Source organism: Actinophytocola sp. KF-1, from assembly GCF_054661535.1.
In genome coordinates, this window is record NZ_BAAFVK010000009.1 from 1 (window position 1) to 110839 (window position 110839).

Here is a 110839-nt window from a genome sequence, read left to right on the forward strand (position 1 = left end):
AGATCCCGCCAGGCGATCCCGGTCTTGGCCTTGTAAAGCATCCCGTTGATCACCCGACGGTCATCTACCCGAGGACGCCCCTTCACACCTGAGAGCGGCAACAACGGCTCGATCACAGCCCACAGCTCATCGGTTAACTCATGCCTGCGCACCACGGCTGAAGATCAAACCAGGCTGTCCTCACCAACTTTGAGGACGCTCCCTAGGGGGCAGTCGTCGTAGCCGTCCCTCCCTCCTGATGGTCGCTGGCGAGCTAGACCAGGAGATCCGCAAGCGCGCCCACGACGGCCGCACAGAGTTCAGCGACCTTCTTGCGGACCTCAAGCAGTCCCCCGAGGCGGACGCATAGATCAACATTCCGTGCCGAAATATCGACACGGAATATATTCTTCTTCTGAATATTCCTGCTAGTTGTAGCGCGTTCGACGTGCACATATTCTCAGCCGTAATGTCATATTCCGAAGTTGTCATAGTCGCATTCGGCTGTTCGCGGCTTACTTGAGGCAGCGGTCCTGCAAACTCGCAGGTCGCAAGCCAAGAATAAGGACACAAACAGTCATGAAGAACGCTATTACTGCCCAGGTTCCACGTCTGCTTTCCATTGCGGAAGTGGCGTGGTTGCTGGGTGTCGATAACTCGCGGGTGTGCCGCGCTATCCGGCTCGGCAGGCTGCCGGTGGTGCGTAGGCGTGGCGGCCGTGTGCTGATTCCGGCGCACGTGCTCGCGCACCTGTCGGACGGTGATCTACCGGTCGCCGACCGGTGCGCGGAGCCGCCTGCCGGTGCTTCCGGGCGGGGTGGTGCCTGATGGACGGGCTCTTTCCGGTGGACCCGGAGGAGTACTACACGCAGGTAGCCGCCGACCTTGACGCGTTGGCGGACGTGCCGGACGGCGTGTTGTTCGAGGTGGTGCCCCGGGACGGGGCGTACATGGTCCTGTTCCGGTTGGAGTTGGAGCCGGAGTGGACCGGGGATGACCTGACGGATCGGGAGCTGACCGCGCGGGTGTGCGCGGACTGCCCGGTGCGGCGTGAGTGCCTGGAACTGGAGTTGCGCACGTCGGGTGATCAGACGCTTGGGGTGTGGGGTGCGCTGCCCGCTGAGGATGTGCGGGCGCTGTACCCGGTGTGGCGGTCCCGTCGTCGGCGTCTCGGCGGCCAGCTCGGCGATGAACCGTCCGGTGACGGTGCGGGTGGTGGTCGGCGATGACCACGGCCTTGACGGTGGAACAGGTGGCGATTGGTGCCGCGTGCCTGCTCGTGTTGGCGTGGGTGTGGCGCGCGGGTGCGCGCCGCGCCCGGGCGGCGGCGGACGGCGCCCGGGCCGGTGCCCGGCTGCTGTCCCTGACCGGCCGGGTGCTGTTCACGGCCGGGGTGATCGTGGGTGTCCAGTGGCTGTGCTCACCCACCCGCACGCGTCTGGGTGGGCTGTGGTCGCGGCGTTGGGGCTGCCCGCGCTGTTCGCTTCCTACACGCTCACCCGCGCTCTGACGGTGACCACGGTGGACCTCCCCCGTAAGGGGGGTGGCCGCCGATGAACCAAGATCGTTCAGAGTCCACGCCGACGACGACCTACACCCCATCTGACCTGGGGAAACCCAGTCCGCGGAACGGCCCGCGGAACGGTCCGCAGGACGCCCGGCACGTGCCACTCACGCGGGGTCAGAAGCTGGCGCAGGACGCGGCGGAAGCGGCGGAGGTCCGGGCGTACCAGACGCATCCGGACGTGGTGGCGTTGCGGATCGAGCGGGTCCGGTCGCAGGTGGACCGGTTGTGTTGGGCCGGGATCGTGCTCGGGCTGGCGTTCACGATGGCCAACGTTCAGGTGTTCGCCGCGTCTGGTGCCGACACGTGGTCGTTGCCGTGGCTGGCCGCGTGGGTGCTGGACCCCACGGTGTCGCTGGTGCTGATCGCGGTGTTGCGGGCCGAACAGATCACGTCCCGCTACCAGGTGCGGACGGGCCGGTGGGTGCGGCGAAGTGGTTCGCGTTGGCGGCCACGTACGTGATGAACACGTGGTCATCGTGGGCGCACGGCAGTCCGGCCGGGGTGGTGCTCCACTCCGTCCCGCCCCTGCTGGTGTTTGTCGCGGCCGAAGCGGTCACCGACCTCCGCGACAAGCTCTCCGACGCCGTGACCGTCGCGGTGAACGCTCGCGTGAACGGCAGCGTTCACGCACCTGCGGGCACTGGTGCGAGCACGGCGACGGGGCCTGAAACGGCCGCAGACGAGTCGTCGGCGGTGTCGGCGGACGGAGAGGAGTCCGGGACCGGAGGAGACGGCACAGACGCTCTCAGCGGCTCCTGTCCGGCGCGTCGTCGGCGGGGGACGTTCGCCGCGTACCGGGAAGCCGCGCGGCGCACGTGGCGGCCGGGCGTGGTGATCACCCCGGCGTGGATTCGGGAGGTCACCGGCTGCTCGCGGGGCCTGTCGTCCCGGCTGGCCGCGTCGCTGTCGGCGGAGCTGGTCGCCGACCGGTCGGCGTCCGGGGAGGTGCGGGCATGACCAACCCTCCCGAGAGCGTGAACGGCCGCGTGAACGGCGTGAACGGGGCTGGTCCTGTGAACGATGCGGGCACCGGTGCGGGGGCGGTCGTTGGAGCCGCGAGTGTTCGACGCGGAGATCGTCACTGACGCACCAGCGGTGCGCGGGACCGGTGTGGACGGTCCCGCGTCGGTGTGGCGGGTGCTGGTGTCGGCGGTCGGTGCCACGGCCCGCGCGTGCGGGGCGCGGGCGTGGTTGCTGGCGGGCCGGGTGTGGCGGTCGGACCGGATGCGGCGGGCGCGGTCGGTGACGGCCTACCGGGTGCGGAAGGCTCCGGCTGACCTGTTGCGGTTGGTGTGGTTCGTGGTGCGCGGGCATTGGCGGTGGCTGGTCAAGGCGTGGTCCTGGGCCACCTACGCGGACCTGCGCGCCGATGTCCGCGCGGCGCGGCTGGCCGGTGACGCCGAAGCGCGCCGCACCGCTCAGGAGATGATCCGCGCGGACGCGAAAGCACGCTGGGCGCGCGTCGGGATCGTGCTCCGGCGAACTGTGATCACCGTGAAGGTTGCCGCGCCTGTTGCGGTGGTGCTGTGGCTGGTCGACGCGCTCCTAGACCGGGCGGACATGTGGCCGTGGCTGGCCGGAACCTACGCGGCCATTGGTGCGGTGTGGACGGTGCTCACCACCGCCGTGCCCGTGCTGTTGATGTGTGCGCCGATCGTGTGGGTTGTGGCTGCGGCATTCGAGGGACGCGACCGGGACCCCGGGGTGGGCTGGCTGATCCAACCGGACCGCGATGACGCGGAATCGTGGGTAGATGAACGGATGATCTCCCGGGCGCTGGCGCACCTCGGTATGTCGCCGCTGAACCGGTTCTTTAAGGACGGTGGGGAGCTGGTCTACACGGTACCGGCTCGAAAGGACGAAGACGGCACGTTTGCGCAGGTCAGGCTGCCTTTAGGCGTCACTGCGGACATGGTTGCCGGGCAGCGCGGGAAGCTGGCCGCGAACCTCGGTAGGTCGGCTCTGGAGACGTGGCCGACCCAGGGTGAGGAAGCGGGGATCTTGGATCTGTGGGTGGCCGACAAGGGCACCCTGTCCGGTGGCGCGGGACAGTGGCCGTTGCTCGACGAGACCGGGCCGGACGGCGGCCGGGTGGACGTGTTCGCTGGTGTCCCGTTCGGACTGTCCCAACGCGGCCTGATCCTCAACGCCCCGTTGATCGGGGCTTCCTGGTTGATCGGCGGACGGCCCGGGCAGGGCAAGACGTCCGCGTTGCGGACGCTGATGTTGGGTGCCGCGCTGGACCCGACAGTGGAGCTGTGGGTGTACGTGCTCGGCGAGTCCCCCGATTTCGAGCCGTTCGCACCACGACTGACCCGCTACCGCATGGGCATGGACGACGCCGTGGCCGAAGCCGCCTGCATCGCGTTGGCCGACCTCGCCGAGGAGATGGAACGGCGCGGGAAAACCCTTGGCGCACAACCAGGACAGCCACCCAAGGTGTCCCGCCGGTTGGCCGATCAGCGGCGGCTTGGCCTGCACCCGTTGGTGGTCGGGATCGATGAGTGTCACGAGTTGTTCCAACACCCCAAGTTCGGCAAGCGCGCGGCAGAGCTGGCCGTGCGCCTGGTCAAGCGGGGCCGTAAGTACGGCATCGTGGCGTTGTTCGCCACGCCGTCGCCCACAAAGGACAGCATCCCCCGGGAACTGACCCGCAACGTCGTGTGCGGAGTCGCGTTCTCCGTCGCCGACCACATCGCCAACGATGGCCTGCTGGGGAGCGGGAAGTACGCGGCAGGCATCCGCGCCACCGAACTACGCACCGGAACCGACCGGGGCACCTGCGTAGCCGTCGGCGTCACCGACGCCACATTCGAACTGATCCGCACCTACTACGTGCCCTTTGAAGACGGGGCAGACGACGTAACCCCGATCATCGCGCGAGCCATGGCACTCATCGAGGAAGACGGCCGCGCACTGCCCACACCACGACGGGCCGAACGGGAACCGGCACCCGACGCCGGACCCGACCACCTGACCGACATCGCGGCGGCCATGCAGGGAGATCGCCGCGTCCGCGCCCAGGTGATTCTCGGCAGGCTCGCGGCACAACACCCGACCTACCAAGAGTGGACCCTGACCGACCTGCGAGACGCCCTCGCCAACCACGGCATCACACCACAGAAGTCCGACGGCCGCATGGTCATCCGCGCCGAAGACATCTCGGCCGCACTCCACCACCGCACCACCGAACAGGTCAGGGAGGCCACCGGGGAGCCGTCAGGGAGCCAGGGAGATCTCCCTACCCCCTCCCTGACCCCAACTCCCTGCCCTGAACAGCACAAACTCTCGTCAGGGAGGGCAGGGAGCCCGTCCCGGGCCACACCCAAAACCCCCCGGAAACGGCGTCTCGGGACCCCACGCGGAACCTCCCTCCCTGACGCCCGGGGAGGTGGTCACCACGACAACTAACTCACTGTCCACCTCAACCAACGCGACGCAGAACTCAGGAAGCGATGATGATCAGAAAGCGCGGGACGCGGGTATCGATCCGGAGTCGTACCGATACTGGAAACGGGCGGTCACCGCCCTGCCGCCGATGACCCCGGAGGAGATCGCCGCCGTGGGGGCCGTGCTGCGCCGTATCGACGCCCGGCGTGCGCGGCGCGATCAGAAATCGCGACGATGATCTCCCGCCAGTGCGGACGGTGCACTTCTGGGATGCCCAGGAGTGCAGTGTTCGTTGTGTTTGGGGTAGCGAGCGGGTTGGAGGATCGTGCTGCCTCCCTGTGCGACGTATGCTGTTACGTTCGGTGATTGGATGCGATGGGCATGGTGAGACCGATTCGTTCGACTGTCCCTGGGGGTCGTGGTGTCTGTTGACGTGATCGTGGACGCGGTGGTGGCGGGCGCGGTGGCCGGAGCGTCGGCCACGGCGACCACGGCTGTCACGGAGGCCTACGGTGCTGTGAAGGACGGTGTCCGCCGCTTTCTGCGCCGTAGACCAGCGGACGCGGACGATGACGGGCTCGACGAGGCGTCGGAGACGTCCCCGGAGGAGCTGTGGCCGGAGGACTTGCTCGCGGAGGCTGAGGCCGACCCGGATGCGGACACCACGGCTCTGCGTGAGGCTCTGCGAGAAGCGCTGACGGCGGGCGACGCCGAGCAGGACGGCGAACTGGTGACCGCCGCTCGCCGGGTGCTGGATTTGGTGGACCCGGACCGAACGCGTGCCGGGAAGTACGACGTCACGGTCCGCGACAGCACGGGCGTGCAGGTCGGCGATGCCAACACGATGACGCTGAATCTCGGTGACCGGTCGCCCCGGCGGTGATGATCTGATGGCCGCCCACCACTCCGACTACGCCGACCGGATACCACCCACGCGGGTGGACCAGAGCATGGGCGTGCAGGTCGGCAGTGACAACCACCTGCATGTCTACAGAGCCGAGGCCGGTCCGCGGTGGCCGGTCCGGGACGGGGTGCTTCCCCTGGCTGCCGACCATTACCAGCACCGGGACATGTCGGTGACGGTCGAGGAAAGCCTGGGCGAGGCGGACACGGTGATGTTGGTGCCAGCGGCGGCAACGATCGTTGCGGGGATGGGTGGTGTGGGCAAGACGCAGATCGCCGCCAACTACGTGCGTCCGTTGTGGCACGACTCCGCGATCGATGTCGCCGTGTGGATCACCGCGACCGACCGGGACACGATCGTGTCCAGCTACGCCCGCACCGCACGCGCCCTCCACCTGGTCAGCCGTGACGACGAGGTGGAAAGGGCGGCGGTAGCGCTGCTGAACTGGCTGGCCACCACCGACCGCCGCTGGGTGATCGTCCTGGACGATCTCCAGGTCCCCAGCGACCTGGCCCAGCTATGGCCACCGCACTCTGCGACGGGGCAGACCGTGGTGACCACCCGCCGCCGTGACGCCGCGCTGGCCCGCGCCGACCGCAGAATCGTGGAAGTCACTCCCTACACGGCAGCGGAATCGCGGTCCTACCTGAGCGCGAGACTCGCCGCGCATCCCACCCTCCTCGACGGCGCTGCCGACCTGGCTGAGGAACTGCACCATCTGCCCTTGGCGTTGGCGCAGGCGAGTGCGTACCTGATCGACACACAGATCACCTGCGCCGACTACCGAGGCAAGTTCCGCGCGGGCAGTGATCTCACCCCCGATCAGCTCCCCGACGATCACCAACGCACCGTCGACCGAACGTGGGAACTGTCGATCGAACTCGCCGACAGCCTCACCCCGGCAGGCGTGGTACGCCCGCTGCTGGAACTACTGTCCCTGCTCGACCCCAACGGAGTCCCCGCCGCGCTGATCACGACCGAGCCGGTACTCGCCTACCTCGCCGAGCGCATCGACCGCCCGGTCAGCGAGGACGACGCAAAACGCTCGGTGAGCTGCCTGCACCGCCTTAGTCTGGCCACCACCGACACCACCCAACCCCAACGCGGGATCCGGGTCCACGCCCTGATCCAACGCGCAACCCGCACCGCCATGCGCAAGATCGATCTCGCGAAGGCAGCGGTCGCTGCCGCTGACGCGCTGTACAGCATCTGGCCCGACATCGAACGTGACACCGACCTCACTCAAAGCCTCCGCAACAACACCACCACACTCGACCACCACGCGAGCCTCCACCTCTGGCACCCCGACGCACACCCTCTCCTGTTTCGCCACGGCAGAAGTGTCGGCGAGACCGGACTCGTCCAATCCGCCACAACGCACTTCCACAACCTCGCCAGCATCGCCACCACCACACTCGGTGCCGACCACCCGGACACGTTGAGCGCCCGCAGCAACCTGGCGTACTTGCGGGGTGCGAGTGGGGACGTGGCCGGTGCGATCGGCGAGTACAAGCAGTTGCTCACCGACCAGTTGCGGGTGCTGGGTGCCGACCACCCCTACACGTTGACCACCCGCGGCAACCTGGCGTACTGGCGGGGTGCGAGGGGGGACGTGGCCAGTGCGACCGCCGAATACGAGCAGCTGCTCACCGACCGGCTCCGCGTCCTGGGTCCCGACCACCCCTACACGTTGACCACCCGCAACAACCTGGCACGGTGGCGGGGTGAGAAGGGGGATGTGGCCGGTGCGATCGCCGAATACGAGCAGCTGCTCACCGACCAGTTGCGGGTGCTGGGTGCCGACCACCCCGACACGTTGACCACCCGCAACAACCTGGCACGGTGGCGGGGTGAGAAGGGGGATGTGGCCGGTGCGACCGCCGAATACGAGCGGCTGCTCAGCGACCTGCTCCGCGTGCTGGGTGCCGACCACCCCTACACGTTGACCACCCGCGGCAACCTGGCGTACTTGCGGGGTGCGAGTGGGGATGTGGCCGGTGCGACCGCCGAATACGAGCGGCTGCTCACCGACCAGTTGCGGGTGCTGGGTGCCGACCACCCCGACACGTTGACCACCCGCAGCAACCTGGCACGGTGGCGGGGTGAGAAGGGGGATGTGGCCGGTGCGACCGCCGAATACGAGCAGCTGCTCACCGACCAGTTGCGGGTGCTGGGTGCCGACCACCCCTACACGTTGACCACCCGCGGCAACCTGGCGTACTTGCGGGGTGCGAGTGGGGATGTGGCCGGTGCGATCGCCGAGTTTGAGCGGCTGCTCGCCGACCAGTTGCGGGTGCTGGGTGCCGACCACCCCTACACGTTGACCACCCGCAGCAACCTGGCACGGTGGCGAGGTGAGAGGGGGGACGTGGCCGGTGCGATCGCCGAGTTTGAGCGGCTGCTCGCCGACCAGTTGCGGGTGCTGGGTGCCGACCACCCCGACACGTTGACCACCCGCGGCCACCTGGCACGGTGGCGGGGTGAGAAGGGGGATGTGGCCGGTGCGATCGCCGAATACGAGCAGCTGCTCACCGACCGGCTCCGCGTCCTGGGTGCCGACCACCCCGACACGTTGACCACCCGCAACAACCTGGCACGGTGGCGGGGTGAGAAGGGGGATGTGGCCGGTGCGATCGCCGAATACGAGCAGCTGCTCACCGACCAGTTGCGGGTGCTGGGTGCCGACCACCCCGACACGTTGACCACCCGCAACAACCTCGTGTACTGGCGCAAACACTTGCCGGGTGAGACCGGGAATATTAGGTGAGTACGTCGAGGCTGGCTGTGGTGCCGTCCGGGGCGACCAGGCGCAGACGGTTCCGGTCGAACACCCGGGGTCCGGGCCGCTTGACGTACCTGTCCAGGTACAGGGTGGAGCCGCCTAGTGCTTTGGTGAGCATGGCGCGGCGTTCGGAGTTGTCGGCGGCGTCCCACTGGGCCGCGATCGCTGCCGCTGGTTGGGCCTTCGTCGGTCCCTCTGGCGAACCTTCGGACAGGGCTTCGCGTTCGGTGTAGAGCCGGTCCAGGGCGTCCACGATCGGTTTGTTGGCCTTGTCGAAAGCGGCCATGGTCTTGAACTCCCGACGCCCCAACCGCTCGGACACCGCTTCCTGCAACTGTTCGTACTCGGCGATCTCGGCGTTGATCGCCGAGAGCCGGTCCGCGACCTGGGCGCGGGCCGCCTCCACCGCTGCCGCGTACCGGTCATCCGACAGGCGCAGGATCACATACGTTCGTAGTTCCTGGTCCACTGCGCGCAGATCGGCGTTGACCTTGCCGCATCCCCGGCGTTCCTTGTCGCAGGTGTAGTACTTCTTCCGCACCGGAGTGTTCGCCAACTGTGCGAAGCGCTTCTTCACAGTGATGGACGCCTGCTGGGCCGCCGTTTCCAGGCTCGCGCGGGTCGCGGCGTCGATCGTCGTGTCTGGTTGCTGCCATGCGGTGACCGTGCGCGCGGTGATGCCCAGGTGGGCCGCGAACTCGGCGTCTGTCATCTCCAAGGCGTCCTGAAGTGCGCGGGCAAGCTGCGGTGTCCACGCGAGATCCCGGTAGAAGCCGTCACCGTTGCGGGCCGTGAGCCTGGTGCCGCAGCCAGGCTCACCGCACCGGATGATCCCGGTTCCGACATAGCCGGGGCCGACCTCTCCCGCGACCCGTCCTTTGCGGCGCGCCGCGTACTTGGAGCGCAACAGGTCGAACTTGCGCGGGTCCACGATCGGTTCCCCCGGCATCGTCGCGACCAACTCGCCCTCGGACTCGATCAGTCCGGCGTTCGTGGGACGGGACAGTACTGACTTGACCGTCAGCCGCACCCACCTACGGCCCTCAGCCGTGAACAGGCCCGCGTCGTTCCACTCCCGCGCGATGACCGCTTCGGAGATGCCGGACAACACCGCGTCCGTCGCGTCCACCAGTGCGCGGCGTTCCCGCTGCACCAGCGCGTCCGGCACTATCGGCCGGTCATCGTCCGTCTCGCCTTCACCGGGTGTCCAGGTCAGGTCTCGGCCAGGCCACCCGAACCGGCGCGGTCCGCCGATGTGCCCGATGCCGTTCTCTCGGAACGTGCGGAACCGGCGCTTGATCCGCCGCGACGTGTCATCCGACGACCGCGCCGCGTGCGCGACCTCGATCCGCAGAATGAACCGGTCATCCGGGTCCGCCAGATCACGCGAACCATGCGCACTGACAACCCGGAACCCCTTGTCCGCCAGATCGATCAACGTTTCCAGGTCACGCGGCTGCCGGAACAGACGGTCGGTGTGCCACACCACGATCCCGTCCGACGCACCCGACGCCACCCCCTCCAACAGCTTCGTCCACCCCGGACGGCGCACGTTCTTCTTCCACGCCGACAACCCGTCGTCCAACTCCTGGCCCAGCGCGCCGCCCAACCGCTCGATCACCTTCCGGTTGTCCGCCCACTGCGTCTCGATCTTCTCGAACTCCCCCGTGTTCGGGTTCTTCGACAACCGCGCATACGAATCGAACACCGGCACCCGGGTGCCCTGACCTGCGCTAACGTGCTCCCATGTCCCCATAGCTCGACTGTATGTCGGCAAATAGGAGTTCGCCTAGGCTGGAAACCGGGGGCCGGAGGCCGACCCGCTACGCCTGCTTCAACAACCGCACCACGGCGCGTTCGATCGCGGGTCGCACCTCCTCGATCGGCTTGCCCGCCGCTCGGCGCAGTGCCCGCTCCACCGTCCGCCCGTCCGCCCACGTCGACAGCACCCGCGGGTCCACATAGGACTTGCGGGCCACGGCCGGCGTGTTCCCCAGCTGCTCGGCCACCTCCCGCATGACCGCCTTCTCCGTCCGCCGCCGCCCGGTCTCCGACGTCGGCGGCGCCTGGCCCGCGATGATCACCGCCGCGAGTACGGTCGCGTGCCACGTGCGGAGGTCCTTGGCGGTGAACTCGGGCCGCGTGAGTTCCTGGAACCGCCGGTTGATGTCCTCCGCGCGCACCGGCCCGTCGCGGTGCACCAGCAGGCGGTCGTCCGGCTCGCGGCCCCTGCGCAGTGCGGTGATCAACGGCGCCAGCCGGTCGTCGCGGATGCGCAGCCTGCGTTCGATCCCGCCCTTGGCGACGTAGTCGAAGTGGATCTCGCCGCGGCGGACCTGGACGTCCCCGCACAGCAGGGTCGCCACTCCCCTGCTCTCCTCCGCGTACTCGTCGCCGCCGGTGCGGAACACGCCGCGGTCCAGCATCCGCAACGCGCCCGCCAGCACCCGCCGCTCGGTGATCCCCTTCGTGCACAGGTCCTCGTCCACCACCACCCGGAACGCGGGCAGGCGGGCGGCGAGGCGCAGCACGCGGTCGTGCTTCGCCTCGTCACGTTCCTCGCGCCACTGCTCGTGGTAGAGGTACTGCCGCCGCCCGGCCGCGTCCGTGCCGACGGCCTGGATGTGCCCGTTCGGAAAAGGGCAGATCCACACCTCCTGCCAGGCGGGCGGGATCGCGAGAGCGTTGATGCGCGCGACCTCTTCGGGATCGCGCAGCGGCCGGCCGTCGACGTCGAAGTAGCGCCAGCCCCGGCCGGCCCGCTGCCTGCGCAGCCCGGGTCTGCCGGGGTCGCTGCGCCTCAGTCGTCGGGCCATTCGCCGGTGACCTTGCGGTAGCCGGTCGCGCCCGCGCGGTCGACCGCGGCCTTCACCACGCCGAAGATCGCGCCCTGGATGGTGGCCGCGATCAGCACCTGCGTCCAGGTCGCCTGGCGGTCGGTGGCGTCGGGCGCCTCGTCACCGGGCCCGACCGCGCCCCACACCTTGTTGAACACGCTGGTCGCCAGCACACCGCCGAGGACACCGACGAGCATGCCGACCGGCTTGTACATCACCTTGTTGACGTTCACGACGAAGTTCCTCCTCAGGCCGGGATGGGCTGCTTGGTGAGCGCGGTGGCGACCGCGATCAGGTTCTGCGCCATGGTGCCCGCGGTCTTCTCCGAGAAATCGTGGCCGTGCTCGGTCTCCGAGTAGTCCGGGCCCGGTCCGGGGCCCATGTTCCAGTACGTCCACGCCTGCCCGGGGATGGTGTAGCCGATCTCGTTCAGCCCACCGCAGATCTCGTTGATCACGTGGTGCGCGCCGTCCTCGTTGCCGGTGACGACCACGCCCGCGACCCGGTTGTACGCGACGGGCCGGTCATCGTCGTCGGTCTCGGAGATCATCGCGTCCATCCGCTCGAGCACCCGGTGCGCCACGGACGACGGCATGCCGAGCCACGTCGGCGACGCGATCACCAGGATCTCCGACGCCAGCAGCTTCTCGTGGATCTCGGTCCAGTCGTCACCCATGTCGGTCTGGACGCCCGGCTCTATCCGCTTGTCGACGACCCTGATCGACTCGACCGCGACACCGTTCTTGCTCAGCTCGGCGGCCACCACGTCGGCCAGGCGCTGCGTGTTCGACGGTTCGGGTGACTTCTTGAGCGTGCAGTTCAGTATCAGGGCTCGCATGGCGACCGGTTACCCGCTCGGCCGGGGACGAACCGTGTGTTTCCAGGTCAGCCACGTCGGGTAACCGCGCGGCAGAGGAGGAGAGTGAGCCATGACCGCCACACGAGATGTGCGCACGACACACAGCCAGGACCACGCCGAGAAGTCGACGGCCGAGCTGGTGCGCGACCTCACCGAGCAGGTGAACAGGCTCGCGCGTACCGAGGTGACGCTCGCCGTGCGGGAGATGAAGACCAAGGCCAAGCACGCGGGCGTGGGCGCCGCGTTCGCCGGCGCGGGCGGGGTGTTCGCGTTCTACGGCGGTGGCGTGCTCATCGCCGCCTGCGTGCTCCTGCTCGCGCTCGCGCTGCCCGCGTGGGCGGCCGCGCTCATCGTCGCGGCCGTGCTGTTCGTCATCGCCGGTGTCGCGGTGCTGATGGCGCGCAAGCAGCTCAAGCAGAGCGCGCCGATGCCGTCGCCGGCGGTGGAGAGCGCCAAGGAAGACATCCACGCGGTCAAGGAGGCGGGCAAGCGATGAACGCCAAGGACACCGACCGGATGACCATGCCGGGTGCGGCCCCGACGGACGAGGACCTGCGGCACGAGGCGGAACTGACCCGCCAGGAACTCGCGCAGACGGTGAGCGCGCTCGGCGAGAAGGCCGACGTGAAGGCCCGCGCGCAGCGGGTCGCGCACGAGAAGGCCGAGGAACTGCGGGAGAAGGGCGACGAACTCGTCGGCAGGCTCCCGGAACCGGTGGCGACCAAGGTGCGCCCGGTCGTCGACGGCGCGACCCGCAGGCCGATGATCCCGCTCGCGGGGTTGCTGGCGCTGCTGATCGCGTTGCGGATCTTGCTCAAGCGCCGCCACGCGGACTGACGCGGGTCAGGGAGCACCGGCCTCACGGCGACGTGGCCTGCCGAGCAGACGGCGGGCCGCGTCGCCGAGGTGTTTGCGCAGCGACTCGTCGTCCATGGACATGAGCGTCGGGGACCCGCCCGCGAGCGCGACACCGGCGAGCGCGACGTGGGCCGCGACCACCGCGCTGTCGTCCGCGTCCGGCGGGACGAGCATGGCAGGCAGGCGGGTCATCACGTTCTCCTCGCCGTGCAGCGACCGCTCGACCGCGCGCGCGATGCCCGGGTCGCTGCAGAACACCGCGACCAGCACGCGGTGGCGCACGACCAGGTCCACGAGCCCGTCGATCACGTAGTCGACCTGGGCGCCGTGCCTGCGCAGCGTCGCCGCGTGGTCCAGGATCGCCGACAGCTCCCGCAACGCGGGCTCCGCGACCGCCTCGGTGATCTCGTCCTTCGTCTTGAAGTGGTAGTACACGGCGGCCTTGGTGACGCCGAGCGCGTCGGCGATCATCTGCAGCGACGTGCCCTCGACGCCGTGCACGGTGAACAACCCGAGCGCGGTGTCGAGCAACCGGGTCCGGGTGTCCGGCTTGGTAGCCGTCATCGCCCCTCCTCGCTGAGAGTTCGACGGTACCTCCTCAGCTAGCCTTTCGGCAAGCTAACTACTTGCTGTTCGACAAGTCACATACTTGCCGAACGGCTTGGAAGGCACTTGTCGATCGGCTAGCTTCAGAACCACACGCAGGCGCGAAGCATGGGGAGTTCCGAGGTGGCGACATTCCTGTACCGACTGGGGCGGGCGTCCTTCCGCCGCCGGTGGCTGGTGACCGGCATCTGGACGGTGTTGCTCATCGCCGTCGGCATCAGCGCACTGAGCCTGTCCGGCACGATGTCCAACGCGGTCTCGATCCCGGGCACCGAGTCCCAGCAGGCGATCGACCACCTGAAGAAGACCTTCCCCGAGGCCAACGTGGGCGGTGGCACGGCCCGTGTCGTCCTGCGGGCGCCCGAGGGCGAGGACTTCCTCACCTCGAAGCCCGCGCAGGCCGAGGTCGCGAAGGTCGTCGCGGCGCTGAACGGGGCGCCGGAGGTCGTCGCCGCCACCGACCCGTTCCGGATGCGGTCGTTCTCCCGCGACGGTGACCTCGCGCTCATCCAGGTCAGTTACAGCAAGCAGGCGTTCGAGCTGACCGAGGCCGATCGCGAGGCGCTCACCGAGGCCGCGCACGCCTCCAGCCTGCACGCCGAGATCGGTGGCGACGCGACCAGGGGCGCGCCGGAGACCGGGGCGATGGAGGTCGTCGGCGTCGCGATCGCGGCCGTCGTCCTCGTGATCACGTTCGGTTCGCTGATCGCCGCCGGGCTGCCGCTGCTCACCGCGCTCATCGGCATCGGGGTCGGCATGAGCGGACTGCTGATCGTCACCGGCTTCACCGAGCTGAACGCCAACACCCCGATCCTCGCCCTGATGATCGGCCTGGCCGTCGGCATCGACTACGCGTTGTTCATCGTGTCCCGCTACCGCTCCGAGCTCGCGCACGGCGCAGGCCACGAACAGGCGGCGGGCCGCGCGGTCGGCACCGCGGGCTCGGCCGTGGTGTTCGCAGGCCTCACGGTCGTCATCGCGCTGGCGGGCCTGACCGTCGTCGGCATCCCGTTCCTCGGCGAGATGGGTGTCGCGGCCGCCGCGACCGTGGTCATCGCCGTGCTCATCGCGGTCACGCTGCTGCCCGCGGTCCTCGGGTTCGCCGGCGACAAGATCCGCGGCAGGATCCGCGGTCTGCGCGGCGGCCCCAAGCCGGGCCGTGCGGGCATGGGCGAGCGGTGGGCCCGGTTCGTCGGCCGCCACCGCGTCGCGACGCTCGTGGTGGCGATCGCCGGGGTGGTCGTGGTCGCGATCCCGGCCGCCGACATGCAGCTCGGCCTGCCCAACGACGCCACCGCGGCGCCGGAGAGCACGCAGCGCAAGGCCTACGACCTGGTCACCGAGGGCTTCGGGCCGGGTGCCAACGGGCCGCTGATGGTCGTCGTGGACACGGCGGGCAGCGACGACCCGCAGGCCGCGATCGCCGCGACCGCCAAGTCGATCACCGATCTCGGCGCCATGCCGCTGCAGCCGCAGACCAAGGCAGGCACGACGATCATGCAGGTGATCCCGAAGACCGGGCCGAGCGACGTCGCCACCGAGGACCTGGTCGCCGACATCCGCGCGGCCGCGGCCCGGTTGCACGACAGCACGGGCGCGACCATCGCGGTGACCGGCCAGACCGCCGCGAACATCGACGTGTCGGAGAAGCTCGCGGACGCGATGCTCCCCTACCTCGCGCTGATCGTCGGGCTCGCGTTCCTGTTGCTGATGCTGGTGTTCCGGTCGATCATCGTGCCGCTGAAGGCGACGATCGGGTTCCTCGCGTCGGTGGCGGCGACGTTCGGCGCGGTGGTCGCGGTGTTCCAGTGGGGCTGGCTCAAGGACGCGCTCGGCGTCGAGGCGACCGGCCCGATCATGAGCATGCTGCCGATCCTGCTCATCGGTGTCCTCTTCGGACTCGCGATGGACTACCAGGTGTTCCTGGTGACCAGGATGCGCGAGGACTACGTGCACGGCACGCCCGCTCGCGAGGCCGTGGCGACCGGCTTCTCGCACGGCGCCCGGGTCGTGGTCGCCGCCGCGCTGATCATGACGAGCGTGTTCGCGGGCTTCGTGTTCGCGGAGGACTCACTGATCCAGTCGATCGGCTTCGCGCTCGCGTTCGGTGTCGCGGTGGACGCGTTCGTGGTCCGCATGACCATCGTCCCGGCGCTGATGTCGCTGTTCGGCAAGGCCGCCTGGTGGCTGCCGCGCTGGCTCGACCGGATCCTGCCGAACGTCGACGTCGAGGGCGCGAAGCTGGCCGAACCGGACGACGACCGCCGCGAGCGAGTGCCGGCGACCGTCTAGGTGTATTCGGTCAGGACGTTGGTGGCGGGGGTCGACGTTTGACGTGGGGAGAGCCTCCGGGTGGGGTGTGGTTTGTCTAAGACCCGCGCCAGCCGGAGGCTCTCGTGTCCCACCGGAATGACCGACCAGGTGATCCGGGCCAGCAAGACCACCGCCATCGGCTATGAGCGGGATCGGCCGGGCGAGCTTGTCCACGCCTGGGCTTACCGCTGGTCCCTGCGCGAGGTCTGCACCCAGCACGGCATCCGGCAGAAGTTCATCAAACCCCACTTGCCCCTGGCAGAACGGCAAGGTCGAACGCCTCAACCGCACCCCGCAAACCGAATGGGCCCACCGGCAGGTCTTCACCGGCAACACCGAACGCACCGCGCCCCTTGCCCGCTGGCTCGAGCACTACCACACTCAACGCCGCCACAGCGCACTCGCAACCCGGCCACCCATCAGCCGACTGCCACCGACATGACCAGATACACCTAGGGCAGGCTTGCCCGCAGCGCGTTGACCCTGGTCAGCGCCTGGCCGAAGGCACCGCTGTCGAGCGTGCCGTCGGCCAGCGCGCCGGCCAGGGCATCGGCGGCCTGGTCGCCCTGGGTGACGCTGCGCGCCGAGGCGAGGATGAGGTCGGCGCCCGCCCGCGCGGCGAGCACCGCGCGGTTGCCGGTCGAGCCGTAGGCCGACAGGGCACCGGCCTCGAGCGCGTCGGTGATCGTGACGCCCGTGAACCCGGTGCGCGACCGCAGTTCCTGACCGATGACGGTCGGCGACAGTCCCGCGGGCCTGCTCGCGTCGAGCGCGGGGTAGACGGCCCAGGACAGCATGACGAGCTTGGCGCCCGCGGCGATCGCGTTCTGGTAGGGCGCCTCGTCGACGGTCCGCAAGGTCGTGAGCGGCACGGACAGCGTCACGGGTTTGCTGTCGGTGTTGTCGCCCGCGTTCGCCTTGCCCAGCCCGGGAAAGTGCTTCACGGTCGCGGCGACGCCCTCGGCCTGCTGGGCGCGGAGGTAGTTGGTCCCGAGCGTGCCGACGACGGACGCGTTCGAGCTGAACGACCGCTCGTACTGGTCCATCAGGTCGCCCGGCGCGTGGAACACGTCCAGCACGGGCGCCAGGTTGACGTTCATGCCGACGCCCGCGAGGTTCTGCCCCGCACCCCGCCCCGCGGCGGTGGCCGCGGCGGCGGGGTCGGCCGAGAGCCCGACGTCCTTGTGGGAGAGGGCGGGTTCGCCGGGGAGGCGGCGGATCAGGCCACCTTCCTGGTCGGTCATCAGCAGCAGCGGGTTGGGGTTGGGGCTCTGCGCCGAGGCGGCCCGCAACTGCTGCACCACGCCGCGGATCTGCGTGAGGCTGGCGACGTTCTCCCCGAAGAAGATCACCCCGGCGGCCTCGCCCGCGCGGATGCGGGCGAGGAGGGACTCGGGCGGGTTGAGACCCGGGTAGGAGTAGATGACCCGCTGCCCAGCGGCCTGCCGCGCGTAGGCGTACGACTGGACGTCGTCGGCGGCCTGCGCCGTACCGCTGACCGTGGTGGCGGTGACCGCCAGACCCAGTACCGCCGCGAGCAACCGACGCCTCATGAGCCGACCTCCCTGGACGCTGGGTAGGTCGACGATAACCCTATGTGGTTACCCTTGGAAAGTTTCTTACATTGCCACTTTTCAGGGAACTACCAGCACAGGCCAGTGACCTGCCCGGATGAGCTTCGTCGCGACCGAGCCCGCGAAGCGGTGCCCGGCCTGCTGCGACGCGCCGACCACGACCGTGTCCACCTGGCAGCGGTCGGCGGCGTCCCGGAGTGTCGTGTACGGGTCGCCGAAGGTCTTCAGGAACGTGACCGGCACCGCGAGTTCCTCGGCGCCGGACCGGATCTGCTCCCGCAACTCGGTGTACAGCTTGACGATCGCGTCGTGTTCGACCGCGGCCGCCACCGCCGGGCCGAGTGCGGCCAGCGCCGAGTGGCTCGCGACGAACGCGACGATCAGCCGGGCGCCCTGGCGCCTGGCCATGCCGAAGGCGAAGGCCGCCGCCCGCATGGCCGTGTCGGAGCCGTCGACCCCGACCAGGATGGCCCGCGCCGAGGGGTCCCGGCGCGGGCCGAACTGCTCCACAGTGGACTCGAAGGCGCCGAGCTCGGCCGCGCTGCCGCTCATTGTCACTCCCCTATCCCACGATCGGGTCGGACACCACCGTGTCCTCGTCCTTCTTCTCCAGGTCGATCGTCGTGCGCAGCGTGATCGGCTTGAGCAGCAGCGCCGCGATCACGCCGACCACGGCCACCGCCGCGGAGATGAGGAAGATGTGCGCCGTCGCGTCGCCGTACACGGTGTGCACGACCGTCTGGATCTCCGGCGGCAGCGCCTTCAGGTTCAGCGCGCTCGTGCTGCCGGTGGACGCCTGCCCCTCCGGCACGTGCAGTGCCGCGGCCAGGTCGGCGGTGACCCGGTTCGCGAGCACCGCGCCCAGCACCGACACGCCGATCGTGCCGCCGAGCGACCGGAAGAACGTCACCGACGCGCTCGCCGCGCCGAGGTCGCGCATCGGCACGCTGTTCTGGACCGCCAGCACGAGGTTCTGCATGGTCATGCCGACGCCGATGCCCACGACCGCCATCGCGATCCCGACGAGCCACAGCGACGTGGCGTGGTCGACCATCCCCAGCCCGAGGAACCCGAGCACCAGGATGACCGCACCGGTCACGATGTAGGGCTTGACCTTGCCGGACCGGCTGATCATGCGCCCGGACACCGTCGACGACACCAGCACGCCCGCCATCATCGGGATGGTCAGCAGACCGGCCTCCGTGGGCGTGTACCCGCGGCCGACCTGGAAGTACTGGCCGAGGAACACCGCGCCGCCGAACATGGCCATGCCGACCGCGAGGCTCGCGACGATCGCGAGCGCAGGCGTGCGCTGGACGACGATGCCGAGCGGCACGATCGGTTCCCGCACCCGCTTCTCCACCAGCACGGCGCCGGCGAGGAGCACGACACCGCCCGCCACCATCAGCGCGGTCTGCCACGACAACCAGTCGAACGAGTTGCCGACGAACGACACCCAGATCAGCAGGACGCTCACGCCTGCGGCGATCAGGCCCGCGCCGAGGTAGTCGACCTGCACGTTCTCGCGGCGGACCGTCTCCAGGTGCAGCGTGCGCTGCAGCACGACGAACGCGATGACCGCGATCGGCACGCCGACGAAGAAGCACCAGCGCCAGCCGAGCCACGACACGTCCACGATCAGCCCGCCGAGCAGCGGGCCGCCGACCGTGGCGACCGCCATGACCGCGCCGAGGAGGCCGTTGTACTTGCCGCGTTCCCTCGGCGGGATGATCGCGGCGATCACGACCTGGACCAGCGCCTGCAGGCCGCCGATGCCGATGCCCTGGAACGCGCGGGCCGCGATCAGCTGCCCGGTGTTCTGGCTGAACCCGCTGATCATCGAGCCGACCACGAAGATCACGATCGCGACCTGGACGAGCGTCTTCTTGTTGAACAGGTCGGCGAGCTTGCCCCAGATCGGCGTGGTCGCCGTCGCCGCCAGCAGGGTGGCGGTGACCACCCACGTGTACTGCGTCTGCGTGCCGTTCAGCGAGCCGATGATCAACGGCAGCGCGGTCGACACGACCGTGGAGCTGATCATGGCCACGAACAGCACGAGCAGCAGCCCCGACAGCGACTCCAGCACGTGCCGGTGCCCCATGTCGTCTCGTGTGCCCGCCTCGACCGCCTCGGCCGTCATGGCGTCCCCTCCCCGTCTCGGATCAATTCTTGCCCACTGTGCAAACTTGCACAACGGGAAGTTTATTCCCTCGCTAGGCTGACCCGTATGGAGGCCACCGAAGCCGAGGCGCCCACCGCCACGCTGCGGACCCGCAAGAAGGCGGCGACCAGGCAGTCGCTGCACGAGGCGGCGCTGCGGCTCGCGATGGAACGCGGCCTCGACGGGGTCACCGTCGAGGACATCGCCGACGAGGTGGGCGTCTCGCGCCGCACGTTCTCCAACTACTTCGCGAACAAGGAGGACGCGGTCCTGCACGCCGACCGCGAGCGCACCAGGAACCTGGTGGCGCTGGTCGAGGGCAGGCCCGCGGCCGAACCGCCGTGGCAGGCGCTGCGCGCGGCGGTCGCCGAGCTGTACCGCGACCGGCCCGTCCCCGACCCCGAGTGGGTGGCGCAGCTGCGGCTGCTGCGCCGGCACCCGTCGCTGCTCGCCCGGCAGGCCAGCGACCAGATCACCCTCGAACGCGACCTCGCGGCGGTGCTGCGGGCCAGGGGCCACGGCCTCGACACCGAGCTGGCCCGGTTGATGGCCGCGACGTTCCTCGCCGCGGTCCGCACCGCCGGCGTGCTGTGGCTGGAAGGCTCCGGCGGGCAGCGGCTCCCCGACCTCACGGACCGGCTGCTCGGCCGGTTCCAGCCCCGTTGATCTTCGCTAGAGTGCGGTGTGGACCGAATCAGCGTGCCCGCGGAACTCGCCCTGCTCCTGGAGACCTGGCCACAGCCGGACCGGGACGAGCAGGCCTTCCCCTTCGTCACCGTCGACGCGGAGGGGTTCCCCCACGTGATGCTGCTGTGCACGGCGGAGCTGCTCGCCACCCCCGACCGGGAGGCGCTGCTCGTCGCGGTCGCGAGCAGGAACGCGCGGGCGAACCTCGCCCGCAACGGCGTCGCCACGCTCATCGCCGCCGACGGCATCGCCGCCCACTACGCGAAGCTGCGCGTGCACGACACCGAGGAACACGACCGCTTCACGCTCTACACGTGCCACCTCGCCGAGTACAAGCGCGACTCGCTCGGCATCCCGCTGCGGCCCATGGACTTCCACGCCACCAAGGAGATCGCCGAGTCGGAGCGGTGGACCGCCACCCGCGCCGCGCTGGCCCGCCGCTGCGAGACCGCGTAGTGGACCTCCCCCGGGACCTCCCGCTCGAGCACCGCAGCGCGGTGCGGCTCGTGGTGCTCGACGCACGCGGCCAGGTCCTGCTGTTCCACACCCGCAGCCCCGACTACCCCGAGCTCGGCACGTGGTGGGAGCTGCCCGGCGGCGGCATCGACCCCGGCGAGACCTATGTGGACGCCGCGGTCCGCGAGCTGCGCGAGGAGACCGGCCTTGTCGCGGACACCGTCGGCCCGGCCACGTGGACCCGCACGGCCACGTTCAAGTGCCGCGGTTTCCGCCGCGTCCAGCAGGAGGTGGTCGCGACGGTCCCCGTGCCGGGCGTCGCCCCGCCGATCGACGTGACCGGCCAGCTGGACTACGAGGCCGACGCGTACGTGGCCGCCCGGTGGTGGCCGCGTGACGAGCTGCTGGCGAGCGGGGAACGCTTCTACCCCGGCCGCCTCCCCGCCCTGCTGCCCGCGTTCCTCGCGGGTGAGCGCATCGACGAACCCTTCGAGATGTGGTCATGACCGACGTACGTGTTGCGCACACCGCCGACCTGTCCCCCGCCGACCGCACCGCCGTCCGGCAGCTCCTGGACGCCGCGTTCGACGGCGACTTCGCCGACGAGGACTGGGCCCACACCCTGGGCGGCATGCACGCCCTCGCCTGGTCCGGCGGCGAGCTGATCGGCCACGCGGCCGTCGTCCAGCGCTCGTTCCTCCACGGCGACCGGGCGCTGCGCACGGGCTACGTGGAAGGCGTCGCCGTCCGCGACGACCACCGCCGCCGCGGCGTCGGCGCCGCGGTCATGGCGCCGGTGGAACGTGTCATCCGGGCCGCATACGACCTCGGCGCGCTCAGCTCCAGCGACATCGGCATCCCGTTCTACGAGGCCCGCGGCTGGCAGCTCTGGCAGGGCGAGACCTGGGCACTCACCCCGCGAGGCCGCGAACGCACCGCGGACGACGACGACAGCGTCTACGTCCTCCCCGTCACCGACCTCGCCCTCACGGGCCCCCTGACCTGCGACTGGCGCGCCGGCGACGTGTGGTGACCGCGCCCGCCTCTGATCAAGAACACCGACAAGGTGCTCCTCACCCGGGGCATGCGCGGCATGCGTCTCACGCTGTGCTCGCCCGTCAGCGGGACGCCGTACCGTCTGGTCGACGCGACCGGACGGCGTGCCTCGCCGTGCGCGTAGGTGGGTGACTGGCGAAGGTGGGGGCATGAACGCGGACACGGGACTGCTGAGCCTGGTGTGGCCGGGCACAGGGATGGACACGCTGCTCGCCGACGAGGCGTGGGTCGCCGCGATGCTCGAGTTCGAGGTGGCGCTCGCGCGCACGCAGGCGCGGCTCGGCGTCATCCCGTCCGCCGCGGTCGGGGCGATCGAGGCCGCCGCCACGCCGGGGAACATCGACACCGCCGGGCTCGCGGTCCGGGCTCGCGGCTCGGCGAACCCCGTGGTCGAGCTGGTGCGGGAGCTGACCGCGGCGGTGACCGACACCGACGCCGCCGAGTACGTGCACCGCGGGAGCACCAGCCAGGACGTGCTCGACTCGGCCGCCATGCTGCTCGCCGCCCGGGCCCTGCGTGCGACCGACGCCGACCTGACCACCGTGGCCGACGCGCTGGCGCGCCTCGCCGACGAGCACCGCCGCACGCCGATGGCCGCCCGCACCCTCACGCAGCAGGCCGTGCCCACCACGTTCGGGCTGAAGGCGGCCGGCTGGCTGACGCTGGTGCTGGACGCACAGGAACGCCTCCGGCAGGTCCTCGCGAGCCTCCCGGTGCAGATGGGTGGCGCGGCGGGCACGCTCGCCGCGTACCTCGAGTACGCCCGCGCCGCCGGGGTGCCGCCGGAGGGCCACGCCGCGAAGCTCGTCGAGGGTGTCGCCGCCGAGCTGGGGCTGCGGGCCCCCGCCGCGCCGTGGCACACGCAGCGCACGCCGCTCGTCGACCTCGGCTGGGTCGTGGTCGCGGTGACCGGTGCGCTCGGCAAGATCGCGGTGGACGTGCTCGGCGGAACGCGGACCGAGGTCGGCGAGGTGGTCGAACCGGCGGGCGAGCGCAGCGGGCTGTCGTCGGCGATGCCGCAGAAACGCAACCCCGTGCTGGCCACGCTGCTCGTGTCGGCGGCCCGGCAGGCGCCCGGGTACGCGCAGATGCTCGGCCACGCCATGCTGGCGGAGGACGAGCGGTCGGCGGGCGGGTGGCAGGCCGAGTGGCAACCGCTGCGGGAGGCGTTGCGGCTCGCGGGCGGCACCGCGCGGACGGCGGCCGAGCTGGTGCCGGGGCTGCGGGTGCTCCCGGAGCGGATGGCGGCGAACCTGTCGTCGTCCGGCGGCACGATCGTCGCGGAGCGGCTGAACGTCGCGCTCGCGCCGGTCCTCGGCAAGGCCACCGCGAAGGCGTTGCTGGGCCGGATCGCGGGCCAGGCGGCCGCGGGCGATGGCCGGTTCGACGAGCTGCTCGCCGCCGCACCCGAGGTCGCGCCGCTCGGTGACCGGCTGCCCGAACTGCTGGCCCCGGAGAACTACCTCGGCGCGGCGGACGAGCTGATCGACCGCGTGCTGGCCCGCCGCGGCGGCTAGCCCGCCACCGCCGGGCGCAGCACCTCCGCGCACCACTGCCGGAAGCTCGTCGGCGTGGTGTTCTCCGGCGTGCGCGGCAGCGCGTTGTCGAGCCCGTCGTCCTTGGCGCGCACCATGTCCACCATGGCCTGGGCCATCGCCTCGGACATGCCGCCGCCCAGCAGTGACTCCTTGAACGCCTCGTACGGCACCTGCCGGTACCGCACCGGCTTGCCGAGGACCTCGGACATGACGCGCGCCATGTCGTGCTGCGACAGGTCCTCCGGGCCGAGGACGGCGACCTCACCCGCGCCGGTCCACGACGGGTCGAGCAGCAGCCGGGTGGCGACGTCCGCGATGTCGCGCGTGTCGCAGAACGGCGCGGCGCGGTCGGCGGCGAGCGGGCCGAAGAACACGCCCTGGTCCCTGATCGCGGCGACCTGGCGGAGCAGGTTGTCCATGAAGGACGGGTTGGCGAGCGCCCGGTAGGGCACGCCGGTGGCCGCGATCATGTCGTCCATGGCGAGTGACGCCGTGACGTGTCCGGCGTGGCCCGGGACGCCCCGGCCGAGCGCCGACACCCCGACGACCCGGCCGACGCCCTGGTTCACGAACGCCTCGCACGCGGGCCGGGTGAAGTCGAGGTACGTGGCCATCACGCTGCCGGCGCGCGGGTCGGCGGGCGTCACCCAGAACACGGCGTCCGCACCGGCGAACGCCTTCGCGACGACGTCGGGGTCGCCGTGCGAGCCCGCGACGACCTCGGCGCGGTCCCGGACCCGGGCGGGCAGCCGCGCCGGGTCGCGGACGACGACGCGCACGGGTTCGCCGCGGTCGAGCAGGGTGCCGACGACGCGGCCGCCGATCCGGCCCGTCGGCGTGGTGACGACGATCATGTGATCCTCCAGGTGGCACACGGGAAAAGCGGCACCGAGTCAACCCGCGCGCGCCGCCGTGCTGAAGGACCGATCCGGTCGCCATTGATACCCTGGCGATATGAGTGACCTGGAGGTGCGGCAGCTGCGGTACTTCGTCGCGGTCGCCGAGGAACTGCACTTCGGGCGCGCGGCCGACCGGCTGGGCATGGCGCAACCGCCGCTGTCCCGGGCGATCCGCGAGCTGGAACGGCAGCTGGGCGTGCGCCTGCTGGACCGCACCACGCGCCAGGTCACGCTGACCCCGGCGGGCGAGGTCCTGCTGCGGGACGCGCACACGGTGCTCGACGCGGTCACCGCCGCCGGACGGCGGGTCCGGCACGCGGGCGCGCCGACCCCGTCGCTGCGGGTCGCGCTCAAGGCCGACTACGACGCCGGGTTGCTGCCGCGGATCATCGCGGCGTACGAACGCGAGGACGCGGCCGTGCCGGTGGAACTGATGATGTGCGGCCGCGGCGAGCAGGAACGCGCGCTGCGCGAGGGCAGGGCCGACGTCGCGCTGGTGCCCACCCCGTTCGAGGAGCGCGGCCTGGACCATGAGGCCCTGGTGACGGAGCCGCGCCTGGTCGCACTGGCCGCGAACGACCCCCTCGCCGCCCACACCCACCTGCGGCTGGCGGACATGGCGGGCCGGACGCTGCCCGACGGCTCCCCCGCCGAGGACGGCGGCGGCAGGCCCCCGAGCAGGCCCGTGGCCCGGCCGCTCACGGACATCGCGCAGATCTTCAACATGGTCGAGCTGGGCAGTGTCGTCTGGTACGTGCCCGTCTCGGTCGCGCGCCGCCACCCGCGCCCGGGCATCGCCTACCGGCCGGTCGCCGATCTGTCGCCGACCACGCTCACAGTCGCGTGGCCGCGGAACTCGCACTCCCCGGCGGTGGCCGCCTTCGTCCGCGCCGCCACCGCGGTGGCGGAGGAGGAGACCCGCGCCCCGCTACGCGCCGCCACCTGACCGCCGGGTGCGGCCGGTCGTGGCGAGGCGGGACCTCGTGCGGGCCGGAGCGGTCGGTGGCAGGCCGGCGACGATGTCGGCCAGTGTGTCCGCGGCCAGGGTCGCCCGCCACGCCTCGTGTGCGTCGGCCATCTTCCTCGCCAGCACGCAGGTGTCCCGGCAGTCCTCCGGCGGCAGCGCACCCGCGCCCTGCCTGCGGATCTCGCGGCACTCGTACGGTGACGTGGCGCCGTCGACCGCCTCGACGACCGCCAGCAGCGTGATCTCCCCGGCGGGCAGCGCCAGCCGGAAGCCACCGCGCGGGCCGGTCGTCGCCGTCAGGATGCCTGCCCTGACGAGCGCCTGCAGCTGTTTCGCCAGGTAGGGCGCTGGCAGGTCGTAGTACTCCGCCAGCTGGGCCGCCGACGCGGTCGCGCCCGGCTCGAGCTGCGCGAGCGTCGTCGCGCAGTGCAGGACCCACTCGGTGCTCACTGGCAGCTTCACGACCGCGATAGTATCGTAGATATTGCGGATCAATTTAGTCTGAAATAGGAGGAGCAATGCGGATCGCCGTCGCGGGCGCGAGCGGGAACATCGGGGCGCGGACCGTCGCCGCGCTGGAGCGGGGCGGGCACGAGGTCGTGCGGATCAGCCGGTCCCACGGCGTCGACCTGACCACGGGTGACGGCCTCGACGACGCGCTCGCCGGGGTCGACGCGGTCGTCGACGCCACCAACGCCCCCGTGGGCGACCGGGACGGGACCGTCGGCTACCTCGGCACCACCACGCGCACCCTGCTCGCCGCCGAGCAGCGCGCCGGGGTGCGCCACCACGTGCTGCTCTCGATCGTCGGCATCCACGCCATCGAGGGCAACGCGCACTACGCGGGCAAGCGCGAGCAGGAGCGCCTGGTCGAGGCGGGTCCGGTGCCGTGGACGATCGTCCCCTGCACGCAGTTCCACGACTTCGCCGAGATGGTCGCGAGCTGGACCGAACAGGACGGCACCGCCACGATCGCGCCCCTGCTCGTGCGGCCCATCGCGCCCGACGACGTCGCCGGGATCCTCGCCGAGGTGGCCGTCGGCGAGCCGCGCGGGCGGCACGTCGACGTCGCGGGGCCGGACACGCAGGACCTCGTCGACATGGCCAGGCGCACCCACCAGGCCCGCGGTCGCGACGTGCGGCTCGTGCCGACGTGGCAGGGCGTCTTCGGCACGGAGATGGCCGGCGAGGTGCTCCTGCCCGGCGAGCACGCCCGCATCGCGCCGACGACGTTCGAGGAGTGGCTCGTGAAGGAAGCCGGCTGACGCATTCACCCCATCGAGGTCGCCCGGCGGAGTGCACGCGGTCGTGACCACCGCGAACGCCCGGAGCACTCACAGGTTCTCAGCTTCGCGCGACTCTGCGTAGCACCCCGTTGGGCCGATCGACGGGTACGACGGCGTACCACGTCACCGGACCCGGTGATCAGCACCGGACCGGTACGTCACGAACCGCGTTTTCCTTGCCGGGGAACGATTTGCTCCGCGGAAGATCGCCATGACATGGTCATCGCGCCTGCGCAGGCGGACCCGTTCGAGTCCCCATCCAAGGAGAAAACATGTTCCACCAGACCGTCGTGTGCGCCGCCGAGTACTGCCACGGCGACATCATCTCCGGGCTGCTCGCGCACATCGCGCACGTCGTCGGCTGGCTGGTGTAGTCACACCGCCCGCACCCGGCGTGGTCGTCGAGCCAGGCCACGCCGGGTGCGCCCGGCCTCACCCAGTCGCACGCACCGCACGGCGCGTGAACCGCATGACCCCGTCGTTCACCTTGCCGTGGCGCAGGTTCACGACATCGTGTGCGTAGCTCATGCCCAGCTGCCACGGCGCGCGTGACCCGGCGCGGGGGAACTCGTCGATCGACCGCAGCACGTAGCCGGCGTCGAAGTCGAGCAGCGGCCGTTCGGTGACCGACGGGTCGTCGTTCGCCGGCACGGCCACGTCGTACCCGTGCTCGTCCATGTGCCGCAGCAACCGCACGACGTACTCGCCGACGAGGTCGGCCTTCAACGTCCACGACGCGTTCGTGTACCCGATCGTGAACACGAAGTTCGGCACGTCGGACAGCATCATTCCCTTGTACGCCATGGTCTTCGGCAGTTCGACGGCCCGCCCGTCGACGATCAGCTCCATGCCGCCGAACGCGAGCAGCCGCAGCCCGGTCGCCGTCACGACCACGTCCGCGGCCAGCGTGTCACCGGACTCCAGGCGCAGCCCGGTTTCGGTGAACTCCGCGATCCGGTCCGTCACCACGGATGCGCGGCCGCGGCGGATGGCGCGGAACAGGTCGCCGTCCGGGACGAGGCAGAGCCGCTGGTCCCACGGGTCGTACCGGGGGTTGAAGTGGGTGTCGACGTCGTACCCCCGCGGCAGCTGCCGGATCGTGGCCGCGCGGATCAGGTTCCGCACGACGTGCGGGCGGCGCCGCGACAGCTGGTAGAGGAACGTGCTCATCAGCACGTTCTTCCAGCGCGCGACGAAGTACGCGCGCTTCGGGCCGATCAGCCGCCGCAACGTGTTCGCGATCTTGTCCTCGGCGGGCAGCGACATGATGTAGGTCGGCGACCGCTGCAGCATCGTCACGTGCGCGGCCGTCTCCGCCATCGCGGGCACGAGCGTCACCGCGGTCGCGCCGCTGCCGATCACGACCACCTTCTTGCCGCTGTGGTCGAGGTCGGCGGGCCACTGCTGCGGGTGGACGACCGTGCCGCGGAAGCGGTCCAGGCCGGGGAACTCCGGCGTGTGGCCCGCGTCGTAGTGGTAGTAGCCACTGCACACGTACAGGAACCGCGCGGTGATCGTCACTGGTTCGCCGTCGTGCCGCGCCTCCACCGTCCACCGGGCGTCCGCTGTGGACCACGACGCCCGCACCACGCGGTGACCGAACCGGATGTGCCGGTCGATGCCCGCCTCGGCGGCCGTCTCCCTGACGTACGACAGGATCGACGGCCCGTCCGCGATGGCCTTGGCCCGCGTCCACGGCTTGAACCGGTAGCCGAGGGTGTGCATGTCCGAGTCGGACCGCACGCCCGGGTACCGGAACAGGTCCCACGTGCCGCCGATCGCGTCGCGTGCCTCGAGGATCGTGTAGGTGCGGTCCGGGAACGCGGTCTGCAGGTGGTGCGCGGCGCCGATGCCCGACAGCCCGGCGCCGACGATGAGCACGTCCACGTCGGCGCTCATGCCTTACCCGCCTGCCTGGCCCGCAGCCGTGACTGCAGGCCGCCGAGCACCGAGTGGTAGTGCGTGGGCGTGATGCGGGTCAGCGCGTCGAACAGGTAGGCGTCGGGGCCGACGAGGATGCGGGCCTTCCCCTTCTCGACTCCCTTGTGGATGATCGCGGCCGCCTTCTCCGGCGAGGTCATGGTGATGGCCTCGAACTGCGCGGCCATCTGCTCCTTCGTCCGCCCGAGCCCTTCCGGATCCGTGCGCACCCGCGCGTTGCGGGCGATGTTCGTGGTGATGCCGCCGGGGTGCACGGTCACCGCGCGCACACCGGTCCCCCGCAGCTCGTGCCGCAGCGACTCGGTGAAGCCGCGGACCGCGAACTTCGCCGCGCAGTAGGCGCTCTGGTACGGCATGCCCGCCAGGCCGAACACGCTGGACGTGTTCACGATGACCCCGGCGTCCTGCTCGACCAGGATCGGCAGGAACGCGCGCGTGCCGTTGACGACACCGTGGAAGTTGATGTCGTGCAGCCACTGGTCGTCCTCGGGCACCGCGTCCAGCACGGTCGAGGTCACGGCCACACCGGCGTTGTTGAACACCGCGGCGAGCGGCGCGGGCAGCCACTCCCGCACCTCGTCGGCGAACCGCTGCTGGTCGGCGGCGTCGCGCACGTCGAGCACGCGGGTCAGCACCCGGCCGGGCAGCGCGGCGGCGGTCTCCTTGAGCCCGGCCTCGTCCACGTCGGCGATCGCGACCGGGGACCCGGCGCGGGCGAGGCGGACGGCGAGCGCGCGGCCGATGCCGGACGCCGCGCCCGTGATCATGACCGGGCGGCCGGTGATGCTAGGACGCGGTCGTGTCGCGGGCATCGCTGCTCCTCGTCGTGCGTGCGTGGGTGTCGATCAGGTCGATGAGCCGCGGCCACGCGCCCTTCGGCAGGTCGTGGCCCATGCCCGCGATGGTCTCCAGCCGTGCGCCCGGGATCGCGCGGACCGTGGCCGCGCCGCCGGTCGGGTGCACCATCCGGTCGCGGTCGCCGTGGATCACCAGCGTGGGCGCGGTGACCGACCGCAGCGACGGCGTCCGGTCCCCGGACTTCATGATCGCGCCGAGCTGCCTGCCGGTGCCCGCCGACGACGGGTCGCGGTCCCAGCCGCGGGCCGCCTGTGCCCGCACCCAGTCCTCGTCGAACGGGAAGCCGTGCGAGCCGATGTGGCGGAACATCCGCACGGCGCTGTCCATCGCCGCCTCCCGCGCCCTCGGCGGGGCGGCCGCCATCAGCCGCAGTGTGGACAGCGCGGGACGGCCGCTGCGGCGCGCCCCGGTGTTCGACATGATCGACGTGAGCGTCCGCACCCGCTCCGGGTGCCGGGCGGCGACGGTCTGGGCGATCATGCCGCCCATCGACACCCCGACGACGTGCGCGCTGTCAAGGCCGAGCGCGTCGAACAACCCGACCGTGTCCTCGGCCATGTCGGTGAGGTCGTACTGCCGCGCCGGGAACCGGCCCACGAGCATCGCCCACAGCTTGGCGGGCCGGAAGTCCTCGTGCGTCGACCGGCCGATGTCGCGGTTGTCGAACCGGACGACCCGGTAGCCGCGCTCGGCGAGCTGCTCGCAGAAGGCGTCCGGCCAGCTGTGCAGCTGCTGGCCGAGCCCGCCGACGAGCACGAGCGGCTCCCCGTCCCCGATCTCCTCGTAGGCGAGGGAGATCCCCCGCCCGACGGCCGCCACCTGCTCGCTCATGAACGCGCTCCCTCTCCTGCCGGCTCAGCCGTGACCTCAGTGGACGTGGTGGACGTGGTGGACGTGGTGGACGTGGTGGACGTGGTGGACGTGGTGGACGTGGTGGACGTGGCGGTCCTGCGGTGCACGACCGCGAGCCCGCCCTTGCCCGGCGCGTTGGCGACCCCGCGGGAGTGCCAGCGCTCCGCCGGTTCGGTGGTCGGTGCGAGTGTGACGTCCCGCAGCACCGTGCGCAGCACGACGTTCATCTCCAGGGTGGCGAACGCCGCGCCGAGACAGCGCCGCGTGCCGCCGCCGAAGGGGATCCACTCGTACAGGTCCGGTCGCGAACCGAGGAACCGGTGCGGGTCGAACCGCGCCGCGTCCGGGAACACGGCGTCGTCGTCGTGAATGAGCCCGATGCTGACCAGGATCGCGTAGCCCTTCGGCACCACCCAGGGGCCCAGCTCGAGCGCGTCGGCCTTGACCTTCCTGCCGACCATGTCGATCACCGGCCGGGTCCGCTGCACCTCGACGAGCGTGGCCTCGCGCAGCCGCTTGCCGCCCGCGTCGGCCTCGGCGACCAGTTCGGCGAGCACGCCGGGGTGGCGGCGCAGCCGCTCCACGGTCCACGCGAGCGTCGTCGCGGTGGTCTCGTGCCCGGCGGCGAGCAGCGTGAGCAGCTGGTCGGCGATCTCGTTGCCGGACATGGGCGAGCCGTCGTCGTAGCGGCTCTGCAGCATCATCGCGAGCACGTCGTCGCGGTCGTCGAGGTCACCGGCCCGCCGGGTCTTCGCCACGAGCCGTTCGATGACGCGGTCGTACTCGCGGCGCATCGCGAAGAACCGCGCCCACGGCCCGAACTTGCCGCCGAAGCGCGGGATCGGCGCGGCGGCGAGCCGCGAGCCGAGCGTGACCATCCTCGGCAGCAGGTCGCGCAGCTCGTCGAACTCCTTGCCCTCGGCGCCGAACACCGTGCGCAGGATGGCGTTCAGGGTGATCCGCATCATCGACGGGAGGACCGGGAACGGCCTGCCCCGCGGCCACGACGCCATCTCCCGGACCGTCTCGTCCTCGAAGATCCGCTCGTAGGCGGCGAGCCTGCGGCCGTGGAAGGGCGGCACGAGCAGCTTGCGCTGCCTGCGGTGCTCCTCCCCCATCAGCGCGAACATCGACCGGGAGCCGAGCACGCGACCGAGGTTGGGCTCGATGTTGTCCGCGAGGGCGGTGTCGGTCTGGAACAGCTGCTTGATCTCGGCGGGATCGCTGATCACCACGGCCCGGCCGAAGATCGGCACGTTGACCGTGAACGCCTTCCCGTACCGCTCCCGCAGCCGGGGCAGCCCGCGCATCGGCATCGCCAGCGCGTAGGCGCCCTGCACGAAGCGTGGTTTGGCCGGGCCTGGTGGCAGGGTCACTGGGGTCACCTCACTGTGGTACGCGGCCGTACCAACCCGACGGTACGCCCGCGTACCATCGAGCACAAGACGGGAGGTACTAGCGTGTCCACGGTGACGACCCAGCAGACGGCCGCCGCCTGCGGTTTCCGGCAGCGCCTGCTCGACGGACTCGCCGCGTCGATCGAGGCCGACGGCTACCGCAACACGACGGTCGCCGACATCGTGCGGAGGGCGCGCACGTCCCGGCGCACGTTCTACGAGCACTTCGACAGCAAGGAGGCGTGCTTCGTCGCGCTCCTCACGGACGCCAACACCGCGATGATCCGCGAGATCTCGGCCGCGGTCGACGCGCGCGCGCCGTGGGCGAAGCAGGTGCGGCAGGCCATCGCGACGTGGATCGCGTGCGCGGAGTCCCAGCCCGCGATCACGGTGAGCTGGATCCGGGACGTGCCGTCCCTGGGCGCCGCGGCACGGGAACTGCAGCGCGACGTGATGTCGGCCTTCGTCACGATGATCCAGACGCTGTGCGACACGGACGAGTGGCGGTCGGTGCGCGCCGAGCCCGTGTCGGAGCAGCTGGCGCTGATCCTGCTCGGGGGCCTCCGCGAACTGATCGCGACGACGGTCGAGGACGGGCGCCGGGTCAGCGACATGACCGAGGTCGCCGTACGCGCGTCGATCGCCCTGCTCGGGCCGCCTCCTGTGGAGGGTTGAGGCCCGCGTCGAGGCGTTGAGCCGGGCTCGCTTCGCGGCGCGACCACTGGCGGGGGTGTCCCTCGAGACCTTGAACGCCCCGAAAGCGCCCGTCAAGACACCGGGCTTCGCCCGCTCCGCGCACTCGCGGCGCGCAACTCCTCGCCCTCCGGCGGCATGGAGGGAGGCCCGCTTCACGGTCCGGCCACTGGCGGCGGCGTCCATCGAGACCTTGAGCGGCCCGAAGCGCCTTCAGGACACCGGGCTTCGCCGCTCCGCGGGCTCGCAGCTCCCTCATCCTCCCGCGGGCATGCTCCGAAGCGCCCTTCGAGACCTTGAACGCCCCGAAAGCGCCCTTCGAGACACCGGGCTTCGCCCGCTCGACGCACTCGCAACCCGGCAGCGCCTCGCCCTCCGGCGGGCATTCCCCGAAAGCGCCCTTCGGGACACTGAGCTTGGCCCGCTTCGCGGGCCCGCACAACCGGGCTTGGCCCGCTTCGCGGGCCCGGACACCGGAGCGGGCGAGCCACCCACCACGGCCATCCCGCAGGGGCGTCACCCCGTCGGCCACACCTGGACCGCCGCCGCCAAGGCGGCCGCCTGGTACGGCGGCAGGGCCGCGCCCTCGGTGACCACCTCCACCAGCCACCGCTGCTCCAGCTCCACCCACAGCCGCGACGCCAACGCGCCGCGGGCCGACAGGACGTCCGCCTCCGGGGCGACCTCCAGCACGTACACCCACGTCGCGCCGTCCTGGGCGCCCTCCAGCGGCATCCGCCACACGCGGTGCAGGCGCACGCCGCCATGTGCGGACGCCTCGGCGGCCAGCACCTCGTCCGCGCGCGACGGGTCCGGCGCGCCGGCCGGGCCCGTCGCGGTGAAGCGGTACGCGGGCGGCGGCACCTCGTCCGTCACCGGGACGTCGTCGAGGTCCGGGTTGCCCGGGTCGTACAGCGCGGCGCGGATCAGGTCCTGCTCCTCGAGGGTGATGGCGACACCCTCGAGGGCAAGCCCCAGCAGCAACGCGGCCTCGGCGATCTCCGTCTCACCGACCGAGTAGTGGTCACGCACGGCGTCGAGCACGTCGTCGGACAGCCTGCCCGCCAGCCGCGCGCACACGGCGGCCACCGCCGCGTTCGTCTGCACATCCATGAGACCGAAAAATACTGGGCTCAGGGGTACTCCGTGACGTAGATCGGCACGCCGACCTTCGTCGTGTCGGCCGCGTCGCCCACGCCGTTGACCACGTGGTCGATGACGCCCGCGCTGAGGTTCACCGTCATGATGTGGTGCAACCGCACGCCCGGGCGTGCCGGCACCTCGAAGCCGTTCTCGGTGTGAATGGCCGGGTTGTTCTGGTTGAACACGTACACACCGGCGCCGTACAGCGTGTGGGTGCGCACGCGGTCGCCGACCTTGTACCCGGCGAAGCCCTCGACGTCGCCGTTCATCCAGTCCGCCTGCGTCGGCGGGTCGTACGGCAGCTCGTTCTGGTAGAGGACCGTCGTGCCGCGTTCGCCGTTCCAGACGGTGTTGTACCGCTGGAAGTGCTCGACGAACAGGCCCGTCGCCGTCACGTCGTCGCCGTTGATCACCGCGCCGTACCGGCCGGTGTTGGTGCGCCAGCGCTCGGTGTCGGTGAAGCCCTCGACGCCGTGGTCGCCCCGCCACACCCACGTGTGGTCGATGAGCACGTCGTCGCTGTTGACCTCCAGCGCGATGTCGGTCTTGCCGACGTGCGGGCCACCGACGCGGAAGTACACGTCCGACAGCGTCGTCGGGTTGCGCGGGTCGCTATGCCCGTGCCCGTGCCGCTTGCCGACCCGGAGCAGCACCGGCGACTCCTCGAGGCCGGCGTCGATCGTCACGCCCGCGACGACAACCCCCGGCACGTCCGCCACCTCGAGCGGCACCGCGCCGTCGACAGCGGTCAGCGTGGCGTGGCCGAGCCCGAGCACGACCGTGCCGGGACGCTTCACCGCGATCGTGCGGTCGACGTCGTACACACCCGGCGTGAGCAGCAGGTTCTTGCCGCGCGCCAGCTGGGTGTTGATCTCGCGCACGGAGTCGTCCGGCGACGCGACGAAGAAGTCCGACAGCGGCAGCGAGCGGCCCGGCGTCATGCCGCTGCCCCACGAGATGCCCCTGGTGTTCCGCTGCGCCGACGGCACGCGGACCTGGTAGTGACCACGCGCGTCGACGTACAGGTACGGCTTCTCGCGGCTCACCGGGGTGGTGTCGAGCGTCGTGTACGGCGGAGACGGGAACGTGGCGTCGTCCGGGGCGCCCACGACGCCGGCGAACACCTGGTTCCACACGCCGTTGGACCAGCTCTCGACCTCGCTGTTGCGGGTGAGCCACTGCTGCTGCGACCCGTTGGTGGTGGCGGGCAGCCGGGAGTCGGCGATGAACCCGCCGCTCGCGTACTGCGGGCCCGCCGTGCAGTAGTCCATCAGCGACAGCCCGCCGCCGCGGATGTTCATGCGCCGCAACGAGACGGCCTGCGACACGGCCCAGAAGTTGGCCGACGCGCGGCAGCCGTCCTGGCCCGCGGCGTCGATGTCGATGGTCAGGTTCGACAGGGTGCGCCAGAAGTTGACCAGCGCGAGGCAGTTGCTCGTGCCGCCGTCGGCGAGGCAGCGGTTGTAGACCTCGACCTTGCCGTTGATCACGACGTCGGTCGGCGACGCGCCGAGCCCGGCGATCTCGGTGTAGTAGCCGACCTTGATCTGCAGCGGGTGTTCCTCGGTGCCGTACGTGCCCGGCTTGAAGAGGAACGCCTGCCGCGCGGTGCCCATCTCGGCGTCGACCTGGGCGGCGTGGGTCGCGTCGAGCGTGGCCTGGATCTGTTCGACCGGCATGTCCGGGTCGAAGACAGTGACGTTCGGGCCGAGGTCCCGCGGCGGGTGGCCCTGCGGGGCCGCGCCCGCACTGCCGGTGAACATGGCGGTCATGGCCAGTACGAGGGTGACCACCTGACAACTCCGTCGGTTCATACTTTTCTTCCTGTCAGCCGTGGAAGCGCTCTCACGTTGTACTCCATCACGCGCCCCAGCGGAACCGCCAGACGTCAGATGGGCTGGGCGATCACGACCCGGTTCTCCTCGTAGCCGTCACGGCCGCCGACCCAGCGGCCACCGCACGTGACGAGCACGAGCCGGTGCGGGCCGTCCTGGCCGAACAGCTCCTGCGCGCGGGCGGGCAGCTGGTCCTTGTGCACGGTGACCAGCCTGCGGACCCGGTAGCGGTGCGTCACGCCGCCCGCGTCGACGACGGTGACGACGTCGCCGAGCCGGGACTCCCACAGCTCGGCGAACGGGCCGGTGGCGCCCTTCCAGTTCACGTGCCCGGCGAGCACGGTCGCGCCCGCCGTCCCGTCGAAGGCCGCGCCCCACCAAGTGGCCTCCCGCACGCCCTCGGGCACCGGGAGCACCCCGTCGACCACGTCCTTGCGCACCAGTGTGGCCGTGCCGCCCTGGGCGAGGCGGACGGTGCCGGGGGCCTGTGCGGCCGGTGGCGCGGGCGGGGGTTGCGGTCTCGGCGTCGTCCGGGCGGGCGGCGGCGCCGTCGACGACGGTGTGGTGGGCCGGGCGGCGGGTGGTTCGGCGGGGACGATGGCCTTGCGCGCGGGCGGTGCCGCGGTCACGACGGCGGTGGGCGTGCCGGTGACGGGTCCCGGCGCGGCGGTCAGCGCGGCGGTGACGGCGGCGACGACGGCCGCCATGACGACCACCGGCATGACGACCGGGCGGTTGCGGACGGCGTCCCGGGACCAGTCGTCCCAGGCGGCGACGCCCTGGTCGGCCCAGGCGGGACGGGGTTCGGGCGGGGTGCCGTGCCACAGGTCGTCGTCGAGCAGCACCGCGCGCGACGCGGCGTCGAGCGAGGCGGGGTCGGGCTCGGCGGGCACGGTCAGCCCTGCTGGTGGTCGCCTGACGCGCGGCGGCGGGCCAGGTGCAGGACGAGCACGCCGGCGCCGATCACCACGGCGACGAGCACGATCCAGCCGCCGCCGGACATCCGCTGCTCGACCGAGGCCGTGGCGACGGGCATGTCCGAGGAGTCGCCCGCGGGGATGGTGCTCGGCAGCTGCGGGGTGGACGTGGTGGTGGTCGTCGGCGGCGGGGTCGCGGTGGTCTCGGCGTTGGCGGTCAGCTCCTCCTCGCCGCCGGTGCTGACGATGCGCTGCGTGTCGACCTGCACGGCCTGCTGCACCACGGGCACCTCGGCGGGGCTCGCGAGGCTGATGTCGAGCCGGGGCGCGGGCCCGGTCGGGGTGACGGCGAGCGTGAGCGGCTCGGCCGTCGTGGTGACGGTCCCGGTGGTGACCTGCTTGCCCGCGGCGTCGGTGAAGGTGGCGTCGGTGGCCCCGACGGTGACGGGCACGTCCGCGACACCGGTGCCCGCCGCGTTCTTCACGGTGATCACCCAGTCGGCGACGGCGCCGATGGTCTGCGGCTCCTCCGGCGCGGCGACGGCCGCGGTCCACGGGCCGCGGTTCGCGGCGGCGTCGGCCTTGAGGGTGTCCACGGCCGTCCGCGCGGCGGCGGGCAGCTTCGCGAGGTGGAACGGGGCGTCGTAGGCGATGTGCCGGAAGTCGTTGGCCGGGTCGAGCTGGCCCGGGTCCTGCGGGCCCGCGGTCCAGCTGTGCAGGAGGTGCGCGAGCGCGGCGGCCTCGTCGGCGTCGTCGGTGTCGGCGTAGCGCAGCAGCAGGTAGGAGATGTCGGCGGCGACGTCGGGTGCGAGGTCGGTGCCCCACTTGGTCTTCAGCGCGGCGCCGGGCTGGTACTGCTCGTTGCTGTCCGGGGCGAGGTACGCGAACTGCACGCACCAGACCTGCTTGCCGGCGACCACGTAGGAGCCGAGCCAGTCGGACGTGTCCGGGTTGCCCTTGTACGGCTGGGCAGGTGTGGTCTCGTGGCCCACCCCCAGCTGAACCTCGGCCGCCGCGACGGGCGCGGCGGCGAGGGAGGCGGTGACGACGACAGCGGCAGCCGCGACGAGCTGCTTCCCGGTAAGCACGTGGAAAGCTTTCTAGCCAGACCCCGACGGCGACAATCCGCCACCAGAGGGGCCACGATCACACGGCCATACCAACGCACCTCACGGAGAGCGACGGTCAGGCGCTGCCTTCCTCGGCGGCGCGGACCTTCTCGCGCACCTCGTCCATGTCGAGGTCGCGGACCTTGCCGATCAGCTCGGCCAGCGCGGGCGCGGGCAGCGCGCCCGGCTGCGCGTACACGACGACCCCGTCCCGGACGATCATCAGCGTCGGGATCGACTGGATGCCGAACGCCTGCGCCAGCTCCACCTCGGCCTCGGTGTCGACCTTGCCGAAGGTGAGGTCGGGGTTCTTCTCGGCGGCGTCCTCGAACACCGGCGCGAACATCCGGCACGGCCCGCACCAGGACGCCCAGAAGTCGACCAGCACGGTGCCCTCGTTGGTGACCGTGTCGCCGAAGTTGTCCTTGGTCAGTTCGATTGTCGCCACTGTTCCTCCTTCGTGTGCTTCGTGCAGCGTTTTCGGGGCGTGGTTCATTCCCCTGCCGGTGGGTTCCCAGTCCGGGGGTGTGGATAACTGCCTCTCGGCACGCGGTTCTTGTCGGTGGCGGCCGGTAGGCTGGATGTCGGGGGGCCGGAGGCGGGGGTTGATCTTGCCGGCCTTGGCCGGCCCCGTTTGCGGGCTCGGGTTCGGGGTGCCGTCGGGGCGATCCCCTGGTGCGTGTGCGGCGCGGCTTGGCCGGGATCGCCCGGGTGCGGGGCGCCGGCCACCGGGATGTCCGTTGTGGACGTGCGGGACTTGCCGAGTTGAGGAACTTCCCCGGCCGTGCCACCGTTCACCTGGTGTACGCGCCGACGAGCACGAGAGGACCATGGACCCGTCCCGAAGCACCGATGTCCACATCGGACACCGCGCCCTGACGAGCCCGCCCGCCGGTGATCCGCCGGCATGATCACCATCCTCACGATCCTCGCCGGTATGGCGGTCGTGTTCGGGCTGACCGTGCTCACCGGTTACTTCGTTGCCCAGGAGTTCGGCTACATGGCCGTGGACCGGGCGCGGCTCAAGGCCCGGGCCGCGGGCGGCGACGCCGGGGCCGAGCGCGCGCTCGGCATCACGCGCCGCACCTCCTTCATGCTCTCCGGTGCCCAGCTGGGCATCACCGTCACCGGGCTGCTCGTCGGCTACGTCGCCGAACCGCTCATCGGCGCCGGGATCGGCGACCTGCTGGGCGGGGTCGGTGTCCCGCAGGCGGTCGGGGTGGCTGTCGGCACCGTCTTCGCGCTGGTGTTCTCGACGGTCGTGCAGATGGTGTTCGGTGAGCTGTTCCCGAAGAACCTCGCCATCGCGCGGCCCGAACCGGTCGCGCGGCGGCTCGCGTGGTCGACCGGGCTGTACCTGTCGGTGTTCGGGTGGCTGATCCGGCTGTTCGACCACGCGTCGAACCTGCTGCTCAAGGCCGTCCGGATCGAACCGGTGCACGACGTCGAGCATGCCGCCACCCCGCGCGACCTGGAACACATCGTCGCCGCCTCGCGGGACAGCGGTGACCTGCCCGCCGAGCTGTCCACGCTGCTCGACCGCACGCTCGACCTGCACGAGCGGACCGCCGAGCACGCGATGATCCCCCGCACGTCGGTGACGACGGTGCCCGGGGACGCGACGGTGTCCGAGGCGCTCGCGGTGATGGCCGCGTCCCACTCGCGGCTGCCGGTCCTCGGCACGGACGTGGACGACGTGGTCGGCATCGCCGGCCTGCGCGACCTGCTCGCGCTCACCGACCTCGGCACACCGGTCCGCGACGTGGCCCGGCCCGCCGTGCTGGTGCCCGGGTCGCTGCCGCTGCCCGCCGTCCTCGCCCGGTTGCGGGAGGCGCGCGAGCAGTTCGGGTGCGTCGTCGACGAGTACGGCGGCCTCGCGGGCGTGATCACCGTCGAGGACATCGCCGAGGAGCTCGTCGGTGAGATCGCCGACGAGCACGACCCCGACCGCACGCCCGCGCCCGTGCTGCGCGACGGCACCTGGACGCTGCCCGGCGCGACGCACCTCGACGAGGTGGAGCGCCTGATCGGCCACGACCTCCCCGACGGCGACTACGAGACGGTCGCCGGGCTGGTCATGGCCGAGCTGCAACGGCTGCCCGACCCCGGCGACGCCGTCGAGATCACGCTGCGCAAGCCGCCCGGCACGCCGCGGCCGACGGTCACCATCACCGTCGACGCGGTCGTCCGCCGGGTGCCGGGGACCGTGTCGATCACGCTCGGGGAGGCGGCCAGATGAGCGGGTTGAGCACATGGCTCGCGCTGGCGATCTCGGCCGGGATCGTCGTGCTGAGCGCGTTCTTCGTCGCCATCGAGTTCGCGCTCGTCGCCGCACGGCGGCACCGGCTGGAGGAGGCGGCGGAGAAGAGCGTCGCCGCGCGGGCGGCGCTCGCCAGCGCCCGTGACCTGTCGCTGCTGCTGGCCGGGTCGCAGCTGGGGATCACCCTGTGCACGCTGGCACTCGGCGCGATCACGAAACCGGCCGTGCACCACATGATGACGCCGCTGTTCACGGCGTGGGGCCTGCCCGAGGTGACGGCGGACGTCATCGCGTTCGTGCTGTCGCTGATCGTGGTCACGTTCGTGCACCTGGTCGTCGGCGAGATGGCGCCGAAGTCGTGGGCCATCGCGCACCCGGAACGGTCCGCGACGTTGCTCGCGATCCCCATGCGCGGCTTCATGTGGCTCACCCGCCCGGTGCTGGTCGCGCTGAACGGCGCGGCGAACCGGTGCCTGCGGTGGTTCGGGGTGGCGCCGGTGGACGAGATGTCGGAGGGGCGCGGCCCGGACGACCTGCGCCAGCTGCTCGACCACTCGGCCCGCGCAGGCGCACTGGACGCGGCACGGCACGAACGCCTCGCGGCGGCACTGGAGGTGCACGTCCGTCCACTGCGGACGATCATGCGGCCGATCACCGAGCTGGCCGAGGTGGCGCCGGACGCCGGGCCCGCGGACATCGCGCGCGTGGCGCACGAGACCGGGCACCTCCGGCTCGTCGTGCGCGCCGGCGGGCAGCCGCTGGGTGTCGTGCACGTCCGCGACGCCGTCACCCGCCGGGACGGCACCGCGGCGGACCTGATGCGCCCGGTCCGCACGCTGGCCGCGGACACCCCGATGTACGCGGCGCTCAGCACGATGCGCGAGTCCCGCAACCACCTGGCGCTCGTCGAGGACGGCGGCAGGCTCGCGGGGCTGGTCACGTTGCAGGACCTGCTGGACCGGCTGCTGCTGCCGGAGACACCGGCCTGACGCCGCGACCCGCACGCACCGGCCTGCCGAGCACGATGCCGGTCAGCACGAGCGCCAGCCCGCACAGCTGGCGCACGCTCAGCACCTCGCCCGCGACCGCCACGCCGAGCAGCACGCCGGTGACCGGGTTCAGCAGGCCGACGAGGCCGACCGTGCCCGCGTCCAGGTGCCGCAGGCCCGCGAACCACGCGGCGAACGCGAGCGCGGTGGCGACCACCGCCACGTACAGGAAGCCCAGCACGGCCGGTCCGTCGAGCGCGGGCGGCGCGCCCTCGACGACCACGGCGACCGGCAGCAGCGCGAGGCCGCCCGCCACGAGCTGCCACGACGTCAGCGACAGCACGTCGACGTCGGCGCTCCACTTCTTCGTCAGCACGTACCCGAGCGACGACATGGCCATCGCCGCCACCGACGCCAGGACGCCGCGCGGGTCGGTGGCGACCGCGCCCGTGAACAGCATCAGCGCGACGCCCGCGATGCCGAGCGCGGCGCCCGCGAGGTGGCGGGACCTCGGCGGGGCCGCCAGCAGCAGCCACGCGAACAGCATCATCACGACCGGTGACGTGGCCATGACCGTCGACGCGACGCTCGTCGGCAGCAGCTGCGCGGCCACGTAGATCAGCACGAAGAACGCGCCCACGTTGAGAGTGCCGAGCACCAGCGACCGCCACCACCAGGACCCCGACGGCAGCCGCCGCCGGGCCGCGAGCAGCACCAGGCCGGCGGGCAGCGCACGCAGCAGTCCGCCGTACAGCGGCGCGTCCGCGGGCAGGAACTCGTGCGTGACGTAGTAGTTGGAGCCCCACGCGACCGGCGCGATCGCCGTGATCGCCACCCACCGCAAATTAGCTTCCACGGAAGCTACTATACCTTCCTCGGAAGCTACACTGGGTGCATGTCGCGAGACCACGTCGCCCGCATCCAGGCCGAATGGGCGCGCGAGCGCCCCGACCTCGACGTCAGCCCGCAGGGGGTGATCGGCCGCCTGCACCGCCTCGCGAACCACCTCACCGAGCAGCTCCTCGTGGTCTACCGCCGCTTCGGCCTCGGCGAGGGCGAGTTCGACGTGCTCGCCACGCTGCGCCGCGCGGGCCCGCCGTTCGAACGCGCGCCGGGCGAGCTCGCCCAGTTCACGATGGTCACGACCGGCGCCATGACCAAACGCATCGACCGCCTGGAACGCGACGGCCTCGTCACCCGCAGGCGCAGCACCACCGACGGCCGCGGCCGGGTCGTCGCGCTCACGCAGGCGGGCCGGGAGCTGATCGACACCGCGTTCACCGAGCACATGCGCAACGAGCGCCGCCTGCTCGACGGACTGTCCCCCGAGGACGCGGCCGCGCTGGAGGCCCTGCTCACGACCTGGCTCGCGCGGTTCGAGACACCGCAGGACTGAGCCGCGCGGCACCGTGGACGGCGGAGGTGCTCGCCGACGTGTCACCGCACGAGAGCATCCACCAGCGGCGCCGGGTGCCGCCGTGACGGCGATACTGGGCCGATGAGCATCCGGTTCGTCCACGAGACCCGGCCTCAGCGGGTGCGGTTCGGTTCCGGTGGCGCCGCCGCCGCACTGGCCGAGGAGGTCGCGCTGCTCGGCGCGGCCAGGGTCATGGTGATCACCACGGCGTCCGCGACGGCGGCGGCCGACCGGATCACCGCGGGGCTGCCGGTCGCGCTGCGGTACGACGACGTCGCCATGCACGTGCCGGTCGAGGTCGCCGAGCGGGCCCGCCGGGCGGCGGCCGACCACGAGGCCGACGCGCTGGTCAGCATCGGCGGCGGCTCGGCGACCGGGCTGGCGAAGGCGGTCGCGCTCACCACGGGGCTGCCGGTCGTGGCGGTCCCGACCACGTACGCCGGGTCGGAGGCCACGGACGTGTGGGGCCTGACCGAGGGCGCGCGCAAGACGACCGGCACCGACCCGCGGGTGCTGCCGCGGGCGATCGTGTACGACGCCGAGCTGACCACGTCGCTGCCGGTGCCGCTGAGCGTCGCGTCCGGGGTGAACGCGCTCGCGCACTGCGTGGACTCGATGTGGGCGCCGCGCACCGACCCGGTCGACCAGGCGCTCGCGCTGGCGGGGATCCGCGCGCTGCGCACCGGGCTGCCGATGGTCGTCGCCGATCCGGGTGACCTGGCGGGCCGCGAGCACGCGCTGTACGCGGCCTACCTGGCGGCGGTGGCGTTCGCGTCCGCCGGTTCCGGGCTGCACCACAAGATCTGCCACGTCCTCGGCGGGATGTTCGGCCTGCCGCACGCGCAGACCCACGCGGTGGTGCTGCCGCACGTGCTCGCGTTCAACGGGCCCGCCGCCCCGGACGCGGCCCGCCGGATCGCGGACGCGCTCGACATGTCGCTGCCGGTGCTGCTGGACCTGCTCGACGCGCCGAAGGCACTGCGGGACCTCGGTTTCGCCGAGTCGGCCATCCCGTCCGCCGTCGAGGTGATCCTGCCCGCGGTGCCGGCGGGCAACCCGCGACCGGTGACGGCCGACGACATGACCGCGCTGCTGCACGCCGCCTGGGAGGGCCGATGACGGAACAGGACGCGCGGGAACAGCGGCTGACCGACGAGGTCGTCGCGTCGTTCGGCGGCGCGGCCGACCCCCGGGTGCGGACCGTGCTGCAGGCGCTGACCCGGCACCTGCACGCGTTCCTGCGCGAGGTGCGGCTCACCGAGGACGAGTGGCGGGCCGCGATCGGGTTCCTCACCGCCACCGGCCACATCACCGACGACCGGCGTCAGGAGTTCATCCTCCTGTCCGACGTGCTCGGCGCGTCGATGCAGACCATCGCCATCAACAACGAGGCCTACGGGAACGCCACCGAGGCGACCGTGTTCGGCCCGTTCTTCGTCGAGGGCTCACCGGAGATCCCGCCTGGCGGCGACATCGCGGGCGGCGGCGCGGGCGAGCCGTGCTGGGTCGAGGGCACGGTCACCGGCACCGACGGGAACCCGGTGGCGGGCGCGCTCGTCGAGGTGTGGGAAGCCGACGAGGACGGGTTCTACGACGTCCAGTACGACGACGACCGCACGGCGGGCCGCGGCCACCTGTACACCGGCGCCGACGGCGGCTACCGGTTCTGGGCGCTCACCCCGACGCCGTACCCGATCCCGCACGACGGTCCCGTCGGCGCGCTGCTCGCCGCGGCGGGCCGCTCCCCCATGCGTGCCGCGCACCTGCACTTCCTGGTGCGCGCGGAGGGCAAGCGGACGCTGGTGACGCACGTCTTCGTCCGCGGCGACGAGTACCTGACCCGCGACTCGGTGTTCGGCGTGCGGGACTCCCTCGTCAGGGACTTCGTCCGGCAGGAGCCGGGCACCCCGGCCCCGGACGGCCGCGACCTCGGCGACCGGACGTGGTCACGCGTCCGCTTCGACATCGTGCTGGCGCCGGCCTGAACTTTTCAGTGCCCCGGGCGGGAGCTCCTCACCAATCGGCCGTGTGGTTTCCACGTTTCCGGGGCGGGCGGCGGCGCCGCGGTTAGTTTGGGATGCGACCCTGCCGTCGGATCCCTTGCGAGGTAAGGAAATGAACCGCCGCGAACTGCTCCGCTCCACGATGGGTGCCGCCACCGCCGCCGCGGTCGCCGGGCTCGTCGGGCCGTCGACCGTCGCCGCCGCGACGGCCGCCGGGCGCAGCAGGGCGACCACGTTACGCGTGCAGATCATGATGTACGACGGGGTCGAGGAGGTCGACTCGATCGGCCCGGCCGAGGTGTTCGACATCGCGCGGGTCTACTACGACGCGAAGATCGACGTGAAGTACGTGACCGTCGACGAGCCGCGGGTCATCACGATGAACCGCGGCGCGAAGATGGTGGTCGAGCACCGCTGGCGGCCGCGCGAGGCGGACATCGTCGTCGTGCCGGGCGGCGGCTGGCGGGACCCGTCGGCGCCGGGCACGCACGTGGAGATCGCCCGCGGTGTCATCCCGCGCGCGCTCGCGGACGCGCACGACGGCAGGCGGATCATCGCCGGGGTGTGCGTCGGCGTGATGCTGATGTCGGCGGCCGGGCTGACGAAGAACCGCCCGTGCACCACCCACAACCTCGCCAAGGAGCGGCTCGCGGCCGAGGGCGGGATCATCAAGAAGGCCCGCGTGGTCGACGCGGGCACGGTGGTCACCGCCGGCGGTGTCACCTCCGGCATCGACGAGGCGCTGTGGCTCGTGGAACGCGAGTTCGGCCCGGACATGGCCGTGGGTGTCGAGGGCGTCCTCGAACACGAGCGGCGCGGGACCGTCTGGCGCGCGTGAGACGACCGCGGGCCCCGCCGGACCGGTCCGGCGGGGCCCGCGGTCACGTGCTCAGCGTTCGTCGTCCTCGCTCTCGGGGACGACGCGCTGCTGCTCCTGGACGTCGGCCGGGTCGGCCTCCGTCGTGTCGCCCACCGGCTCGAGGCCGGGTTCGTCGTCGGTCAGGGCCAGCTGCTGCTCGAGCAGGTCCGCCTCGTTGCCCGTGGGTTCCACCATTGCCGCCTCCAGTCGCTCCGGCTGCTCACTCCAGTGCAGCAACCCGATGGTCATCGTCAGCGCGCGGCGCACGGTGTCGAGACCGGTGCGGTGGTCGACCCCGCGCACGGCCAGGTCCAGCTGGAACGACGCGTCGTCCGGGCTGTTGTTCAGCTCGGCGAGCATCGCCCTGATCGTCGCGCGCACCGGGGGTTCCAGGTCGTCGATGCCGACGCGGTCGTTGTCGTCGTCGCGCAGGTCGATCGCGAACGCGGCGCGGTCCCGCAGCGGGCCCGCGCTGTGCCGCACCGCCGTGGTCGCCACGTTGATCAGCTCGGCGACGATCTCCCGCACGTAGGGGCGCAGCTCGCCCTCGGGGTGCGCCGCCACGGTCTCCAGTGTCTCGGTCAGACCGACGGGATCGGCCTCCAGGACGCAGTGGACGAGCTGGTGTGCGGTGGCCTGCGCTTCCGGGTCCTCGCTGCGCATCGCTGTTCTCCTCGGGCTCGGCCGTGGTTCCCCGACCGGGTGCCCGCGCGCGCGGGTCCTCAAACGTCCCCGGACGCGCCGGTGGCGGCCGGGGACGCGCCCCGGCCGCCACCGCGGCACACGAGTTCCTCCTCTACCAGCGGTACCAGCGACCCGTACCACCGCCGACCGGGCGACGCAGGACGAAGCCGAGGAGCCACAGCACGAGCAGCACGCCCGCGACGATCCACAGGGCCTTCACCGCGAACCCGAAACCGAACAGGACGAGGACCAATAACAGCACCAGAATCAGAGGAAGCATGACACGCCTTTCTGTGATGTGTTGCCCCACCTCGTGAGCTACCCGGCCGATCCCCTGGTAAACGCACCATTCAGCCGGTTTCCTGCAAGTTGCGTGCGGGTACCCGGCGGGCGTACACCGGAACGAGAGGTGCAAGCCATGGACAGCAGCAGCTATGTGGCGTTCCTCGTCATCGGCACCGTGCTGGTCCTGATCGACGGGCAGATCATCTACCGCAACGGCCGTCGATTCCTGCAGCAGGCCACCCCCAACGCTCCCGCGGAGTCACTGACGAAGCTCGTGTCGGTGCTGTTCCACCTCGGCACGCTGGGCGTCCTGGCGTTGATCTCCACGATCGACGTGCCGGGCGACGACTCCCAGCTCCAGAGTGTCGTGGTGCGCCTGGGGATCATCCTGATCGTGCTCGGGATCGCGCACTGGATCGCGGTGTCCGCGCTGGCCAGGATCCGTGACCGCGAGGAGTACGAGGAATACACGTCAGCCGAGCGCGAGGCGCGGCGCAAGGCGCACGAGGCCGCGTTGCGCGCACAGGGCACGTACGTGCCGGAGCCGACCGAAAGCCCTGCCTACACGGGGGAAAGCGCCACGGCGGTCGTCAACCGGCAGCAGCAGCAGTACCCGCCGCGGTAGGCGCGTCGAACAAGGCGCTCACGGACTCGCCGTTGTGGATCCGGCGCATGGCCTCGGCCAGCGCGGGCGCCACGGAGAGGACCGTCAGCTTGTCGGAGCGCTCGGCGATCGGAACGGTGTTGGTGCAGACGATCTCGGTGACGTCCGCATGACCACCGATCCGGCCGAGCGCTCCGGCCGCGAAAAGACCGTGCGTGCAGGCGACCCGGACGGACCGGACGTCCCGTTCGCGCAGTTTCGACAGCAGCTCGATGACCGTGCTGCCCTTCGCGATCTCGTCGTCGAGGACGATCACGTCGCGGCCGGTCACGTCACCGATGATCGAGGTGATCTCCACCCGGTCGTCGGTGAACCGCTGTTTGGCCCCCGCCGCGACCGGCACCCCGAGCAGCCGCGCGAAGTGCGAGGCCTCCTTGGCGTTGCCGAGGTCCGGGGACACCACGATCGTGTTCGACAGGTCGTAGCGCCGGAAGTACCCGGCCAGCTCCCGCAACGCGTGCAGGTGGTCGACGGGCACGCTGAAGAACCCGTGCACCTGCGGTGAGTGCAGCGTCATCGCGAGCACCCTGCTCGCGCCCGCGGCCACGAGCAGGTCCGCGACGAGCCTGCCGCCGATGGAGATCCTGGGGGCGTCCTTCTTGTCCGATCGCGCGTAGGCGTAGTGCGGCATGACGACCGTCGTGCGTGCCGCCGACGCGCCACGCGCGGCGTCGAGCATCAGCAGCAGCTCGACGAGGTTCTCCTGCACCGGCGCGACGAGCGGCTGGATCAGGAACACGTCGCGTTCGCGGCAGTTCGCCTGGAGCTGCACCTCGATGCAGTCGTTGGCGAACCGCTTCACCCGCACCGGGCGCAGCGGCACCTCGAGGTGGTCGCAGATCTCGGCCGCCAGCTCGGGATGAGCGCTGCCCCCGAATACGGCGATCTCCCGCAATGCTCTCTCCCCTGCTCTCGACGGCGGCCACCGCAGCCTAGCGTGAGCAGCGGCGGTCAGAAGGTCGTCGGGATCGACGGGTGGCGTTGGACGGCCGCCGCGCTGCGCACGACGACCTCCTTGTACAGGGCGGCGAGGCGACCGGTCAGCACGGCCTCCTTCGGCCGGTCGTCGGCGTCGACGAACTGGATGAGCCCGTCCCGGCGGCCGAGGCTGATGCACTGGTTCACGTACCGGAACCGGAACGGCTTCGCCGCCCGCCCGTCGCGGCGCGCGAGGAGCGCGCGGACCGCCTGCTGTGCCGCGGGCAGACCGGTGGCGCAGGCCATCCGCAGCTCCTGTCCGCCCGGCTTGCGCACGGCCGCCGCGTCGCCGACGCCGTAGACGTCCGGGTGGGACGTCGACCGCAGCGTCTCGTCGACGATCATCCGGCCGTGGGCGTCCACCGCGAACCCGGCGTCCTTCGCGAGCGCGGGCACGGTGAAGCCGGTGGTCCACACCACCACGTCGGACGGGACGCGCTCGCCGCCCGCCAGGACCACGCCGTCGGCCAGCACCTCGGCGACGGCCACGTCGTCGCGGACCTCGATGCCGAGCCGGGCGAAGGCGCGGCGCAGGTGCCTGCGTGCCTTCTCCGACAGGGCCGCGCCGAGCACCCCGGCGGTCACCAGGCGGACCTTCAGGTCCGGGCGCTGCTCGGCCAGCTCGGTGGCGGCCTCGATGCCGGTCAGTCCCCCGCCGACGACCGTGACCACGTCCCCGTCGCGCAGCCGGGCCCGCAGCCGCTCGGCCTCCTCGGCCACGGCCACCGTGTGGGCGTGCTCGGCGGCACCCGGCACGGCCGCGAGGTCCATGCGGCTGCCCAGCGCGTAGACCAGCGTGTCGTACGGCACCCGCTCCCCGCCCGCCAGCACGACCGCCTTGCCGTCGGTGTCGACGGCGGTGGCGCGGTCGACGACGAGGCGGATGCCGGTGCCCTCGACCAGCTCCGACAGCGGCCGTTCCCGCACGTCCTCGCCCGCGGCGACCTGGTGCAGCCGCACCCGCTCGACGAACCGGTCCCGGTCGTTGACGAGTGTCACCGCGACGTCCTTGGCCCGCGCCGCCGCCTGCGCCGCGACCTGCCCCGAGTAGCCGGCGCCGAGAACCACGATCCGAGTTGTCATGTTCGGTCCCCTTTCTCCGGTGTGTGGACAGAAATCCGGCGAGTTTCGTGACACCTTGAGAGCGAGAGTCAAGTCACACCGCGTACGGTCGTCAGGGTTCCCGTGAGTGACTGGAGGTACGGAGTCATGCGAATCGTCACGGACACCGCGCGCTGCGTGGGCGCGGGCCAGTGCGCGCTCACCGAGCCGTCCGTGTTCGACCAGAGCGACGAGGACGGCACGGTGGTGCTGATGATCGACGAGGTCGACGGCGACACCCTCGCGAACGTGCGGGAGGCCGTCGACCTCTGCCCCAGCCAGGCCCTTTCGCTGAAAGAGGAGTGAGCGGCAGCCCCCAGCACTGTGCGTACTCGAACGTCACACAGAGTCGGGGGCACTCACGCGGCGAACCCCAGCGCGGTGTTCATCGCGGGGCGGGCCACGCTCGTCACCGTGGTCCGCGGTGCGCGGCGTGGTTCGTGACCGGTGCTCGCCACAGGCCGACGAGTCCGTCGACGCGTCCGTCGACGCGTCCGTCGGCGGCGTCCCGCCACGTGGTTCTCGGGCTCGGGGTGCCGTCGGCCTGGGCTCGCTCGCCCCGACCATGATCGGCCGCAGCGCGGGGTCGGTCATGACCTGCGCGCCGAACCGGGCGAACCACGTCGGGCTGCCGGCGGACTCGAGGTGCTCGGCCATCGGGCGCACCAGGCAGCCGATCCAGTCGCGCCGGCCGCCTCGCTGATCCGCCGGTTCGGCATCCCGCCTGGGGGAACCATGCTGTGTGGACGGTCGGCCGAGGGGCTCGGGCCGGTGGGCGTGCCCGGCGGGTTGCCGGAGCTGCCCGCACGGCTCGACCCTGGGCGAGGCGCACGGCGTCCGCACCGCGCTGACCCGCCCCGGGCCGTCACGGTTCCTGGAGACCCGCTGACCGGGCGAGCACCTCGCGCGCGGAGCGGACGACGGCCTCGTCGACCATCCGGCCGTCGGCGTCCACGGCGACGCCCGTGCCCGGGGACAGCAGGGCCACGGTCGCGCGCGCCTGCTCGACCTCCTCGGCGGACGGGGTGAAGACCGCGTTGATCGTGGCCAGCTGGGCCGGGGTGATCGCGGTGCGGGCGCGGAAGCCCTGCCGCAGCAAGAGTTCCGTGGTGCGGCGCAGGTCGGCGAGGTCGCGGACCGCGGTGTGGACCGGGCCGACGGGCGGTGCGAGCCCGGCCGCGGCCGACGCGACGACGACGGCCGACCGGATCGGCCACAGCTCCTCGCGGTCGGGGCCGGGCCGCAGGTGCAGCTCCCCCGCGAGGTCCGCCTCCCCCAGCCCGAGGCGGACCACGCGAGGCGACTCGGCCACCGCGTGCAGATGGCGCAGTCCGCGCGCGGTCTCCACGAGTGCCAGCACCGGCACCTCCCGCGACCCTAACAGCACGTCCACTTCGGACAACACGGCGGGCTCGGCCTTCGGCACGACCACGCCGGCGAGTCCCGGCCGGTCCGCGATCGCCGCCAGGTCCTCGGCGAGGGTGTCCGCGTTGACGCGCACCCACGCGGTCGCGGTGTCCAGGTAGGACGCGACCGCCGATCGCGCCGCCCCCTTGTTCGGCACGGCGACGGCGTCCTCCAGGTCGGCGATCAGCGTGTCCGCGCCCCGGCCCGCCGCGCCCGCGAGCAGGCGCGGCTGGTCGCCGGGAACGTAGAGGTAGCTGCGCGCGGTCATGTGCCCGGTCATGCCCCCGTCGGCCGCTTGAGGTACCGGCCGACCGGTTCGCCGACGACCTTGCCGGACTCGAGCACCCGGTGGCCGCGGACGAACGTGTCGGTCACGGCCGCGGTCATCGAGAAGCCCTCGAACGGCGTGTACTCCTGTGTGGACTCCGAGTCGGCGGCGCGGACGGTCCAGTCGACGTTCGGGTCGACCAGCGCGATGTCCGCGTCGAAGCCCACGCCGATGGCGCCCTTGGTCCGCAACCCGAACCGGGTGGCCGGGTGCCACGCGGTCAGCTTGGCGATCTCGCCGAGCGGCAGGCCGCGCTTGGTGCCCTCGGTCACGAGCCCCGGCAGCAGGTACTCGGCGCCGCCGAAGCCGGACTTGGCGAGGAACACGTTGTCGCGCGGGTCGCCGAACTTCTGCTCGTCGCGGCAGCACGCGTGGTCCGACACCACCCAGTCGACCTCGCCTGCGAGCACGTGCTGCCAGAGGGCCTCGACGTCGGCCCGCGGCCGGATCGGCGGGTTGACCTTGGCGCCGAGCCCGGACGCGGTGTCGATGTCGGCGAGCAGGTGCCCGACGGTGACCTCGCGGCGGAACCGGATGTGCGGGAACGCCGTCGCCATCCGCAGCGCCGCGTCCATGGCCTTCGCCGACGACAGGTGCAGCAGGTTGATGGTCGGCAGGCCGGTCTCGTGCGCCAGGTAGGACGCGATCGACACCGCCAGGCCCTCGGAGTGCTGCGGACGGGACGCGCTGTAGGCGGCGAGGCCGGTGAGCGTGCCCTCCTCCTCGACCAGCTTGGTGTACGCGGTCATGATCTCCGCGGTCTCGCAGTGCAGCGACAGCGAGATCTCGTCGGCCAGCTCGGGGAACTGCTCGCGGGCGGCCTGGATGCCGCGCATCACGAACTCGAAGTGCGCGTAGTCGTACCGCTCGCCATCGGGGATCATCAGGAACGAGTTCTGGTCGGCGGACCGGCCGTGCAGGCCGTGGCTCCCGTAGAACATGAACACCTTGAACGAGGTGACGCCGTGCTGCTCGACCAGCGCGGGGATCTCGTTGATGTGCTCGCGCATCATCGGCGCGAGGTGGTAGGCGTAGTCGACGTAGGCCTTGCCCTCGGTCAGCGCGAGCACCTCGGGGAACACGTCGGCGTACGCGCCGCCCTTGTTGAGGTAGTACTGGCCGGTCCGCATGTAGTTCAGCGCGGACGTGACACCGCCCTGCGCGCAGGCCCGGCTCTCGGACGCGGCGTCGACCGGCAGCGGGTTGTAGATGCCCCAGTGCTGGTGGGCGTCCACGACACCGGGGAACGCGAGCTTGCCGCCACCGTCCACGACGGACTTCGCGGACGCCGGGTCGATGCCGGGCGCGACCCGCACGATCGTGCCATCGACGACGCCGATGTCGGCGCGCTGGGCTTCGGGCCGGTCGTGGTGGACGACCTTGACGTTGGTGACGAGGAGGTCGAGCTGGTCAGTCATGGTCGTCTCCCGGTGTCTCGAGAAGGGTGAGGGGGCGCAGCAGCACGGCGAGGTCGGCGACCGAGTCGAGGCTCAGCGCCAGCTCCCGCACGGTCGCCGCGGTGACGGGGGCGAGGCGGCCCGCGACGTTGTCGGCGAACTTCCTGGCCAGCTCCGCCTCGGACAGCGGCCGCCGCGGCCCGCCCCGGTTGGCGAGCGCCTCGGCCGTGTGCGCGCGACCGTCGGCGGTGCGCACGGTGACGATCGCGGGGAACTGGTTGGGGAAGATGGCGTCGCAGCGGGCGTCGCCCACGACGGTCACCTTCGCCATCAGGGCGCGCCGGGCCGGGTCGGCGGCGAGCGCGTCGGTGAAGTCGGCGAGCCCGGCGCCGAGGCCCGACCCGCCGAGCAGCCCGGTCACCACGGCGTACGGGCCGCTGAACTGGGCCTGGTACCCCGTTTCCGGGGCACGTTTGGTCTCGATCGGCTGGCCGATCGTGCGGATCACCGCGGTGGGCACGCGCAGCTCGATCGCCTCGATGTCGTCGACCGGCACGCCCCGGGCACGCAACTCGGCGCCCGCGTCGATCGCGGTGTGGGTGAAGTGGTTGGCCGGGTAGGGCTTGAAGAAGATCCCGGGCACCGCCCACTCCTCGCCCAGCCCGGCCGCGACCTGGTCGAGGTCGGTCTGGTCGCGCAGGAACGCCTGGAAGAAGCCGAACCGGCCCTCGAGGACGGTCGGCGGCCCGGTGAACCCGCGGCGCACCAGCCCGGCGGCGGTGACCGCGGACTGGGCGGCCCACCCGCAGTGCAGCCGCTTGACCGTGCCGCCGGTGCGGTTGGCCTCGATCACCCCGGACGCGAAGGACGCGGTGACGCCGAGCGCGTGCAGCACCCCCTCCTCGCCGAGCCCCGCCAGCAGCGCCGCGGCGGCCGCCGCGCCCATGGCGCCGCAGATGGACGTGGCGTGCTGGCCGTGTTCGAAGTAGACGGAGTTGCCGAGGTCCCGGTCGTAGCCGGCCATGCCGAGCCGGACCGCGATCTCGAGGCCGACGGCGATGGCGGCCACGGTGTTCCTGCCGGAGGCGCCCGCGGCCTCGGCCGCGGCCAGGGCCGCCGGGACGACGCTCGCGCTGGGGTGCAGCACCGACGGGAGGTGCGTGTCGTCGTAGTCCAGCGAGTGGGCGAGCACGCCGTTGACGAACGCGGCGCTCGCGGCGGGCACGCGCTCGGCGAGCCCGATGGCGCTCGCCTGCTGCCGCCCGCCCTGCTCGGCGGCGTGCGCGAGGATCGCCCGGCTGGTCGGCAGCGCCTGCGCGGCCACGCACAGCCCGAGCACGTCGAGCACGCGCTGCCGCACGCTGGCGACGACGTCGGCCGGTGGCCCGTCGGCGTAGGTCCGCGCGGCGAAGGACGCGAGCCGCTGCGCGAGGGTGGGCGTCTCCCGGTCGATCCGCACCGCGGTCATGCCCCCACCACCGCGAGCGGCCGGACCGGGGAGCCCGTCGCGCCGAACAGGGGCAGCGGCGACAGCACGAACAGGAACTCGTGCACGCCGGCCGCGGCGACGCCTTCCAGGTCGAGCGCCTCGATGATGTAGACGCCGCGTTCGACGAGCAGCACGCGGTGCGCGGGCAGGCTCGCGTGCCCAGCACCGGGCGCGAGGCGCTCGAAGGCGATGGTGTCGGCGCCGACGGCGTGCGCGCCCCGGTCGGCGAGCCAGACCGCGCCCGCCTCCGACACACCGGGCACGCCGGTGGTCTTCCCCTGGTACACCGAGGGGTCCGGGTCGTCGAACAGCCGGCCCCAGCCGCTGCGGACCAGCACCACGTCACCGGGACGCACCGCCGTGTCCTGCCGCTTCTCGGCGGCCTCCAGGTCGGCGGGCGTGATCTCGTAGCCCGCGGCGCAGCCCTCCCGCACCCCCAGCGCGGCGGGCACGTCCAGCAGCACGCCGCGGCGGACCATCGGCTTGATGGTGTGCGCGCCCAGCTCGACGAACTTGCCGCCGCGCCCGGCCTCGAACGCGTCGGAGCCGTCGACGAGCTTGCCGTTGTGCGAGACGTGGGCGAACGCGTCGATGTGGGTGCCGACGTGCGTGCCCATGGTGATCATGTCGTTGGCGGCCGACCCGCCGTCGGCGCGGACCATGTCGCCGTGGCGGCGGGGCAACGCGTGCCAGAACGCCGGGTGGTTGGGCGACTGCGGCATCCCGACCCGCAGCTCACGGCCGAGGTCGTGGATGGTCAGTCCACTCTCGACGGCGGTCAACAGTGCTTCGGTAGTCATCAGGCCACCACCCGCTCCGCGCGCAAGCGCGCCAGCTCGTCCGCGTCCACTCCCAGTTCCCCCAGTACCTCGTCGGTGTCGGCGCCCAGCGCCCGGCCGGTGAACCGGATCCGGCCGGGCGCGCGCTCGGCCCGCCACATCACGTTGTGCATCAGCAGCGGACCGAAGTCCTCGTCCTCCGCGGTGGTCAGCATCCCGGTGGTGCGGACGTGCTCGTCCTCGACGAGGTCGCGTGCGCTGTAGACCGGGGCGATCGCGGCGCCCGCGTCGGCGAACGCGGCGGTCACCTCGGCCTCGGTGCGTTCGGCGATCCAGCCGCCCACGTACTCGTCGAGCAGGTCGGCGTGCCCGGCGCGGCCGAGCCCGGTGGCGAACCACGGCTCGGCGATGACCTCGGGGTGCCCGACCAGCTCCATGACCCGCTCGGCGATCCGCTGCGCGCTCGTGGACACGGCGAGCCAGCGGCCGTCCTTGGTGCGGTAGGTGTTCCGGGGCGCGTTGTTGGTGGACCGGTTGCCGTGCCGCTCCCCCACGATCCCGAGCTGGTCGTAGACCATCGGGCCGGGGCCGACCGCGTCCATGATCGGCTCCAGGAGGTTCATGTCGATGACCTCGCCGCGGCCGCCGTTCCGCTCCCGGGCGTACAGCGCCATGACCGCGGCCGACGACGCGGCGACACCGCAGATGCTGTCGGCGAGCCCGAACGCGGGCAGCGTGGGCGGGCCACCCGCCTCGCCGGTGAGGTGCGCGAAGCCGCTCATGGCCTCGGCGAGGGTGCCGAACCCGGCACGCGAGGCGTACGGACCGGTCTGGCCGAACCCGGTGATCCGCACGATCACCAGCGCCGGGTTGACCTCGTGCAGCTTCTCGGGCCCGATGCCCCAGCGCTCGAGGGTGCCGGGGCGGAAGTTCTCGACGAGCACGTCGGCGGTGGCCGCGAGGCGCAGCAGCAGGTCCGCGCCGTCGGGTGTGGACAGTTTCAGGCCGACGGTGCGCTTGTTGCGGGAGATCTCCTTCCACCACAACGGGATCCCGTCCTTGGCCTCGCCGTGGCCGCGCATGCCGTCACCGGCCTCCGGGTGCTCGATCTTGACCACGTCGGCGCCGTGGTCGCCGAGGATCCGGCAGCACAGCGGGCCGGCGAGGATCGTCGAGACGTCCAGCACCCGCACCCCGGTGAGAGGTCCGTCCTGCATCAATCCCCCTTTGTTCCGCTATGTGTAACGCCGGTCCGCTCAGAGGTTAGGTCGCGGTCGGCATGAAGGTCAACCTCGGTGGGCCGTGCCGTGTGTGAGACCCATCGCCAGATGCCGCCGTTGACCGCCGCGACCAGGCCCGCGACCGCGGCGAACACCGCCATGGCGAGCCATCCGGCGCCGTAGCCGTACCGCTCGGTGAGCGCGCCCATGAGCAGCGGACCGGCGATCCCGCCCGCGCAGCCACCGGCCTGGACCAGCGCCGTCGACGCGCCCGGCGCGTCCGGGTGGGACTGCACGACGGCGAGCCCGAGCACGCCTGTCCAGCCCCAGCCCGCGCCCCCGGCGAGCAGCGCACCCGCCCACGCGGCTGGTGCCGCGGGCACCACGAGCAACGCGAACCCGGCGGCCCCGGCCAGCAGCAGCGCGGCCGAGGTGGCCCGGCCGGGCACCCGGACCCCGAGGAGCCCCAGCAGCAGCCGCACACCGATGGTCACGGCGCTCGTGGCGGCCAGCGCCACCCCGGCCGTGCCCGCGGCCATCCCGAGGCCGACGCCGTGGCCGACGAAGAACGTGGAGAGCGCGGTCGCGGCCGCCGACCCGAGGAAGAACATCCCGGTGACCAGCAGCAACGGCGTGATCGGCCGCAGCGGCGCCTGGGTGGGCCGCCGGTCGGCCCCGGACATGGCCGGGACGGGCAGCAGGAGCACCAGCGCCACGAGCACGGCGCCGATCCCGAACACGACCCGCCAGTGCACGACCGCCGCCAGCGTGGGCACGCACATCCCGGCGACCAGCGTGGCCGCGGGGATCGACGAGCGTTCCAGCGCGAAGGCCAGTGGCCGCCGCCCGGACCGCACGACCCGGGCGATGATCATCCCGCCGACCGGTGCGGCGACCGTCGACCCGACGCCACCGACCGCCATCGCGACCAGCAGCCCCGGGTAGGTCCCGCCGAGCAGCGCGACCGCGGCCAGACAGGCAGCGGCACCCGCGACGGCGAGCCGCGCGGACAGGCGCGGGCCCATCCGGTCGACGATCCGGCCGCCTGCCGGCAGCAGCACCGCGCCGACGCCGAAGAACACGGAGACGACCGCGCCCAGCTGCGTCGCCGACAGGCCGAGGTCCGCCCGTACCGCCACGCCGACCGCCCCGACCAGGTAGAGCGGGAACATGTAGCCCGCCCCGATCAGGACGGCGAGGGTGACCGCGCGACGGGCGGCGGTCAACCCCAGATCTCGTCGGCATAGGTGATGTTCACGTCCGTGCGCCAGCCCGTCTCCGGGTCCTGGCCCCACTTCTCCCGCCACGTCGCCGCGTGCGCCAGCACCGCCGGGTCGCCGTGGTGGAGCCGGCCGCCCGCGTGGAACGCGTCGAGGTCGTCGACGAACATGAGGTCGAAGTGCCGGAACCACTCCTGCCCGCGCGCGTTCTGCCGCACCACGTAGTTGGCGTAGTTCTGGATGCCCGGGTGCTGCCGGAAGACGGGGTAGTCGACCGTCCGCGTGTACTCGGCGTACTCCTCCAGCGGGACACCGGGCTTGATGTTGTAGGTCAGCAGGACGAGCTTGCGGGCCATGGGGTTGTCCTCTCCTCTACAGCGCGCGGCCGACGACGTGTGCCTCGGTCATCGCGTCCAGCAGGGTTCTCGGGGCGACGGCGTCGCCGATGACGTGCACGGACAGGCCGGCCTCGGCGAGCGGGGCCGCCAGGTCGTCGCGTGCGGCGGGTGGGTCGAGCGCGACCACGTCGGTCACGTCCGGCACGGTGGTGACGGTGTCGACGAGCGCGCTCGAGATGTGCACGGCGCCGTGGTCGATGGTGGCGGTGGCGGAGGTCCACAGCTGGACGCCGAGGTTCCGCAGCCGTTCGACGGCGGTCATGCGGCTGTACTCGGTGACGCCCCACAGCGCGGTGCCCGCCGCGGTGACCAGGTGCACGGTGGCGCCGCCGCGGGCCGCGGTCTCGGCGACGGACGCGGCGGTCCAGCCGCCGTCGTCGTCGAGCACCAGCAGTGTCCGGTCGGTCCAGGAGGCGCCGCTCAGGACGTGGTGCGCGGTGAGCGCACGGCCCCAGCCGGGCACCTCGCGGGCGGTGTGGCGGGCGCCGGTGGCGAGCACGACCGTGTCCGGCCGCTCGGCGAGCACGTCGGCCACCGTGGCCGGTGTGCTCGTCCGCACCGGGACGCCGAGGTCCGCGAGGCGCCCCTGTAGGTGGGCCCGAAGCCGGTCGAGGTCCCCACGACCCACACCGCGACGACCGATCCGCAGCTGACCGCCCGGCTCGGGCCCGGTCTCCCACACCTGCACGGAGTGCCCGCGCGCCGCGGCCAGGCGCGCGGTCTCCATCCCCGCCGGGCCGCCGCCGACGACCAGCACCCGCCCGGGTTCCGGCGCCGTGCCCGGGTGTTCCGGCCACTCCGCCTCACGCCCGACACGCGGGTTCACCATGCAGGTCATCGGCCGGTGGCCGGCGATCTCGCCGATGCAGAAGTTGCAGGACACGCACGGCCGGATCCGGTGCTCATCGCCCGCCGCGGCCTTGGCGAGCAGGTTCGGGTCGGCGATGTGCGCGCGCGTCATGGCGACCGCGGCGAGCAGGCCGGTGGCGAGGCCCCGTTCGGCGTCGGCGAGGTCGAGGAACCGGCACGCCGCGAACACCGGCGTGCGGGCGCATTCCTTCGCCACGGCGAGCGCGTCGTCGAGGTAGGGCGTGTGGCCCTCGCTCATGTCGGCGACGTGGTGGCCGATCGACGGGACCGTGTACGAGGCGAGGGAGACGTTGAGGAACCCAATGGGGCGGGTCGTGTCGAGCAGGTGCGCGATGCGCCGCCCGGCGTCCAGGTCCTGGCCGCCCACGACGAGTTCGTCGGCCGACATGCGGACACCGACGACGACCAGGTCACCGACCGCGTCGAGCACCGCGTCGAGGACCTCCAGGGGGTAGCGGAGGCGGTTCTCCTCGCTGCCACCGTAAGCGTCGCCGCGGTCGTTGCTCGCGGGTGAGATGAACTGGTGCAACAGGTGGCCGTGTCCGAAGTGGACCTCGACACCCTGGAAACCGGCCTGGGCGGCCAGCTTCGCCGCCCGCACGTACGCGTCGCGGACCTCGGTCATGTCGCGGCGGGTCATGGCGTGCGGGACGTGCCCGCCCGCGGACCACCGGCGGCTCGTCGGACCCCACGCGGCGCCCTCGGCGCGGACGGCTTCGGTGATCTTCGTGAGCACCGGGAGCGCGGCGGGATCGGCGGCCAGGCCGCCGGCGCGGCCCAGGCTCGTCTCGTGCACGCGCAGCGGCTCGGTGATGATCAGCCCGGCGCCGCCGCGGGCCCGCTCCCGGTGGTAGGCGACGTGCCGTTCGGTGGGCAGGAAGTCCGCGCCGAAGTTCGTGGTGTGCGCGGAGACGAACACCCGGTTCCGCAGGGTGAGCCCGCCGATCCCGACCGGCGAGAACACGTGGGGGTAGGCGGTCATGGCCGCCACTCCGGCGCCAGGTCGTCGGTGGTGCGGGCGTCGAGCACGCCGGTCTCGGCGAGGTCGTTCCACACCCACTGCTCGACGATCAGCCCGTCCCGCAGGCGGAAGCGGTCGACGTAGCGGACGTGGTCGAACCGCACGCCGTGGTTGTTCTCGCCGAACAGGCGGCCGATGGAGTAGACGAGCGTGCCGTCCTCGGCCGTCTCGTAGCGGTCGCGGTGCTTGCCGACCGAGCGGTAGCGGCCCTTGCTCGCGGCCGCCAGCTCGTCCAGGCTCCGGTAGCGCTTCCCGCCCGGGAAGACCAGTTCGGCGTCCGGTGCGAGGTGGCGGGCCGCGTCGTCCCGGCGGCCTTCCTCGACCGCGGCGAGGTAGTCGTCGACGAACTTCATTTCCCTGCCGCCTTCCGCACCGCCGCCACGATCGTGTTGTAGCCGGTGCAGCGGCACAGGTTTCCGTTGATCGCACGCAGGATGTCGTCATCGGTGATGTCGCGGCTCGGGTCCGGTGTGGACTCGACGAGTTCCTTCGCGGTGAGCAGCATGCCGGGCAGGCAGAACCCGCACTGGAAGCCGAACTCGTCCCAGAACGCCCGCTGCACGGGGTGCAGTTCCTCGCCCTCGGCGAGGGACTCGATGGTCTCGACGTCCGCCCCGTCGGCCGACAGCGCGAGCACCGAGCAGGACTTGGTGGTCTGCCCGTCGACGACGACCGTGCAGGCGCCGCAGTCGCCGGTGAGGCAGCCGACATGCGTGCCGGTGAGGCCGACCTGCTCGCGGATCGCGTGCACCAGCAGGGTGCGCGGGTCGACGTCGAACTCGTGCTCTGTCCCGTTGACGGTGAGCTTCATGCCGCCTCCTCCAGTGCGTTGGCCACCGAGCGGGCGGCGATCACGGGCGCGATGCGGGCCCGGTAGTGGCCGGGGGCGAGCACGTCGTCCCACGGCTCGGTGAGCACCCGGTCCACGGCGGGCCGCAGCTGTTCCCGCCACGACTCCCGCGCGACCTCGACGGTCACCGGCTTGGCGGCGGCGCCGCCCAGCACAACCTTGATCGTCGGGCCGACGACCGTGGCGGCGGTGACGATGGGCCAGCTGCCCTCGACGAGCTTGAACTTCAGGTAGCCGAGCGCCCCGGTGGGATCCGGCACGGTGATCGCGGTGAGCACCTCGTCCGGTTCCCGCGCGGTGCGGAACGCGCCGAGGAAGAAGTCGGCGGCCGCGACCTCACGTACTCCCCCGGCCTTCGCGAGCCGCAGCCGGGCGTTCAACGCCACGAGAGTCGCGGGGACGTCCGACGACGGGTTCGCGTAGCTCGCCGACCCGCCCACGGTGCCGCGGTTGCGGATCTGCGGACCGCCGGTGATGCCGCGCGCGACGGTCGCCAGCAACGGGACGTCGGAGCGTTCCAGCTCGGTGTAGGTGGTCATCGCGCCGATCACCCAGCCGTCGTCGCCGCGGGTGATGCCCGCGAGCCCGGCCTTGGCCAGGTCCACGACGGCCGCGGGCCGCACCTTGCCGTGCGTCATGTCCGGGACGACCATGGTGCCGCCGCCGACCACCACGGCGTCGCCGTCCGCGAGCGCCGCGGTCACACCGTCCACATCGGAGGGTCTGGTGTATCTCATCGGCGTGCCTCGTCGATCAGGGCCAGCACGTTCGGCGGGCTCAGCGGGACGCCGCGAACGGTCACGCCGAACGGGGCGAGCGCGTCCTCCACCGCGTTCGCGACGGCCGCCTGCGCGCCGCCGACGCCGGCCTCACCGGCGCCCTTGTTGCCGTGCATGGTGAACGGGCTCGGCGTGACCTGGTGGATCATCCGCAGCAGCGGGACGTCCCCGGCGCGGGGCAGCAGGTAGGACTTGAACCGGTTGGACGCCAGGCTGCCGTCGGCTGCGAACACCAGCTGCTCGGACAGCGCGCTGCCCAACCCCATGGTCACCGCGCCCCGCGCCTGGCCCTCGACCAGCAGCGGGTTGATCATGGTGCCGCAGTCGTGGGCCATCACGTAGTCGGCGAGCGTGACCTTGCCGGTTTCCGCGTCGACCTCGACCACGACCGCGTGCAGGCTCGACGAGTACGTCGGGTACGGCTGGATGCGGCCCAGCTCGTCCGGGACGTGGTCGATGTTGCCGGGCTTGTAGGCCCGGGTGGACTCCAGCACCGGCTCGATGTCGCCGATCGCGAACGCGCGGGTCAGCAGCGCCCGGGCCACCTCGGGCACCGGCACCTCCCGGCCGCCGCCGAACGCGACGCCGCCGCGGATGTCGACGTACTCGGTCTCGAGCAGCCGGGCCGCGACCGCGAGGAGCTTGGCCCGCACGTCCCGCGCGGCCAGCGCCGCGGACCCGCCGCCGACGACCATGCTGCGCCCGGAGAAGTTGCCGAACCCGTTGGGACAGCGGTCGGTGTCGCCCTGGACCAGCTCCACCCACTCGATCGGCACGCCGAGCTCGGTGGCGACGATCTGGGCGATGCCGGTGTCGTTGCCGCCGCCCGGCGAGGTGACGCCGGTGAGCACGGTGACCATGCCGGTGACGCTCATCCGCACGGTCGTGGTGTCGAAGCCGGACACGAACGTGCCGGGGCTGTCCGACGACTCGGGGGTCAGCTCGAACCCCAGCCCGATGCCGAGGTACCTCCCCTGCGACCGCAAGTCGGCCTGCCGCCGACGGATCCCGGCGTAGCCGACCGCGTCGAGCGTCTTGTCGAGCAGGCCCTCGAAGTCGCCGCTGTCGATGTTGAGGCCGGTGGCCGTGCGGTACGGGAACTCGCGGACGAAGTTGCGGCGCCGCACCTCGGCCGGGTCCATGCCCAGCTCGCGGGCCACGAGGTCGACCGCGCGCTCCATCACGAAGTGCGCCGCGTCCTTGCCGAACCCGCGTGCCGCGTTCAGCGGCGGCTTGTTCGTGCACACGATGTCGAGGTCCACGCGCACGTTCTGGACCGCGTACCCGGACGGCTGCGTGGTGGCCGACATGTTCGGCATCGCCCAGCCCGCCTGCGCGGTCAGCGCGCCGACGTCGGCGACGATCTCGTTGACCAGCCCGGTGATCCGGCCGTCCCGGGTCGCGCCGACGCGGAACCGGTGGACCTGCTCGCGGGCGCCTGCCATGAGCGTCTCGCGCCGATCCTCCACCCACTTCACGGGCGCACCCGCGAGCAGGGACAGCAGCGCGACCAGCGTTTCCTCGGGGTGGCCCTGCATCTTCAGCCCGAACGAGCCGCCGACCTTGGCGGTGATCACCCGGATGCGGGACTCGTCGATGCCGAGGCTCACGGACAGCATCCACCGCAGCTGGTGCGGGTTCTGGCAGGACGCGTGCACGGTGAGCTGGTCACCCTGCCACGACGCGAGGTACCCGCGTGGCTCGATCGGCGCGGTGGTGGTGCGGGCGATCCGCAGCTCGCCTTCGACGACCACGTCCGCGGCGGCGAGCGCGGCGTCCGGGTCGCCGGAGCCGTACCGGTTGTGCGCCACCACGTTGCCGGGCCAGTCCTCGTACAGCCGGGGCGCGTCCGGTGCCATCGCGGCCCGCGCGTCGAGCACGTGCGGCAGCACGTCGTACTCGACCCGCACCAGGTCGGCGGCGGCCTGCGCCTCGTGCCGCGACGCGGCGACCACGGCCGCCACCGGCTGTCCCACGTGGACGACCTTGTCGACCTGCAGGCACCGGATGTCGGTGCGGTTGCCGCCGCGCGCGGCCGGGTCGATGAAGTACGGCACCGGCCCCGCATGCTTGGCGGCCTCCGCACCGGTCAGCACCAGCGACACGCCGGGCGCGGCCTCGGCGGCGGACGTGTCGATGGCGACGATCCGCCCGTGCGCGACCGTGCTGCGCACGACGACCGCGTGCAGGAGCCCCTCGGGACGGTGGTCGTCGAGGAAGGTCGCGCGGCCGGTCAGCAGCAGCGCGCCGTCCCGCTTGCGCGGGGACGAACCGATGCCGGCCTGGACGGGGGTCGTCATCACGGCATCGCCACCCGCAGGCGCTTTCCGGTGCGGTACACGGGGTTGCGCTTGTCCACGTCGAGCTTGTGCACCTCACCGTTGCCGTCCACAGCGGACTGCAGACCGCCGGTGACGCCCGGGGTCGAGGTGATGAAGAACTTCTGGCCGTCCTTGGTGGGGAACGGCGGCTCGTGCCAGGTGCCGCGGTGGATGTTGAGGATCACGTCGCCGGGCACGAGGAACGCGCGGATCGAGGAGAAGTCCGGGAACCCGTCCACGAGCGGCGCGTCCGGCGGGGCGACGACCGAGACGAACGGGTCGCCGTTCAGCGGGATGAACGTCTGGGTCATGCCGTGGTGGCGCTCCATGTACCGGATGTCGCCGCCGCGGTAGCCGACGCGGAACAGGATGAACTCGGGCCGCTCGTCGACCTGCAGCACGACCGGACCGTGGATGGCGTTGAGGCCGCTGTACAGGTCGATCGGCAGCTTCGGGGTGTCGTCCAGGGACACGACCTCGCCGAACGGGGCGAACGCCTCGGCGGTGACCGGTTCCGGGGTGATGGTGAAGATGTCGGTGTCGATGTCGGTCACGGGATTCTCCTTCACGGGCGCGTGGCCAGCGGCGCGGTCAGGTCGCGCACGGGCATGGCCTCTGGCGGGGCGAGCAGCAGGTCCGCGGTCTGTTTCGCGATCCGCTCGCCGAACGCGCTGCCGACGTAGCCGTCGAACTTGGCGCGGAGCTGCTCGCGGGTGAGCGGGGCGCGGCTGTCACCGGCCGGGACGTCCACGGTCTTCGTGTACGTGGCGCCGTCGGCGGTGGTGATCGTGACGCGGGTGGCGGTGTACTCGGGGTACCGCGCCTCCAGGTCGTCGGCCCGGCGCAACCGCACCAGGTCCGCGACGCGCAGCACGGCCGGGTCGGTGCGGCGGGCCTCGTCGTACTGGGCCCCGGTCACGTCGCGGTCGGCGATGGCCGCGCCCACGACGTACGGCAGGCTCAGCGTGCAGGCCACCGTGGACGGATCCGCGCCGACCTGCCGGTCCACCAGCAGGAGCGCGATGTCGTAGGTCTCGACATCCACATCGGTAACGGACGCGGGGTCGAGGTCGTGCTCGATCGCAAGCTCCACCGCGGCCTGCCCGGCGCCGTGCGTGTGCCTGCACCCGGCGAACCGCTTCTGGTGCACGTCGAGGATCGTCCACTCGCGACCGAGGTCGTCGGTGGTGTCGGTGACGAGTTCGCCGCCCAGCACCGCGACGAGGCCGCGCGGGTGCTCGACCACCTCGCGCCAGCCGGTCAGCCCGGCCGCCGCGTGCTGCGCGCCCTCGACCCCGGCGCGGGCGAGCTGCCCGGCGAACGCGGGCTTCGCCGACGGCCCCGCGAAGATCGACTCGATCAGGACGGCCGGGGCGAAGAACGCGGCCGCGCCGATCGCGTCGGCGATGCCGTCCTCCGCGAGCCCCAGCAGCTTCGCGCAGCCGGCCGCCGCACCGAAGGCCGCCGCGATCGGGAACCAGCCGGCCTGCGTGGCACGCGGGTGGGTGGCCCGGCCGATGCGATCGGCGACCTCGTACGCGACCACCGCCGCGGTGAGCAGGTCACGCAGGTCCGCGCCGGTCTCCTCGGCGACCGCGAGCAGCGCGGGCAGCGTGTGCGAGGGGTGGAAGCCGCCGAAGCGGTAGCCGTCCTGGTGTTCGAACACGTCCGCGGCGGCGCCGTTGCAGAAGGCCGCGTCCGGTGCCGGGGCGGAGAACCCGGCACCGAACACGGTGGCGACCGGGCGCCCGCCCCGCGCGCGCACCAGGTCGATCATGGCGGACACCTCGGGTGTCCGTGCGCCGCCGACCGCGGCGCCGACGAAGTCGGTGAGCAGCGCGCCCGCCTTCGCCGCGACCGCCGCCGGCAGGTCCGCATGGGACAGACGGGCCGCGAACGCGGCCATCGCCCTGGTCCGGGGTACGGCCGTCACGCGTGGCCGCCGAGCTGCTTGCGCAGTTGCCCGACCATCTCGCCGAAGCGCGGGTCGCCGGACACCGCCAGGTCCCGCGGCCGGTCGAAGTCGACCTCGATGATGTCCTGCACCCGCCCCGGCCGCTGCGACAGCAGCACGACCCGGTCGGCGAGGAACACCGCCTCCGAGATCGAGTGCGTGACGAGCACGATGGTCTTGCCGGTCTCCAGCCACAGCCGCTGCAGCAGCAGGTTCATCGAGTCGCGGGTCATCGCGTCGAGCGCGCCGAACGGCTCGTCCATCAGCAGGATCGACGGGCGGTGGATCAGCGCGCGGGCGATCGCGACGCGCTGCTGCATGCCACCGGAGAGCTGCTTCGGGTAGTGGTCGAGGAAGTCCTCCAGGCCGACGAGCCCGGCCAGCTCCTCCGCCCGCGCCTTCCGCTCGGCACGGCCGATCCCCTTGGCCTCCAGGGGAAGCGCGATGTTGCGCCACACCTTGCGCCACGGCATCAGGTTCGGCGCCTGGAACACGAAGCCCAGCTCACCCAGGGTGTCGCGCGCCGGCTTCATGTCGCGGCCGGTGAACAGCGGCTTGCCGCCGATCTCGATCGTGCCCTCGGTGGGCGAGATCAGCCCGGCGAGCATGCGCAGGAGCGTCGTCTTGCCGCACCCGGACGGGCCGAGCAGCACGACGAACTCACCCGGCTTCACCTCGAGGTCGGTCGGCAGCAACGCCTGCACGGGACCCGCGCTCGCGGCGTAGGTCTTGCCGACGCCCCGCACGGAGATCGCGTCCCCGGCGATCACGTTCTCGGTCATCGCACTCTCCCGGGTCGTGCTCTCAATCGACATACGCCTGCCTCGCCAGCTCGTCCCATGCGCCGCCCGGCGCGGGATCCCGGTACTCGGTCGTGGTGGTCGCGTCGGACCGGATGAACGACATCGTCCCGCCGCGCGAGTAGAGCGGCCCGTGGAAGATGCCCGGTGAGCGGAAGAAGTACGAGCCCTCCCGCATCACGCCCCGCGCACCCATGAGGACGTCGCCGTAGATCTTGTACGACTCCTCGTACACCGGGTGCGCCTCCTCGGACTCCGAGCGCCAGCCCGGCATCATCGCGGCCAGGTAGATGTAGGCGCGGTCGTCCTTGCGCAGTGTCTTGAGCATGGCGCCCGGCCGCAGCTCGACCTCACCGCTCCACGTCGCCGGTGTCCACTGGAGACGTTCGGTGTGGGTGACGGTCACGGCGTTCCTCTCGCCGTCGCCGGGGCCGAAGGCCGGCGGGGCCCAGAACCCGCAGTACAGCACCAGCCCGCGCACGCCGGGCACCAGGTCCAGCTCGGCGCCCGCCGCGACGTGCACGTAGTCGTTGACCTCGATCGGCTCGCCGTTCAGCACACCGCCGCCGGACAGCACGTAGATGTCGGCCTCGGCGGCGAGCACGCCGCGCTGCGGGTCCACCACCCGCTGGACCGCCGTCTCGGCGCCGTCCGTCAGGTCACGGCTGAGCACCCGCTTGCGGCCGCCGCCGAGGAAGCCGAACTCCCCTTCGGCAGGCCGCTCCCACGGCACGTCCGCGCTGTCGATGAAGTCCACGTCGGACCGGTTCCACATCACGCACTCCCCGCGATCCGGCGGCCCAGCAGACGCCCGAACGACAACGCGGGCGTCACGCTCATGCCGCTGACGAACGACTTGCCCGACAGCGTGCTGCCGCCGAGCACCTCCCCCGCCGCGTACAGGTTTTCGATCGGCCCGGCGCCGCCGACGACCCGCAGGTCCGCGTCGACGACCAGCCCGGCCGGGCTCTTCAGCGTCGAGCCGTGGTTGCGCACCGCGTAGAACGGCGGCTGTTCGATCGGCAGCGGCAGGTGCGTCCGGCCGAGACCGTCCACACCGGACGCGACCGCCGCGTTGTACTCGTCGACCGTCTTCCGCAGCCCGGCCGGGTCGATCCCGGCGCGTTCCGCCAGTTCCTCGATCGTGTCGGCGGTGGCGAACGACGGGTGCGTGGCGAACGCCTCCGCCAGGTCCTCCTCGGCCCAGGTCGGGAACAACGCGGGCGCCTTCTGCCGCACCGCGAGGTCGTAGACCACCCAGAACCGCAGGCCGGGCTGGTCGAGCAGCGCGTTCTCCCGGACGTCGACGCTGTCGGCGTCCTCGGCGACGAACCGCTCGCCCCGTTCGTTGACGTGGATCTCCCACGGCTGCCGCGACTGCGGCGTGAGCTGCGGGTAGTCGTCGAGCGGGACCGTCTTCGACGGGCTGTCCGGCAACAGCACACCGCCGTACGTGGGCAGGAACAGGTCGCCGCCGCGGGTGCGGGCGCCGAGGTCCAGCGCGGCCAGCATGCCCGTGCCGGTCGACGTCGGCGCACCCGGACCGACCAGCGGCGCACCGCCGGTGAGCTGCGGGAACAGCTCCGCGTTGCCCGAGTAGCCGCCGCTGGTCAGCAGCACCGCGGCCGCGTCGAGATCGGCGCGGGCGCCGTCCGGGCCGAACACCGTGACCCCGGCGACCCGGTTCGCCCCGTCGGCGCGCAGCGCGGTGACCGTCGTGTTCAGCAGCAGCGTCACCGACCCGTCGGCGCACGCCCGCTCGAACCTCGGGATCAGCACCTCCAGCACCGACAGCCCGCCGCGCACGCCCCAGTAGGTGCGGGGCAGCCGGTAGGGCTCGTGGAAGTAGAGGATGGCGGGCGCCGCCGGGTCCATCTCGAACCCGGCGGACATCAGCCAGTCCACGGTGCCCGCCGCGTGGTCGACGGCGAGCCGCACCAGCGCCGGGTCGGCGGTGTTCTTGCTGATCCGCATGACGTCGTCGAAGTGCAGGTCCGGGCTGTCGTCGATGCCGCGCGAGCGCTGCAGCGCGGTGCCCGCCGCGGACAGCTGCGCCCACGACCGCCACAGCGTGCCGCCCACCTGGTCGGCCTGCTCGACGACGGTGACCCGCAGCCCCTGCCGCGCGGCCTCGATGGCCGCCGGCAGGCCCGCGGTGCCCGCGCCGACGATCAGCAGGTCGGCCTTGTCGGTGCCGTTGATGTCGTCACCCACTCAGATCTGGTCCACGAACTGGGTGGTGACGAAGTCCTCGATCGGGCGCTTGGTGTCCTTCATGATCCCGGACTTGCGCATCAGCTCCACCGCCGACTCCCACGCGGGCATGTCGATGGAGAGGTAGTCGCCGGACGCCGGCTTGCAGATCACCGGCTGCGCCTCGACCTTGAGCTTCGCCAGCTCCTCGTCCTGCACCTCGACCTTGTTGAACGCGCCGACGGCGGACAGCACCTTCTCGAGGTTCTCCGGCTTCTCCACGAACTGGTAGCCCTTGCGGGACGCGCGCAGGAAGCCGGTGATCGCCTCGGCCTCCTTCTGCACGTCGGCGACCTTCACGAAGTAGGAGTCGCCCGGCATCTTCGCGAACTCGTCGGTGTTCAGGTAGTGCAGGTCGATCTTGCGCTGCTTGAACGCGGACTCCGAGCCGATGTAGGTGATGAAGCCGTCGACCTCGCCGCGGTTGAGGAACTCCAGCGAGCCGACGTCGGCGCCGGTGACGACCTTCTTGACCTTCTTCGGGTCCAGGCCGACCGCGACGGACATCGCGTCGAGCAGCAGCTCGGTCGATCCCCCCTTGGAGATGACGCCGATCGTCTTGCCCTGCCACTGTTCCGGGTGCGTCAGCGGGTTGTCCGGTTTGGACGCGACGCTGTACTGGGACTTCTGGTCGCCCTGCGCCACCGTGATGATCGTGGCGCCGGTGTCGGCGATGAGCGGGCAGGTGTTGATCGAGGCCGCCTTGCCGACCAGGCCCTGGTTCGCGGAGACCTGCGACACGGAGCTGGCCGTGCCGCTGCCGCCGACGACGTCGACGTTCAGGCCCTCCTCGGCGAAGTAGCCCTCCTGGATCGCGACGTAGACGTCGGCGTAGTTGATGATGTGCTGGAACGGGGTGATGAACGTGGCGTCCTTCGCGTTCGGGTCCGCCGCGGCCTGGTTGGCCGAGTCGTTCCCGGTGTTCGGCGCGCACGCCATCAGGAAGCTGCTGCCCGCGGCGGTCGTGACGGCGAAGAGGCCGCTGTTGCGCAGGAAAGAACGTCGATCCATGTTGCCGGACTCCCGGTTTCTGGTGGGTCCACAGAGGACTTAGAGGCTGGTGGCACGCCCGGACGACTCGTGCCAGGGGATCGCGAACCGCCGGATGCCCGCCACCACGGCGTAGAGCAGGAATCCGAGCACGGTCATGATGATCACGACGGCGAACAGCTGGTCGGTCCGCAGCGCCGCGAGCATGACGGTGGCCAGGGCGCCGAGGCCCTCGTCGCCACCGAGGTACTCACCGACGATCGCGCCGGTGATCGCGAAGACGATGCCCAGCTCGATGCCGGTGAGCACGGCGGGCAACGACGACGGGATGTCGAGCGAGAGCACGCGCTTCCACCACGGCGCCTGGATGACGCGCATGAGGTCGCGGTGGCCCGCCTCGATCGAGCGGATGCCCAGAATCGTGTTCTGCATCATCACGAAGAAGCTGATGATCGCGGCCATGAAGATCTTGGACGACAGGCCGAAACCGAACCACAGCAACAGGAGCGGGACGATCGCGACCTTCGGCACGACCTGTGTCGCCACGAGGAACGGCGAGAGCACCCGTTCCAGGGAACGCATCTTGCCGAGCAGGATGCCGAGCGCGACACCGACGACCACCGCGATCCCGAAGCCGACGATCGTCTCGTAGAACGTCACGTACATGGCCTCGTAGATCATCGAGTCGCCGAGCAGCTCGACCAGCGCGGTCCACACGTGCTCGGGTGGCGGCACGATCAGCTCGCTCACGCCGGAGACGACCGTGTACAGCTTCCAGAGCCCGATGATCGCCACGAAGATCACCGGCGTCGTCACCCACAACAACCAGCGGGGACCGTGCTCCTTGCGCGGCGCACGCGGGGCGGCCGGAGACTCGGATCGGGCTGGGGCCTGCGTCGCACTCACCATGCGAATGTCCTCCACGGGATCCTTGGACGCTCGCCCTGTATCGCTAAGCGGAACGCCGTAACGGATGCCGGTATGCTAGGTGCGCGTTCGAACGACGGTCAAGGCATCGCCGCGGCAAAATGCGGATGAACTCATTCGTTACCCACCGTGCGCAGGGTGGCGAGCGCGCAGTGTCACGGGGACAGTCCTCATCAGACCGTCGGAACTGTCCTCACTCTGTCCTCACCGGACACGTGAGCGGCGGCCGGAACACGGCCGTGACGTGGATTCCTTGCGGGTGAACGATCAGGCGCCGGTGCGCCGGTAACCCAGTCCGGTCGAGACGGCGGCAGCGGCCTCGGTGACGAGGGTGCCGTACTCCTCGATCTTGTCGTCGCTGATCCGCCCGACCGGGCCACAGATCGACAACGCTCCGTAAACACGACCGGTCGCGTCGAACACGGGCGCCGCGACGGAGCCCGCGTCGACCTGCCGTTCGCCGCGGCTCACGGCGTACCCGCGCCTGCGGATCTTCCGCAGCTGCTCCTCGAGCTCCTCGCGGCTGGTGACCGACACGGTCCCGGCGAGCGCGCGGTCGAGGTACGCGGCGAGTTCGTCCGGCGCGAGCGAGGCGAGGATGGCCTTCGAGGAGCCGCCGACGTGCAGCGGGAACAGCTGCCCGAGCGGCACGGCCATGCGGATCTCCTGCGGCGAGAGCACCTGCGCGAGGTACATCCGCTGGTCGCCGTAGCGGGCCGAGAGGGTCGCGGTCTCGGCGGTGGCCGCGACGAGCCGCTCCATGTGCGGCTGCGCGATGCTCGGGACCTCCATGCGCGCGAGCGCGGCCAGCCCGACGCTCACCGCGCCGGGGCCCAGCCGGTACCGGCGGGTGCGCTCGTCGACCAGGAAGAACCCGCTGGCCACGAGCGTCCGCACCACCCGGTGCACGACGGTCTTGCTGTAGCCGAGGGTGCGCGCCAGCTCCGACACCCCGACGTCCGGCTCCGGCGACTCCGCGACGGCGAAGATCACCTTGAGCGCACGGGTGATGCCGCTGCTCGTCTCGCCGTCCTCGCTGTCCGCGGACGGCGCGACGGGCCCACGTGTCACCCGCTCAGCCGTCATGCCGACGGATTCTAGGTGATCACCGTGAGCCACGACACGGCGCGCCCCGGGCCGGTTTGTGCTCAGAATGCGGGGCATGGGTACGACAACGCTGGTGGTGGGCGGCGCGGGCGGCATCGGCGGCGCGTGCGCCGACTGGTTCCGCGCCAGGGGCGACGAGGTCGTGGTGCTGGACCGGGCACTGGGCCACGACGCCGCGGACCCGACGGCGGTGGCCGCCGCCCTGGCGGACGTGCCGTCACTGGACGTGGTCGTGCACGCCGCGGGCTCGGTCGGCAAGGGCGGCATCGAGGACCTGGACCTGGCGGAGTGGCACCGCGTGCTGAACGACAACCTCACGTCGGCCGCCGTGGTCACCAGCCAGGCGCTGCCCAGGATGGCGGCGGGCGGCTCGGTGGTCCTGTTCAGCTCGGTCAATGGCAGACACGGCGGGAACGAACTGTCGGGCCCGGCGTACGCGGTCGCCAAGGCGGGGATCATCGGCCTGACCCGCCACCTGGCGAAACACCAGGCCGGCCGCGGTGTGCGGGTGAACTGCCTGGCCCCGGGCCCGGTGGCGACGCCGATGCTCGACCGGCTGACGGACGAGGAGATGGCGGACCTGCGCGCGTCGATCCCGCTGGGCCACGTGACCGACCCGGCGGAGATCGCGGGCACGGTCGGCTGGCTCTGCTCCCCCGCGGCGGCGTCGATCACCGGCACGGTGATCGACGTGAACGGCGGCATGTGGATGGGCTGACCTCCCGACCCGATCGTTGCGCTGGGGTTGAGGAAGGACCCTTCGTTGCGCTGGGGCTCATGAAGGGCCCGTTCATCACCAAGCGGAAGCCGCCCTTTCGGAAGGCGACAAGGCCACTCCGTGGCCGGGCGGCGAAGCCGCCCCTGGCACCGAAGGCGCGAACACCCACCCCGTCGAGAAGCCGAACGCATGGGCTACCCCGGAAAGGTTCGGCGGTGGTGGCGGACATGGGGCGGCCCCGGACTGAGCCGTCAACCTGGAAGGCACCCACACCACCGCCGCGCCCATCCCCACCGGTGTGCGCACCAAACCCCAGAACCACGGCACCCCGCATCCGACACTTAGCCATTGCGCTAACTGTCGCGGCACGCAATACTTAGCCGCATGGCTCAGTATTCGGCGGTGCTCGACGGGGTGTTCGTCGCGCTCGGGGATCCCACGAGACGTGCCGTGATCCGGCGGCTCGGACGCGGGCCGGCCACCGTCGGCGAGTTGGCACGTGACGCGCCCATGACTCTGCCCTCCTTCATGAAGCACGTCCGTGTCCTCGAGTCCAACGACCTGATCCGCACCGAGAAAACCGGACGGGTGCGCACCTGCGTCCTCAACCGCGAGCGGCTCGCGCTCGTCGAGGACTGGCTCGCCGAACAGCGCCGCATCTGGCACGACCGCACCGACCGGCTCGAGCGGTTCGTCACCGCCCACGACGAGGAGACCCCGTGAATCCCGATCTCGACCTCGCCATCTCGCGGCTCATCCGCGCGCCCCGCAAGACCGTCTGGGACGCCTGGACCGACCCCGCCAGCCTCGCCCGGTGGTGGGTGCCGGCCCCCGCCCACTGCCGGGTCGAGCGGCTCGAGGTCCGGCAGGGCGGCGCGTTCGTCACCCGGGTCAGCGACGACGGCACCACCTTCGCGCCGCACCTCGACGCCTGCTTCCTCCTCGTGGAGCCGTTCGAGCGGATCGTGTTCACCAACGCCGTCGACAGCGGGTGGCGGCCCACCAACCCCGAGCCCGTCGGGATGACCGCCGAGATCGTGCTCGCCGACCACCCCGACGGCACCGACTACCGCGTCGTCGTGCGGCACGGGGATCCCGCGAGCAGGAAGCTCCACGCCGACCTCGGGTTCGCCGACGGCTGGGGTGGCGTCACCGGCCAGCTCGCCCGGCTCGTCGAGCAGGCGCCGTGACGGTCACCGTCGCCGGGTCGTCACCCTCGACGGTGTCAGCCTGGGGCGGCTCGCGGACCCGGCGGACCTGCGGAGGCGTTCGCCCGCGACCGGCCTGCGATCACCGATCCCCGCGACCCGCACTAGCTGGTCAGGCAGAACGGGTGCCCGGCCGGGTCGGCGAACACGCGGAACGTCTTCTCGTCGCCGGGTAACCTGGTCGCGCCCAGCTCCAGCGCCCGCGCCTCCCCCGCGTCGAGGTCGTCGACGAGGATGTCGAGGTGCGCCTGCTGCGGCGCGGCCGGGTCCGGCCACCGCGGCGGCGTGTACTCGGCGACCTGCTGGAACATCACGCTCTTCCCGCCGTCGGCGATGAGGGCGCCCTCCGGCCCCTCGTACGTCACCTCCATGCCCATCAGCGCGGCGTAGAACCGGGCGAGCCCGATCGCGTCCGGCGCGTCGATGGTCACCGCGAACAGCGTCATCTCCGGGCCGACCCCCTCCTTGCGGCAGAGGTCGAACGGGTGCCCCGCCGGGTCGGCGAGCGTGATCCAGTGCTCGCCGTCGGCCAGCCGGGTGGCGCCGAGCTCCTCGGCCCGCTTGGCCGCCGCCTCGTGGTCCTCGATGAACAGGTCCAGGTGGAACTGCTGCGGCAGCTCCTGCCCCGGCCAGCGCGGCGGCACGTGGTCGGGCGCCTTCTGGAAGGCGATCTCCTGCCCGTCGCTCGCGCGGATCGTGATCCAGTCGCCCACGTCGCGCACCGTCTCCCACCCGGTGAGGGCGGTGTAGAACTCCGCGAGCCCCTTGATGTCCGGCGCGTCGAACGCGGCCAGCTCCAAACGTCCTGTGACAGCCATGCGGGCATCATGCACCCGACCACCGACAAAAACGGTTCGCGCAGGTCAGGACGTCTCGCGTGGGTGCACAAGTTCGTGTTACTGTTGGTAACAGTAAACGGAGGTAACAGGCGTCATCAGGGAGCTTCCCATGACCACGATCGACACGCACGACCAGGCCGGCCGCCAGTCGACGGCACGCAGGTTGCTGGACTCGGCGGAGACGCTGTCGTACGACCCCGCGCGGGAGGTCGACTGGGAGACACCGCTCGACACCGGCTACCACGGCACCAGCCCCGAGTGGAGCACGCTCTACGGCACCCCGTACTGGGACGAGATGACCGAGGAGCAGCGCCGCGAGCTCACCCGCCAGGAGGCGGCGTCGGTCGCGAGCACCGGGATCTGGTTCGAGATGATCCTCCAGCAGATGATCCTGCGGGACTTCTACGCGAAGGACCCGACCGACCCGGCCTTCCAGTGGGCGCTGACGGAGATCGCGGACGAGTGCCGCCACTCGATCATGTTCGCGCGGGGCGCCGCGAAGCTCCGCGCGCCGGCCTACCGCCCGAAGCGGCACGTCATCGAGCTCGGCCGCGTGTTCAAGGCGGTCGCGTTCGGCGAGGCCGCGTACGCGGCGATCCTCGTCGCCGAGGAGGTCCTGGACGTCATGCAGCGCGACTGGATGCGGGACGAGCGGGTGGTGCCGTTCGTCCGCACCATCAACAACATCCACGTGGTCGAGGAGTCGCGGCACATGAAGTTCGCCCGCGAGGAGACCAGGGAGCGGCTGCGTGGCGCGGGGTGGCTGCGCAGGCAGGTCAACGCGCTGGTCGTCGCGATCGCCGCGTACCACATCGTCACCAGCATGTGGAGCGACGAGGTGTACGCCAACGCGGGCCTGGACACGAAGCGGGCGCTGCGCGAGGCGAAGGCCAACGAGCACCACAAGTCCATGCTGCGGTCGAGCTGCGCGGGGCTGATGGAGTTCCTCGACTCCTGCGGCATGCTCACCAAGCCCGCGACGCGCTTCTACCAGCGCGCCAATCTCATCTGACGCCATGGCGTTCGCGATCACGCAGACCTGCTGCAGCGACGCGTCGTGCGTCGCCGTGTGCCCGGTCAACTGCATCCACCCGGCACCGGACGAGCCGGACTTCGGCACGACCGACATGCTCTACGTCGACCCGCGCACCTGCATCGACTGCGGCGCCTGCGCGGACGCCTGCCCGGTCGACGCGATCTTCCCCGTCGACGCGCTGACCGCGGCGCTCAAGCCCTACGCGGAGCTCAACGCCGGGTACTACGCGGACAAGCCCCCGGCGACCACGAACCCGGCGCCGAACTTCCACGCGTGGGGCCCGCCGACGTTCGACCGCGTCATCCCGTCCGACCTGGCACCGCTGGACATCGCGGTCGTCGGCACCGGTCCGGCAGGCATGTACGCCGTGGCCGACCTGCTGTCGCACACCAACGCGACGGTGACGCTGATCGACCGCCTGCCGGTGGCGGGTGGTCTGGTGCGGTTCGGGGTCGCGCCGGACCACCCGTCGACCAAGCGGATCGGCGAGGTCTTCGCCCGGTTCCACACGCACCCGAGGCTGCGGCTGCGGCTCGGCGTCGAGGTGGGCCGGGACGTGACCGCGGGCGAGCTGGCCGACCGCCACGACGCGGTGATCTACGCGGTCGGCGCCGCGGGGGCACGCGACCTCGGCGTCCCCGGCGCGGACCGGACCATCGCCGCGACGACGGTCGTCGGCTGGTACAACGGCCACCCGGACGTGCCCGCCGACGCCGTGGACCTGTCCGCGGAACGGGTCGTCGTGGTGGGCAACGGCAACGTCGCCGTGGACGTGGCACGGGTGCTGACCACCGACCCGGCGGCGCTGTCCGGCACGTCGATCGCACCGCACGCGCTGGCCGCGCTCACCTCGAGCAAGGTCCGCGAGGTCGTGCTCCTCGGGCGCAGGGGGCCCGGGGACGCGGCGTACACGGCCCCCGAGCTGCTCGCGCTCACCGGCCGTCCGGACGTCGACCTGGTCGTCGACACCCACGACCCCCGGGTCGCGGCGGCGATCGGGGCGGGCGGGAAGGCGGCGCTGCTGCGGGACGTGCGGCAAGAGGCCGTCGACTGGTCGGCGCCGCCACCGCACGAACGGCGGCGGATCGTGCTGCGCTTCCACTCGGCGCCCGAGGCCGTCGTGGGCGACGACGAGGTGCGTGGCCTGCGCGTCAGCGATGGCACGGAGATCATGACCGGCCAGGTCGTGCGTGCCGTCGGCTACCGGGGCAGGCCGGTGCCCGGGCTGCCGTTCGACGACGCCACGGGCACGATCCCGAACACGGCGGGCCGGGTGCGGGCGGGCACGTACGTGGTCGGCTGGATCAAGCGCGGCCCGAACGGCGGGATCGGGGCCAACAAGTCCTGTGCCGCCGAGACGGTCGGCGCGCTGCTCGAGGACGCCGCGGCGGGTCTGCTGACCCCGAAACCCAGGCCACGCCGCCGGTTCCGCCGCGGCTGAGCCTCACGGCTTGCTGCCGGCGCCCGTGAACAGCTCGTGCAGGCGGCCGCCGGGGACCTTCGGCGCGAGCGGCGGCGTCGGCATCCCGGCGCCCTCCCGGAACCCGGCCACGAACTCCTCCAGCGTCGACACGGAGTCGTGCCGCGGCGCCCAGCCCAGTTCCTCCCGCGCGCGGGTGCTGTCCATCAACGGCATCCGCAGCACCGCGTCGAACAGCTCGGGCGCGGCGGGCGCGAGCCGCAACCGCCACGCCGCCACGACCGCGGCCCGCACCGGCCACACCGGCATCCGCACCACACGGGCGCCCAGCACCTCGGCCAGCACGTGCGCGTCCACCACGGGGTCGGCCGCCAGGTTGAACGCGCCCCGCACGTCCCCCAGTGCCGCCAGGCGGAACGCGTCCGCCGCGTCGTCGGTGTGCGTCACCTGCACCCGCAGCCCCGGGATGTCCGGCACGACGGGCACGAGGTCCACGGCCCGTTTCGGCAGCAGCGGCCCGGCGAAGAGCCGCCGCTGCTCGCTCGCCGACTCGCGCCGCACGAGGAACGCGGGCCGCATCCGCACCACACGCATCTCGGGGTGGCGGACCTCGAACGCGTCCAGCACGCGCTCCACGTACGCCTTCTCCCGCGTGTAGGCGCCGGTCGGCCAGCTGTGCGTCGGCCAGCTCTCGTCGACCGGGTGGTCCTTCGGGCCCGGCGAGTAGGCGCCGACCGACGACGCGTACACCAGCGCGGGCACCGAGTTGCGGGCGGCGGCCTCGAACACCCGGACGCTGCCGAGCACGTTCGTGCGCCACGTGACCTCCGGGGTGCGCGCGGGGTGGAATAGCCACGCCAGGTGGATCACCGCGTCCGCACCGGCCATCACCGCGTCGAGCGCGTCCGGGTCGTCCTCGCCGACGTCGGCGGTGACCCAGCTCAGCTTCGGCGCCTGCCACTCCGGTTCGCGGCGCACGACTCCCGCGATCGCACCGACGCGTTCGTCGGCGGCGAGTGCCCGCACCACCGCGGTGCCGACGTTGCCGCTCGCCCCTGTCACCACGATCCTCATGGCGCACCTTCTCTCCTGGCCGAAAGGGGCGGCTACCCGCTGTGGCGGGCGCTAATCAGCTCGCGAGCACCTGCGGCGACAGCTGCTTGAGCATCCCGTTGGTCCACGTGAGCTGCCGCAGCGTCTCCGGGTGGCACGTGCTCGCGAGGTCGAGCAGGTCGGTGTCCTTGACCGCCTGCGCGCCCTGCGCGAGCAGTTCCCAGTCCAGCGACACACCCGCGGCCTTGCGGTGCAGCCTGCGCAGGTCCGCCAGCAGCAGCAACCCGGTCTCGTCGCGCTTGCGGGTCAGCTCGCTGAGCGTGCGCCGCACCGGGGCCAGCACGCCCGACGACGCGGGCGCGTCGGCGTTGAGGCGGACGCCGTACGCGCCGGCGGCCGCCGCGAGCCGCTCGACGTGCGCACGCGACCACCGGGCCAGGTCACGTGCCACGTGGTGGATCTCCGCCTCGGCCGCGTGCCGGTCGGACACCCGCAGCAGGTCGCGGGCCAGCGCGGTTTCGGAGCGGTGCAGCTCGCGCAGGGCGAGACCGATCTTCATCGTGGTCCTCCGCGGGTCACGGCCGCCGCCGCGGTCTTGAACAGGGGCTGTTTGGAGACGGGGTCCCATTCGGTGCGGGTCAGCTCGTTCGCGGCCCGCTCCCCCTTCTCCCCCGTCGGGTCGTCGGTGTCCCAGTAGCCGTAGTGGAACGGCAGGAACACCACGCCGTCGCGGATGCCGCCGATGCGGGCCCTGGCGTGCACGACCCCGCGCGCGGTGCGGATCTCGGCGACGTCACCCTCGGCGATGCCGAGCCTGCCCGCGTCACCCGCGGAGATCTCCACCCACACCTCCGGCGCCGCCGCCCGCAGCTCGGGTACCCGGCCGGTCTTGGTGCGGGTGTGGAAGTGGTGGATGACCCGGCCGGTGACGAGCCGGAACGGGTGCTCGTCGTCGGGTTCCTCGTGCGGGGGCAGGTACTCGGCGGCCCTCAGCATGGCCTTGCCGTCGGGGTTCGCCGCGCGGTAGGCGTCCGGCTCGGCAGGTGCGCCGGTGACGAGGTCGCGGCCGTAGCTCTCGCAGTAGTCGGGGTGGGCGAAGAACCGGCCGTCGGCGTACAGGCGTTCGGTGCCGTCGGGGCGCTCGTCGGTGCACGGCCACTGGACGCCGCTGACGGCGCGGAGCTTGTCGTAGCTCAGGCCGCTGTAGTCGCAGGGCCTGCCCTTCGACGCGGCCTTCCACGCCTCGAACGCGGACTCGGCGTCGTGCCACGGCGGGAACGCGGCGCCGTCGGCGTCGGTGAAGCCCATGCGGCGCGCGTAGTCGAGGAAGATGTCCAGGTCGGGGCGGGCCTCCCCGGGAGGGTCGACCGCCTTCTCCGACAGGTGCACGGTGCGGTCGGCGTTGGTGAACGTGCCGGTCTTCTCGCCCCACATCGCGGCGGGCAGCACCACGTCGGCGAACTCGGCGGTCTCGGTGCGGAACGCGTCCTGGACCACGACGAACAGCCGTTCCTGGTCGAGGATCGACCGCACCCGCGCCAGGTCCGGCAACGAGGCGGCCGGGTTGGTCGCGGAGATCCACAGGAACCGCAGCGTGCCGTTCTCCGCGTACCGCAGCATCTGCATGAGGTGGGTCGGCGGGCCGTAGTGCGGGATCGTGCTCTGCTCGACGTTCCACAGCTTCGCCAGCTCCGCGACGTGCGCGTCGTTCGCCCAGTTGCGGAACCCGGTCAGGTCGCCGTCGGCGCCACACTCGCGGGTGTTCTCCGCGGTGGGCTGACCGTTCATCTGCAGCACCCCGCAGCCCGGCTTGCCGAGCATGCCGCGCAACAGCACGAGGTTGTTCACCGCGACGGCGGACGCCGTCGCCTGGTGCGACTGGTAGAAGCCCTGCAGCACCGTGCACAGCAGCCGTTCCGCGTCGCCGAGGAGGCGGGCGGCGGCGCGGATCTCGTCGGCGGTGACCCCGCAGATCCGCGCGACCCGCTCCGGCGGGTACTCCGCGACGAGTTTCGCGAGGTCGTCGTAGCCGACGGTGTGCTCGTCGACGAACTCGTGGTCCACCCGGTCGTTCGCGACGATCTCGTGGAGGATGCCGTTCATCAGCGCGAGGTTCGTGCCCGGCAGCGGCGCGAGGTGCAGGGTCGCGGCCTGCGCGACGGGGGTCTCGCGCGGGTCGACGCACAGCACCGCGGGTGGCTCCGGTCCGGCGAGCCGGTCGAGCACCCGCGCCCACAGCACGGACTGCGTCTCGGCCATGTTGTGGCCGAACAACGCGATGACGTCGGCGTGGTCGACGTCGGTGTAGGAGGCGGGCTGGCCGTCGCAGCCGAAGGACTCCTTCAGCGCGGCCGCCGCGGTCGCGGTGCACAGCCGGGTGTTGCCGTCGAGGTGGTTGGTGCCGATCCCGCCGCGCGCGATCGCCGCGAGCGTGTAGTACTCCTCCGCGAACAGCTGGCCGCTCGTGTAGAAGCCGATGGCGCTCGGTCCCTGCTCGTCCAGCAGCGCACGGCTGCGGTCGACGATCCGGCCCATCGCCTCGTCCCAGGTCGCCTCGACCAGCCGGTCACCGTCGCGCACGAGCGGCGTGGCGAGCCGGTCGGGCGCGTTGTTCGCCTGCCAGCCGTACAGGTCCTTCTCGTCGACGCGGCCGCGGTTCACCCGGTCGTCGGCGCGGCCGCGCACTCCGGCGAGCCGCCCGTCCTTCACCGCGAGGTCGAGGCCGTCGCCGTTGGAGTGCAGCACCGCTGCGGTGCGCACCCACGCGTCGACGTCGTCCTCGGTCAGCCCGTCCGCCAGGTGCGAGTCGACCCGCACCGGCCACTCCTCCCCCGGCCCGTAGGGCGTCCTCGGGCCCCACGGGTCGGCGATCCGGTCTGCCATCGCCACCCCTTTCACCAGCTCAGGGCGGTCGGCTACCCCTCACGGGGACCGGGAAACCCGCCCGGCCGGGGCGAGGTTTGGAGATCAACGCTTCTGGCAACCCGTGCTCCGTGAAAGCCTGGCCGAGATTGACCGCCGCCACGGCGGCGTTTGCTATCGCGACGGCGGGCTGCGCGGCGCAGGACGAGCGTGCCTCGGCGTCCGACACCGCCACGCGGTTCCTGCGCGCCGCCCAGGGCGGGGACGTCGAGACGGCGTGCGCGCTGCTGACCCCGCGCACCCGCGACACCCTGGTCACCGAGGACGGCGACTGCGCGACCGGCCTGCCCGCCGACGAGCTGACCGGCGCCGTCACCCGCGCGGACACCTGGTCGGACTGGGCCAAAGTGGACACCGACGCAGGCTCCCTGTTCCTCGCGGAGTTCGAGTCCGGGTGGCTGGTGTCCGCGGCGGGCTGCCGGCCGGACGAGGACGCGCCCTATCACTGTCTGGTGGGTGGTTGACGTGCGACATCCCATCTTCGTGATCTACCTCGGCGGCGTGCTCGCCGGGCTCGCGTACTTCATCGTCATCGGCTTGCTGCGACTCTAGGGGGAGACCGGATGAAGCGGACACTGCGCGACAACGGTCTCGGCATCCTCTTCGGGTTGTTGTTCCTCGGTTCCCTCGTCGGCCAGGCGCTGTCGGGGCAGGCGGACTACAACAACCACCAGATCGCCGACGGCGGGCCGACCGTCACGCTCGGCCAGTACGTGACGTCGAGCGACTTCGCGGTCGACGTCGCGGAGAACTGGCAGTCGGAGTACCTGCAGTTCTTCCTGTACCTCCTGGCGACCGTGTGGCTCATCCAGCGCGGGTCGCCGGAGTCCAAGCCGCCGGACCGCATCGGCCGCGAGACCGACGAGGAGCAACAGGTCGGCGAGTACTCTACAAAGGACTCACCGAAGTGGGCGCGCACGGGTGGCTGGCGCACCGGCGTGTTCGCCAACTCGCTCGGGCTCGTGATGGGCGGGTTGTTCCTCCTGTCGTGGCTCGCGCAGTCGATCGCGGGCGTGGTCGTCTACAACGCCGACCAGCTCGCCGCGCACGAGGACCCGGTCACCTGGCTGGAGTACCTCGGCAGCGCCGAGTTCTGGAACCGCACCCTGCAGAACTGGCAGTCGGAGTTCCTCGCGATCGGGTCGATGGCCGTGCTGAGCATCTACCTGCGGCAGCGCGGCTCCCCCGAGTCCAAGCCGGTCGGCGCCCCGCACGTCAGCACCGACGAGACCGGCTGAGGAATCACCGGCCGGAAAGTGGGTAGCCGACTCCCAGAGGCAACCGAGAGTCTCGAAGGAGGAACGATGTCCACCACTGCCGAGACCGGCAACGTGACCGGCACGCAGGACAAGGACTACAACATCATCTGGTTCGTGGAGGCCTGCCTGTCCAACGCCCTCCGGTTGGAGAGCTACATCAAGGACGCCGAGCGGGCGGGCGACGACGAACTGGCCGATTTCTTCCGCCGCGCGCAGGGTGAGAGCCGCAAGGGCGCCGAGCAGGGCAAGGCGCTGCTCGGACGTCGTCTGGCCGGCAACTGACGCGAGTGCACCCCAGGCCCGGTCGGCACCAGCCGGCCGGGCCTTTCCCGTCCTGCGGACGAGCCCAGCCGAGCAACGTCGTCATCCAGCCGCCGACCACGAACCACTGCGCGGCCGGGGCCCGGTGTGCGGGTCGTGTTGCCGCTGCCGCCCGCGAGGAACACCAGCGTGCACGCCAGCAGCAGCGCCGCGAGCAGGCCCGCCAGTGCGGGGCGGTCACCGACCCGCGCGGGATCCGGCGCACCGGCGCGACGGGAGCCGCTGCTCCCCCGCCGACAACCCGGTCACACCGAGAACCTGGCGTGCCTATGCTCTGCCGGTGATCACCTTCTCCGCGCCGGACGGCACCCGGCTCGCCTGCCACGCCTCCGGCACGGGTGACCCGCTGGTCTGCCTGCCCGGCGGGCCGATGCAGGCGTCCGCGTACCTCGGTGACCTCGGCGGGCTGGACCGCGGGCTGCTGCGCCTCGACCTGCGTGGCACCGGCGGCTCCGCCGTCCCCGACGACCCGGCGACCTACCGGTGCGACCGCCTCGTCGACGACGTGGAGGCGCTGCGCACCCACCTCGGCCTGGCGCGGGTGGACCTGCTCGGGCACTCCGCGGGCGGCTCGCTCGCGGTGCGCTACGCCGCCCGCCACCCCGAACGCGTCCGGCGGCTGGTGCTCGTCTGCCCCAGCCCGCGGGTGGTGGACGTCGAGATCGGCGACGCCGACCGCAGGGCGGTCGCGGAGCTGCGCCGCGGCGAGCCGTGGTTCCCGGACGCGTTCGCGGCGTTCGAACGGATCTGGGCCGGGGAGTTCACCGACGCGAACTTCGCCGCGATCGCGCCGTTCTCCCACGGCCGCTGGGACGCCGCGCGGCGGGCGTTCGCCGCCAGGGCGGCCGGCGAGATCAACGCGGACGCCGCGGCCGGGTACTACGCGGAGGGCGCGCTCGACCCCGGCGCCACCCGGGCCGCGCTCGCCGGGCTGACCGCGCCGGTCCTGCTGGTCGCGGGCGAGTACGACGTCGGGCTGCCGCCGAAGCGCGCCGCGGAGTACGCCGCGCTGTTCCCCGCCGCCGAGCTGGTGGTGCAGCCCGGCGGCGGGCACTTCCCGTGGCTGGACGACCCCGCGTGGTTCACGCGCGCGGTGGCCGCGTTCCGGTCGTGACTCAGGCCGGGTGGGCGCCGAGCGCGGTCGCCGCCGCCACGGTGTCCACGAGGCCCGTGCCCTTGTCGTAGCTCGACAGGTACGGCCCGGCCTGCTGGTAGGCGGCGCCGGCCGCGAACCGGTACGCCGTCGACTTCAGCGCGTGCTCGATGTCGCCGGGGCTCGCGCCGGGCGCGGCCTGGAACAGCTGCGCCACGATCCCGGTGATCTGCGGAGCGGCCATCGACGTGCCGCTGATGACGTTGTACGTGCCGACGTCGAGCAGGCCGGGTCCGTTCACCGGCTGCAGGCCGGTCGCGCAGATCGGCAGGTACAGCCTGCACGCGGACAGGATGTTCTCGCCCGGCGCCGAGATGTCCGGCCAGGTGCCCTGGTCGGCGGCGTTGCCGCGGGAGGAGAAGTCGGACACGGCGCCGTCGCGGGTGCCGGTGCCCAGGTCGTTGTACGAGGCGACGGACAGGATGCCCGGCGTCGGGTCGGTGCCGGGCGGGTTGGACAGGTTCGCCGAGCCGTCGCCGCCGTCGTTCCCGTTGGCCCACACCGTGACCACGCCCTCGGCCGCCAGCTGCCGCTGGATCTTCACGGTCGCCGAGTTCGGGTCGAACTCGCCGCCGCCGGAGGGGCCGTAGGAGTTGTTGACGACCTTGATGGGCGGGCACGTCGCGGCCGGCACCCCGGCCCCGCAGGGCGCGTTGTGGTTCTCCAGCACCCAGTTCAGCGCGGCGTCCGCGCCGAGGATGACGATCGCGGCGCCGACCGACAGCGAGACGATCTTGGCGCCGGGGGCCGAGCCGCCGACGACCGTGCCGTTGCCCAGTGTGTACGGGGTGCCCGCGGCGATCCCGTTCACGTGCGTGCCGTGGCCGCCGACCGCGAGCAGGTCGGTGTCGATCGACGTGGGCACGTCGACCAGGCAGTTCATGGTCGTCTCGGTGAGGCACACGCCCTTGAGGCTGCGGACCACGCGGGTCTTGCCGTCCGCGCCCCGGAACGCCGGGTGGGTCGGGTCGATGCCGCTGTCGATCACGGCGATCGAGACGCCGGTGCCGTCGAGCTTCGCGCCGTTCGCGCCGACGAGCGTCTGCTGGGCGACGCGGCTGCGGGTGGCCGCGGTGCCGGAGGTGGCGAAGAACCGGATCGGGTCGTTGCCCTCGACGTAGGTGACGCCGGGCAGGGCCCGGACCGCCCGGACCTGCGCCGCGGTGCCACTGGCGGCGACCACCCCGATCCGCCGGAAGCTCGTGATCCTGGTCAGCCCCGCGCCGGTGACGGCGGCGTCCGCGGCGGCGAGGGTCGAGCCGTGGACGAGGACGGTCATGGGCAGCGCGTCCGCGGCCGCGCCCAGTGTCGCGGAGAGTGACGACGAGAGCGGGGCGAGCACGGTGGGCGCCGCGGCGGCGGGTGGCCCGAAGGGTACGACGAGGAGTGCCGCGGCGACGGCCGCGACCAGCCCGCGTGCGGAGGCACGCCACATCCGACGGTTCATCAGCCCTCCAACCAGCGACGACAGTCATACCCCTAACGAGGGACCGTCGTTCAGGTGACGCCTGCGGAAGATCACCGACGTTCGTTGGTGTCAAACCAACCACTTGACATGTCAGGGTTTCTTCAACAGGTGCCCCGGTCCCCCTTGGAGCAACGAATGCCTGTCACACGTAGGACACCCCTGCTCGCAGCCGTCGGCGTCGCGCTCGGCGCGGTCGCGTTCGCCGTCCCCGGTGCCTCGGCGGAGATCCCGCCCGGCTACTACGACGCCGCCGAGGGCAAGACGGGCGCGGAACTGCACGCCGCGCTGCACCAGATCATCGCGAACGGCACCCACCTGAGCTACGACGACGTGTGGGACGCGCTGAAGGTCACCGACGAGGACCCGGCGAACCCCGCGAACGTGATCATGATCTACAGCGGCGCGTCGATGCCGGAGAACGCCAACGGTCGTGGCGCCGACCAGTGGAACCGTGAGCACACGTGGGCCAAGAGCCACGGGGACTTCGGCACCACCCCCGGTCCCGGCACCGACCTCCACCACCTGCGGCCGTCCGAGGTGGACGTCAACGCCACCCGGGGCAACCTCGACTTCGACAACGGCGGCGACCCGGTGCCGAACGCGCCGGACAGCCGCGTCGACGGCGACTCGTTCGAACCGCGCGACGCCGTGAAGGGCGACATCGCCCGCGGCATCCTCTACATGGCCGTCCGCTACGACGGCGACGACGGGTTCGCCGACCTGGAACCGAACGACGCGGTCGACAACGGCTCGGCGCCGTACATGGGCCGGATCTCCGTGCTGCTCGAGTGGCACGCGCAGGACCCGCCGGACGCGGCCGAGCAGGCGCGCAACGACCTGATCCACACGCGGTACCAGAACAACCGGAACCCGTTCATCGACCACCCGGAGTGGGCGGACGCGATCTGGTGACGCCGGTGGTCAGGTCTTCGGCACCAGCTCGAAGACCTGACCCGCCCCGGTGGAGTCGCAGGGCAGCTGGAACACCGGCGCCCACTCCTGGTCGGAGGCGTTCAGCACGCCGAGGCACAGGTCGCTGTGCACGGCCCTGATCCGGTAGCCGGCCCCGAGGGGTTCGAGCCGGAACTCCTCGGCCGCGCCGCCGCCGCACCAGTCGTCGAACACCTGCGCGCCGGGTTCCATCGCGGCCTTCGGGATGCCGGTGCAGCCGGGCCCGAAGTCGGGGTGGTTCGTGGCGATCCGGTAGACGTCCGACCGCAGCGGCTGCAGGGCGCGGTCGGGGATGCTCGTGGCGCAGCCTGCCTGGTAGACCCGCCCGCTGCCGTCGTCCGGCCGCTCGGCGAGGCACAGCTTCGAGTGCGCGAGCCGGAAGTCGTACCCGCCCGCGGCGGGAACGCCGGGGCGCGGCACCGAGGCCGCGGTGTCCTGGCCGGTGTCCTGCCCGGTGTCCTGGCCGGGGTCGTCGCCACCGCCGAGCAGCAGGCGGGCGCCGACGATCGCCGCCGCGATGACGACGACCAGGGCCAGCACGCCGAGCACCGCGCCGCGGCGCATCCTCGGCCTCGGGGTATCCGGCCTCGGGACGTCCGGCAGCGGGGTGTCCGGCAGCGGGGCCGGTGTCGTCGGCGGCGCGGCCGGTGTCGTCGGTGGCGCGGGGGTTTCCGGTGCTCCTCCGGTGTCCGCCGCCGGTGGCGGTTCGTTGGCCAGCAGCTGCTGGTAGACCTGCCGCAGCTCCGGTCCCGGGTCCACGCCCAGCTCGTCCGCGAGCCGCCGGCGCAACCCGTGGTAGTGCTCGAAGGCCGCGGCGGAGCGGCCCGATCTGTGCAGCGCCACCATCAACTGGCCCGCGATCCGCTCGTCCATGGGATGCGTGGCCGCGAGCGCCGACAGGTCCGGCAGCAGCTCGGCGTGCCGCCCTTCGCGGAGGGCGAGGTCGTGGTAGGCGAGGCGCGCGTCGAGCCGGTCGAGGTCCAGCCTGCTCCGCTGCGCCACCAGCCACGGGCTCTCCGCGCCGCCGAACGGCTCGCCCCGCCACAGACCGAGCGCCTCGGCCAGCAACGCGCGGCCGTCCGTGCTCGCCCTGGCCTCCGCGACCAGCGCGCGGAAGCGGTGCAGGTCGACCGTCGCCGGGTCCACCTCCAGCACGTAACCACCGTGCTCGCGGCGCAGTTCCGCGGCCCCGGCGAGCGCGCCGCGCAACCGGTGGACGTAGCCGTACAACGTGTTGCGCGCCCTCGGTGACTGCTCCTCGCCCCACACGCGCGCCACCAGCTGCCCCGTCGACACCAACCGGTTGGCCTCCACCAGGAGCACGGCGAGCACGGACCGCTGCCTGGCGTGCCCGATGTCGACCTGCTGCCCGTCGACGAGCACCTCGATCGGCCCGAGCAGGTGGAACTCCGCCGCCATCACACCCCCGATTCCCGCCGATTCGTTGCCGAGTCAAGGATTCCAGGCGGCGCCGGGGTGAAAAGTTCCGGACCGCTTTCCCGCAACGGATCCGCCACAGAGCGCTGTATACAGTGCACACATCCGGTACGGTGTCTTTTCACAGCGTCGGGAAAGGCCAAGCCCCCGCCCCCCGCCCGGCGCGACCGCATCCCGGGTGGGGGCACACCGCTATGGCCGGACGAGACGGGGCACCCGACAACATCGGCGCCCGCCTCCAGACGATGCGCGCCCTGCATTTCGAGTTCGCGACCGACCAGGCGGCGGACGGCTCGATCGAGGCGCTCGTCGGCGTGCGCGTCCACGACGGCGTCATCGACGTCTTCGAGCTGTACGGCGAGGACGAGGCCACGGCAACGCGCCTGCCCGACACCGAGCCGAACATCATGCTCGCCAAGACGGTGCTCTGGCACACCAGGGGCACGGCCTACGAGGTGATCGACGCGCTGCTCGCCCTCCCCGACCCGGAACAGCAGGAACCGCACACCACCCCGCGCCGGGCAAGGCGCGTGTCGCGAACCGCCCCACTCCGCCCCGGCAACGAACGCTGAACCCGTCCCGGCGGCACCGGCGGACCTGCTGTCCCCGACATGGCGGCCGCTACCGGGCGCACGACGACCATTCCCGCACGGCGGCGAACACCAGGCACGGTCCCGGCCTCGCCGCCGCGGACTTCACGCGACCCAGCGAACATCCGCCGCACACCGCCTACACCCACTCCGCCGCGGCCCCGGCCATCGCCGGACGTCACGCGACCCAGCGAACCACCCGCCGCACTCCGCCTCCTGCCCACTCCGCCTCGGCCGCCCAACGCTCAGCCATCGTCCCGCCACGGCACCAAGGTCCCGGTGTCGCGGACGCTGCCCGGCGTCACGCGACTCGGCGACTCACCCCCCGGCACCCCAGCACGCCGCCGCCGCGGCGAACCTGAGCCACCTCCTGGCCGGACACCAACAGACCTGCCCGACCTCACACGACTCAACAACCCACCCAACGCCCCACCCCACGCACACCACCAACGCGGCCACGAACCCCGAACCACCCCCTGACCGGACACCAACAGACCCGCCCGACCTCACACGACTCAACAACCCACCCAACGCCCCACCCCACGCACACCGCCGGGACGGCGGCGAACCCTGAGCCACCCTCCTAGCCGGACACAACGGACCTGCCCGGCCTCACACGACTCAGCAACCCACCGCCCCCCGCGGGCGCGGCGGCGAACCCGAGCCACCTGCCCAGGCGGTCAGCTCGCCAACGCCGCGCGCAGTTCGGCCGCGAACGTCTCCGGTTCGCCCGCGAAGCCGCCGTGGTCGCCCGCGAACAGCGCGAGTTCCGTGCCCAGCGCCTCGGCCAGCGCGACCGCCGTGCGGTTCGCGAGCTGCCCGGTCGACGTCCGGCCCGCGGCGACGACGATCCGCGGCGCCGCGGCGCGCAGCGCGTCGAGGTCCGGCTCCCACAGGGACACCGTGCGCAGGTAGTTCTCGATGAAGAACGCCGTGCCGCGGGCCATGTCCTCGGTCGGCTCCGGCGGCGGCTGGTCGTTCGCCGACATCGACGTCAGCACGCCCGTCAGGTCCAGGAACTGTCCCATCGCGGGCTGCCACCCGGCCGCGTGCAGGGTGTCGACGATCCCGTGTGTCGCGGCGCGGATCTCCGCGGCGTCCGGCAACAGCAGGCTCAGTGGCGGTTCGTGCGCGACCAGCGTGCGCACCCGGTCCGGGTGGCGCAGGACGAGCGCGAGGCCGCCGATCGCGCCGCCGCTGCTGCCCAGCACGTAGGCGGGCTCGTCGGTGACCTCGGCGAGCACCGCGGCCAGGTCGTCGGCGGTCTCCTCCGGCGTCACCTGCTTGCCCGGGTCGTCCGCGGTGCTGCGCGCCATGCCGCGCGGGTCGAACGTCACCACCGTGAAGTCGTCGGTCAGGTGCGGCACCAGCGGCGCGAAGCCGGACGCGTCCATCGGGGTGCCGACCAGGAACAGCACCGGTCCGGAGCCGGTGACGTCGTAGGTGAGCCGGGCGCCCGGCACCGTGATGGTCTTCGGCACGTGTCTCTCCTCGGGGTCGGGGATCCTGTCGACCGTCAGTCGGAACCGGCGACCTGATCTCGACACGTCACGGTAATCTCGCCGGTGGGTCGGGGCGACATCCTGGGGGGATTCGTGTCTCGTCGCAACGCGCTCGTCATCGCCGCGGGTGCCGTGCTGGTCGTCGTGGTCACCGCGCTGGGCGTCGTGCAGCTGCTGCCCGACGACACCGCAGGCACCACCGACGGCGGTGCGCAGGCCGCCGAGGCGCCGCCGCCGTCCGCGACCGAGGTCGGCGACGAGTTCCTGGCGGCGTTCGCGGCCGGGGACGCGGCGGCGGCCGGTGCGCTGACCGACGCCCCCGACGACGCCACCGCGCAGCTCACCGAGGTGTGGCGGTCCCTCGCCCCGACGTCGGTGACCACGAGCCCCGGCGCGTACGCGGAGCCGGTGCGGGCGTTCACGGTGACGTGGACGTTCGGCCCGGACCGCACGTGGACCTACGACAGCGCGCTGCGCCTGGTCGAGGACGGGACGTGGCGCGTGCACTGGGACCCGGCGCTGGTGCACCCGGAGCTGACGGCCGCCCACACGCTGTCCCTGCGTGACCAGGTCGGGCAGCCCGCGGTGCTCGACCGCGACGGCAAACCGCTGGTGGCGTGGACCGAGACCGGCACGACCGCCGCCGCGCCCGCGACGGCGCCGCTGCTGCTGCCGGGCATGGGCCGGGTCGCCGGGCAGGCCGGGTGGTACGTCGCGCTGACCGATGCCGCGGGCAAGGACGTCGCGGTGCTGCACGGGACGAGGACACCGGCGCGGAAGTCGACGGTGAGCCGACCGGTCCAGCGGGCGGCGCAGGCGGCCGTCGACGGTCAGCAGTTGCCTGCCGCGCTGGTGGCGATCCAGCCGTCGACCGGCGACATCCTGGCCGTGGCGCAGAACAGCGCGATGGGCGGCACACCCTCGGCGCTGCAGGGCCTCTTCCCGCCCGGGTCGACGTTCAAGATCGCCACGGCGACCGCGCTCGTCGAGGCGGGCGTCGCCGACGTCGACACGGTCCTCCCCTGCCCCGGCTCCGCCACGATCGGTCAGCGGACGGTGCGCAACGCCGGCTTCGCGCTCGGCGACGTGCCGCTGCGGACGGCGTTCGCGCAGTCGTGCAACACGACGTTCGCCATGCAGGCGGGCGGCCTGCCGGGGGACGCACTGGTCCGGGCCGCGAACCAGCTGGGCGCGGGCGCCGACTTCGACATCCCCGGCATCACCACGGAGATCGGCGCGGTGCCGCCCGCGGCGGACACCACGCAGCAGGTGGAGAACAGCATCGGGCAGGGCCAGGTGCGGATGAGCCCGTTCGGGGTGGCGCTGATGAGCGCGACGGTGGCCGCGGGCCGCCCGGTGACCCCGCGCCTGTGGCCGGACAGCCCGACGACGGTGACGACGGGCTACGACGCCCCGCCGGCCGCGGTGGTCGGGTCACTGCGCACGATGATGCGCGCGGTCGTCACCACGGGCCGGGCCACCGACCTGGCCGGCCTCGGCGCGGTCCACGGCAAGACCGGCACCGCGGAGACGGACGGCAGCGCACACGGCTGGTTCACCGGCTACCGCGACGACGTCGCGTTCGCGGTCCTGGTCCAGGACGCGGGCACGTCGGCCACCGCGGTGACGGCCACGAAGACCTTCCTCACCGCCCTCGGGTGACTCAGGAACAGGTGATCGTCGCGTCGGCCCAGTCCGCGTGGTCGTAGCGGGGACCGTCCACGGTGGGCAGCACCGCGAGGTGGACGTACTGCAGCCCGGTGACGTTGGCGGTGACGCGTTTCGGCCCGTCGCTGCCGCGGACCACGCCACTGCTCGCCAGCATCGCGCCGCCGCCCCACACCTCCAAGGACACGCTGCCGTTCGTGCCCGTCTCGTCGTCGAGGCCGACCCACGCCTGGAAGCTGGTGCACCGCCCCGCGAGGTAGTACCGGACCTCGCTGCGGGCGTGCACGCCGAGTCCCCGCGCGTACGTGGTGCCGCCGATGGTCAGCGTGCGCCCGTCGCCCGCGGCGCGTTCGCCGTTGCTGCGGTCCCGTTCGACCGGGCCCCACGCGCTGGCCGACAGGCTCGCGGGCAGCGCCGACACCTGCGTGGTGCCCGGCGGCGGCGCGGTGAACGTCCCCGCGCGGCTGACCCGGTACACCACCGTCGCGTGTGCGGGCACCGCCGCGCTGATCGTCCCGCCGGTGGTGGTGACGGCCTTGCTCCACAGGTCCTTCAGCCGGTAGGACGTGGCGTTGCCGAGGCCCGCCGCGGCGGCGGTGGTCGAGATGGTCGCGGTCGCGCCGGTCTCGTTGAACAGCGCCACGGCGACGTCGCCGTTGTCCAGCGGCTTGGTCAGCACGTGCAGGCCGTTCGCGGAGCTGATCTCCTCGGCCTGCACGCCGAGCCCGTCCTGGTTCAGCGCGATCACGTCGCGGTTGGTGAGGATGTCGAACGTCTCCTGGCCGACGCGGCGCAGGTCGGAGCCGATGAGCAGCGGCGCGTTCATCATGGCCCACAACGAGAAGTGGCTGCGGTACTCGGTCGCGGTCATGCCGCCGTTGCCGACCTCGAGCATGTCCGGGTCGTTCCACGCACCGCGCTGCGCGTTGACCGCCAGGCCCACGTTGGCCTTGAAGATGCCGAGCATGCTCGCCCAGTTGTCGGAGATGTCGCCGGTGGTGCGCCAGCTGTTGCCGACGGGCTGCGCCCAGTCCCACGGCGCGTTGGCGCCCCACTCGCAGATGGAGAACAGGATCGGCCTGCCGGTGGCCGCCAGCGCGTCCCGCATCCTCGTGTACCGCTCCTGCGCGGACTGGCCGAGGTGGTCGCCGCAGTTGTCGTACTTCAGGTAGTCGACACCCCACGACGCGAAGAGGTTCGCGTCCTGCTGCTCGTGCCCGATCGCGCCCGGGAAGCCGAGCTCGTTGCAGGTCCTGGTGCCCGCGCTGGTGTAGATGCCGAACTTGAGGCCCTTGCCGTGCACGTAGTCGGCGACCGCCTTGATCCCGTTGGGGAACCGCACGGGGTCGGGCACGAGGTTGCCCGCCGCGTCGCGTTGCGGCAGCGCCCAGCAGTCGTCGAGGTTGACGTACGTGTAGCCGGCGTCCTTGAGGCCGCGCGCGACGAAGATGTCCGCGATCTGGCGGACCATCTGCTCGTTGAACTCGGCGCGGCAGTGGGTGGCGTTCCAGTTGTTGAACCCCATGGCGGGTGTCCGCGCGAGCCCGTTCTCGAGCGCCGCGGCCCGGGGCGCCCCGGGCCGTGCCGACGACCCGACGACCGTCAGGCCCGCGAGCAGCAGGACGACCACCACACCCAGCACGGTCCGACGCGTCATTGCGCAGCCCCGATCCTTCAGTGCCCTCGACCACGCCCATCGTCGAACGCCCGAACACGTACGGTCAAGACTCGACAACAGAACGTGCGAATTTGGTTGAACCACTGATCGGATGTGCGAACCGCCTCGGCGCTCCCGTTCGGCGGGTGAACGAAATCCCAGTGTGGTCTAGACCTTGACGCGACCCTGCTCCACATACCACGGTTAGCCGTGAGAGCGCTCTCACGAACTCTCAACCCTGCTGAGAAACGAGAGCACCACGATGAACAGAACACGGAAGATCTGCGCGTCCGCGGCGGGCGCGCTGTTGGCGCTGGGCGCCATCGTGGCCGGTGGGGGCACCTCCACCGCGGCCCCGGCGGCGTCGGCGGACGGCTTCCTCGCCGCCATGCAGCGCGACCTCGGGCTGACCGCCGACCAGGCACGCACCCGCGTGCACCAGGAAGCGTCGGCCATGGCGATCGAGCCGGCCGCGAAGGCCGCCGCCGGCACGTCCTACGGCGGGTCGTGGTTCGACGCGAAGACCGGCGAGCTGGTCGTCGGCGTGTCCACCGCGGACGCCGCGGTCCAGGACGCGGTCCGCGCGACGGGCGCGACGGTGGTCCGGGTCGGACGGCCGCTCGCGGCGCTGGACGCGGCGAAGGCGAAGCTGGACACGATGAAGGCTCCCGCCGACGTGGCTGCGTGGCGGGTCGACCCGCGCGCGGGCGGCCTGGTCGTGACCGTCCGGGAGGGCGGCGACACGAGTGCGTTCCTCGCCGCGGCGCGGAAGCTGGCGCCGGTGACCGTCGAGGAGGTCGCGGCCGCGCCGACGACGTTCTCTGCGGGCACGGTCGGCGGCGACCCGTACTACATCAACGGGAACACCCGCTGCTCGATCGGCTTCTCGGTGCGCGGCGGCTTCGTGAGCGCGGGCCACTGCGGCGGCGTCGGCAGCAACGTCGTCGGGTGGGACGGGTCGTGGATGGGCACGTTCGCCGGTTCCTCGTTCCCCGGCAACGACTACTCGTTCATCCGCACCGGCGGCGGCTGGTGGCAGGCGCCGGTCGTGCTCGGCTGGGGCACCGTGCCGGACCGCCTCGTGCGCGGCTCCGCCGAGGCGCCGGTCGGGTCGTCGATCTGCCGTTCGGGTTCGACCACGCACTGGCACTGCGGCACGGTCCTCGCGAAGAACGAGACCGTCAACTACGCGCAGGGCGCGGTCTACCAGATGACGAAGACCAGCGTGTGCGCGGAACCCGGCGACTCCGGCGGCTCGTTCATCACCGGTGAGCAGGCCCAGGGCGTCACGTCCGGCGGGTGGGGCAACTGCTCGTCGGGCGGGCAGACCTGGTTCCAGCCGGTGAACGAGATCCTCGGCGTCTACGGGCTGTCACTGGTCACCGCGTGACCCTCGGGAGCCGTCACCGCCGCGCGCGGTGACGGCTCTCATCAGCGGGCCGGTCGCCGCGGTCGTGAGCACCGCGACCAGCACCAGGATGGTGAAACCCAGCTCGTTGACCAGCCCGTACTGCAGGCCGATCGCGGCCACCACCAGCTCGGTCACGCCCCGGCAGTTCATGAGCGTGCCCAGCCGCACGGCCTCCCGGCCGGGCAGTCCCGCGAGGCGCGCGCCGCCGCCCGCGCCCGCGAACTTCGACGCCGTCGCGACGGCGAGCACCAGCAGGAACAGCAGCCAGTTCGCCACCGACTCGCCGAGCAGGCCGACGGACGTGCTCAGGCCGACGCCCGCGAAGAACAGCGGCAGCAGGATGGCGATCGCGAACCCCTGCAGCTGCTCCCCGATCCGCGTCACGGCGGGTGCGTTCCTGGGCACGGCGACGCCGAACAGGAACGCGCCGATGACCGGGTGCAGCCCGATCAGCTGCGTCACGCCCGCGTAGCCGAGCGCGCCCACCACGAGCGTGCCGAGCAGCAGCTGATGCGACCCGGCCCGGGCCACCAGCGTGCGCAGCGCCGGCCGGACGCACAGGACGGTCACCACCACCAGCGCGACGGCGAGCCCGGCGGTGGTCGCCACGTCGCCGGTGCCGGACAGGCCGGTGCCCGCGAGGATCACGGTGAGCGCGAACCACGCCACCCCGTCGCCGACGGCGGCCGACGACAGCGCGGTCGCGCCGAGCCGGGTGTCCGCGAGGCCCAGGTCGACGAGGATCCGCGCCAGCACCGGCAACGCCGTGATCGACAGCGCGAGCCCGAAGAACAGCACGAACCCGGTCCCGCCGTCGCCGAGGGCGGGCGCCGTGAGCGCGACGCACGCCCCGGCGGCGAACGGCAGCCCCATGCCGCCGAGCACGGTCGCCCCGACCACCCGCCTGCTGCCGATCCTGTCGGTCCGCAGCTCGCAGCCGAGCAGGAACATGAACACGATCAGCCCGAGCTGCGCGGCGTGGTTCAGCGCGGTCAGCACCGGCGCGGGGAACAGCCAGTCCTGCGCGGCGGGGAACGCGAGGCCGAGCACCGACGGGCCGAGCAGCAGCCCGCCGACGACCTCGCCGAGCACCGGCGGCTGCCCGAACCGGCGCAGCACCGCGCCGGTCACGTGGCACACCAGCAGGATCACGGCCACCGAGAACAGGAACCTGGCCACGGGGTCGGCCGGGTGCCCCTCGACCAGCGCCGGTCCCCACATCGCGGCGGCGGCGACCAGCACCACGAGCCCGCCGACCACGCCGGGCCACGACTGGCGGCGGGTGGTCTGCGCCGTCACGGGACCGCCACCTCCGCCCAGCTCGCGAACCGCCGCATCCCGTACAGCAGCGGGATCTCCGTCCGCTGTTCGGTGTGGACCACCTCCCCGAAGACCGCCACGTGGTCACCCACCGCGACGGCCTCCGCGACCCGGCACTCGGCCACCGCGAACGCGTCCTCCATCAGCCACAGCTGGCCCGTCTTGCCGAACTGCCAGGGGATCCGCTCGAAGCGGTCCGGCACGGCGGAGGAGAACACCTCCGCCGCCCGGCGACCGCCCTCGTGCAACAGGTTCACCGCGAACCGGCCGCTGTCGCGGATCGCGGTGAGGGTGCCGCTGCGCACGTCCAGGCACACCATCAGCGTCGGCGGGCTGACCGTGACGCTGGTGAGGGACGTGCACGTCAGCCCGTGCGGCCTGCCGTCGCGGCCGACCGCCGTGATGACCGTGACACCCGTGCAGAACGTGCTCATGAACGACCGGAACTCGTCCGGCCCGGACCCGTCCGACACGTCAGTCGTTGATGCTGGCGAGGTACTCGTAGCAGCTCGGGAGCGCGGCGACGAGCTGCCTGCCCTCTTCCTTGACACGCGCGAACTCCGCGTGTGCCCTGGCGGGGTCCATGTGCCGCAGCGCGGGACGGGGTCCCGGTGGCACGACCCCGAGCCCGAGGTTCATCGTGTTCCACGAGTAGGTCTCGAACCCGTGGAAGTACGGGTAGACGGTCTCCTGGTCCAGCAGGTGCGACCGGGCCAGCTCGATGCGCGCGGCGAGCGACTCCGGCATGGCGCGGATCTTCGCTTCCTTCCAGTACGGGGTGTCGTCGCGGGCCGCGGACTTGTAGTGCAGGACGAGGAACTCCTTGACGCCGTCGACCATGTGCGCCATGCGGTTGTTGTAGTCCTGCCGCAGCCGGGGCTCCCAGTTCTCGTCCGGGAAGTGCGCGACGAGCTGCTCGATCGCGTTCTGGATGAAGAAGATCCCGGTCGACTCGAGCGGCTCGACGAACGCGGCGGACAGCCCGATCGCCACGCAGTTGCGGATCCACGTCTCCTTGTTGCGGCCGATCCGCATCCGGATGTGGTTGGCCTCCAGGTCGTCCCGGCCCGGCGCGACGGCGGCACGCAGCTCCCGCTCCGCCTCCTCGGGCGTGGTGAACTCGTCGGAGTACACGTACCCGTTGCCGTTGCGCCGGAACAGCGGGATCGTCCACATCCACCCGGCGCTCATGGCGGTCGCCGTGGTGTAGGGGCTCATCTCGGTGGCGTCCTCGCGCGGCACCCGCAGCGCGACCGCCCGGTTGTTGGGCAGCACGTCGGCGAACGACTCGAACTCCCCGCCGAGCGCCTGGTTGATCAGCAGCCCGCGGAAGCCGGTGCAGTCGACGAACAGGTCACCCCCGACGTCCCCGTGTTCGGCGGTGCGGACGTGTGCGACCCAGCCGCGCTCGTCCAGTTCGACCGACTGGACGTCGTCGCGGACGTGCCGGACACCGCGCGCGGTGGCGTACTCGGCGAGGTAGCGGGCGACCTCGTCGGCGTCGAAGTGGTAGGCGTAGGGGAACTGCGCGCGCTGGTCGGCCAGTGTGGAGCGGCCGAGCGAGCCGTCCAGGCCCGACGCGAACAGGCTGCCGTCGAGCATGCGGGGCGCGCGTTTGGCCTCGCACAGGGCGTGGGTGAGGTAGCAGGCCTGGTCGAACGGTTCGGCGCGGTCACCGGCCAGCCACCATTCGGCCAGGCTGAAGCCGTCGACGACCCGCAGCCGCTCGAACGGGTGGTAGAAGTACCCGCCCGGGGTGCTCCAGTTCTGGAAGCGGATGCCGAGCTTGTAGCCACCCGCACACCTGGGGAGCCATTCGCGCTCGTCGAGCCCCAGGTAGTCGAAGAAGTGCCGCAACGTGCTGAACGTCGCCTCACCGACGCCGATGCGGTTGACCCGCTTCGACTCGATCAGGGTCACGTCGATTCGGTCCGTGAAGGCGGCCTTGAGATAACTGGCCGTCATCCAGCCGGCGGTGCCGCCACCGACAATCACAACGGATCGGATCATGCAGAGGATCTCCTAGCCGCTTGGACACGATGTGTAGTTGTTGGACAACGCTCCGAGCGTAGCGAGGGTGTAAATAGACTGTTTGTCGTACCGTCCGTAGCAATTGGATTACCCCACGTGCGCCGAGCAGGCATTTTCCGGCTCGGTAAAGATCATTTCGTGATCATTCCGGGCCCGTGGTGTCCTGAAAGGCGCTTTCATGTCGCCTTTCAGGACAGTCGGCCCCTCGCCGGGCCGTGCGCGCGGTGGGCCGTCGCTGAGGGTTCACCAGCCCGCAACGGGACGGACGCCTGCACGCCGCCCCACGTTGATCATGTCCCGGCCACCGACAGGGCCCGCTTCGCGGGCAGACCGCGGTGCCGCGAAAGCCCCTTCCGCGGCACCACCTCGGGCGCAGCGGGCCCACCCGCCGACACATGATCACCAAGGAATTCCAGGCCCCCCGATGATCATCTCCGACCGGCAGACAGGCGACCAGCTCCCCGGGCACACCGCGGTGCCGCGAAAGCGCATTTCGCCGCACCGCCCTGGGCGCTGCGCGCCTGGCCCGCGCAGCGGGCCCACCTACCGACACATGATCACCGAGAAATGCCAGCGTCGAACGCCGCGACCACAACCCCAACGATCATGCCCCGGCCTCCAAAGAGGAGACCCGCTCCGCGGGCACACCGCGATGCCGCGAAGCGCCTTCGCGACACCACCTCGGGCGCTGCGCGCCCGGCCCGCACAGCGGGCCCACCCACCGACACACGACCACCGGCGCATTCCGGTTTGAACGCCGCACTCTCGTCCACCGCCTCACCGATGATCACGTTCGGCCGCCGACAAGGGCCCGCTTCGCGGGCAGACCGCGGTGCCGCGACAGCACCCTTCGCGACACCACCACGGGCGCTGCGCGCCCGGCCCGCGCAGCGGGCCCACCCACCGACACACGATCACCAAGGAATTCCAGAGTCGAACGCCACAACCACAAACCCATCCCCACCGATGATCACCCGCCGACAGGCGATCCGCTTCGCAGGCAGACCACAGTGCGGCGACAGCACCCTTCGCGACACCACCACGGGCGCTGCGCGCCCGGCCCGCGCAGCGGGTCCACCCGCCGAAAGGCCGACGGGCGACCAGCTCCTCGGGCACACCGTGCCGCGAACGCGCCTTTCGCGGCACCGCCCCGGGCGCTACGCGCCCAGCCCGCACAGCGGGCCCACCCACCGACACACGATCACCGACGAATTCCGGGGCAGGACCTGGACTCACCCCCGGTCCGCACTTCCGCCCGCCGGTCACTGGCCGCTGGCGCACCGCTGGAACCGCATGATCATTGGGAACTCCCCGGTGCGAGCGCGGGGAAACCGCGATGAGAGCCCCGATTTCTACCTTTTGTTTACGACGTGAGGGCTCGTGGCGCGGTGAGGAGTGTCATGAAGGCGGATCTTGCGATGTTCGGCGGGAAGCCCGCGGTGCGGCCGGAGTACCGCAGGCTCGAGTGGCCGGTGGTGACCGACGCCGACCGGGAAGCTGTGGAGCGGGTGCTCGACAGCCGGAAGTTCACCGTTGGCGCCAAGAACGAGGCCGAGATCCACGGTCTGGAGCGGGAATGGGCCGAGTTCTGCGGCACCCGCTACGCCGTCTCGGTCAACAGCGGCACGGTCGCGCTGGAGCTGGCGCTCGCCGCGCTCGGGCTGCAGCCGGGTGACGAGGTGATCGTCCCCGCGCTGAGCTACGTGGCGACCGCGATGGCGCCGCTGTACTCGCTGGCGATACCGGTCTTCGTCGACATCGACCCGGTCACGTTCAACATCGACGTGTCGCAGATCGAAGCGAAGATCACCAACCGGACGCGCGCGATCGTGCCGGTGCACCTCGCGGGGCTGCCCGCCGAGATGGACGAGATCCTCGCCCTGGCGAAGAAGTACGACCTGCTGGTCGTCGAGGACGCCGTCCAGGCCCAGGGCGGCACGTACCGCGGCCGCACCTGCGGCTCCATCGGCGACGCGGCCGTCTTCAGCCTCAACGTCGAGAAGAGCATCCCCACCTGTGGTGAGGGCGGGCTGGTCGTCACCGACCGCGAGGACGTCGCCGAGCAGATCCGCAGCCTGCGCATCCTCGGCGAGGACCTGTCCACAGAGGAACGGCTGTACGTCTCCGCCACCCGCGGCTCGAACCTGAAGCTGTCGTCCGTGCTCGCCGCCTTCACGCGCTCGCAGCTCGCGCGTTTCTGGGAGTACCAGCACAAGCGCGACGCCAACACCCCGGTGTTCATCGACCGGCTGGCGCAGCTGCCCGGCATCGTGGTGCCGACCGTGCCCGACGACCGCACCCACATGTGGCACATGCTGCGGTTCCGGTTCGACCCGGAGGCCGCGGGCCTGCACGGCGTCACGCCGGGCCGGTTCCGCGCCGCGCTGCGCAGGGCGCTGCTCGCCGAGGGCGTGCCGCTCACGCACTACCAGATCATCCCGCTGCCCGGGCAGCCCGTGTTCCAGGAGAAGAGCGCCTACCCCAACGGCCTCCCCTGGTCGCTGCCCGGCACCAACCCGCAGCGCTACGACCTCGCCGACTACCCGGTCACGTGCCAGGTCATCGAGGACTCGCTGTGCCTGCGGCGCATGCACCTCAACCCGGACGCCGGCCCCGCGCTCGACGAGTACGCGACCGCGTTCGAGCGGGTGTGGGACAACCTCGACCGCATCGGCAAGTTCGCCCGTGCCCTGCCGTACGAGCCGCCGTGGCACGCGGTGCCGAACGGGCCGCGACTCCCGGAGGCGAAGGCGGCATGAGCGTCGAAGCACTGGCAGGCGCGTCGCCGGTCGGCGACCTGGTCGGGTTACACCGCACCGCACTGGCCGTGCGGGAACACGTGCTCGCGATGGGCGCCGGTGCGGTCGGTACCCACATCGGTGGCGCGCTGTCCGCTGTGGACATCCTGGTGGCGCTGTACCGCGAGGTGCTGAACGTGCGGCCGGAGGAGCCGGACTGGCCCGACCGCGACCACTTCATCCTCAGCAAGGGGCACGCATCGGCCGCCCTCTACGCGACGCTCGCCGAGTGCGGGTTCTTCCCGGTGGCGGAGCTGGAGACCTACGGGCGGTCGACCGGGCGGCTGATGGCCCACCCGACCCCCGCCGTGCCGGGTGTGGAGTTCGCGACCGGCTCGCTCGGGCACGGGCTCGCGCTCGGTGTCGGGCTGGCGCTCGCCGCCAAGCGCGCGGGCAAGGACAAGCGGGTGTTCGTGCTCATGGGCGACGGCGAGCTGCAGGAGGGCTCGGTGTGGGAGGCCGCGATGGCGGCCGCGCACTTCGGGCTGGACAACCTGACCGCGATCGTCGACCGGAACCGGCTGCAGATCAGCGGGTCCACCGAGGACCGGATGCGGCTCGAGCCGCTCGCCGACAAGTGGCGCGCGTTCGGGTGGCAGACCTCCGACGTGGACGGTCACGACTTCGGGCAGCTGGTGCCCGCGCTGCGCACCCCGCCCGCGGCGGGCAGCCCTGGCGTGCTGATCGCGGACACGGTGAAGGGCCGCGGGGTGCGGCACCTCCAGCACCGCAAGCAGAGCCACTTCGCGAAGCTCGGGCCGGAGGCGTACCGGAGAGCGGTCACGGCCCTGCGAGCGGCGGCATGACCACCACGCTGGCCGAGTCCGACCGGGCCGCGTACCGCGCGGCCCTCGTGGACCTGGCCCGCAACGACCCGCGGATCTGGTGCCTGGACTCGGACATGGGCGGCCTGGAGAAGCAGTTCCAGGCCGAGCTGCCGGACCAGTACGTCGACGTCGGCATCGCCGAGGCGAACCTGATGTCCATCGCGGCGGGGCTCGCGAAGAGCGGGATCCTGCCGTGGGTCAACACGATGGCGGCGTTCGCGTCGGCGCGTGCGCTGGAACAGGTGAAGCTCGACATCGCCTACCACGACCTGCCGGTGCGGATCGCGGCCACGCACGCCGGGTTCTCCGCCGCGCACTACGGCCCGACGCACCACGCGCAGTCCGACCTCGCGGCGATGCGGACGCTGCCGAACATGACCGTGCTGACCCCCGCCGACGCGGCCGAGACCGTCCGGCTCGTCAACGCGGCCGCGTACCTGCCGGGACCGGTGTACCTGCGGCTGGGCCGCAACCCGATCGACCCCGTCTACACCGACGAGGTCCCGGTCACCGTCGGCGCGGCGATCGAGCTGCGTCCCGGTGACGACGTGACGATCGCCGCCGCCGGTGCGCTGCCGGTGCGGTTCGCGCTCGACGCGGCCGCCGAGCTGGCCGCGCTCGGCATCGGGGCGCGGGTGCTGAACGTGCACACGATCAAGCCGATCGACGTGGCCGCGCTCGTCGCGGCCGCCGAGCAGACGGCGGGCGTGGTGGTCGTGGAGGACCACTCGGTGCTCGGTGGTCTCGGCGGCGCGGTCGCGGAGGTGCTCGCCGAGCACCGGCCCGCGCCGGTGCGCAGGGTCGGGATCGCGGACGCGTTCTGCGGCAGGCCCGGCACGCACGCCGAGCAGCTCGCCGAGGCGGGTGTCTCCGCGGCGCACGTGGTGTCCGCCGCGCTCACGATCACTCCACCGGTTACGTCCATCTGGGATTGAAGGAGGAACCATGACAACCGCGGTGAGCACCTGCCCCGACTGCACGGAGGCCGTCCCGGCCGCCGACGACGTCCGGGTCACCTCGATCGTCGAGTGCCCCGGCTGCCAGGCCGAGCTCGAGGTCATCGGCGTCGACCCGGTCGAGTACGCGCTGGCGCCCGACATCGAGGAAGACTTCGGGGAATGACCCTCGCGGTCCTGACGACCCGCACGCGGCTCGAGGAGCGGCTGATCTTCGCCGCCCTCGAGCGGCGCGGGCTCGCGTACGCGCAGGTGGACGACCGCACGCTGGTCCACCGCCTCGGCGACCACGGCGGGCCGCGTTACCGGGGTGTGCTGAACCGGATCATGTCGCACACCCGCAGCGTCTACGCGACGCGGATCTTCGAGGCGACCGGCCACCGCGTGTTCAACGCGAGCCACGTGGTGGACGTGTGCGGCGACAAGATCCTCACCTCGCTCGCGCTGGTGCGCGCGGGTCTCCCCCACCCCGAGACCGTGGTCGCGGTGACCCCGGACGCGGCGCTCGAGGCGATCGAGCAGGTGGGTTACCCGGCGATCCTCAAACCCGCGGTCGGGTCGTGGGGCAGGCTGCTGTCGAAGGTGAACGACCGGGACGCGGCCGAGACGCTGATCGAGCACAAGCAGTCCATGAAGGCGCCGATCCACAACGTGTACTACGTCCAGGAGTACGTGGACAAGCCGGACCGCGACATCCGGGTGGTCGTCATCGGCGACGAGGTGGTCGCCGCGGTGTACCGGCGCTCGGACCACTGGATCACCAACACCGCGCGCGGCGCGACGACCGCGGTGTGCACGGTGACCGACGAGCTGCGTGACCTCGCGCTGCGGTCGGCGGCCGCGGTCGGCGGCGGCATCCTCGCCGTGGACCTGCTGGAACGCGCCGACGGCGAGCTGCTCGTCACGGAGGTCAACCACACCATGGAGTTCCACGGCCTGTCGGCGGTCGCGGACGTGGACGTCGCCGACCTGGTGGTGGCGTACGTGGACCGCAACAGCCCGTACGAACTGGCGGAGGCGGCATGAGAGCCACAGTCGTGGGCGGCAGCGGCTACATCGGCGGTGAGCTGGTGCGGCTGCTGCTCGGCCACCCCGAGGTCGAGCTGGCGTACGTCACCTCGAACAAGTACGCGGGCCGCCCGCTGCGGACCGCGCACCCGAACCTGCGCGGCCGCACGAACCTGACGTTCACCCCGGACGCCGAGGTCGGCGAGTCCGACGTGGTGTTCCTCGCCGTGCCGCACGGCGCCGCGATGAAGGAGATCGACCGCTGGGCCGCGCTCGCGCCCCGCGTGATCGACCTCTCCGCCGACCACCGCATCCAGAGCACCGACCTGCGCGAGCGCTACTACCCCGGCGGCGTGCCCGACCCGGAGTGGCTCGCGCGGTTCCAGGCGGGCATCCCCGAGCTGAACCGCGAGAACCTGCGCGGCGCGACGCACATCGCGGTCGCCGGCTGCATGGCGAACGCGGCGATCCTGGCGTTGCACCCGCTCGCCGCGGCCGGGATGGTCGCCGGCACCGTGCTGGTCGACGCTCGCACGGGCTCGTCCGGCGCGGGCCGCGTGCCCGACGAGGGCAGCCACCACCCGGAGCGCAGCGGCGTGCTGCGGATGGCGAAACCGCACGGGCACCGGCACATGGCGGAGATCATCCAGTCGTGCCGGATACCGGTGTACATGTCGGTGACCGCGGTCGAGGCAGTGCGCGGCGTGCAGGTCGTCTGCCACGTCATGCTGACCGAACCGGCCACCGAGCGGGACGTGTGGGCGGTCTACCGCGACGCCTACCGGCACGAGCCGTTCGTCCGGCTGGTGCGGGAGCGGTCCGCCCTGCACCGGATGCCGGAGCCGAAGCTGTTGTCCGGCACCAACTTCTGCGACATCGGGCTGTCGCTCGACGAGGGCGGCGAGCACCTCGTCGTGGTGTCCGCGATCGACAACCTCGTCAAGGGGGGTGCGGGGAATGCCGTCCAGTGCCTCAACATCGCGGCCGGCTGGGACGAGACCAGCGGGCTCGACTTCATCGGGCTCCACCCGGTCTGAGCGGTACGTCGTCAAGCTCGGCGGGTCGCTCGACGACGGCATCACCGGCCCGTGCGCCGACATCCGCGAGCTGGTCACGGCCGGTGCGGAGGTCGTGGTCGTGCACGGTGGCGGCGCGGCGGCCGACCGGGTCGGCGCCGAGCTGGGGCGCCCGCCCCGGTACCTCACCGGGCGCGGCGGGCGGCGCAGCCGGTACACCGACGCGGCCGCGCTCGACGTGCTGCGGCTCGGGATCCTCGGCCGGGTCAAGCCGGACCTCGTGGTGGCGCTGGCGAACCTCGGCGTCCGCGCCGTCGGTTTGTCCGGTGTGGACGGTGGGATGGTCACCGCGACCCGCAACAAACCCGCCCGCGCCACGGTCGACGGGGTCGAGGTGGTGGTGCGGGACGACCTGTCCGGCCGGATCTCGTCCGTGGACCCGGCCGTGCTGGAGGCGCTGCTCGGCGGCGGGTTCACACCGGTGGTCTCGCCGCCCGCGCTCGGCACCGGCGGCGAGACGCTGAACGTGGACGCGGACCGGTTCGCGGCGGCACTCGCGGTCGCGCTGGCGGCGGACTGGCTGGTCGTGCTGTCGGACGTGCCGGGCCTGCTGGCCGACCGCCACGACCCGGCGAGCCTCGTGACGGAGGTGCCTGCCGGCTCGCTCGACGCGTACCTCGCGGCGGCGGACGGGCGGATGAAGGTGAAGGTGCGTGCCGCCGCGGCGGCGTGCACGGGCGGGGTGCGCAACGTCGTCCTCGCCGACGGGCGGGTGCACTCCCCCGTCCTGGCGGCGTGTGCGGGTGCCGGGACCAGGTTCGTGGAGGAGCGTCATGTCGAGGCGTGCTGAGGACCTGCTCACGCGGATGGTCGGGATCCCGTCGGTGTCCGGGAACGAGGGCGCGCTCGCGCGGTTCCTCGTCGAGGAGATGCGGGCGTGGGGCTTCGAGACCCACCTCGACGAGGCGGGCAACGCGATCGGGCGGCGCGGCGACCCGGACGCGCCGATGATCCTGCTGACCGGGCACATGGACACGGTGCCGGGCGGTCCCGCGCCCCGCCGCGACGGCGACCTGCTGTACGGGCGCGGCGCGGTCGACGCGAAGGGCCCGCTCGCCGCCATGATCTGCGCCGCGTCGGAGGCGTCCGTCGAGGGCGTGCAGTACGTGGTGGCCGGGGTGGTCGAGGAGGAGACGTACGGCAAGGGCGCCACGCACCTCGCCGAGTGCTTCCGCCCCGCCGTGGCGTTCGTCGGCGAGCCGAACGGCTGGGCCGGCGTCGGGATCGGCTACAAGGGCCGCGTCATGCTGCGCTACGCCGTGTCCCGCCCGTCGGTGCACACCGCCTCGCCCGAGGAGAAGGCCAGCGAGGCGGCGGTCGGGTTCTGGCAGGACGTGGTGGCGTACTGCGCGTCGGTCACCACCAGCGAGAAGGCGTTCGACCGCCCGATCGCGACCCTCAACGAGATGTCGGGCGACATCGAGTCGGCCCGGCTGGTGATCTCGGTGCGCACGCCGCCCGGGTTCGACCTGCCCGCGTTCGAGGAGTTCCTGGGCGGGGTCACCCGCGACGGCGTGCTGAAGATCGACGACCGCACGCCCGGCGTGCGGGTCGACCACCGGGGCGCGGCCGTGCGCGCGTTGTGCGCGGGCATCCGGGCCCGGGGCGCCCGGCCCACGTTGAAGCTCAAGACCGGCACGGCGGACCTGAACATCGTCGAACCGGTGTGGGGCGTGCCGATGGCGGTGTACGGCCCCGGGGACTCCGCGCTCGACCACACCGACGACGAGCACATCTCGTTCACCGAGTACGCGGCCGCGATCGACGTGCTGCGGGACGCGCTGGACCACCTGGCGGTCGAGCTGCGCCAGTAAGGTGGGCCTGGTGCCGTCCCGTGTCGCGTACCTGGCCATCCTGGTGTCGGTCGTCCTGTGGGGGCTCGCGCCGGTCGCCACCCGCTACCTCGTGCTCAACGCCGACCCGCTCGGCGTGCTCGGCATCCGGTTCGCGCTCTGCTCGCTGTGCTACCTGCCGATGCTGCCGTGGCTTCGCCTCGGGGAGGTGCGGTGGGACCGCCGCTCGCGGTGGCTGGTCGCGGCGTGCGGGGTCGTCGGGGTGGTCGGTTACAACGTGCCGATGACGCTCGGGATCCGGGACGTGCACGCCGGGTTCGCGGGGATCCTGCTGTCGACCGAGCCGCTGTGGATCGCGCTGCTGTCGGTGGTGGTGCTGAAGCACAGGCTGACCGCACCACTCGCCTGGGGCCTCGCGGTCGCGTTCGCCGGGGTGGTGACCCTGAGCGTCGGCAACGGCCTGACGGTGTCGGCGTCCATGTTCGGCGGCGCGGCGCTGGTGCTGCTCGGCGCGTTCATGTGGGGCGCCTACTCGGTGGCCGTCGGCCCGCTCGTGCGGCGGTACGGGGCGCTGCGGGTGTCGGCGGTGACCATGTGGATCGGCACGGTGCCGCTGCTCGCCATCTGCGCGGCGGGGGTGCTGTCCACGTCGCTCGACGCGACCGGGTGGGTGATCCTCTTCCTGTACGGCCTCGGGCCGAACCTGATCGGGATGCTGGCGTGGAACTACGGCCTGTCCCGCGTGCCCGGCCCGCAGGCGGGGCTGCTGCTGAACCTCTACCCGGTCGTGAGCGTCGCGGGCGGCGTCACGCTGCTCGGGGAGCCTCTGACGCTGCTGACGGTGCTGGGTGGTCTGATCGTGCTGGCCGGACTTCTGCTGTCGCAGCTGCGGATGTCGGGAAGTGCCGGCGCCACCGAGACGCCTGCGACGCCAGAACGACCACCAGCAACCCGCTGAACGCACCCAGCAGGACGAACGACGTCCGGCCGGTCAGCTCGTACAGCACCACGCCCGCGACCGGGCCGACCACGTTCCCCACGTCGGACACCAGCCCGAACAGCCCGAACGCCGTGCCCTGGCTGTCGGCCGCGGACTTCAGCTCCACGATGCCGCGCCGCGCGGTCAGGAACAGGATCGCGTACCCCACCATCACGACGAGGAACGCCGCCGCCACCGGCACCACCGACGCGCTGATCGCCATCGCCGCCAGGCCCGCACCGAGGATCGCGAGGCCCGCGCCGATCATCGGCACCAGCCCGAAGCGCTCCGTGTAGCGGCCGAGCGCCCACATGCTGACCGCCGACGTCGCGAGCCCGACCACGAACACGACCGAGATCGCGCCGCGGGCCGAGCCCTCCGCCGCGCCGCTGAGGTACAGCGGCAGCAACGGTTCCAGCGCCGTGTACACGAGGTGCGTGAACAGGTCGAGCACGCCGAGCACCAGCACCCACGCCCACCAGCGGTTGCGGCCACCGGCGGACTCGACGGGTGCCGCGTCCTTCTCCACCGGCGCGTCCGGGATCGCGTGCAGCAGCCCGAACGCGGTCAGCGACGTCACCACCGCGCCCACGACGAACAGCGTCTCCAGGCCGAACGGCGCGGCCACCCCGGCGATCAACGGGCCCAGCAGGAAACCCGCGACGGCCGCCGAGCCGAAGTTGCCCATCATCCGCCCGGCCGCGATGTCGTACCGCTTGCACAGCGCCGACATGCCCGCGTACAGGGCCGGGGTCACCAGCCCTTCGCCGATGCCCCACACGAACCGGCCGGCCAGCAACGTCACCGCGTCGGTCGCGAACGCCGTCAGCACGATGCCGGCCGCGGCCACGTTCAACGCCACGCACGCCACCGCGCGCGGCCGCCACCGGTCCACCCACCACCCGCCGACCGGCTGGAACAACGCCTTCGCCGCGGCGAACAACGCGAACACCAGCGCGATCGTCACCGGGCCCGCGCCGACCCGCTCCTCCAGGTCCGGCACGAACGGGATCAGCACCGTGTAGGAGGCGTTGACGCTGATGACCGCGAGGAGCAGCAGCAGCGCACGGCTGCGGCCGGAGGTCATCAGTTGCCCTCGATGTAGGCGTGCAGCACGGCGTGCATGCCGCGCACGGCCATCGCCAGCTCCGGCCGTGCGTGCGGCGCGTACACCAGCGCCCACAGCTCGGTCGCGGCGAGCCCGTGCCGCTCCTTGAACCGGTAGTTGTCGCGGCCCCACTCGATGCGCCGCATCCCGTTCTCGTACGCCCACTGCGTCGACCGGTACATCAGCGCGATGTAGGTGCTGTACTCGCGGAGGCTGTGGTAGTCCACGCCGCCGCACATGAACGTGACCTCGGCACCGCGGCGGAACCCGAAGAACACGCCGGCGAGCCTGCCGTTGACCTCGGCCGCCGCCAGCAGCGCGCCGGGCACGTCGAGCATGCCGTGCAGTGCCGCCTCGTCGAACAGGGCGGGCCACTCGTTCTTGTCGCTCGTGTCCACGGTGAGCGGGAACGCGGCAGGCACCAGCGCGTGCGCCTCGTCGCCCTCGACCATCCGGACCGTCAGGCCGCGTTCGGCGCCGCGGCGCAGCCGCCGCTCGACGTCCCGGCGGATCTTGTTGTCCAGCCGGTACAGGTGGTCGGTGAACGTGCCGGCCACGTCGATCGCGTACGTCCGTTCCAGGTGGATGGTGCCCACCGGCGGGCCGGCGACCTCGAGCCAGCTGTCGACGCCCTCGCTCGTCAGGTTCGGCACCACCAGCACGTCGGCGGCGCCGTCGCGGATCCAGTCCATGGCGGTCGCGTACGCGCCCTCGACCAGCGGCTCGGCGACCGGGCCGCGCTTGCCGTACATCGAGTACGGCGAGCCGGCGAACACGATCGGGTTGCCGAACCGGCCGGACAGCTCGCACTGCAGCTCGTAGCCGTGCCAGAACGGGGAGAACGTGGTCTCGTACAGCGGGAGCACGTCCGGCCCCGAGCACACGTAGGCGTGGCGGGTGCGCTGTTCGACGCCGATGCGTTCCCACCCGCGCAGCCAGCCCGCCGAGTCGTACAGGCAGCTCGCCGCCACCTCGTCGGGTACCCGATCGGACACCGTCCAGCCGTACGCCGGATCGATCCGTCCCGTGCCGGTGACCGTCACACCGCACCCCCGCTCGCGCCGAGCTGACAACCGCCTCGAACGTAACGACGGGCGGTAACCGGCCGCCCGCGCCAGCCTCGCGCCACGGTTGTGCCCGGGCCGCTAGATTGCGGCCGTGGAGTTCGAGATCAACGACGACCGGAGCCGCGTCGACCGGGACGTCCTGTGGGAGTTCCTGTCCACGAAGGCCTACTGGGGACGCTTCCGCGACCGCGAGAAGATCGAGCGGCAGCTGGCGGGCGCGTGGCGGGTCGTGGCCGCGTACCGCAAGCCCGACGGCGCCATGGTCGGGTACGCACGCGCCGTCTCCGACGGGGAGACGCAGGCCTACCTCGCCGACGTGTTCGTGGTCGAGGAGGCACGCGGGCACGGCGTCGGCAAGGCACTCGTGCACGCCATGATCGAGGAGGGTCCCGGCCCGTACTTCCGGTGGATGCTGCACACCCTCGACGCGCACGACCTGTACCGCCCGTTCGGCTTCGCCGAGCCGGACGGCACGTACATGGAGCGCAAGGGCCGCAACATGGACGTGTTCGGCCTGCACGGCACCGGCGAGCAGGGCTGAGCCTGGATTCCTCGCTGGACTATTCGCCCCGGCTCGCATGGCATTGCTTTCGGGCACGCTATGCGGGCCGGGCGCTGCGCGCCCGGTCCGCACCGCGGTCGCGCCCGCCACGCAAACCGCGGGCACGCAACGCCCGACAGACCTGCACCCAACCGCTGCACATAACCCCACAACGCCGCCCGCGACGCGGGCGCGCAGCACCTGAACCACACCGCGTTCGCGCCCGCCACGCATCCGAAGCAAGCAACGCCAGCAAACCTGCAGCCAACCAGGTACAGAGCCTCAAGATCCTGCCCCTGCGCGGGCCGGGCGCGCAGCGCCCGGCCTGAACCACACTGGGTTCGCACCCGCCAGGCAGCGGCCCGGCATGCACCCAACCCGCGTACAGAGCCTCAAGCCGCGACCCGCTGCGCGGGCCGGGTACCCAACGCCCGGACAGCACCACCGCGTGCTCGCGCCCGCCACGCAACCGCGGCACGCAACGCCCGACAGACCTGCACCCAACGCTGCACAGAACCCCAAACGCCGCCCGCGACACGGGCGCGCAGCACCTGAACCACACCGCGTTCGCGCCCGCCACGCATCCGAAGCAAGCAACGCCAGCAAACCTGCAGCCAACCCGGTACAGAGCCTCAAGATCCTGCCCCTGCGCGGGCCGGGCGCACATTGCCCGTGGTGAGCCTGCCCCGTTTCCGAAGGCCACCCGCGCTTCCCATGCGGTGGCGAGCGTGGTGAAGGGTCCTTGCTCCGGAGCCCAGCCGGAGCGCTGTCAGTGCTCGCCGGGCGGGCCGATCGTCTCGCCAGGGACCGGTGGGCAGGGCAGCAGGCGTTGCGGCGTGGTGGGCTGCTCGGTGATGAGGTCCACCAGCAGCCGGACCGCCGCGCCGCCCATCTCCCGGTACGGGACCTCGAAGCCCGTCACCTCCGGTGCGCTGCCGGGCGGGCGGCCGAGCACCGCGAGCGACACGTCGTCCGGGACCGTCAGCCCGGCCGCCGCCAGCGCCCCGCGCACCGCGGTGTACGCCGCGCCCGTGTCGGTCTCCTCCACCACGACCGCGGTCACGCCGTCCGCCACCCACGAGCGCACCTCGCCGGTCGTCAGCCCGCCGGACAGTCGCGTCACCGTGGCCCCGGCCTGGCGGACCCCGCGTTCGCGGTCCGCCGACGACGGGGCGTCGTCGGTCTCCCGCACGTACCGGATCCGCCGGTGCCCCAGCGCGCGCAGCCGCGCCACGAGGTCGGCCGACGCGGTCACGTAGTCGGCGCCGACGTACGGGATCCGGCCGCCCAGTTCCGGACGGCGTCCGATGTAGACGATCGGAAAGCCGGAGTCGACCAGGCGGGCGATCGGCTCGTCGGGCACGTGCCTGCCGAAGAACAGGCAGCCGTCCGCCACCCGCACCCGCCGGATCGCCTCGGGGCTGCGGCCCGCGGCACCCGTGAACAGCACCAGGTCCTGGCCCAGCGCCGCCGCCGCGTCCTCGACCCCGACGAGGATCGGGTAGTACGAGTCGGCCACGTCGGTCGGGAACGTCGTGCGGAACGTGTACAGCCCGATCATGTTGGTCCGCGCCGACGCGAGCCTGGTCGCCACCGGGTGCGGCACGTAACCGAGGTCCTCCGCCACCGCCAGCACCCGCCTGCGCGTGGACTCCGCCATCCGCACGCCCGCCCGGTTGCCGCCCAGGACCACCGACACGGTCGCCTGGGACACCCCGGCGATGCGGGCGATGTCGACCTGCCTCGGCGGCCGGCCCGGTGGCATCGCGGCCTCCCCTCGCCAATCCGTATCAGCACGAGCGTCCGCCGACGCGACCACGTCGTCAACCCTTTGTCCGATTTCCGTCCGGTCCAGGACTAATACGTATCAGCGCCTTGACGCCGGGCCCCGGCGGCACGGACGGTCAG

Annotated in this window: 107 protein-coding genes and 4 pseudogenes; 51 read left to right on the forward strand and 60 right to left on the reverse strand. The window is 72.0% G+C overall.

Annotation, left to right across the window (positions count from 1 at the left end):
• Nucleotides 1-155 (reverse strand): transposase (locus ACYQ77_RS26170; RefSeq protein ID WP_459716451.1); only part of this gene is annotated, 155 nt, incomplete at its 3' end.
• Nucleotides 156-558: 403 nt separating this feature from the next.
• Here ACYQ77_RS26170 and ACYQ77_RS26175 point away from each other — a divergent pair.
• The 8 genes and pseudogenes from ACYQ77_RS26175 to fxsT all read left to right on the forward strand — a co-directional run bounded on the left by ACYQ77_RS26175 (nt 559) and on the right by fxsT (nt 8607).
• A complete protein-coding gene (locus tag ACYQ77_RS26175) occupies nt 559-807 on the forward strand; it encodes a helix-turn-helix domain-containing protein (RefSeq protein WP_459715819.1) in 249 nt (82 codons plus the stop codon).
• Nucleotides 807-1208, forward strand: a complete 402-nt coding sequence (locus ACYQ77_RS26180; protein WP_459715821.1) for a WhiB family transcriptional regulator — start codon at nt 807-809, stop codon at nt 1206-1208. The genes ACYQ77_RS26175 and ACYQ77_RS26180 overlap by 1 nt, the downstream gene beginning before the upstream one ends.
• Nucleotides 1205-1489 carry a hypothetical protein gene (locus ACYQ77_RS26185; protein ID WP_459715822.1) on the forward strand — a complete coding sequence of 95 codons (285 nt, stop codon included), beginning with the start codon at nt 1205-1207 and terminating at the stop codon, nt 1487-1489. The genes ACYQ77_RS26180 and ACYQ77_RS26185 overlap by 4 nt, the downstream gene beginning before the upstream one ends.
• Nucleotides 1490-1643: 154 nt before the next feature.
• A pseudogene (locus tag ACYQ77_RS26190) lies at nt 1644-2503 on the forward strand (hypothetical protein).
• A gap of 102 nt (nt 2504-2605) precedes the next feature.
• Nucleotides 2606-4957, forward strand: a complete 2352-nt coding sequence (locus ACYQ77_RS26195) for a hypothetical protein (RefSeq protein WP_459715824.1) — start codon at nt 2606-2608, stop codon at nt 4955-4957.
• Nucleotides 4938-5174 carry a hypothetical protein gene (locus ACYQ77_RS26200; protein ID WP_459715826.1) on the forward strand — a complete coding sequence of 79 codons (237 nt, stop codon included), beginning with the start codon at nt 4938-4940 and terminating at the stop codon, nt 5172-5174. The genes ACYQ77_RS26195 and ACYQ77_RS26200 overlap by 20 nt, the downstream gene beginning before the upstream one ends.
• Nucleotides 5175-5369: 195 nt before the next feature.
• A complete protein-coding gene (locus tag ACYQ77_RS26205) occupies nt 5370-5819 on the forward strand; it encodes an RIP homotypic interaction motif-containing protein (RefSeq protein WP_459715827.1) in 450 nt (149 codons plus the stop codon).
• Nucleotides 5797-8607, forward strand: coding sequence for an FxSxx-COOH system tetratricopeptide repeat protein (gene fxsT, locus ACYQ77_RS26210; RefSeq protein ID WP_459715829.1), 2811 nt, complete (start codon nt 5797-5799; stop codon nt 8605-8607). Before ACYQ77_RS26205 ends, fxsT begins: the two co-directional genes overlap by 23 nt.
• On the opposite strand, the gene ACYQ77_RS26215 is transcribed toward fxsT, so the two are convergent.
• The 4 genes from ACYQ77_RS26215 to ACYQ77_RS26230 form a co-directional block, all read right to left on the reverse strand.
• Nucleotides 8600-10378 carry a recombinase family protein gene (locus ACYQ77_RS26215; protein ID WP_459715832.1) on the reverse strand — a complete coding sequence of 593 codons (1779 nt, stop codon included), beginning with the start codon at nt 10376-10378 and terminating at the stop codon, nt 8600-8602. The two genes, fxsT and ACYQ77_RS26215, sit on opposite strands and share 8 nt — an antisense overlap.
• 67 nt (nt 10379-10445) lie before the next feature.
• A complete protein-coding gene (locus ACYQ77_RS26220; protein WP_459715834.1) occupies nt 10446-11438 on the reverse strand; it encodes a DNA topoisomerase IB in 993 nt (330 codons plus the stop codon).
• Nucleotides 11423-11674, reverse strand: coding sequence for a DUF4235 domain-containing protein (locus ACYQ77_RS26225; RefSeq protein ID WP_459716453.1), 252 nt, complete (start codon nt 11672-11674; stop codon nt 11423-11425). The genes ACYQ77_RS26220 and ACYQ77_RS26225 overlap by 16 nt, the downstream gene beginning before the upstream one ends.
• 32 nt (nt 11675-11706) lie before the next feature.
• Entirely contained in the window at nt 11707-12297 is a 591-nt protein-coding gene (locus ACYQ77_RS26230; RefSeq protein ID WP_459715836.1) for a flavodoxin family protein, read from the reverse strand.
• Between the two features lie 91 nt (nt 12298-12388).
• Between ACYQ77_RS26230 and ACYQ77_RS26235 the strand changes: the two genes are divergently transcribed.
• Nucleotides 12389-12814: a phage holin family protein gene (locus tag ACYQ77_RS26235; RefSeq protein ID WP_459715838.1), complete on the forward strand. Its 426-nt coding sequence runs from the start codon at nt 12389-12391 to the stop codon at nt 12812-12814.
• Complete coding sequence (locus tag ACYQ77_RS26240) at nt 12811-13155, forward strand: DUF3618 domain-containing protein (RefSeq protein ID WP_459715841.1); 345 nt, start codon at nt 12811-12813, stop codon at nt 13153-13155. The genes ACYQ77_RS26235 and ACYQ77_RS26240 overlap by 4 nt, the downstream gene beginning before the upstream one ends.
• A gap of 6 nt (nt 13156-13161) precedes the next feature.
• On the opposite strand, the gene ACYQ77_RS26245 is transcribed toward ACYQ77_RS26240, so the two are convergent.
• On the reverse strand, nt 13162-13740 hold the full coding sequence (locus tag ACYQ77_RS26245) for a TetR/AcrR family transcriptional regulator (RefSeq protein WP_459715843.1): 579 nt from the start codon (nt 13738-13740) through the stop codon (nt 13162-13164).
• Between the two features lie 165 nt (nt 13741-13905).
• Between ACYQ77_RS26245 and ACYQ77_RS26250 the strand changes: the two genes are divergently transcribed.
• Nucleotides 13906-16074 carry an MMPL family transporter gene (locus ACYQ77_RS26250; RefSeq protein ID WP_459715845.1) on the forward strand — a complete coding sequence of 723 codons (2169 nt, stop codon included), beginning with the start codon at nt 13906-13908 and terminating at the stop codon, nt 16072-16074.
• 117 nt (nt 16075-16191) lie between these two features.
• A pseudogene (locus tag ACYQ77_RS26255) lies at nt 16192-16537 on the forward strand (integrase core domain-containing protein); the annotation flags it as partial.
• 10 nt (nt 16538-16547) lie between these two features.
• Here the strand turns inward: ACYQ77_RS26255 and ACYQ77_RS26260 are convergent.
• From ACYQ77_RS26260 to ACYQ77_RS26270, 3 genes are all read right to left on the reverse strand, one after another.
• Nucleotides 16548-17648 (reverse strand): glycoside hydrolase family 3 N-terminal domain-containing protein, encoded by a 1101-nt coding sequence (locus ACYQ77_RS26260; protein ID WP_459715847.1) that lies wholly within the window; start codon nt 17646-17648, stop codon nt 16548-16550.
• Between the two features lie 81 nt (nt 17649-17729).
• Nucleotides 17730-18221 (reverse strand): universal stress protein, encoded by a 492-nt coding sequence (locus ACYQ77_RS26265; RefSeq protein WP_459715849.1) that lies wholly within the window; start codon nt 18219-18221, stop codon nt 17730-17732.
• A 10-nt stretch (nt 18222-18231) separates the two neighbouring features.
• Nucleotides 18232-19809, reverse strand: coding sequence for an MDR family MFS transporter (locus ACYQ77_RS26270; protein WP_459715851.1), 1578 nt, complete (start codon nt 19807-19809; stop codon nt 18232-18234).
• Between the two features lie 87 nt (nt 19810-19896).
• Here ACYQ77_RS26270 and ACYQ77_RS26275 point away from each other — a divergent pair, with 87 nt between their 5' ends.
• The 5 genes from ACYQ77_RS26275 (at nt 19897) to ACYQ77_RS26295 (ending at nt 23546) form a co-directional block, all read left to right on the forward strand.
• Entirely contained in the window at nt 19897-20496 is a 600-nt protein-coding gene (locus ACYQ77_RS26275; protein WP_459715852.1) for a TetR/AcrR family transcriptional regulator, read from the forward strand.
• An 18-nt stretch (nt 20497-20514) separates the two neighbouring features.
• Nucleotides 20515-20973: a hypothetical protein gene (locus ACYQ77_RS26280; RefSeq protein WP_459715854.1), complete on the forward strand. Its 459-nt coding sequence runs from the start codon at nt 20515-20517 to the stop codon at nt 20971-20973.
• Complete coding sequence (locus tag ACYQ77_RS26285) at nt 20973-21479, forward strand: NUDIX hydrolase (protein ID WP_459715855.1); 507 nt, start codon at nt 20973-20975, stop codon at nt 21477-21479. The genes ACYQ77_RS26280 and ACYQ77_RS26285 overlap by 1 nt, the downstream gene beginning before the upstream one ends.
• A complete protein-coding gene (locus tag ACYQ77_RS26290) occupies nt 21476-22006 on the forward strand; it encodes a GNAT family N-acetyltransferase (protein ID WP_459715857.1) in 531 nt (176 codons plus the stop codon). Before ACYQ77_RS26285 ends, ACYQ77_RS26290 begins: the two co-directional genes overlap by 4 nt.
• A 172-nt stretch (nt 22007-22178) precedes the next feature.
• Nucleotides 22179-23546 carry a class-II fumarase/aspartase family protein gene (locus ACYQ77_RS26295; RefSeq protein ID WP_459715858.1) on the forward strand — a complete coding sequence of 456 codons (1368 nt, stop codon included), beginning with the start codon at nt 22179-22181 and terminating at the stop codon, nt 23544-23546.
• On the opposite strand, the gene ACYQ77_RS26300 is transcribed toward ACYQ77_RS26295, so the two are convergent.
• Entirely contained in the window at nt 23543-24421 is an 879-nt protein-coding gene (locus ACYQ77_RS26300; RefSeq protein WP_459715860.1) for an NmrA family NAD(P)-binding protein, read from the reverse strand. The two genes, ACYQ77_RS26295 and ACYQ77_RS26300, sit on opposite strands and share 4 nt — an antisense overlap.
• A gap of 100 nt (nt 24422-24521) precedes the next feature.
• On the opposite strand from ACYQ77_RS26300, the gene ACYQ77_RS26305 reads away from it, so the two are divergent.
• A complete protein-coding gene (locus ACYQ77_RS26305) occupies nt 24522-25412 on the forward strand; it encodes a LysR family transcriptional regulator (protein ID WP_459715862.1) in 891 nt (296 codons plus the stop codon).
• Here the strand turns inward: ACYQ77_RS26305 and ACYQ77_RS26310 are convergent.
• The gene (locus tag ACYQ77_RS26310) at nt 25395-25895 is read right to left on the reverse strand and encodes an RrF2 family transcriptional regulator (RefSeq protein ID WP_459715864.1); all 501 of its coding nucleotides are present in this window, start codon (nt 25893-25895) and stop codon (nt 25395-25397) included. The genes ACYQ77_RS26305 and ACYQ77_RS26310 overlap by 18 nt on opposite strands.
• 56 nt (nt 25896-25951) lie before the next feature.
• On the opposite strand from ACYQ77_RS26310, the gene ACYQ77_RS26315 reads away from it, so the two are divergent.
• Entirely contained in the window at nt 25952-26698 is a 747-nt protein-coding gene (locus ACYQ77_RS26315) for an SDR family oxidoreductase (protein ID WP_459715865.1), read from the forward strand.
• Nucleotides 26699-27151: 453 nt separating this feature from the next.
• On the opposite strand, the gene ACYQ77_RS26320 is transcribed toward ACYQ77_RS26315, so the two are convergent.
• The 4 genes from ACYQ77_RS26320 to ACYQ77_RS26335 are packed head-to-tail and all read right to left on the reverse strand — an operon-like array spanning nt 27152 to nt 31746.
• Entirely contained in the window at nt 27152-28618 is a 1467-nt protein-coding gene (locus ACYQ77_RS26320) for a flavin-containing monooxygenase (RefSeq protein ID WP_459715867.1), read from the reverse strand.
• Entirely contained in the window at nt 28615-29472 is an 858-nt protein-coding gene (locus ACYQ77_RS26325) for an SDR family NAD(P)-dependent oxidoreductase (protein WP_459715869.1), read from the reverse strand. The genes ACYQ77_RS26320 and ACYQ77_RS26325 overlap by 4 nt, the downstream gene beginning before the upstream one ends.
• Nucleotides 29447-30349 (reverse strand): alpha/beta fold hydrolase, encoded by a 903-nt coding sequence (locus tag ACYQ77_RS26330; protein WP_459715870.1) that lies wholly within the window; start codon nt 30347-30349, stop codon nt 29447-29449. Before ACYQ77_RS26330 ends, ACYQ77_RS26325 begins: the two co-directional genes overlap by 26 nt.
• On the reverse strand, nt 30346-31746 hold the full coding sequence (locus tag ACYQ77_RS26335) for a cytochrome P450 (protein WP_459715872.1): 1401 nt from the start codon (nt 31744-31746) through the stop codon (nt 30346-30348). Before ACYQ77_RS26335 ends, ACYQ77_RS26330 begins: the two co-directional genes overlap by 4 nt.
• Nucleotides 31747-31839: 93 nt before the next feature.
• On the opposite strand from ACYQ77_RS26335, the gene ACYQ77_RS26340 reads away from it, so the two are divergent.
• Nucleotides 31840-32442, forward strand: a complete 603-nt coding sequence (locus ACYQ77_RS26340) for a TetR/AcrR family transcriptional regulator (protein ID WP_459715874.1) — start codon at nt 31840-31842, stop codon at nt 32440-32442.
• Nucleotides 32443-32976: 534 nt separating this feature from the next.
• Here ACYQ77_RS26340 and ACYQ77_RS26345 read toward each other — a convergent pair.
• The 5 genes from ACYQ77_RS26345 to trxA all read right to left on the reverse strand — a co-directional run bounded on the left by ACYQ77_RS26345 (nt 32977) and on the right by trxA (nt 37912).
• Nucleotides 32977-33573, reverse strand: a complete 597-nt coding sequence (locus ACYQ77_RS26345; protein WP_459715876.1) for a hypothetical protein — start codon at nt 33571-33573, stop codon at nt 32977-32979.
• A 20-nt stretch (nt 33574-33593) separates the two neighbouring features.
• Nucleotides 33594-35396: a hypothetical protein gene (locus ACYQ77_RS26350; RefSeq protein WP_459715878.1), complete on the reverse strand. Its 1803-nt coding sequence runs from the start codon at nt 35394-35396 to the stop codon at nt 33594-33596.
• 95 nt (nt 35397-35491) lie between these two features.
• On the reverse strand, nt 35492-36160 hold the full coding sequence (locus ACYQ77_RS26355; protein ID WP_459716454.1) for a class F sortase: 669 nt from the start codon (nt 36158-36160) through the stop codon (nt 35492-35494).
• 173 nt (nt 36161-36333) lie between these two features.
• Entirely contained in the window at nt 36334-37443 is a 1110-nt protein-coding gene (locus ACYQ77_RS26360; protein WP_459715880.1) for a hypothetical protein, read from the reverse strand.
• A 97-nt stretch (nt 37444-37540) separates the two neighbouring features.
• Nucleotides 37541-37912 (reverse strand): thioredoxin, encoded by a 372-nt coding sequence (gene trxA / locus ACYQ77_RS26365; RefSeq protein WP_459715882.1) that lies wholly within the window; start codon nt 37910-37912, stop codon nt 37541-37543.
• Nucleotides 37913-38371: 459 nt separating this feature from the next.
• Here trxA and ACYQ77_RS26370 point away from each other — a divergent pair, with 459 nt between their 5' ends.
• Together ACYQ77_RS26370 and ACYQ77_RS26375 are read left to right on the forward strand one after the other, a co-directional pair.
• A complete protein-coding gene (locus ACYQ77_RS26370; protein ID WP_459715884.1) occupies nt 38372-39703 on the forward strand; it encodes a hemolysin family protein in 1332 nt (443 codons plus the stop codon).
• Nucleotides 39700-40713: a hemolysin family protein gene (locus ACYQ77_RS26375; protein ID WP_459715886.1), complete on the forward strand. Its 1014-nt coding sequence runs from the start codon at nt 39700-39702 to the stop codon at nt 40711-40713. The genes ACYQ77_RS26370 and ACYQ77_RS26375 overlap by 4 nt, the downstream gene beginning before the upstream one ends.
• Here ACYQ77_RS26375 and ACYQ77_RS26380 read toward each other — a convergent pair.
• The gene (locus ACYQ77_RS26380; RefSeq protein ID WP_459715888.1) at nt 40661-41569 is read right to left on the reverse strand and encodes an EamA family transporter; all 909 of its coding nucleotides are present in this window, start codon (nt 41567-41569) and stop codon (nt 40661-40663) included. The two genes, ACYQ77_RS26375 and ACYQ77_RS26380, sit on opposite strands and share 53 nt — an antisense overlap.
• Before the next feature lie 39 nt (nt 41570-41608).
• On the opposite strand from ACYQ77_RS26380, the gene ACYQ77_RS26385 reads away from it, so the two are divergent.
• From ACYQ77_RS26385 to ACYQ77_RS26400, 4 genes are all read left to right on the forward strand, one after another.
• Entirely contained in the window at nt 41609-42109 is a 501-nt protein-coding gene (locus ACYQ77_RS26385; protein WP_459715890.1) for a MarR family winged helix-turn-helix transcriptional regulator, read from the forward strand.
• A gap of 102 nt (nt 42110-42211) precedes the next feature.
• Entirely contained in the window at nt 42212-43249 is a 1038-nt protein-coding gene (locus ACYQ77_RS26390) for a maleylacetate reductase (protein WP_459715892.1), read from the forward strand.
• Complete coding sequence (locus ACYQ77_RS26395; protein WP_459715894.1) at nt 43246-44115, forward strand: dioxygenase family protein; 870 nt, start codon at nt 43246-43248, stop codon at nt 44113-44115. Before ACYQ77_RS26390 ends, ACYQ77_RS26395 begins: the two co-directional genes overlap by 4 nt.
• A gap of 130 nt (nt 44116-44245) precedes the next feature.
• Nucleotides 44246-44971, forward strand: coding sequence for a DJ-1/PfpI family protein (locus tag ACYQ77_RS26400; RefSeq protein WP_459715895.1), 726 nt, complete (start codon nt 44246-44248; stop codon nt 44969-44971).
• A 51-nt stretch (nt 44972-45022) separates the two neighbouring features.
• Here the strand turns inward: ACYQ77_RS26400 and ACYQ77_RS26405 are convergent, their stop codons facing one another.
• Nucleotides 45023-45655, reverse strand: coding sequence for a hypothetical protein (locus tag ACYQ77_RS26405; protein WP_459715897.1), 633 nt, complete (start codon nt 45653-45655; stop codon nt 45023-45025).
• Between the two features lie 133 nt (nt 45656-45788).
• Nucleotides 45789-45956: a hydrophobic protein gene (locus ACYQ77_RS26410; protein WP_184809515.1), complete on the reverse strand. Its 168-nt coding sequence runs from the start codon at nt 45954-45956 to the stop codon at nt 45789-45791.
• Between the two features lie 138 nt (nt 45957-46094).
• On the opposite strand from ACYQ77_RS26410, the gene ACYQ77_RS26415 reads away from it, so the two are divergent.
• Entirely contained in the window at nt 46095-46586 is a 492-nt protein-coding gene (locus ACYQ77_RS26415) for a hypothetical protein (protein ID WP_459715899.1), read from the forward strand.
• On the opposite strand, the gene ACYQ77_RS26420 is transcribed toward ACYQ77_RS26415, so the two are convergent.
• Together ACYQ77_RS26420 and ACYQ77_RS26425 are read right to left on the reverse strand one after the other, a co-directional pair.
• Nucleotides 46552-47520 (reverse strand): ribose-phosphate diphosphokinase, encoded by a 969-nt coding sequence (locus tag ACYQ77_RS26420; RefSeq protein ID WP_459715902.1) that lies wholly within the window; start codon nt 47518-47520, stop codon nt 46552-46554. The two genes, ACYQ77_RS26415 and ACYQ77_RS26420, sit on opposite strands and share 35 nt — an antisense overlap.
• A 56-nt stretch (nt 47521-47576) precedes the next feature.
• Nucleotides 47577-48686 (reverse strand): NAD(P)/FAD-dependent oxidoreductase, encoded by a 1110-nt coding sequence (locus ACYQ77_RS26425; RefSeq protein WP_459715903.1) that lies wholly within the window; start codon nt 48684-48686, stop codon nt 47577-47579.
• Between the two features lie 126 nt (nt 48687-48812).
• On the opposite strand from ACYQ77_RS26425, the gene ACYQ77_RS26430 reads away from it, so the two are divergent.
• Entirely contained in the window at nt 48813-49010 is a 198-nt protein-coding gene (locus tag ACYQ77_RS26430) for a ferredoxin (protein ID WP_459715905.1), read from the forward strand.
• 103 nt (nt 49011-49113) lie between these two features.
• On the opposite strand, the pseudogene ACYQ77_RS26435 reads toward ACYQ77_RS26430, so the two are convergent.
• The 21 genes and pseudogenes from ACYQ77_RS26435 to ACYQ77_RS26535 form a co-directional block, all read right to left on the reverse strand.
• Nucleotides 49114-49391: pseudogene (locus ACYQ77_RS26435) on the reverse strand (TetR family transcriptional regulator); the annotation flags it as partial.
• A gap of 178 nt (nt 49392-49569) precedes the next feature.
• Nucleotides 49570-50379, reverse strand: a complete 810-nt coding sequence (locus tag ACYQ77_RS26440) for an HpcH/HpaI aldolase/citrate lyase family protein (RefSeq protein ID WP_459715906.1) — start codon at nt 50377-50379, stop codon at nt 49570-49572.
• A gap of 8 nt (nt 50380-50387) precedes the next feature.
• On the reverse strand, nt 50388-51857 hold the full coding sequence (locus ACYQ77_RS26445) for a dihydroorotase (RefSeq protein WP_459715907.1): 1470 nt from the start codon (nt 51855-51857) through the stop codon (nt 50388-50390).
• On the reverse strand, nt 51850-53304 hold the full coding sequence (locus ACYQ77_RS26450) for an MmgE/PrpD family protein (RefSeq protein ID WP_459715909.1): 1455 nt from the start codon (nt 53302-53304) through the stop codon (nt 51850-51852). The genes ACYQ77_RS26445 and ACYQ77_RS26450 overlap by 8 nt, the downstream gene beginning before the upstream one ends.
• Nucleotides 53301-54125: a cyclase family protein gene (locus ACYQ77_RS26455; protein WP_459715911.1), complete on the reverse strand. Its 825-nt coding sequence runs from the start codon at nt 54123-54125 to the stop codon at nt 53301-53303. Before ACYQ77_RS26455 ends, ACYQ77_RS26450 begins: the two co-directional genes overlap by 4 nt.
• Nucleotides 54125-55321, reverse strand: coding sequence for a CaiB/BaiF CoA transferase family protein (locus tag ACYQ77_RS26460; protein ID WP_459715913.1), 1197 nt, complete (start codon nt 55319-55321; stop codon nt 54125-54127). The genes ACYQ77_RS26455 and ACYQ77_RS26460 overlap by 1 nt, the downstream gene beginning before the upstream one ends.
• A complete protein-coding gene (locus ACYQ77_RS26465; RefSeq protein ID WP_459715914.1) occupies nt 55321-56550 on the reverse strand; it encodes an MFS transporter in 1230 nt (409 codons plus the stop codon). Before ACYQ77_RS26465 ends, ACYQ77_RS26460 begins: the two co-directional genes overlap by 1 nt.
• A complete protein-coding gene (locus ACYQ77_RS26470) occupies nt 56547-56900 on the reverse strand; it encodes a hypothetical protein (RefSeq protein WP_459715916.1) in 354 nt (117 codons plus the stop codon). The genes ACYQ77_RS26465 and ACYQ77_RS26470 overlap by 4 nt, the downstream gene beginning before the upstream one ends.
• Before the next feature lie 16 nt (nt 56901-56916).
• A complete protein-coding gene (locus ACYQ77_RS26475; protein WP_459715917.1) occupies nt 56917-58794 on the reverse strand; it encodes an oxidoreductase in 1878 nt (625 codons plus the stop codon).
• Complete coding sequence (locus tag ACYQ77_RS26480) at nt 58791-59186, reverse strand: nuclear transport factor 2 family protein (RefSeq protein WP_459715919.1); 396 nt, start codon at nt 59184-59186, stop codon at nt 58791-58793. The genes ACYQ77_RS26475 and ACYQ77_RS26480 overlap by 4 nt, the downstream gene beginning before the upstream one ends.
• Nucleotides 59183-59644 (reverse strand): (2Fe-2S)-binding protein, encoded by a 462-nt coding sequence (locus ACYQ77_RS26485; protein ID WP_459715922.1) that lies wholly within the window; start codon nt 59642-59644, stop codon nt 59183-59185. The genes ACYQ77_RS26480 and ACYQ77_RS26485 overlap by 4 nt, the downstream gene beginning before the upstream one ends.
• The gene (locus tag ACYQ77_RS26490) at nt 59641-60420 is read right to left on the reverse strand and encodes an FAD binding domain-containing protein (protein ID WP_459715923.1); all 780 of its coding nucleotides are present in this window, start codon (nt 60418-60420) and stop codon (nt 59641-59643) included. The genes ACYQ77_RS26485 and ACYQ77_RS26490 overlap by 4 nt, the downstream gene beginning before the upstream one ends.
• Nucleotides 60417-62762, reverse strand: a complete 2346-nt coding sequence (locus tag ACYQ77_RS26495) for a xanthine dehydrogenase family protein molybdopterin-binding subunit (protein WP_459715925.1) — start codon at nt 62760-62762, stop codon at nt 60417-60419. The genes ACYQ77_RS26490 and ACYQ77_RS26495 overlap by 4 nt, the downstream gene beginning before the upstream one ends.
• Nucleotides 62762-63337, reverse strand: coding sequence for an ureidoglycolate lyase (locus ACYQ77_RS26500; RefSeq protein ID WP_459715927.1), 576 nt, complete (start codon nt 63335-63337; stop codon nt 62762-62764). Before ACYQ77_RS26500 ends, ACYQ77_RS26495 begins: the two co-directional genes overlap by 1 nt.
• Nucleotides 63338-63348: 11 nt before the next feature.
• Nucleotides 63349-64716: an MmgE/PrpD family protein gene (locus tag ACYQ77_RS26505; protein ID WP_459715929.1), complete on the reverse strand. Its 1368-nt coding sequence runs from the start codon at nt 64714-64716 to the stop codon at nt 63349-63351.
• A complete protein-coding gene (locus tag ACYQ77_RS26510; RefSeq protein WP_459715931.1) occupies nt 64713-65519 on the reverse strand; it encodes an ABC transporter ATP-binding protein in 807 nt (268 codons plus the stop codon). The genes ACYQ77_RS26505 and ACYQ77_RS26510 overlap by 4 nt, the downstream gene beginning before the upstream one ends.
• Before the next feature lie 22 nt (nt 65520-65541).
• Nucleotides 65542-66312 (reverse strand): DUF4437 domain-containing protein, encoded by a 771-nt coding sequence (locus ACYQ77_RS26515; protein WP_459715933.1) that lies wholly within the window; start codon nt 66310-66312, stop codon nt 65542-65544.
• Nucleotides 66312-67751 (reverse strand): FAD-dependent oxidoreductase, encoded by a 1440-nt coding sequence (locus ACYQ77_RS26520; protein ID WP_459715935.1) that lies wholly within the window; start codon nt 67749-67751, stop codon nt 66312-66314. Before ACYQ77_RS26520 ends, ACYQ77_RS26515 begins: the two co-directional genes overlap by 1 nt.
• Nucleotides 67752-68801 carry an ABC transporter substrate-binding protein gene (locus ACYQ77_RS26525; protein WP_459715937.1) on the reverse strand — a complete coding sequence of 350 codons (1050 nt, stop codon included), beginning with the start codon at nt 68799-68801 and terminating at the stop codon, nt 67752-67754.
• Between the two features lie 39 nt (nt 68802-68840).
• On the reverse strand, nt 68841-69596 hold the full coding sequence (locus ACYQ77_RS26530) for an ABC transporter permease (RefSeq protein WP_459715938.1): 756 nt from the start codon (nt 69594-69596) through the stop codon (nt 68841-68843).
• Nucleotides 69597-69974: 378 nt separating this feature from the next.
• A complete protein-coding gene (locus ACYQ77_RS26535) occupies nt 69975-70793 on the reverse strand; it encodes an IclR family transcriptional regulator (protein WP_459715940.1) in 819 nt (272 codons plus the stop codon).
• Between the two features lie 76 nt (nt 70794-70869).
• On the opposite strand from ACYQ77_RS26535, the gene ACYQ77_RS26540 reads away from it, so the two are divergent.
• The 3 genes from ACYQ77_RS26540 (at nt 70870) to ACYQ77_RS26550 (ending at nt 72722) form a co-directional block, all read left to right on the forward strand.
• Nucleotides 70870-71532: an SDR family NAD(P)-dependent oxidoreductase gene (locus ACYQ77_RS26540; protein WP_459715941.1), complete on the forward strand. Its 663-nt coding sequence runs from the start codon at nt 70870-70872 to the stop codon at nt 71530-71532.
• Nucleotides 71533-71916: 384 nt separating this feature from the next.
• Entirely contained in the window at nt 71917-72255 is a 339-nt protein-coding gene (locus tag ACYQ77_RS26545) for an ArsR/SmtB family transcription factor (protein WP_459715943.1), read from the forward strand.
• Complete coding sequence (locus tag ACYQ77_RS26550; RefSeq protein ID WP_459715945.1) at nt 72252-72722, forward strand: SRPBCC domain-containing protein; 471 nt, start codon at nt 72252-72254, stop codon at nt 72720-72722. The genes ACYQ77_RS26545 and ACYQ77_RS26550 overlap by 4 nt, the downstream gene beginning before the upstream one ends.
• A 122-nt stretch (nt 72723-72844) precedes the next feature.
• Here ACYQ77_RS26550 and ACYQ77_RS26555 read toward each other — a convergent pair whose 3' ends face one another.
• Nucleotides 72845-73558, reverse strand: a complete 714-nt coding sequence (locus ACYQ77_RS26555; RefSeq protein ID WP_459715947.1) for a VOC family protein — start codon at nt 73556-73558, stop codon at nt 72845-72847.
• Nucleotides 73559-73688: 130 nt separating this feature from the next.
• Here ACYQ77_RS26555 and ACYQ77_RS26560 point away from each other — a divergent pair, with 130 nt between their 5' ends.
• The gene (locus tag ACYQ77_RS26560; RefSeq protein ID WP_459715950.1) at nt 73689-74591 is read left to right on the forward strand and encodes an AurF N-oxygenase family protein; all 903 of its coding nucleotides are present in this window, start codon (nt 73689-73691) and stop codon (nt 74589-74591) included.
• A 4-nt stretch (nt 74592-74595) separates the two neighbouring features.
• Nucleotides 74596-76056, forward strand: a complete 1461-nt coding sequence (locus ACYQ77_RS26565) for an FAD-dependent oxidoreductase (protein WP_459715953.1) — start codon at nt 74596-74598, stop codon at nt 76054-76056.
• Between the two features lie 3 nt (nt 76057-76059).
• On the opposite strand, the gene ACYQ77_RS26570 is transcribed toward ACYQ77_RS26565, so the two are convergent.
• Genes ACYQ77_RS26570 through ACYQ77_RS26580 form a run of 3 tightly spaced genes read right to left on the reverse strand, consistent with a single transcriptional unit; the run spans nt 76060 to nt 79971 of the window.
• Nucleotides 76060-77109, reverse strand: coding sequence for an NAD-dependent epimerase/dehydratase family protein (locus ACYQ77_RS26570; RefSeq protein WP_459715954.1), 1050 nt, complete (start codon nt 77107-77109; stop codon nt 76060-76062).
• Nucleotides 77110-77164: 55 nt separating this feature from the next.
• The gene (locus tag ACYQ77_RS26575) at nt 77165-77647 is read right to left on the reverse strand and encodes a hypothetical protein (protein ID WP_459715956.1); all 483 of its coding nucleotides are present in this window, start codon (nt 77645-77647) and stop codon (nt 77165-77167) included.
• The gene (locus ACYQ77_RS26580) at nt 77644-79971 is read right to left on the reverse strand and encodes a molybdopterin oxidoreductase family protein (protein WP_459715958.1); all 2328 of its coding nucleotides are present in this window, start codon (nt 79969-79971) and stop codon (nt 77644-77646) included. The genes ACYQ77_RS26575 and ACYQ77_RS26580 overlap by 4 nt, the downstream gene beginning before the upstream one ends.
• Nucleotides 79972-80099: 128 nt before the next feature.
• Here ACYQ77_RS26580 and ACYQ77_RS26585 point away from each other — a divergent pair, with 128 nt between their 5' ends.
• From ACYQ77_RS26585 to ACYQ77_RS26600, 4 genes are all read left to right on the forward strand, one after another.
• Nucleotides 80100-80474, forward strand: a complete 375-nt coding sequence (locus tag ACYQ77_RS26585; RefSeq protein WP_459715961.1) for a hypothetical protein — start codon at nt 80100-80102, stop codon at nt 80472-80474.
• Between the two features lie 99 nt (nt 80475-80573).
• A complete protein-coding gene (locus ACYQ77_RS26590) occupies nt 80574-81248 on the forward strand; it encodes a DUF6766 family protein (RefSeq protein ID WP_459715963.1) in 675 nt (224 codons plus the stop codon).
• Between the two features lie 66 nt (nt 81249-81314).
• Nucleotides 81315-81551 (forward strand): hypothetical protein, encoded by a 237-nt coding sequence (locus ACYQ77_RS26595; protein ID WP_459715964.1) that lies wholly within the window; start codon nt 81315-81317, stop codon nt 81549-81551.
• A 319-nt stretch (nt 81552-81870) separates the two neighbouring features.
• On the forward strand, nt 81871-82704 hold the full coding sequence (locus tag ACYQ77_RS26600; RefSeq protein ID WP_459715966.1) for an alpha/beta fold hydrolase: 834 nt from the start codon (nt 81871-81873) through the stop codon (nt 82702-82704).
• Nucleotide 82705: 1 nt separating this feature from the next.
• Here ACYQ77_RS26600 and ACYQ77_RS26605 read toward each other — a convergent pair whose 3' ends face one another.
• Nucleotides 82706-84190 carry a S8 family serine peptidase gene (locus ACYQ77_RS26605; protein ID WP_459715969.1) on the reverse strand — a complete coding sequence of 495 codons (1485 nt, stop codon included), beginning with the start codon at nt 84188-84190 and terminating at the stop codon, nt 82706-82708.
• A gap of 156 nt (nt 84191-84346) precedes the next feature.
• On the opposite strand from ACYQ77_RS26605, the gene ACYQ77_RS26610 reads away from it, so the two are divergent.
• Nucleotides 84347-85123 (forward strand): endonuclease I family protein, encoded by a 777-nt coding sequence (locus tag ACYQ77_RS26610; RefSeq protein ID WP_459715971.1) that lies wholly within the window; start codon nt 84347-84349, stop codon nt 85121-85123.
• Between the two features lie 9 nt (nt 85124-85132).
• Here ACYQ77_RS26610 and ACYQ77_RS26615 read toward each other — a convergent pair whose 3' ends face one another.
• Nucleotides 85133-86581, reverse strand: a complete 1449-nt coding sequence (locus ACYQ77_RS26615) for a BTAD domain-containing putative transcriptional regulator (RefSeq protein ID WP_459715973.1) — start codon at nt 86579-86581, stop codon at nt 85133-85135.
• A 212-nt stretch (nt 86582-86793) separates the two neighbouring features.
• On the opposite strand from ACYQ77_RS26615, the gene ACYQ77_RS26620 reads away from it, so the two are divergent.
• Complete coding sequence (locus tag ACYQ77_RS26620; protein WP_459715974.1) at nt 86794-87171, forward strand: hypothetical protein; 378 nt, start codon at nt 86794-86796, stop codon at nt 87169-87171.
• A gap of 698 nt (nt 87172-87869) precedes the next feature.
• On the opposite strand, the gene ACYQ77_RS26625 is transcribed toward ACYQ77_RS26620, so the two are convergent.
• Nucleotides 87870-88670 (reverse strand): alpha/beta fold hydrolase, encoded by an 801-nt coding sequence (locus tag ACYQ77_RS26625; RefSeq protein ID WP_459715976.1) that lies wholly within the window; start codon nt 88668-88670, stop codon nt 87870-87872.
• Between the two features lie 114 nt (nt 88671-88784).
• On the opposite strand from ACYQ77_RS26625, the gene ACYQ77_RS26630 reads away from it, so the two are divergent.
• On the forward strand, nt 88785-90353 hold the full coding sequence (locus tag ACYQ77_RS26630) for a penicillin-binding transpeptidase domain-containing protein (RefSeq protein WP_459715978.1): 1569 nt from the start codon (nt 88785-88787) through the stop codon (nt 90351-90353).
• Between the two features lies 1 nt (nt 90354).
• On the opposite strand, the gene ACYQ77_RS26635 is transcribed toward ACYQ77_RS26630, so the two are convergent.
• Nucleotides 90355-92016 (reverse strand): NPCBM/NEW2 domain-containing protein, encoded by a 1662-nt coding sequence (locus ACYQ77_RS26635; protein WP_459715980.1) that lies wholly within the window; start codon nt 92014-92016, stop codon nt 90355-90357.
• A gap of 262 nt (nt 92017-92278) precedes the next feature.
• Between ACYQ77_RS26635 and ACYQ77_RS26640 the strand changes: the two genes are divergently transcribed.
• Nucleotides 92279-93406: a S1 family peptidase gene (locus tag ACYQ77_RS26640; protein ID WP_459715982.1), complete on the forward strand. Its 1128-nt coding sequence runs from the start codon at nt 92279-92281 to the stop codon at nt 93404-93406.
• On the opposite strand, the gene ACYQ77_RS26645 is transcribed toward ACYQ77_RS26640, so the two are convergent.
• The 3 genes from ACYQ77_RS26645 to ACYQ77_RS26655 are packed head-to-tail and all read right to left on the reverse strand — an operon-like array spanning nt 93389 to nt 96757.
• Nucleotides 93389-94726: a cation:proton antiporter gene (locus ACYQ77_RS26645; RefSeq protein WP_459715983.1), complete on the reverse strand. Its 1338-nt coding sequence runs from the start codon at nt 94724-94726 to the stop codon at nt 93389-93391. The two genes, ACYQ77_RS26640 and ACYQ77_RS26645, sit on opposite strands and share 18 nt — an antisense overlap.
• Complete coding sequence (locus ACYQ77_RS26650; protein WP_459715985.1) at nt 94723-95220, reverse strand: flavin reductase family protein; 498 nt, start codon at nt 95218-95220, stop codon at nt 94723-94725. Before ACYQ77_RS26650 ends, ACYQ77_RS26645 begins: the two co-directional genes overlap by 4 nt.
• A 1-nt stretch (nt 95221) precedes the next feature.
• On the reverse strand, nt 95222-96757 hold the full coding sequence (locus ACYQ77_RS26655; RefSeq protein ID WP_459715987.1) for a tryptophan halogenase family protein: 1536 nt from the start codon (nt 96755-96757) through the stop codon (nt 95222-95224).
• A gap of 1421 nt (nt 96758-98178) precedes the next feature.
• Between ACYQ77_RS26655 and ACYQ77_RS26660 the strand changes: the two genes are divergently transcribed.
• The 9 genes from ACYQ77_RS26660 to ACYQ77_RS26700 are packed head-to-tail and all read left to right on the forward strand — an operon-like array spanning nt 98179 to nt 106194.
• Nucleotides 98179-99537 (forward strand): DegT/DnrJ/EryC1/StrS family aminotransferase, encoded by a 1359-nt coding sequence (locus tag ACYQ77_RS26660; protein WP_459715988.1) that lies wholly within the window; start codon nt 98179-98181, stop codon nt 99535-99537.
• Entirely contained in the window at nt 99534-100382 is an 849-nt protein-coding gene (locus ACYQ77_RS26665) for a transketolase (RefSeq protein WP_459715990.1), read from the forward strand. The genes ACYQ77_RS26660 and ACYQ77_RS26665 overlap by 4 nt, the downstream gene beginning before the upstream one ends.
• Nucleotides 100379-101338, forward strand: a complete 960-nt coding sequence (locus tag ACYQ77_RS26670; protein WP_459715992.1) for a transketolase family protein — start codon at nt 100379-100381, stop codon at nt 101336-101338. The genes ACYQ77_RS26665 and ACYQ77_RS26670 overlap by 4 nt, the downstream gene beginning before the upstream one ends.
• A gap of 10 nt (nt 101339-101348) precedes the next feature.
• A complete protein-coding gene (locus tag ACYQ77_RS26675) occupies nt 101349-101525 on the forward strand; it encodes a lysine biosynthesis protein LysW (RefSeq protein ID WP_459715994.1) in 177 nt (58 codons plus the stop codon).
• Nucleotides 101522-102385: a lysine biosynthesis protein LysX gene (gene lysX / locus ACYQ77_RS26680; protein WP_459715996.1), complete on the forward strand. Its 864-nt coding sequence runs from the start codon at nt 101522-101524 to the stop codon at nt 102383-102385. The genes ACYQ77_RS26675 and lysX overlap by 4 nt, the downstream gene beginning before the upstream one ends.
• Nucleotides 102382-103404 carry an N-acetyl-gamma-glutamyl-phosphate reductase gene (gene argC / locus ACYQ77_RS26685; protein WP_459715998.1) on the forward strand — a complete coding sequence of 341 codons (1023 nt, stop codon included), beginning with the start codon at nt 102382-102384 and terminating at the stop codon, nt 103402-103404. The genes lysX and argC overlap by 4 nt, the downstream gene beginning before the upstream one ends.
• A complete protein-coding gene (locus ACYQ77_RS26690; protein ID WP_459716000.1) occupies nt 103325-104233 on the forward strand; it encodes a [LysW]-aminoadipate kinase in 909 nt (302 codons plus the stop codon). The genes argC and ACYQ77_RS26690 overlap by 80 nt, the downstream gene beginning before the upstream one ends.
• Nucleotides 104217-105257, forward strand: coding sequence for a M20/M25/M40 family metallo-hydrolase (locus tag ACYQ77_RS26695; protein WP_459716002.1), 1041 nt, complete (start codon nt 104217-104219; stop codon nt 105255-105257). Before ACYQ77_RS26690 ends, ACYQ77_RS26695 begins: the two co-directional genes overlap by 17 nt.
• A 10-nt stretch (nt 105258-105267) precedes the next feature.
• Entirely contained in the window at nt 105268-106194 is a 927-nt protein-coding gene (locus tag ACYQ77_RS26700) for a DMT family transporter (RefSeq protein WP_459716004.1), read from the forward strand.
• A gap of 7 nt (nt 106195-106201) precedes the next feature.
• Here the strand turns inward: ACYQ77_RS26700 and ACYQ77_RS26705 are convergent.
• Together ACYQ77_RS26705 and ACYQ77_RS26710 are read right to left on the reverse strand one after the other, a co-directional pair.
• A pseudogene (locus ACYQ77_RS26705) lies at nt 106202-107302 on the reverse strand (MFS transporter); the annotation flags it as partial.
• Nucleotides 107302-108366, reverse strand: a complete 1065-nt coding sequence (locus ACYQ77_RS26710; RefSeq protein WP_459716006.1) for a GNAT family N-acetyltransferase — start codon at nt 108364-108366, stop codon at nt 107302-107304. The gene ACYQ77_RS26710 and the pseudogene ACYQ77_RS26705, both read right to left, overlap by 1 nt.
• Before the next feature lie 115 nt (nt 108367-108481).
• Here ACYQ77_RS26710 and ACYQ77_RS26715 point away from each other — a divergent pair, with 115 nt between their 5' ends.
• Entirely contained in the window at nt 108482-108931 is a 450-nt protein-coding gene (locus ACYQ77_RS26715) for a GNAT family N-acetyltransferase (protein WP_459716008.1), read from the forward strand.
• 769 nt (nt 108932-109700) lie between these two features.
• Here ACYQ77_RS26715 and ACYQ77_RS26720 read toward each other — a convergent pair.
• A complete protein-coding gene (locus tag ACYQ77_RS26720) occupies nt 109701-110696 on the reverse strand; it encodes a LacI family DNA-binding transcriptional regulator (RefSeq protein ID WP_459716010.1) in 996 nt (331 codons plus the stop codon).
• Between the last annotated feature and the right edge of the window lie 143 nt (nt 110697-110839).

What these genes read in the sequence shown, in the direction of transcription:
- ACYQ77_RS26640 (WP_459715982.1), top strand. Translation starts at nt 92,279, where the DNA reads ATGAACAGAACACGGAAGATCTGCGCGTCCGCGGCGGGCGCGCTGTTG.
- ACYQ77_RS26385 (WP_459715890.1), top strand. Translation starts at nt 41,609, where the DNA reads ATGTCGCGAGACCACGTCGCCCGCATCCAGGCCGAATGGGCGCGCGAG.
- ACYQ77_RS26590 (WP_459715963.1), top strand. Translation starts at nt 80,574, where the DNA reads ATGAAGCGGACACTGCGCGACAACGGTCTCGGCATCCTCTTCGGGTTG.
- ACYQ77_RS26390 (WP_459715892.1), top strand. Translation starts at nt 42,212, where the DNA reads ATGAGCATCCGGTTCGTCCACGAGACCCGGCCTCAGCGGGTGCGGTTC.
- ACYQ77_RS26635 (WP_459715980.1), bottom strand. Translation starts at nt 92,016, where the DNA reads ATGACGCGTCGGACCGTGCTGGGTGTGGTGGTCGTCCTGCTGCTCGCG.
- ACYQ77_RS26180 (WP_459715821.1), top strand. Translation starts at nt 807, where the DNA reads ATGGACGGGCTCTTTCCGGTGGACCCGGAGGAGTACTACACGCAGGTA.
- ACYQ77_RS26355 (WP_459716454.1), bottom strand. Translation starts at nt 36,160, where the DNA reads ATGCCGGTGGTCGTCATGGCGGCCGTCGTCGCCGCCGTCACCGCCGCG.
- ACYQ77_RS26720 (WP_459716010.1), bottom strand. Translation starts at nt 110,696, where the DNA reads ATGCCACCGGGCCGGCCGCCGAGGCAGGTCGACATCGCCCGCATCGCC.
- ACYQ77_RS26370 (WP_459715884.1), top strand. Translation starts at nt 38,372, where the DNA reads ATGATCACCATCCTCACGATCCTCGCCGGTATGGCGGTCGTGTTCGGG.
- ACYQ77_RS26445 (WP_459715907.1), bottom strand. Translation starts at nt 51,857, where the DNA reads ATGACTGACCAGCTCGACCTCCTCGTCACCAACGTCAAGGTCGTCCAC.
- ACYQ77_RS26490 (WP_459715923.1), bottom strand. Translation starts at nt 60,420, where the DNA reads ATGAGATACACCAGACCCTCCGATGTGGACGGTGTGACCGCGGCGCTC.
- ACYQ77_RS26475 (WP_459715917.1), bottom strand. Translation starts at nt 58,794, where the DNA reads ATGACCGCCTACCCCCACGTGTTCTCGCCGGTCGGGATCGGCGGGCTC.
- ACYQ77_RS26555 (WP_459715947.1), bottom strand. Translation starts at nt 73,558, where the DNA reads ATGGCTGTCACAGGACGTTTGGAGCTGGCCGCGTTCGACGCGCCGGAC.
- ACYQ77_RS26240 (WP_459715841.1), top strand. Translation starts at nt 12,811, where the DNA reads ATGAACGCCAAGGACACCGACCGGATGACCATGCCGGGTGCGGCCCCG.
- ACYQ77_RS26185 (WP_459715822.1), top strand. Translation starts at nt 1,205, where the DNA reads ATGACCACGGCCTTGACGGTGGAACAGGTGGCGATTGGTGCCGCGTGC.
- ACYQ77_RS26400 (WP_459715895.1), top strand. Translation starts at nt 44,246, where the DNA reads ATGAACCGCCGCGAACTGCTCCGCTCCACGATGGGTGCCGCCACCGCC.
- ACYQ77_RS26245 (WP_459715843.1), bottom strand. Translation starts at nt 13,740, where the DNA reads ATGACGGCTACCAAGCCGGACACCCGGACCCGGTTGCTCGACACCGCG.
- ACYQ77_RS26670 (WP_459715992.1), top strand. Translation starts at nt 100,379, where the DNA reads ATGACCACCACGCTGGCCGAGTCCGACCGGGCCGCGTACCGCGCGGCC.
- ACYQ77_RS26540 (WP_459715941.1), top strand. Translation starts at nt 70,870, where the DNA reads ATGGGTACGACAACGCTGGTGGTGGGCGGCGCGGGCGGCATCGGCGGC.
- ACYQ77_RS26395 (WP_459715894.1), top strand. Translation starts at nt 43,246, where the DNA reads ATGACGGAACAGGACGCGCGGGAACAGCGGCTGACCGACGAGGTCGTC.
- argC (WP_459715998.1), top strand. Translation starts at nt 102,382, where the DNA reads ATGAGAGCCACAGTCGTGGGCGGCAGCGGCTACATCGGCGGTGAGCTG.
- ACYQ77_RS26615 (WP_459715973.1), bottom strand. Translation starts at nt 86,581, where the DNA reads ATGGCGGCGGAGTTCCACCTGCTCGGGCCGATCGAGGTGCTCGTCGAC.
- ACYQ77_RS26570 (WP_459715954.1), bottom strand. Translation starts at nt 77,109, where the DNA reads ATGAGGATCGTGGTGACAGGGGCGAGCGGCAACGTCGGCACCGCGGTG.
- ACYQ77_RS26215 (WP_459715832.1), bottom strand. Translation starts at nt 10,378, where the DNA reads ATGGGGACATGGGAGCACGTTAGCGCAGGTCAGGGCACCCGGGTGCCG.
- ACYQ77_RS26270 (WP_459715851.1), bottom strand. Translation starts at nt 19,809, where the DNA reads ATGACGGCCGAGGCGGTCGAGGCGGGCACACGAGACGACATGGGGCAC.
- ACYQ77_RS26235 (WP_459715838.1), top strand. Translation starts at nt 12,389, where the DNA reads ATGACCGCCACACGAGATGTGCGCACGACACACAGCCAGGACCACGCC.
- ACYQ77_RS26275 (WP_459715852.1), top strand. Translation starts at nt 19,897, where the DNA reads ATGGAGGCCACCGAAGCCGAGGCGCCCACCGCCACGCTGCGGACCCGC.
- ACYQ77_RS26515 (WP_459715933.1), bottom strand. Translation starts at nt 66,312, where the DNA reads ATGTGGAACCGGTCCGACGTGGACTTCATCGACAGCGCGGACGTGCCG.
- ACYQ77_RS26325 (WP_459715869.1), bottom strand. Translation starts at nt 29,472, where the DNA reads ATGCCCGCGACACGACCGCGTCCTAGCATCACCGGCCGCCCGGTCATG.
- ACYQ77_RS26510 (WP_459715931.1), bottom strand. Translation starts at nt 65,519, where the DNA reads ATGACCGAGAACGTGATCGCCGGGGACGCGATCTCCGTGCGGGGCGTC.
- ACYQ77_RS26690 (WP_459716000.1), top strand. Translation starts at nt 103,325, where the DNA reads ATGCCGTCCAGTGCCTCAACATCGCGGCCGGCTGGGACGAGACCAGCG.
- ACYQ77_RS26415 (WP_459715899.1), top strand. Translation starts at nt 46,095, where the DNA reads ATGGACAGCAGCAGCTATGTGGCGTTCCTCGTCATCGGCACCGTGCTG.
- ACYQ77_RS26495 (WP_459715925.1), bottom strand. Translation starts at nt 62,762, where the DNA reads ATGACGACCCCCGTCCAGGCCGGCATCGGTTCGTCCCCGCGCAAGCGG.
- ACYQ77_RS26665 (WP_459715990.1), top strand. Translation starts at nt 99,534, where the DNA reads ATGAGCGTCGAAGCACTGGCAGGCGCGTCGCCGGTCGGCGACCTGGTC.
- ACYQ77_RS26605 (WP_459715969.1), bottom strand. Translation starts at nt 84,190, where the DNA reads ATGAACCGTCGGATGTGGCGTGCCTCCGCACGCGGGCTGGTCGCGGCC.
- ACYQ77_RS26290 (WP_459715857.1), top strand. Translation starts at nt 21,476, where the DNA reads ATGACCGACGTACGTGTTGCGCACACCGCCGACCTGTCCCCCGCCGAC.
- ACYQ77_RS26375 (WP_459715886.1), top strand. Translation starts at nt 39,700, where the DNA reads ATGAGCGGGTTGAGCACATGGCTCGCGCTGGCGATCTCGGCCGGGATC.
- ACYQ77_RS26560 (WP_459715950.1), top strand. Translation starts at nt 73,689, where the DNA reads ATGACCACGATCGACACGCACGACCAGGCCGGCCGCCAGTCGACGGCA.
- ACYQ77_RS26220 (WP_459715834.1), bottom strand. Translation starts at nt 11,438, where the DNA reads ATGGCCCGACGACTGAGGCGCAGCGACCCCGGCAGACCCGGGCTGCGC.
- ACYQ77_RS26425 (WP_459715903.1), bottom strand. Translation starts at nt 48,686, where the DNA reads ATGACAACTCGGATCGTGGTTCTCGGCGCCGGCTACTCGGGGCAGGTC.
- ACYQ77_RS26610 (WP_459715971.1), top strand. Translation starts at nt 84,347, where the DNA reads ATGCCTGTCACACGTAGGACACCCCTGCTCGCAGCCGTCGGCGTCGCG.
- ACYQ77_RS26660 (WP_459715988.1), top strand. Translation starts at nt 98,179, where the DNA reads ATGAAGGCGGATCTTGCGATGTTCGGCGGGAAGCCCGCGGTGCGGCCG.
- ACYQ77_RS26450 (WP_459715909.1), bottom strand. Translation starts at nt 53,304, where the DNA reads ATGACCGCGGTGCGGATCGACCGGGAGACGCCCACCCTCGCGCAGCGG.
- ACYQ77_RS26655 (WP_459715987.1), bottom strand. Translation starts at nt 96,757, where the DNA reads ATGATCCGATCCGTTGTGATTGTCGGTGGCGGCACCGCCGGCTGGATG.
- ACYQ77_RS26175 (WP_459715819.1), top strand. Translation starts at nt 559, where the DNA reads ATGAAGAACGCTATTACTGCCCAGGTTCCACGTCTGCTTTCCATTGCG.
- ACYQ77_RS26430 (WP_459715905.1), top strand. Translation starts at nt 48,813, where the DNA reads ATGCGAATCGTCACGGACACCGCGCGCTGCGTGGGCGCGGGCCAGTGC.
- ACYQ77_RS26580 (WP_459715958.1), bottom strand. Translation starts at nt 79,971, where the DNA reads ATGGCAGACCGGATCGCCGACCCGTGGGGCCCGAGGACGCCCTACGGG.
- ACYQ77_RS26575 (WP_459715956.1), bottom strand. Translation starts at nt 77,647, where the DNA reads ATGAAGATCGGTCTCGCCCTGCGCGAGCTGCACCGCTCCGAAACCGCG.
- ACYQ77_RS26305 (WP_459715862.1), top strand. Translation starts at nt 24,522, where the DNA reads ATGAGTGACCTGGAGGTGCGGCAGCTGCGGTACTTCGTCGCGGTCGCC.
- lysX (WP_459715996.1), top strand. Translation starts at nt 101,522, where the DNA reads ATGACCCTCGCGGTCCTGACGACCCGCACGCGGCTCGAGGAGCGGCTG.
- ACYQ77_RS26410 (WP_184809515.1), bottom strand. Translation starts at nt 45,956, where the DNA reads ATGCTTCCTCTGATTCTGGTGCTGTTATTGGTCCTCGTCCTGTTCGGT.
- ACYQ77_RS26300 (WP_459715860.1), bottom strand. Translation starts at nt 24,421, where the DNA reads ATGATCGTCGTCACCACGCCGACGGGCCGGATCGGCGGCCGCGTCGTC.
- ACYQ77_RS26525 (WP_459715937.1), bottom strand. Translation starts at nt 68,801, where the DNA reads ATGGATCGACGTTCTTTCCTGCGCAACAGCGGCCTCTTCGCCGTCACG.
- ACYQ77_RS26405 (WP_459715897.1), bottom strand. Translation starts at nt 45,655, where the DNA reads ATGCGCAGCGAGGACCCGGAAGCGCAGGCCACCGCACACCAGCTCGTC.
- ACYQ77_RS26265 (WP_459715849.1), bottom strand. Translation starts at nt 18,221, where the DNA reads ATGAGCGGCAGCGCGGCCGAGCTCGGCGCCTTCGAGTCCACTGTGGAG.
- ACYQ77_RS26565 (WP_459715953.1), top strand. Translation starts at nt 74,596, where the DNA reads ATGGCGTTCGCGATCACGCAGACCTGCTGCAGCGACGCGTCGTGCGTC.
- ACYQ77_RS26595 (WP_459715964.1), top strand. Translation starts at nt 81,315, where the DNA reads ATGTCCACCACTGCCGAGACCGGCAACGTGACCGGCACGCAGGACAAG.
- ACYQ77_RS26695 (WP_459716002.1), top strand. Translation starts at nt 104,217, where the DNA reads ATGTCGAGGCGTGCTGAGGACCTGCTCACGCGGATGGTCGGGATCCCG.
- ACYQ77_RS26535 (WP_459715940.1), bottom strand. Translation starts at nt 70,793, where the DNA reads ATGACGGCTGAGCGGGTGACACGTGGGCCCGTCGCGCCGTCCGCGGAC.
- ACYQ77_RS26460 (WP_459715913.1), bottom strand. Translation starts at nt 55,321, where the DNA reads ATGCAGGACGGACCTCTCACCGGGGTGCGGGTGCTGGACGTCTCGACG.
- ACYQ77_RS26320 (WP_459715867.1), bottom strand. Translation starts at nt 28,618, where the DNA reads ATGAGCGCCGACGTGGACGTGCTCATCGTCGGCGCCGGGCTGTCGGGC.
- ACYQ77_RS26480 (WP_459715919.1), bottom strand. Translation starts at nt 59,186, where the DNA reads ATGAAGTTCGTCGACGACTACCTCGCCGCGGTCGAGGAAGGCCGCCGG.
- ACYQ77_RS26545 (WP_459715943.1), top strand. Translation starts at nt 71,917, where the DNA reads ATGGCTCAGTATTCGGCGGTGCTCGACGGGGTGTTCGTCGCGCTCGGG.
- ACYQ77_RS26315 (WP_459715865.1), top strand. Translation starts at nt 25,952, where the DNA reads ATGCGGATCGCCGTCGCGGGCGCGAGCGGGAACATCGGGGCGCGGACC.
- ACYQ77_RS26260 (WP_459715847.1), bottom strand. Translation starts at nt 17,648, where the DNA reads ATGAGGCGTCGGTTGCTCGCGGCGGTACTGGGTCTGGCGGTCACCGCC.
- ACYQ77_RS26485 (WP_459715922.1), bottom strand. Translation starts at nt 59,644, where the DNA reads ATGAAGCTCACCGTCAACGGGACAGAGCACGAGTTCGACGTCGACCCG.
- ACYQ77_RS26675 (WP_459715994.1), top strand. Translation starts at nt 101,349, where the DNA reads ATGACAACCGCGGTGAGCACCTGCCCCGACTGCACGGAGGCCGTCCCG.
- ACYQ77_RS26330 (WP_459715870.1), bottom strand. Translation starts at nt 30,349, where the DNA reads ATGAGCGAGCAGGTGGCGGCCGTCGGGCGGGGGATCTCCCTCGCCTAC.
- ACYQ77_RS26620 (WP_459715974.1), top strand. Translation starts at nt 86,794, where the DNA reads ATGGCCGGACGAGACGGGGCACCCGACAACATCGGCGCCCGCCTCCAG.
- ACYQ77_RS26225 (WP_459716453.1), bottom strand. Translation starts at nt 11,674, where the DNA reads ATGTACAAGCCGGTCGGCATGCTCGTCGGTGTCCTCGGCGGTGTGCTG.
- ACYQ77_RS26455 (WP_459715911.1), bottom strand. Translation starts at nt 54,125, where the DNA reads ATGACTACCGAAGCACTGTTGACCGCCGTCGAGAGTGGACTGACCATC.
- ACYQ77_RS26230 (WP_459715836.1), bottom strand. Translation starts at nt 12,297, where the DNA reads ATGCGAGCCCTGATACTGAACTGCACGCTCAAGAAGTCACCCGAACCG.
- ACYQ77_RS26345 (WP_459715876.1), bottom strand. Translation starts at nt 33,573, where the DNA reads ATGGATGTGCAGACGAACGCGGCGGTGGCCGCCGTGTGCGCGCGGCTG.
- ACYQ77_RS26440 (WP_459715906.1), bottom strand. Translation starts at nt 50,379, where the DNA reads ATGACCGCGCGCAGCTACCTCTACGTTCCCGGCGACCAGCCGCGCCTG.
- ACYQ77_RS26295 (WP_459715858.1), top strand. Translation starts at nt 22,179, where the DNA reads ATGAACGCGGACACGGGACTGCTGAGCCTGGTGTGGCCGGGCACAGGG.
- ACYQ77_RS26470 (WP_459715916.1), bottom strand. Translation starts at nt 56,900, where the DNA reads ATGGCCCGCAAGCTCGTCCTGCTGACCTACAACATCAAGCCCGGTGTC.